We start from the raw sequence: 104,656 nt of genomic DNA, 5'->3' as shown, positions 1-104,656 counted from the left end.
TCAGACGCTTTCCGATCTTCCGATAACTGAAACCCTCGCGTAAGTAGGCCTCGATCTGGTATCGTTGTCCCTCGATCAACTGCTTGTAACTCATGGTAACTACTCTTGTTTTTTGGCGATTACAGAGTACCACCAACAGGCAGTTGATCTCTCCTCACCGTTTAACCATGAGTGGTGCACTTATTATCTGAATTCGGGCTTATCTTCGGCATTTAAGGTGTCTGAAGTGTTTGCGTAGTTATCAGTAACAGCGTCATAGAACATCCGACTCATCTCGTCAGTGCTGTAAGGGGCAAGCGCATGTTGCGCTAGCTTTGCATTTCGAGAGTGAGCTTCCTGAGAGGTAGGGGCATTTAGAACGTAATTACGCAGACATTTTTTCTGTATTTTATCTGCTTCTGAGATGATTAATTCGGACTCTCTGTTAAATTTTCTGAAGTGTAGTTGGTTGTAGAAGACATCATACGCTGCACTTTGACTGCATTTTCTTATATTTAGAGTTAAGTAATCGCGGTCAAAGTCTGCTAGACTCTCTGCATATTCAGCGATTTTTTCGAGTGAAAACTCTGCTAACAGTTTACTATTATCTTTCAATTAAAAATGCAGTTCTTAAAAGCAGAATACACATAAGCAAAAGTGAAATGATTAAAACTAGAAAAGTTTTTGGCATGCTATTTACCTGCTATTAGTCCATTACAGTTCATTATTCAATTTGATGCCGCTTTATGGCAATAATTACGATTTATCAAAGCAGTAGTAATAGCCATCTGAATACAGACCTACATCACTACCTAATCGTCAGCTTCTTACTTTTTGCGCCTTATGACGTAGATGATAGCCAGCGTCATAAGCAAAGCCGGTATTAGCCAGAGTAATTCCACATTCATATATCCTGCTCTCTTTCATCTAGGTTCGAAAACTGCTTTTGAATATAGTTTTTCGCCAGCAGATAAGACGCCCTTAGCGCGACAGCGAGTGTGCTCAGAACCGTCAGTGTGAACTTCTGCTCAGGGAAACCGACAGCAACAAAGATCACAATAAAGATGAGGCAAATTGTCAGAATAAATTTCTTCATGCGCAAAGCTGCTCAATCATCTTTTCGTCGTACTTTTCCCGATTTGCATAGAAGCACTTATACAGGTCGTACAGACATAAGCTGAAAAGATTATGACGGAGCGTAAATGCTCGTGCCGAAAGAGTAATTCTACTGACAGATACTAGAATACCGACAGTCGCTTCTGAGTCAGCAACTGTTCGTCCAAAATCTGCTACAAAGGTTTCGTCAGGGCCGTCCTCTTCGAGGAGCACGCTTTCAGCATCTTGAATAACACGAATATAAATTTTCTCGCCATCCCGAACGGCGTTAATGTCAGTGTGGTTGTCGGATGAGGCTTCCAGCTGATAGCCAAGCTCGCTCAGAAAAAGTACAACCTCGTCACGGAACCTCAATTGCCCCAGCCCTTCTACCCATGCAGCAAACTCCATTAGCTCGGCCCTACTGACTCGTTGGGAATGATACCTTTTGCAGAGATTCATCAGCGGGTAGCAGGCCCGAGTGAAAGATGAATATTCGGGTTTATCTTTTGTTTCTGTTTGTTGGATAACTTCTTTCATTTTTCAATGTCCTCTTTGTATGAGCCATTTACTTTAATGAGCGAAGGTCTAAAGTCCTAAACTGGAAAATTCCGATTGCAAGCTTCATCATTTCTTTGAGTTTTTACTCTAGTGGCAGACTCGCCCACGATGCCCATTTTTTATCAAGAATATTAATAAATGTATCGGCTTCACTTTCTAGCAAACTGAAAAGTGCTTCTTCGTCGAACTGAATAATGTCAGGAAATCGTTTTGCTATATACATGAGAGACTCGAAGTATACGTTGTGGAAAAACATATCTAGATAGTTGAAGAACTGGCGGTGGTAGTTATGCCATTCCTGACTTATATGTCTGCTTAGACCTCCGAATATCGGCTCATCTGAATATACAAGAAGACAAAGGGAACCAAATTCGCTATCTGTTAAGTATGGTTTTAGATCGTTGCGAGTTACGTCCATTAAAATTTTACCCTGATGCTCCGTTATGAGCTCCTTCAGAGAGTTTGTATGGTTTACATTGGCACTATCTTTATTTTCTACTTCTTTCGTACCGTCTTTTGACTCACTAAGAAGTAAGCGCTCCAAGACTTCTGCGTAAGTAGATGTATCATCACTGAGTTCTTTCAACCTAGCGTAAGCTTCATTACTCAAGTGTAGCGCTATTTGCTTCTTACTATCTTTTACAGCTGCCCGTTGTTTTCTTTTTGCTATACGTAACTGCTCTTTGCGAGAAGGTGTATCCATTGTTTGCTGTTCCTATGACTAGTCATCAGTCAATGTTAGCAGCTTTATACTAAGAATTATTAATGGTTTACCGTGACATAAAGAGTCGCCGGATTAATCAGAAAGTTCCGATTGGTAACGGGCGTTATATTGAGCTATACGCTATATAGACTTAGCCATATCTTAGAGAAAGAGAATGACACCTTTTACTTGGGCACTGCTGGTGCTGTTTGCTCTTTTTATACTGGGTCTTGCAATCTACCCCTGTACCAACCGGAAAATTGAACAATGTGCTAGAAATGCACTTAAATGAAAAGATTAACTGGAACAACATTAACCCGATGACTAGTCATCGGCCTATTTCCTGCGCTAATCAAATGAAAACGGATATGTATGACCTTGAGCAATCTCGCGCCACTCAAAAACCTAAAATTCATAAAGATAGCAGCGAGTCCTACTTGCATTCATTTTCATGCAGGGTTGATCAAGACGGGATTCGGTTAATCAGTCTGCCTTGTTCCAGATACATTGGCTATTATCTGGACAGCCCGCTGCCGCCAGGAACACCGGTAGAGTTTTCTATTGTACCGGTGAAATCTTATTGCGACCTAATTACGCCAGCTCCAGACCAAAACAAGAATATTGACGAATTTTTAAACTATATAGCTGAACTTTCGTGCGTAATGGCTTCACGGGAAGTTATCGCTGCAGCCGTCTACCACCGTACATCTGTAGTGGTAGAGCGAGATGGTAAAACTAAAGAGGTCGACCCACTTAGTATTATCGACAACATGCTGTTTAAGGTTCTTGATAAAAGCGAGAGGTAACAAACCAACGCCGAAAATATTTTTAAAAAAATAAAAAAAGTGTTTGCTTTTCGTTTTTAAAACCTTATAAACCTTGTGAGCCTTTCGAAAACAGGAGGAAATATGCAAGGCTCACAACAACTTACATCTTATGAAATGGATAGTCACAACGCACTGATGTTGGGTCCCCTTAATGCCTACCTGAACTGGTCTTGCGGTCCTGATAATAAAAGCAGTGACAATCAGAATGCAGTAACTCTTACTGAAATAACCATTCACCTGTCGACAAACCAAGCAAGTTCAACAACACGCAAAAAATTCAGAGTCGATTTTTCAACCGATGACGTCAGCAAAGTTTTGTCAGTGCCACTTAAAGTAAGAGAGGCGACTTACCTTTGGGCGTGGCTGAAGCTTAATGGTACAGCAGCCAGATTTCCCTCTGACGAACTTGGGCTGCTTAAGGCCACCTGTTACGCGTCTTTATTAGTCGGTCGAGTTTTACCGGTATTTGGTTCTGCTATTGAGGCATATCACTTCTTCAAAGCCGAATTACCGCCCGCAGCTATGCGAACACTTCTGGGAGAGAACGAAGAGGAGTTGGCCACGCGAATAGAAAATGGTCACTTGTCTGGTCTCGGCGGGTACCTTGGCGGGTTGACAGAAAGTAAAGATAAAACACAGTTTAAAGCTGCGATTAGTAATCTTTTGCCGTCCGAGATCTCAGAGCAACTTGTCCCGCAGCCGGTTCTAAACGAACGCGGTAAGCGTGTAAAAAACAAATTTTATTTCTCAGCTCCAAAGTACACAGTAAAGTAAGGACACTAAAATGTTAAAAGCAACTATAACGAAATTTTCTCTAGTACTTATATCTATTCTCAGTTTTAGTAATGGTAACGTTCCGCTGGGAATGCTTGCTCTTCTGGGAATACCGGTCGCCATTATTTACTTTGGAGTAAACAATGCCGACTCAAATGATGATTACAGAGGTGCGAAAAGAAATGAAAAAGGATTTTTTACTGATAATCGTGGGCACGTAAAGCCATCACTTCCAGTCTATAAGCCAAAATATACCCTTGATTCGGAAAAAGAGGGAATAGCAAATACAGCCGCAGGTATCGGTTTAGTTACCGCAGCCACAGCCTTGGCATCTGACGACCATGCTGACAGGAATGCATCCTTCTTCGACGATGATACAAGTATAAACCCAGCTACCGGGTTACCAATGTTCGGCGGCGTCGATAGCGCCGGTAATCCATTTGGAAGCGCTGGATCTACTGATAGCAGCGTGTCAGAGGATCTAACGTTTAATCCGGCAACCGGGCTACCGATGAGCGGGGGCTTTGATGCTGCTGGCAATACTTATGGGCATGACAATGCGAGCGAAAGTGTTTCCCATGATACGTTTGATGATGCCGGTTCGATTGATTCTTTTGATACCACTGACACTTTTGATTCGTTCGATAGTTCAGACAGCTTTAGCTCTTTTGATGATAACTGGTGATAACATGATATTTGATGACAAATTAGCTGAGTTAAATTCGGACACTTTGATTGCGTTGCTTAGCTGTCCATCCTGTAGCAAGGAAACAGTCGCTCTTCCTGACTATCAACATTGTGACTTTATTCCTTGTAAGCACTGTGGAGTAGGGCTGTCCGAGGATAATATTAAAGACTGGGTGTCAGCCAGTAACGCAGATATACAGCTTTATATAGATGCCGGTGTATTGGAAATTGAGTGAAAAAAGTGTGTATACCTATTTCTTTGATTTTTACTCATTGAAATAAATGGTTTTACGCATTATCAACAAACGTTGGGAGCAGTATACCGGTGTTGGTGTTAAACCATTTTAAATGGGGCGTTCGAAAAAAGCGGGGTCCAGTGCAAATAGTATGTCGCTGGGCGCCCAATGCTCTTCGAGTAGTTTAAGCATGGGCAGAAAAGCTTTCTTAGGAAAAAAGCCATGTTTGCGTCTGAATAAAGAAATTGCATCAGCGATATCCCGTTTTAGTTCAAGGTTCGGTATCTTTTCTGGCAACTCATGTTCGGCAAGTAGTTGGTCTGCTTCCTTGTAACGCGGAAACTGGACGACGGTGGTCATAGGGTTAGCCTTTTTCTAGGTTAAAATTCTCTTACAGGTTTGAAGCTGGTATCTATTCTTTGTGCTTCACTTTTCCTGAGTATAACTGGTGTAACGGGATGCATAGGTCGAGGTCATTCCAGTCCAGTTCTCCTTCGATTACTCTGAACTGCTGGAATTTCTTCAAATCGAGGTAGCTTCTTGTTACGGGGTGTTTTGCTGATTTAAGAAATCTTTCGAAGTCGACTCGTTTTACAGTACCGTCACTGAAGTAAATTTCAATTGTATAACCACTGATGTAGTTAGCTCTCTTTATGAAGAGAGAGTTCTTTGCTTTGCCCTTACGTGACACCTCAAATTCTCGATAGGATAGGTGTGCAGTAAACGTCACGCAGGCGACAACAAACAATGATATGGAGGTAATAATGTAAACAGTTTCCATATAGCCTCAACTCCAGTACTTATAACTACCTATTATTATTCGAAGGTTTGCTAAGGCCAGAGACCCATGAAAAACCTATGTATATAATTAAAAATGTAACGACCGTACTTATAAGCGCAAATAATTACATTACGTCCATACCTAGCCTCTTTCACTAACTCTCATATTTGTTATTCCGTCGGTTTGAAAAAGCAGTGTTGCAATAGTAATCGCACTAACTTTCTAAAATACGAAGCGTTGAAGCTGTTTTGTGTATTGAAAATAGTTAAAAACTACTAGAACGATTCTGTATGAAAAAAACTGACCTGACGTTAAACAGAACTTTCCGATATAACCTGTTGCTTCTTTCGTAGGGTTTAATACTGTAGGTCATCTGAAGGTTAAAGGTTGCAGAAGAAGAGTATGTTACCGGAAGAATTAATATTTTTACTCCCACTAGGACTAATGATTCTGGGGTGCTGGTATGTAAAGCGAAACAAATAAGTTCAGAGGTTACTTCCCTTGGTTATTGAAATCAAAGGAACTGAGCGGGATAAAACCGGAAAGCCTTGTTTCGCTGGCTGCAGATTGTCAGATGTTGTGTATTCGTGATACTTCAAAAAGGAGGTTATATGTATTTGGGAACTGTGATTGGTCTGATTGCTTATTACGTACTTTCTATATGGGCGCTGACTAATATTAATAAGAGAACGAGACGTTTGAGTAGATTTTCGCAGGGCTTTATTCGAGTTTTTTCGATCATATGCTTTGCAGCTGTTCCAACTGGCTTAGTTTTGAACTTGGAGAGTCGAAAAATATCACTAAGCAGCGCTGTCAGCTGGTCTTTTGCAGTGATAGTTGGCTGCGTACTGGTATCCCTAGTTCTTATTATAACGAAGGATATCAGGTGCAGGAAAATTAGTTTTATAGAGTGGTGTAAAGAAGAGTTCTAACTATTTAGTGTAGCTAACATAGAAAGCGAGAGTGTATCGATGGCTTATATGGATTGTATGATTCACGCTTTAATGCCTGCCTCTTTATCTTTTGCCATCTTACTATTCTTAACGATGGCTTGGTACGAGATCTTGCGGCATAACCAAGAGAAACTTCAAGTTAGCGACTCCTATAAGATCGGGAAAAACCAAAATATTAAACTTGTTCATTTAGAAGCATATTTTACCGGTAACCCGTTAAAAGCAAGGTGGGCTTTTGTTCCAATATTAGTATTTTTGCTATTAATAATAATCCTAGTTTTCATTGCCCTGATTAATCGAAGCTGTACAGAAACTTTTTCTTACTCGATGGCTGTACTCGTAATGATTGTCATGGTGTTCAATTTTTGGCTAGGCTTCAGGATTTGTGCTTATTCGGAACGTTGTTATGAAACCTGTTACGAGCAGGCTGCTGATAAATATTGGGAGTGGCTTTCGACCTGTGATGTGCAGCAATTAAAAAAATTATCATCAACTAGCGAATTAAGTGAAAGCTCCAAGACTGTAATATTATGCTATCTGGATGAAATGCATCCTGGTTGGACATTAATTTAAATTTATTACTAAAAAGGAGATAAAATGCCATCTGAAATTATGTTTTTGCTACCAATAGCCATTTTGATAATTGGCTCAATATATCTCATCAAACGTTATTACAAATAATACTTATAGGGGGGCGTTTTGACTTTATTTCTTTTCAAGTAGATCGAGGCACTATTTCCCTGAAAAGAAATCGATAACCGCTTTTAGAAAACAGGTGCCCCTTCTCTTTGCCGCAGTAATAAAAAGTTTTGTCGAGTATACGAATAAAACTACTGTAACACTCAAAAATACTAACCTTGCATAATCAGTTTTAAGTAAATTACCAACATGCTGGGCGTTATCTCCAGTAAAAAACCAGGTTGTAAAAGCCGCGCAGCTAATTGAAACCCAAACATTGCTAAAAAATTGATTAAGATTAGCATTAAACCCTCGCATAGTTTTCCCCCACACGAAACAATAACTAGTAGATAAAAAGTGCTAATTCACCGGCGTGTTAGCATCATGTACAGCTGTCATTAATGACAACTCCTTTCACTTTAAACGTTCCGCTTGAGAATTATTAATCTGGAAGTTTCCGCTTTGATAATTGTTGTGAATAAGCGAGAAAGTGTGATTTATCGCCAATCCTCCAACTGCTGCAACGCTTTAATACGGTCACGTTGCAGCGCGAACGCTTCAAATACGTCATCAAAGTTTGTGTTATTTGGCTTAAGGTTAGGTAGGGCTAAATTGGCTTGGCTAAAAAACTCAGTTTGATTGTTTTGCCAGCCCTGTTTCCACCAAGAAACGATGAGTTCACGAGAACTAGAAAGCTTCAAACCTGTAGGCAACCTATCAGATTTGCTAGCGTTTACACTCGATTTAGTAGGTAACAAATTCCAAAGGTCATTATTGGGTCATCTCGCAAAAGGAAATGCATGATCGATAGCATACCCAGAAAATTTTAGCCGCTTTCCAGACCAGCAGCATGCAACGCCTTCATTAGTAAGTAACTCATTAACTCGTTTTCGAATTTTAGAAGTGGAACGTTCTGGGTCTTCCCACCGAAGTGCATTAAGATAATCGACTTTAGTAAACGGCCTTTGTTTGTTTAAACCATAACCTGCCATTAAAGATGACCACTCGTTGATCAATGTCGGCTCTATCCATACGCTAAACTGCGTTAATGAATCCCAAATATGATTAGGAACATAGAACTTACCTAGTGAAGACAAAAAGTCGAAGTCTAAGAGAAGGTCGGTTTTAGGTTTTCGAGTTTGATCGAGTTCGACATGAAAAACACCTTTATCAGTGCCAGGTAACGTAATGTATCTAGCAGGCATATTCTTTACAGTCGAAGCGATGTCTTTTAGAGTTCGGTAAATCGCTTGCACCGTAGCACTATCTGAATAGTGCGCGCCAATATAAAAATCATTACTAGAAAAGGCAGTAATCTGCTGCCAGCCGTCAGTTTTAATAAACCCCAACCCTCTACTAGAGTTGCTGGTTTGCTGCATCTCGAACTTATCAATTAGCGGCTTATAGAGCTTCAACCAATAAAGCGCCACTAGGCCAACAGGCAGAACCACGTAATCATTAGTTTGTTCTATTACCGCGCCCGGATGGCCCTCGGCTATCCTGAGAAGAGTCCGTAACAGAGCTACCTTGTACGTGGAGGATTTACTGTCGTTTATTACGATGTTTCTAATTAACGGAAATGCGCCTGTACCGTTATCGGGTAGCGTGAGTAAAACGGTTTGCCATTGAACATCTGCGCGACCTAACTCATCGTTTGACTTCTCTGGCGTGAGCAGTCGGTAAGTAAGTCCTGATTGGCTAGCAAACTTAGCCAATTCATCTGTTGAAACAGGGTACATGGTGCGCTCGTCAGCGCAACTACCATGGCGCAAGGATATGACAAGCTTTCCGCTGGGTTTTAGTAGCGAAGATAGCTTTCTAAAAGCACGCTCTCGCGAAGACGGTGCAACGTGCATCCAAACTGCACTTAGCAGGATTAGGTCAAATTTCGTCTGTAAGCGAAAAACTTCAGTTAGTTCAGGTAATGTGTCTGATATCCAGTGAATAGGATTCGAAACAGTATAGGCTTGCGCGAGTTCTCGAATACCTTTGGCGGGTTCAACTGCAACCACTCCTAAACCCTTTGCGGCTAGATAACGGGCGTCACGTCCCGAGCCAGCGCCCACGTCCAGTACCATGCCTTCTTTGGGAACTTCATTTAGCCAATCTTTATGCACGGATTCAAAAGGGATGTTGTCATATTGATTAGCCAGTGCAGAGGCGTTAGTTGAGTAATACGTTATATTTTTAGTCAAGCCGTTAACTTAGTTGCAATTCCGTTGTAGACCTTATCTTCTAAATCATTTGCAAAACAAACTCAAGTAATCCTCATTTCTTGAGAAACCATTTTAAGTACGAATAGAGAAACAGCCCGTATTTTGATTTACCGCAAAGTTTAAATCGCCCAGTTTTGTATAGTAAAGCAGTAAATTCTTGGCTTTGGGGCCGTACCATTCACTGCTGTTCAATACCACAGGGAGCGTCACTGTGAAAAAAACGCCGTTTATTCTATCCATTATGTTCGTTGTGTTTTTAATTGTGGTTTTTAGTACTGTTTTCAGTGGCCCTGAAAATGTCGATGTGGTGTCAGGGAATGGCCGCATTGAAGCTACTGAAATTGGCATTTCTGCAAAAGTAGCAGGGCGTGTAGAAGAAATTTATGTCAGCGAAGGAGACAGAGTAACGGCGGGCGATGTGGTCGCCAAACTTGATACCACCACCATTAATAGCCAGCTTCAGCAGGCCAAGGCACAGCACCAGCAAGCCAAAAGTGCGGTAGAAGCTGCAAATATGGCTGTTGCACAGCGCCAAAGTGAAAAGTCAGCGCTTGAAGCCGCGCTGCTGCAAACTAAAGCCGAGCTAAAAGCAGCTGAAGCTCATGCTGCCCGTACTAATGAATTGGCAAAAACAGGCGCCGTGTCTAAACAATTGGCAGAAGATAACCTTACCAATGTTGAAAGCGCAAAGGCGGCGGTAAATGCAGCTAAGGCTCGTTTGACAGCGGCTGACGCCACCATTGAAGCTTCGCGCGCGCAATACTACTCGGCACAAGCAGCGGTCAGCGCTGCCAATGCCACTATTGCGCAAATCCAATCTGAAATTAACGATATGGTGTTAAAAGCACCACGTAATGGGCGTATTCAATACCGCGTAGTGGAGCCTGGCGAAGTTGTTAGTGCAGGTGGGCGTGTACTTAGTTTGGTCGACCTAACAAACGTATACATGACATTCTTTTTGCCTGCTTCGCAGGTGGGCAAGCTTACTATGGGCGGTGAAGCACTTATTGTGCTAGATGCCGCGCCCGACATCGCTATTCCGGCCACCATTTCTTACGTTGCCGACGTAGCGCAATTTACTCCTAAGTCGGTTGAAACCCAAAGTGAGCGAGAAAAACTTATGTTTAGGGTTAAAGCGCAAATTCCTGAAAACTTATTAAAGCAGCACATTGAAAAAGTGAAAACAGGGTTGCCGGGTGAAGTATGGGTAAAGCTAAACGATACCGCTGAATGGCCTAGCGACCTACCTGAGCTTGTCGACTAATGGGCAACATTATTGAATGCAATTCGCTAACGGTTCGCTACAAAAGCACCACAGCTATTCACAATCTTGCGCTTTCTATTCCCGCGGGCCTAACAGTAGGCGTAATTGGCCCTGATGGCGTGGGCAAATCTACGTTGCTGTCGCTTATTGCTGGTGAGCGAGTTATGCAAAAGGGGCAGTTGCAGGTTCTTGGTGGCGATATGCGTGATGAAAAACACCGCGCCGCGATATGTTCTGATATTGCATACATGCCACAAGGTTTAGGCAAAAACTTATATCCCACGCTGTCTGTAGAAGAAAACTTACAGTTTTTTGCCAAACTTTTTGGGCACAATCGTGCTCAGCGTCGTGCACGAATAGATATCCTTACCAAACGAACCGGACTTTATCCATTTTTATCGCGCCCAGCCGGCAAGTTGTCGGGTGGTATGAAGCAAAAACTGGGGTTATGCTGTGCCTTAATACACGATCCCCGCCTGCTTATTCTAGACGAACCCACCACAGGGGTAGACCCCCTTGCCCGAAGTCAATTTTGGTCGCTTATTAAAGACATTCGCAAAACCCAGCCAAATATTACCGTATTGGTAGCGACTGCCTATATGGATGAAGCCCAACAGTTCGATCATCTAATAGCGTTAAATGCAGGTGAGATACTGGCGAGCGGCTCACCGAAGTCACTGCTTAGTGAAACACAAACCAGCAATTTAGAAGCGGCATTTATTGCGCTTTTGCCGGCAGACGCAAAGCATGAACATCGCAGCGTAGTTGTGCAGCCTTATAAGGCTAGTGAGCATATGCAAACCGCGATTGAAGCTAAAAACTTACTATGAAGTTTGGCGATTTTACGGCAGTTAATAACGTTAGCTTCACGATTGGTAAAGGAGAGATTTTCGGGTTTTTAGGGTCGAATGGCTGTGGTAAGTCTACCACCATGAAAATGCTTACTGGCCTGCTGCCGCAAACCTCTGGCGAGGCGTGGTTGCTGGGCAGCCCTCTTGTTGCTAACGATATTAACACCCGCTACCGCGTAGGTTATATGTCGCAAAGCTTTTCTTTGTATACCGAATTAACCGTTCGGCAAAACCTTACGCTTCATGCCAAGCTCTTCAAAGTAGCAAGCAACGTATTAAATTCGCGCGTTGACGAAATGCTTAACCGCTTTGCATTAAGTCATCACCAGCACAGCTTGCCTAACGACCTTCCTTTAGGTATTCGCCAGCGTCTGTCTTTGGCCGTGGCCATGGTGCATAGACCTGAAGTGTTAATACTCGACGAACCCACTTCTGGCGTCGATCCAGTTGCCCGAGATAACTTTTGGCAGTTGCTTATTTCTCTGGCGCGAAAAGACGGCGTAACCATTTTTATTTCTACACACTTTATGAACGAGGCAGTACGCTGCGATAGAATTTCCCTAATGCATGCAGGCGAAGTGCTGGTAACCGATACACCGCAAGCCATAAAAGCGTCTAAATCTGCCGATACGTTAGAGCAAGCGTTTATCGATTATTTAGTTGAAGCGCAAACGCCTGAGAACCAAACACAAAACACTGAGCAAAGTGCACCAGAAGGTGTTAGCGCAGATAAAGCCACGCCACCGAATAAACGTGCAAAAGGCTTACGGCGATTGTTAAGCTATGCCTCGCGTGAAACCCTTGAGCTTATCCGCGACCCCATTCGCTTAACCATGTCGTTCTTAGGCAGCATGGTGTTAATGGTAGTTATTGGCTATGGCATTACTATGGACGTTGATGACTTAAGCTATGCGGTATTCGACCGCGATCAAACTTCCACTAGTCTTAACTATCGCAATGCGTTATCAGGCTCGCGCTATTTCAATGAACAGCCAGTTATTACCAGTTATGCCGATATGGACAGGCGAATGAAAAGCGGAGAACTTTCATTGGCTGTGGAAATTCCTCCCGAATTTAGCCAAAAACTGCATAAAGGCGAACAAGTGGAAATAGGGGCATGGATTGATGGGGCTATGCCTTCAAGAGCCGAAACTATACAGGGCTATGTAACAGGTATTCACCTGAAATGGCTTTTGCAGCAAGCCTCACAAGCTAGCCAAGTGCAGTCGACTAGCAGTATTAATGTGGAATCACGCTATTTGTATAACCCAGATGTTCGCAGCTTAGTGGCCATTGTACCTGCGGTAATGCCCATGCTGTTGTTGATGATACCTGCGCTTTTAACGTCGTTGGCGGTAGTGCGCGAAAAAGAGCTGGGTTCGATAATCAACTTATATGTTACACCAGTTACACGCATAGAGTTTTTGTTGGGTAAGCAACTTCCTTATATCGCTACCTCGTTTGTTAGCTTCTTGCTGTTGGTTGCTATGGCGGTGTGGCTTTTCGACATCCCACTGAAAGGGGATGTGATAGTGCTATGCCTTATAACGCTGTTATTCGTTACTTTTTCCACTAGCTTTGGTTTGTTGGCTTCGGTTTTTACTAACAGTCAAATTGCCGCTATTTTGCTTACCACTATTGGCACTATGGTACCTGCCGTTCAGTTTGCGGGCATGATAACGCCGGTTTCTGCCTTAGAAGGGGCAGGGCGCGTAATAGGAGAGCTTCACCCTATTAGTTATTTTTTAACTGCTAGCAGGGGAATATTTAGCAAAGGGTTAGGTTTTGGAACCCTTGATTTTGCTGTGTTTGCCATAGCTATTTCTATACCAATTACACTGTGGCTTGCCACTGTTTTGTTACGCAAGCAGGAGCGATGAACCGTGGATATTAAAAATGTAGGCCAGCTAGGTGTAAAAGAACTTTGGAGCTTGTGGCGCGACCCAGCCATGCTTATTCTTATTGTTTATGTGTTTACGGTAAACATCTACACGGCGGCCACAGCGGTACCTGAATCTTTGCACAACGCGCCCATTGCCTTTGTCGATCACGACAATTCGCAGATGTCTAAGCGGGTAATAGATGCCTTTTATCCTCCTTATTTTTTAGCGCCAGATATTATTGAAAGTAATGAGGCCGACACGTATTTAGACACGGGCAAGTATACCTTTGTTGTGACCATTCCCCCAGAATTTGAAAAAGATATTATGGCTGGGCTACAGCCCGATGTTCAGGTCAATGTTGATGCAACACGTATTAGCCAGGCGTTTACTGGTAATGGTTACATCACAGAAATAATCACCAGTGAAGTAAACACTTATTTACAGGGTTATAAATCCGACATTGATTACCCTGTAGAGTTGATCATGCGAGCCCGATTTAATCCAGCGCTAGAAGGTTTTTGGTTTGGCTCTGTGATGGAGCTCATTAATGCGGTAACAATGATCGCCATCATACTGTCTGGGGCTGCGCTTATTAGAGAAAAAGAGCGTGGCACTATAGAGCACCTGCTGGCTATGCCAGTTTCAGACAGTGAAATTATGCTGTCTAAAATATTAGCCTCGGGAGTAGTGGTTTGGGTTACTACTTTGTTTTCTGCTTATTTTATTATTCAGTGGGTACTCGCCGTCCCCATTAACGGCGAAATATGGCTTTTCATGGTGGCTGTTGCCCTACAATTATTCGCCGTCTCGAGTATGGGTATTTTCATGGCTACCATTGCGCGATCTATGCCACAGTTCGGATTGTTACTTATATTAGTTTTACTGCCCCTACAGTTGCTATCTGGTGGGGTAACACCAAGAGAAAGCATGCCTGGGTTTATCCAAAACACCATGCTACTTATGCCAAACACGCACTTTGTGATGGTATCGCAAGGGGTACTGTATCGCGGTGCCGAGCTAAGTGTGGTGTACCCTCAACTTATTGCGCTATTTGCTATTGGGTGCATATTTTACTTTATCGCTTTAAAGCGTTTTAAAAGCACCATTGGCAGCATGGCGTAGCGTTAGCAAGTTGAACACGGTAATGTAAATAGCAATAATTATCATTTAAATTTGGTTTTCTTTAATTTATACTGCGTGCGAAAAATAACCCAACACGCTTAACGAAAAAGTTAAAAACAGAGAAAACCATGAAACTATCTAGCCTATTTGCACTAACGCCACTTGCCCTTGCGCTGTCAGTACAAGCGCAAACACCCCAAACAAATACTGACGACGTTAAAGAAGCCGACGTAGAAAAAATTCGTATTGTTGGCGTTCGTCAAAACCGCGTAAGCCGCGGTGCTACGGGCTTAACCATGGAAGTCAGCGAAACGCCGCAGTCTATAAGTATTCTTTCTGAAGACTTAATGCAGTCGTTTGGTGCGTTTAATATTAACGATGCGCTAAAGCTAGCGCCGGGTATTAACGTAGAAGAGTGGGAAACCAACCGTACCAACTACACGGCCCGTGGTTTTGAAATTAAGAATACCCAGATAGACGGTGTGGGCCTGCCGAACGACTGGGGTATTGTTACCGGTTCGGTAGAAGCGTATGGCTACGAAGAAATTGAAGTGATTCGTGGTGCCAACGGCCTGCTAACCGGGGTAGGTAATGCGTCGGGTACCATTAACTATGTGCGCAAGCGCCCCACCAATGAAGAAGGCGGTGAAATTGGTGCAAGTATTGGCTCTTATAACTTTAAGCGCGTGCAGGGCGACTATTCTATGCTGCTTACCGAAGACGGCAGCTGGGCAGCTCGCGTAGTAGGTAGTGTTGAAGATAAAGAGTCGCACCTTGATGGCCTAGAGAACGACCGCAGCTTTGTTTATGGTGTTATTGACGGCCAGCTAACCGATAACGCCACGGTAACGTTTGGGCTGTCGTATCAAGATGCCAATACCGACGGCAACACCTGGGGCGGGCTAGTGTTTAACTACACCGACGGCACGCAAGCCGAGTGGGACATTAACGACACTACCACACAAGAGTGGACAAAGTGGGATACCGAAACGACTAATGCGTTTGTTGAACTAGACTATGTGTTCGACAACGACTGGCAGCTACTGCTTAGCTATAACTACCGCGATTTTGAAGATCAGAGCAAGCTGTTTTACGCCTATGGCGCTATTGATAAAGACACCGGCCTAGGCCTTGTTGGCTGGCCAGGTCGCTACGATTCAGAGCGCGATTCTCACCTAGTAGAAGGCCGTGTATTTGGCGATTTTGAACTATTTGGTCGCAACCACGAAGTGAACTTTGGTGTAAGCCACGCCACCAGCGATGATGTGTCTTTTGTTCACGCGTTTGATTATGCAACCACACCTGCATATGGCCCCACGCCAGCGTTCCCTTATGCGTTAGATGCCATAGCCGAACCTGACTGGTTAGACGTTTCCGAGTATTCAAACATTGAACAAACCCTAACCCGTTACTTTGGTTCTGCCCGTTTTAGCGTTACCGATGACATGCACGTTATTGCCGGTTTTAATGCCATCGACTTTGAGCGTAAGGGGCAAAACGCCGGAGCTGTTATCGATAACTCAGAAAGCGAAGCCAGCCCTTATGTGGGCGCGACTTATGCGGTAACTGAAGATGTTAACGCGTACGTAAGCTATTCAGACGTGTACCAGCCGCAAGAACAGTATGATATTAACGGTCAGTACCTAGACCCAACTAAAGGTCAAAACTTTGAGGCGGGCGTGAAAGCCCAGTGGTTCGACAATAGGTTACTCACCACGTTTGCTTACTTCACGGCAGAGCAAGACAACCTAGCCGCTTACGCAGGCACCAACCCAGATACGCTGCAGTATTACTATGAAGGTGTGTCGGTAGAGTCTGATGGTTTTGAAATTGAAGTGGCGGGGCAGGTAACTGACGCGCTGCGTGTTAATGCGTCTTACACCAATATTGATGTAGAAGACGAGCAAGGCAATGATGCTAACCTGTGGGCGCCACGCGATGTGGTTACCTTTCAGCTAGGGTACACAATACCGCAAGCGCCAGAGGTGGAAGTGGGCTTTGGCGGCCGCTGGCAGTCTGAGATAAGCAATGTTGATTACAACGTTGAACAAGGTGCGTACTTCTTGGGTAATGTGTATGCGTCGCAAGCCTTTTCTGAAAACCTAACCGTTCGCATGAACATTAATAACATCTTCGATAAGAAGTACATTAACAGCCTACATACTGTGGGTTACTACGGCGCTGGCATTAATGCACAGTTAAGTGCCTCTTATAGCTTTTAATTGACCTCCTTATACGCTGCGCAAGACTTTGTGCAGCGTTTACGCTATCCCTCCTGAAATTCAAAAGCACTCTTATCCTAAAGGCTAATATAAATTAAGCCTTATGAGTGATAATTATCTCCTTCAGATATATTTTTTAGATTAATCATTCTAATTATCTAGTTTTTATTGGTTTGGCTGTCTCGTTCATTTTAATTGCCGGCCGCCAATAAATATTAATCACGCCAATAATAAAAATAATTAAACACTTAAAAAAACAACACGTCTTGAAGGAGAAACACAGTGGATCAAGGTAACTTCCCTAAGGGGAAAAAACTTAATCGAATAACCTCGGCCATAATTGCAAGTTCATTACCTTTTTTTGACTGAAATTTGTTCAGGTGCTAGTTTGAATAGTATACAAAAGAAACAACGAGGATGTTGACTGTGATGAACAGACGTAAACACGGATTTCACGCCATAAAAACTGCTGGGCTTTCGCTAGTGCTAGCGGCAAGCTTTCAAGTAGCGGCGCAAAACGACAAAGAGCGCGTTGAAACCATTGAAGTATTCGGTCAAAAGACCACGCCACAATTAAAGAAAGCATTCGATAACCAGCGCTTCGAGTTCTTAGAACTGTACAACAGTATCAATGACGTCGCGAAGTTCGATGTTATCTGTAAATACCAGAAACCCATTGGTAGTAAAATTGCTCGTAAAAGCTGCGAACCCCGCTATGTGAAAGATTTTCGCGCCATGAAGATTCAAGCCTCTTCTACCGGCCCGGGTATCGACTTTAATCGCTTACCTAGCGACGACGATATTCGCTTTCTTACTAATGACACGCGAGAAGAAGCTTTTGAGCATGTTGCCGCGCTCATTGCCACGCACCCAGAACTGTTCGACAGCTTCAGTAAGCTAGACGCGCTGCATCAGCGTATTAAGCAGCGCGAAGAAGAGAACTAGTTCTTTTCGAAATGAAGTAAAACCAACAAAAAATGCGGCATTAAGCCGCATTTTTCGTATTAGTTTTACTACTGATATTTTTTGAGTTCTAGGCGAGACACCATGCCTTTGTGTACTTCGTCAGGGCCGTCTGCCAAGCGAAGGGCTCTTGCGCCAGCCGCAAAACGGGCGAGCGGGAAGTCGCTACACATGCCCGCGCCACCGTGAATTTGTAGTGCCATATCCACTACGCTTTGTAGCATATTTGGCACAACTACTTTAATGGCTGAGATCTCTGTCATGGCGTGTTTAACGCCAAGGTTATCTATTTTCCACGCCGCGTGAAGGGTAAGCAAACGCGCTTGCTCTATTGCCATACGAGCATCAGCAACACGCTCTAAGTTACCCCCTAAACGGATGATAGGCTTGCCAAAGGCAACCCGTTCGTGACCGCGTTTAAGCGCAAGCTCTAACGCTTTTTCGGCCATGCCGATAGCGCGCATGCAGTGGTGAATGCGGCCCGGGCCTAACCGGCCTTGTGCTATCGCAAACCCTTTACCTAAACCCATTATGATGTTGTCTTTACTTACCCGAACATTATCAAAGTGCATTTCGCCGTGGCCGTATGGCGCATCGTAATCACCGTAGGCATCTAGCATACGCTTGATGTTAATTCCTGGTGTATCTAGCGGCACTATCACCATACTGTGGCGGCTGTGCTTGTCGTTGTCGGGGTTCGATAAACCCATGAATATCGTGAATGCTGCGTTAGGGTGGCCTAAGCCTGTCGACCACCATTTCTTACCGTTAATAACTACGTCGTCGCCGTCTTCAATGATGGTTGCGGCCATGTTAGTAGCGTCGGACGATGCAACATCAGGTTCGGTCATGCCAAACACTGAACGAATCTCGCCAGCCAGCAATGGTTTTAGCCACTGTTCTTTTTGTGCATCGTTGCCGAAGTGATAAAGCACTTCCATGTTGCCGGTGTCAGGCGCATTACAGTTGAATATTTCAGGGGCAAAAAGGTATTTTCCCATGCGCTCAGCCATTGGCGCATATTCAAGCGTGGTAAGGCCCTGGCCTAGTTCAGCATCGGGTAAAAATAAGTTCGCTAAGCCCGCTTCACGTGCTTTGGCTTTAAGGGCTTCTGTACCAGGGTGCAGCTTCCAGCTTTTCCAATCGCCGTGGTTATTTTCTTTGTGGTGAAAGTCGTAAACTTCATTTTCGATTGGCGCTATATGCTCAGCAATAAAGTTATCCAGCTTTTCTAGCAAGGCTTTTGTTTTGTCGTTATGTGAAAAATCCATAGGGCACCTGTTATATAATTTATTAAGTTCATACTAGTGAAAGTTGTTTAGTGAATGAAATGAAATATAATCTCTAAATGGTGTGAATTTTATTCATGGTGTTGTGGGTGTTAGAGCACAGACAATTTGAAAAGCTAGACCTAAACCTGCTTAAGGTGTTTGAAGCACTCTGGCAGCACAGAAACATGACCCGTGTGGCCGAGGCGCTGCACATTACGCCGTCGGCAGTCAGTCATGCTATGCGCCGGTTTCGGGATATTTTAGGCGACCCGCTTTTTGTAAAAGAAAAACAAAGTATGTTGCCTACCGCTGCCTGCGAACGTTTAGCCCCCGCAATCCTGAAAGCGTTGAGCGATATTCGAAAAGCATTAGGGGAATTTGTTGATTTCGACCCGTTACACAGCCATCAGCGGTTCGTTATTGCCATGCAAGAGTCGTTAGAGTTAGGTGTTTTGCCTGCACTGCTTTCAACCCTTGAGAAGAAAGCGCCTAATATTGAAATAGTAAGCACTCGCTTACATCGTGACACTATGCTGGCAGACCTAACTAACCGAAAGCTGCATTTAGCTATTGATATTGGCCGTGCCGTTGCTGCGCCTATTTCGCATTCCCTATTACGTCGCGATACCTACAAAGTGCTCATGAATAAGCAAAACCCATTGGCACAGAGTTTAGATAAGAAAAGATATGTAGCGGCGCGGCATATTACGGTGTCTAACCGGGCTAAAGGGGCGTCGGTGGAAGAAATTGCGCTGCAACAGTTAGGCGTAAGCCGCCCTTCTTTGTGGCGCTGCCAAAACTATCGTGCTGCGGCAGATGTGGTGGCTAATACTGATGCGTTACTCACCTTGCCGGGTTCGGTGGCCGATGCCGTGAATGACGACAATTTGATTAGCACCAAACTGCCGTATCAGCTACCTGAATTGGAAACCCACCTTTACTGGCATAGCCAACAAGAAGGCGAACCAGGGCTAATGTGGTTGAGGGATTTAATGCTACACTTGTTTGCTGAATCTGGTCTTACCAGATAGTCTTTGGTAGAGTTTACTACCGTCGCGGTTGTGCTGACGTAGAGCGGCGTATACCACCGTGAAAGAATGGGTGAAAAGGAAGTTGTTATGAAGATTCACACGCTAAAAGGGTACATTCAACATATCTACCTAGCTGAAGATAGCAAAGGTCTGCTTTTGCTGGACGGGTGTAGTCGTGCTGACGTAGACACCGTGTGTAATTACATAACACAAACCTTGGGTCGCCCGCTGGCTGATTTAAAGCTGATTGTGGTTACACATATGCATCCTGATCACGCCGGTGGGGCCATCAAACTTCGCGTGCGCACAGGGGCGCAGGTGGCATGTCACCCCAAAGCGATTAACTGGTATAAAGGGCTTGCTGGTCGTACGGCCCACGGTATCGATTTGCTGCTCACGTGGTGGGTGGCAAGCCGTATAGGAAAGCCCCGTTTACCCATTTGGTATAACCCAATTCTTACGCCAGATATCACGGTTAAAGATAACCAAACATTACCCGGTTTCCCTGACTGGCAGGTTATCTATACCCCTGGGCATACCAATCACGATTTAACGCTAATGCATGCGCCTACGCAGCAGGCTTACATTGCCGATGTGTTAGTTAAAGTGAAAGGCAAGTTGGTACCGCCATACCCTTTATGCCACCCTAATCAATACCGAGAAAGTTTACATAAACTGGCGCAGTCACAAATTGATACATTCTTTTGTGCTCACGTACCGCCCACTAAACGCGCCGATATTGATTTTGAGCATGTAATGGATAATGCCCCTCGAAAGCCAAAGAACCACTGGCATTCCAGCAAAAATCGTATAAAGAAGAAGCTGTTTAACCAGACCAATGAACACTAAAAACGGTAGACGTTTTTTATCGTGTGAAGCCCACTTAGCTGGCATTGCCCTTGCTTTTATTACCTAGCAACCACATTACTCTTTTATATCTATACTTAACCCTATATTCACGATTATGCGAAGGTGTAGCCTTTTCGTTAGGTGAATGGCAAAGGAACTAAAGCTGCAAAGGCAGAATACAAACAAATAATGCAGAAAAATATCGCTACGTTTTTTGATAAGACTCGGGAAATAGCGTCGCTAACTGGCGACAAACTAAGTAGTGCGTTTAACAAAGAAACGCACCGGTTCACCATAACGGGGCTTAGTCGAAGCGGTAAATCTATGCTGTTTACCAGCCTTATTACCATGCTTAAAAGCCGTAGTGAAGAGGGCTATGCGTGTTTGCCCTTGTTGCGTTATTTACCGCCCTCCCAAGTGCTTGATATGCATATAGAGCCTATTGATGGCTATAAACCTTTTCCTCATATACAGAATATTGAAGACCTGGAGAACGGGCAGTGGCCGAAGGCTACTGAAGAAGCATTTGGCTTTAAACTAGTGGTGCGCCTAAAAGAAACAGCCTCACTAAAGCGCCATGTATTGCCGCACAGCGACGTAGTATTTGAATTTATCGATTACCCCGGCGAGTGGGTAACCGACATTCCTATGTTAAGTAAAACCTATGCGCACTGGTCAGATTCTGCATGGGCACAGCTTAGTAGCGGGCCGCAGCAGTATTTCGCCAGTCAATGGAAAGCGTTCGTTAATCAATTCGATTTCGAGCAGGAGCCAACGGAGCAGCGCATACAGCTACTGGTTAACGCTTACCGCGATTATTTGGTAGAAGCCAAAGCGAACGGCATATCTTTACTTCAGCCGGGCAGTTTTTTGTTGGAATCTAGCGACTTTGATTGGCAGGCATTTGGGTTTACACCACTGCCGTCCAGCATTACCAGCGACGTGTCGCACCCGTGGTTCAACATATTCGATAAGCACTTTGCTAAGTTTCAAAATGGATGGTTAAGGCCGTTAAAACAGTCCATTTTTAAAGAAACGGATAAACAAATTATTCTGGTAGATTTGTTTGAAGGGCTTAACCACAGCAGGCAGCATTTGTATCAGTTAAAGGAAACCCTAAGCCATTTGGCCGATACGTTCGTGTACGGTCAAAGCACGTGGTTTTCACGTAATGTGTTAAAGAAAGAACAAATAGGTAAGGTGGCGTTTGTGGCCACCAAATCCGATCTTATCCCGGTTAGCCAGCGGGGCAATTTACTGAGTTTGTTAATGCAAATTACCGAAGGGGCCAGAGCACGGTTCGATGGTAAACCTATCCAGTTTGAACATTTTTTAGTGTCGAGCATGCAAGTGACCGACGATGGCAGTAATGAAGATGCTATTCGCTATAAAGACACCGATGGTCGCTATGTTGAATCTACGTTCGAGCCCATTCCTAGCACATTGAAAGAGATGGAAGAGGGCAGCCATTTCCCTGTACCAGATGTAAGTGTGCCAAGCGATTACAAAGCACGTATTTTGGCCGGCAAAGGCGTAGACAGATTGCTTCAGTTTTTACTGGGCAAAGGAGAGCAAGAGTGAGCGATAAACCTTATAAATTTGACGAAAGCCCAGAGCCGACTCGACCGTCTAATATTAGCAACTCGCCCAATATCAGAAGCGAAGCGCTTTATGGCGCGAATAGCGACCAGCAAGATGAAGCAAATACGAAATCTCAAACAGCGTTTCAGGGGGAACAAAATAGTAGTACGGTAAACAAGCCGCAGTACAAAACCAAAGTCAAAACACAAACTTTAGATATCGCGCAGCCTGAAACCAAGCTACCGCAGCAAGTTACTGAGGATGTATGGGAAGTCGAGGCCAGAAAAGGCGGCATTTCGTTAGGTGCAGCGACCTTGGGTTTCGGTGTAATTTCATTATTGGGCTTCTTTGTTTTCGAAGCCTATACCACCCTTGTTGCAAATGTTTCTGAACACCCCATTGGAACCGGTGTATTAGGTGCGCTGCTGATAGGTTTTGTTAGCTGCTTTAGCTTTTTAAGTTTTAAAGAATGGCGTGGCTATAAGCAAGTTAACACGGCAATGGAAGACGCTAGCGTTATCCGAAATTTGTTGGCTAATAAGGACGCAGAGCCCTCAGCGGGTAGAGAGCCTTCAGCGGGTAATCAGCCTTCAGCGGGTAGAGAGCCCTCAGCGGGTAGAGAGCCCTCAGCGGAAAACCAGCCCTCGCCAGACAAAATAGATCGCGTGTTGAACCAGCACGGAAAGCGCTTTTCCCAAGGGTCTTACGCGGCACATTGTTTTGACCGTTACCTACAGCAACTTCAAGACGATATGACCGGGCCAGAGCGATTAGGTCTTTATGAAGATACCGTGCTAAAACCGGTGCAGGAAAAGGCCTACAAGGTGCTAAATAAAGAGTCGGTAACGGCGGGGAGTTTAGCGTTCATTAGCCCCAATAACCTTATTCAAACCTTTGCTGTGGTGTGGATTAGCTTTCGCACTATTCGCCGCATGGCTCGCGTGTATGGGCTAAGACCAAGTACCGCGGGGAACTGGAAGTTGCTAAAAGTGTTGGCGCAAAACATTGCGGCGCAGGGGGTATTCGACTTAGCAACCGACGAAGTAGCCAATCAAATCGGTGGCAGCTTGTCGGCGAAATTTATGGAAAATTCGGCTGAAGCCATTGCCGCTGGCGCACTTAACGCCCGTTTAGGACGGGCGCTGATCAAGCTGCTTAAATAATAATGTTTCTTATAGCGCCTTTTTCGTAGGCATAACAACGTTGGCAAATATCAGCCCTGCCACTAACGACATGAAGATAAGAAACACTTCTTGGCCTAAATGATCGGCTTTTACAAAGTCTTGGCCCGTCATAAACGAGTTTAAGCCAATGTAGGTTTTCGACCCCGGCACTAATACAATTAGCCCGTGCATCGCCACAATAGTAGCGGGCTGATTGGCAATGCGGGTAAACGCATTAGCAAAAATACCCAACGCAAATGCACCTACGAAAGCGCCTAGCCCCGGGCTCATGTAATCTGAACTCCACGCCGTTGCGCTGTATGCGATAAACGCCGCTGCTAATGCCCAAGGTATGTGCTTAAGGCGGGTTCTAAATATTGCAACTAGCGCAATACACAATAGGAATACAGCAAGCCAAGTCGCCCAGTAAGGTAGTGACTCTGCTGGGGTATACACGTTTTCACCAAACACGCTAAAACCTACCGATACACCTAAAAATGCACCAAAATACAGTTTGAATAACTGCATAATGGCGTCCATGGTACGAGCGGTGCCCGACACCATATTGCGCGAAGATAGTTCCGCTAATCCCATAGTCAGGGCAAGGCCTGGCACAAATACAATCACCGACGAAAGTACAACTAGGGGAATGTTCATCCCCGGGTCGATATATCGGCTGATTGCGCAAGTTAGAATGCCGCCTACGAACGCGGTGACCGGCTCTAACATCAGGTTTACCCGTTTAGATTGCTGTGCCCATAAGGTCCATAAGTACGCCACTATCCCCAGTGCTGCAGACCAACCTATTTCACTCCAGCTTGCACCCATTAGCATAGCGAATGCACCTGTTGCCATGGCAAACGCCGTTCCGGTAGATAACTTACCGTAAGGGCTACCCATGGCATCTATTTCATTTAGGCGCTTATCGGCTTCAGTTAGCGACAGGTTTCCCGATAGCAACTCGCTGGCTAATTCATCGGTTAGCGACAGTGCATTCATGTCTAGGTCGCCAGGCTGTAATCGCGCAGCATGGTTGTATTCGTCTTCGTGACGGTCGCTCCAGATAACAAAAGTTAGTGACGTGGGCGTCGAAATAAATGAAGCGTGTACGCCCAGATATTTGGCGACTTCACCGAGGTAAGCTTCAAGACGGAACGCAGGCGTACCGTACTTGTGCAGCATTTTTCCTAGCTTCACTATAAACTTACGAATTTGAATAAATTCAACGGTATCCAACGCACTGCCCTTAAGTTTTGATAACTTTAATATGAGATAAATAAGACAAAAAAGCCAGACGCATAGGAAAAGAGTCTGGCTAAAATTTGGGCGGATTCTACGGAGGGTTTTACGTGAAAGCAAAACAAATTTTTTATTTATTTTGCCTTAAAAAAACTAATGTTTTCGCTCAAACCAAACGCTTGGTATCAAGATCAAAAATAGCTATTTATACTATAACGAGGTAGAGTTATTCGTTATGGGAGGTGTATATGTCGCATACTGTTTCAAAAAATAGTAACCACAGGAAAGAGAGGTTTGCTCCTAATATTCAAAACTACGAGGTAAGTCTCAGTTACGAAGGTTTGGAGTTAAAGAAAACCAATGAGCGCAAGACTATTGTCGATTTAAAGCGAAAATATGCGAGATAAATATTATCCATCCTTTTAGAGAGGGTAACGGTAGAGTACAGCGATTCTATTTTGAAGAATTACTATTTGTTCTGGGCTATGACATTAACTGGCCTAAGATTTCTCAGAATGCTTGGATAGAAGCTAACATTGCTGGAGTCCACTTTGACTTGTCACCTTTAGAAAAAATTTTTGCCGAAGCTATGTCGGCGAGAGCCTAAAGGGCATCCAATCTTTCCAAACGGGCTCTAATCCTCTCGCCGAAATCGCGTTTACCACTTCTGGCACCGAACGATTGTCATCAATATCAAACTGATTTAATGCCTGTGAGGGTTCGCTGTAGCCGCCTGGCTGCGTTTGTGACGCGGCACTCATAGATGTTATACCCAGCGGCATTACGCCATCTCTAAACGCGGCCGATTCACGGGTAGACATTGATAGTTCGGCTTGTGGGTTAAACAGGCGGTGGGCACAAATTAGTTGTAGCAAGTCCCGCTCATTTGGCAGCTTGCTGTTGGTAAGTGCATTCCCGCCAGTGTTGTTACCTTCACAGCTGCGAAGTCTAGGAAAGGCGATAGATACGCGGCTTTGCCAATAATGCTGCTGAATCAACTTACCGTGAAGGGCGGTCATAGCACTATCAACTCGCCAGTCACCTAAACCAAGTAGCGCACCTATGCCTATTTTATCAACACCGGCTTGGCCTAACCGGTCGCTGGTTTCCAAACGCCATAAAAAATCCTGTTTTTTCCCTCGCGTATGATAGGTTGCGTACTGCTGGGGCGAATAGGTTTCTTGGTACACTAAAACGGCATCTAACCCCTTCTGCTTTAGCGTTTCATATTGCTCACGCTTTAGCGGCTGCACTTCCATCATGAGGTAGCTAACTTTGTCTCGTATAGCGCTAAGGGTTTGCTCAAAATAGTCCATACCTACTTTGGTTTCGTGTTCGCCAGTTACCAGCAACACCTGAGAAAAGCCCATATCTTTAATAGCTTCAATCTCGGTAAGCACTTCACTTATAGATAGGGTTTTGCGCTTTATTTTGTTGCTCATGGTAAAGCCGCAATAGGTACATTCGTTGGCACACAGGTTCGACAGATACAAAGGCACGAATAGCTGCATGGTATTGCCGAAACGATGGCGGGTGAGTGCCTGAGCACGAGTTGCCATCGCCTCCAAATAGGGTGCACCAGCAGGGGAGATAAGCGCCATAAAATCATCTATTGAAAGTGTGCTGGCATTTAAAGCTCGCTCTACATCACTCGCGGTTTTACTGTTAATCAACATAGCTAGATGAGCTAAGTCTTGCTGCATTAGCGCTTGTGCTACCTTCATACTGTTGGCTCCAAAAAGGCGGTAAGCGGGCTAGAGGCCAGCGCCACGTTACTGGTTGCGCCCAAACCCGCCTCAAAAGCGCAACGGCCTGTTTCAACGGCGCTGGCAAAGGCTTTAGCCATAGCCACAGGGTTTCTAGCGGTGGCGATAGCCGTATTGACCAGCACAGCGTCTACGCCCATTTCCATGGCAGCCATAGCCTCGCTGGGCTTGCCAATGCCTGCATCAACAATTACCGGTATCGACGCTTGCTCAACAATGATCTTCAAAAAAGGAGCAGTTTGCAGCCCTTGATTGCTTCCAATGGGCGCACCCAATGGCATAACGGCTGCACAGCCTACGTCTTCTAAGCGTTTACAAAGTACAGGGTCTGCGCCGCAGTATGGCAGTACGTTGAACCCCTTTTTTACTAAGGTCTCGGCGGCCCGAAGGGTTTCAATGGGGTCGGGCAGTAGGTAACGCTGGTCGGGGTGAATTTCTAGCTTTACCCATTGGCTACCCAGTGCTTCATAAGAGAGCTCGGCTGCAAATACGGCTTCTTGGGCATTTTTAGCCCCCGATGTGTTAGGAAGTAAGGTAACCCCTAGTTCGCGTAGTGCCTTTAACGTTTCGTCTTGTGTGTTATTACTCGCTACGCGCTTCATGGCCAGAGTCACAATGTTGCTTTGAGCAGCGCTCACAGCACTTTTCATAGTGGTAGCGTTACTGAATTTTCCTGTGCCGGTTAAAAGGCGTGATGAAAAAGTATGCTTTGCAAGCGTTAGCATATTAGCCTCCTGCAACTAGGGTAAAGATATCAACGGTGTCGTTATCGTTAAGATACGTTGTCGACCAGTCTCGTTTGCTCACAATGGCCGCATTCTTAGCGATGGCAGTCCCGTCTACGTTGATCTGCTTAAGCGCAACCAGTTCGTTTAACGAGATGGGCGATATCACGTTCATGGGTTGATTGTTCACATTCACTTTAATTTGGGTCATGACATACCTCGCAAGTAGAAGAAGAGGGCAGCGTAAAGCTTTTAAGGGAACCAAGGTCGGCGTTCCCAGTTAGGTAATGGCCCCATTTGATATTGGCGCTGAACCCTTTGGCTAAAAACAGCAATGCTTGCGTTGCCTGATGGCAAGCCGCCATGCCAACCACAGGGCCAAGTACGCCTTTGCTTAAGCAGTCTTCGCGGACATTGATGTATTCAACAAGACAGGCGTAACAGCCACAGCTTGTTGAGTTTTGCGGTAGGTTTATTGCCTGCCAGCTTAGTCCGCTCGCTGCCGCAATAAATAGCGGTGTAGAGGCGCGGTACGTATTCGCATTAATCAATTTTCGCGTGTCAATTTTGTCAGTGCAGTCAAGCACGCAATCGGCTGAGGAAATCAGCGTTGGTAAGTTATTACTATCAACATAAAGGCTTTTATATCTGATATTAAGCTTGGGGTTAACTTTGCGGAGCTCGTTATACAGCGATTTGGCTTTAAGCTCTCCAAGGTGCATCTCGTTGTAGGTTACCTGGCGCTGCAAATTGCTGATGTCTACCGTGTCACCATCAACTAAAGTGATGCTTCCCACACCGGCACCCACCAAATAACGGGCGACTAAACTGCCCAATCCACCAAGGCCAACTACTACGGCGTGTGAGTTTGCAAGCTTAGCTTGGCCGTCTTCTTCCACGCTCTCAAGCATAAGTTGTCTGCTGTATCGCTGGATATCTTGTTTGTCTAGGGGCTGGGTGAATGAATGGCTATGCAAAACCCGCCTCCTTCGATAGTTTGCAAAACGCATTTAACGGTTCATCAGCTTGGGTAATTGCACTGACGACGGCAATACTATTAACACCGGTTTTTGCCACATCGGCAATGCGCGCTAAATTGATACCGCCTATCGCGACCGTAGGAATTCCTTCGCATAGGGCTACGTATTTACGCAGCCTCTCAACACCTTGGGGCTTAGATGGCATGTCTTTGGTATTCGTAGGAAATATGTGCCCTAGGGCTATGTACGAAGGGTGCAAAGCACGTACGCGCTGTATTTCAGCAAAGCCGTGGGTAGAAATACCAAGCCGTAAACCTGCCTGTCGAATGGCCTCTAAATTTGCGGTGTCGATATCTTCTTGTCCTAAGTGAACGCCGTACGCACCTAGCGCAATAGCTAACTCCCAGTAGTCGTTAATGAACAGTTGGCAGTGTGTATTTTTCGTAAGTGCTATGGCTTCTTTTATCTGTTGGCGAATCTCTTCCTGCGTTCCGTGCTTTACGCGAAGCTGAATGATATTAACCCCGGTAGGTAATAAGCGTGCTATCCAGTCAACGCTATCAACAACAGGGTATAAGCCCAAGTCGGTTTGCGTAAGGGCGGGAAAGGGGCGTTCTATAGCTTGGCTTTGAACGTGTGACTCCTGTTTGGCGCTTAGTAATGACGGCTGCGAGGGCGCGTGTTCCCGTTGATAAAATTTTACCGAAGGAAAGCACAATGGGTTATTGGGGAAACCTATACAGCGTCCATAGGCAGGGCTGCTTTTTTGTGATGTAAGGGTATACGCTGTGTTCGCACAAGAAGCGTGCCTAACCTGGCTAACATAAGCGTTGGCAAGGGTAAGGGCATCTTCAATGCAGTAGTCGTTCACCACAAAAGCCGCTATGGCACTGGCTAACATACAGCCCGTACCGCGAAGCTTGCTGGTCTCTTTTCTTGGCTGACTAAACTGTATGGTTTGGGTGGGGCTGATGAAGGTATCGCATACGTGTGCTTGCCAGTTGGCGTGTCCCCCTTTTATGTAAATCGCGTGCGCGCCCTTGGTTATGAGTTGGTGGGCTGCAGTAGGCAAGCTATCTTCGCTTTTTATCGATAGACGAGTTAACCACGAAAGCTCTTGGGTATTAGGCGTGACTAAATCTACGGTATTTAAAAGTTCTTCTACTACAGGTTCAGACAGTTCGCTTAATTTTCCACCTGATGATGTGCGTATTACCGGGTCCCACAATACAAATGGCCGAGGTTTATCCATTGAGCGAATGCGCGCGCACAACAACAGCGCTTGTTCATCGTTAGCAATAGCGCCAATTTTTATCGCGCTGGCTGGTGTGCTCTCGCTAAGTACCTGCCACTGTTGATTCAGTGCTGAAGCCGTCATACTTTCTTTGCTTAGCATTATCGAATTCGACTGCACAGTGGCCTGCGTAGTAATGACGCAGGCGTGAACGTTTAAGTCGGCAAGGGTAATGGCATCGCGGGTAATACCCGCGCCGCCACTAGAATCTATACCGCCTATACACCATACAACCGGCTGTTTAACCGCAGGCTGCTGCAAGGCGTTCTCTGTCATGGCAATTCAACCTTACTGTCGGCGGTATGATAAAGCTCGGCGCCCGATTTATTAAATGCGTTCGCCATGTCCTTCATGCCTTTTTCCTTTTCTTTTTCTGCGGCTTGGGCGGGAGCTAGGTTTTCCGCCTGCTTAGCGACATCCCGTACTTCCTGAGATATTTTCATGCTGCAGAATTTAGGCCCGCACATAGAGCAAAAGTGTGCGACTTTGCCAGAGGCTTGCGGAAGGGTTTCATCGTGATACGCACGCGCGGTATGTGGGTCTAACGCTAAATTGAACTGATCTTCCCATCTAAACTCAAAGCGCGCTTTCGACATGGCGTTGTCGCGAATTTGCGCGCCCGGGTGGCCTTTAGCTAAATCAGCGGCGTGAGCAGCAATTTTGTAGGTAATTAAGCCTTGTTTAACGTCTTCCTTGTTAGGTAAACCAAGGTGCTCTTTAGGGGTTACATAGCAAAGCATAGCGCAGCCATACCAGCCAATCATGGCGGCACCAATGCCGGATGTGAAATGATCGTAGCCCGGTGCAATATCTGTGGTTAGTGGCCCCAGGGTATAAAACGGTGCTTCATGACAGTGCTTAAGCTGCTCTTCCATGTTCTCTTTAATCATGTGCATTGGCACATGCCCTGGGCCTTCAATCATTACCTGAACATCGTATTCCCAGGCAATTTTAGTTAGCTCACCAAGGGTACGTAGTTCAGAAAACTGCGCATCGTCGTTAGCGTCTGCTACGCTGCCCGGGCGCAAGCCATCACCTAGCGACAGCGCTACATCGTATTTCGCGCAAATTTCGCAAATATCGTTGAAGTGCTCGTACAAAAAGCTTTGCTGGTGACGACTTAAACACCACTTCGCCATAATCGACCCGCCACGAGATACAATGCCGGTTACCCGTTTTGCGGTAAGGTGTACATATTCAAGCAGTACGCCTGCGTGAATAGTGAAGTAATCTACCCCTTGCTCGGCTTGTTCGATAAGCGTGTCTTTAAACATCTCCCACGTTAAGTCTTCGGCTACGCCATTCACTTTTTCCAGCGCTTGGTAAATAGGTACGGTACCAAGGGGGACTGGGCTATTTCGCAGCAGCCACTCGCGGGTTTCGTGAATATTCCTGCCGGTGGATAAATCCATGATGGTGTCGGCGCCCCAGCGCGTAGACCACACCAGCTTTTCTACCTCTTCTTCAATTGATGACGTTACTGCAGAATTACCAATGTTGGCGTTAATTTTCACTAAGAAGTTACGGCCAATAATCATTGGCTCGAGTTCGGGGTGATTAATGTTACACGGAATAATAGCGCGCCCTGCGGCCACTTCTTGTCGCACAAATTCAGGGGTTATCGTCTCAGTTAAATGGGCGCCAAAGTGCTCGCCTTTGTGCTGCTGAGTTAGCTCGGCGTCTTTAATGGCTTGGCGGCCCATGTTTTCGCGTATGGCAATGTATTCCATTTCAGGGGTAATAACGCCCTGTCTGGCGTAATGCAGCTGTGTAACGTTTTTGCCTGCTTTTGCTTTTAGCGGTTTGCGACTGCGTATAAAGCGAAAGTCTTCGGTAAAAATGTCGTTTTCACGTTCTTTGGCAAAGCTTGATGAAACGCCATCAAGCTCAAGGGTATCGCTGCGCTCTTCAATCCAGGTTTTACGCAAAGGCGATAAACCTTTGTGTACGTCAATATTTTCCTTTGGGTCGCCGTAAGGGCCTGATGTGTCGTAAACCGGAATGGGTGGGTTGGGTTCTAAGATAGGGTTGTCTTCTGTGCCGCCTACCAAGCTGTCGTGCTGGTGAATAAGGCGCATGGCCACACGGATATCGTCTCTACTTCCACTTTCATAATGGCGTGTTGAGTTGGGGTAGGCTTCGCCCGCTAATTCATTTATGAATTGTTGCGCTTGTTGGCGCTGTTCGCGTCTGTTCGACATAGCATTTTGGCCTTTTACGTTTAGGTTTAAAAATGCTTGTCAGGAGTGAAGGAGAATACAGTGTGTGAGGTTGAGTGGTTTTAACCGCGATTATAGCTAGAAGGTAATTAACAATGAGTGGTGAAAACTTATCGCAGATAAGAAGTAAATGTTTGCGCCTTGTGCTGCGCTAATCACTTACCATTTACATCACTCGTTGTTACTTACACATTCAAACCACAGCGTTACGCTTATTAAAAGCACTGTGCACATTGTATTTTCTTGTTCCCTTCGCAGGTATTAGCCTGATCAGGTTCTACGGATCCCACTTTCGCGGTCTCAGCTTACTGGGTTACCAGTGAAGCACTCCGACAAGTAATTTGTTTCTATTCGCACTTTATAACCACCTATGCAGGTTGTAAATTAAAGTGCGAATTCAAAATTCCTTTTTACTATATCGCCAATTTTACGAACAATACAAGTACTACCAGCTAGGCTAAATGAAATTTCACTTAGCCCGCTAGCTGCTGGCCTTCTTTATAAAGCTGAAGGGCCGTGGCTGTATCTTGCTGGCGCTCACTTATCGCTGAAAGAAGCAGTAAGTCTTCTTTGCGCGACTTCATTTTAGTGGCTTTAAGCAAGGCTTTCTCAGCCAATACATCGTCACCCGAATTAAACGCAACTTGGCCTAGGGTTGAGTAAAGGGCCACGTTTTCTTCATCTTGCTTAATCCAACTTTCTAGTAAGCGAAGCGAGGGGGAAGCATCAGGTAAATTCAGCTGTGTAAACAGCGGGAATAACGCGCTATTAGGCCCGCGCTTTTGCCACTCTACAAGGTGTTGCTGTGCGTCGGCATGCATACCTTGGTCAAGCAGCTGCTGAACGTAGGCGGCGCGATAGGCATCGTCATGACGCAGTTTGCGTGGCAGTGTATCCCAATAGGATTTCAGCTCGACAGCGCCTTGTTTACTGGCAATTTCAGCAAATTTACCTTTTGCAATTCGCTGGCTCCAGGCGGTGTAGTCGGCTTTAGGCAGCGCTTTGCGCCACGTAGATAAGTTTTCCTGAAGCACTTGCCATTTGCCAAGCTTGGCAAGAATTTGCGCTTTTAACTGCACAACTTGCTTGTTCTCGCGCTCTTTTTCGTCTAGTTCGTCAAGCTTTTCCAGTGCCGCGTCGTATTTCTCTTCAGCCACGTCAATACGCGCATGCATCACCGTAGCGGCGACTTTAGCATTAGGAAAATCGGTGGCTTGAACCAGGAAGTACCGGGCTTTAGACAAGTCGTTATTGGCAAAAGCAATTTGCGCAGATGCTAAGTAGTTTACACCTTCAAAATCACCGTTGGTGGTTTTACCCAAAGACTTTTGAGCACTCTCAAAGTCGCCTGCGGCCATAGCGTGAAGACCGTCGTAAAATGCACGTTTGCGTTTGCGTTCGCCAAGGGTCCCAAACCACTTGTGAGAGCCGGTAATTAGGCTTAGCGCCCACAGTGCAAAGCGCGATAGTACGTACCACGCAATAACGGCACCAATAACCAGAATACAAAAACTGATCACCGTCATCTCAATGGCGGTACTACCTAATGAAATTAGTACGTAGCCTTTATCGCCAAGTAGCATGGGGCCGACAATTAACGCAACAACGAATGCGGCTAATACCGCAAGGGCAATAGCTAACCATTTCATAGTGCGCTAGCTCCTTGTCCAAATACCTGTTTAACACGGCTATCGAGTAAACGCTCCAATGGCTTTTGAGACGCAAGCTCGGTTGGAATAGGGCGTGCAATATCGGTAGCACTTAAGTTTTGTAGCGCATCCATAAAACCGGTAACTTGGCTTTTTTCGGTATCAAACTTTTCAGTAAGTAGGGTTTGCGCATATTGCAGTGACTGACTGTACAGGCCTTCATCACCCTGAAGGGCAGCTGTTTGCGCATGCATAAGCTGTAATCTAAGCTGCTCTTTTGCTAGGAACTGCGCTTCTAGCGAAAGCACTGGCTCTACCGGGCCTTCAATGCTTTTTACGGTAAGAAAATCGTCAACCAATGAACGCCACACCTTCGCAAGATTTTCTTGCCAATCGTCAGCCGATTCCGACAATGTCGTGTCTTGTGCATTGCTATCTTCTGGTTTTTCAAAGGTATCCAGAGGAAGCTTATCGATTTGCGCCATCATGCCGGTAAGTGCTAGCGCCACCGAACTTTGCGATACGGGGTTTAACTGCTGTAGTGTTTGAATATCTTCGGCAAGGGTAGCGCGAACCGGTAACACCGATGGGTCAGCCAGTGACTTTAGGCGCTTGTCAGCATTAACTAACAATAGAATTGCCGTGCGAACGTCGTTTTCTAGCCATAGCTTTCTTCCTGCCATACGCACAAGGTAGTCAGCTTCAGCAATTAGCCAATCAGCTGGGCGTCGGCCTTCCATGTTGTTAAGCTGCTGCAGGGTTGATTCTGCTTGAAGCGCTAGCTGTTCGTTTTGTGACTTAAGTTCCGCAACTGTACTTTCTAGCGTTTGGTTTGTTCGCGTGACGTTTTCAATTGATGCCAAAATGTCTGCGCGCTCGCGCTCAATCGCGTTTAACTGAGATGCGTTATTTTGCTGTGCAATAACCGTTTCTTGGCTTGCTGATTGCTGCTGCATGTAATACCAATAACCTGCGCCTGCCATACCGAGCACAAGTAAAAACAGGATAATTACAACAAACCAAAGTAGACCATTACCCGATGATTTTTTTTGTTTAGCGCCAGACTTTGAAGATTCACTCTGCGTGGCAGAAGACTCTATTACTTCTTTTTCAGCATCCACTTTCACGAGTTCCTCTTTGTGTGGGCTATTTTCATTATTGTTGGCCATTCAATACTCCCAGTTTTCCTTTACCCAGGCGATGAGTGCCTGATCGGTGGCTCGCTGACAAACGGCAACCTCTTCAATACCTTTATTGGTGAGGGTTTTAGCAATGCGGCTGCTTACTGTTAGCCATGGATAAGCTAAAAGCGCGTTGCCAAATTGTTCTATAAGCTGCAGTGCCATTGCTTCGCTTGTAGCGATAATGCCGCTAACTTCGCCCAGTTTCCACCGTTTTGTGTAAATTGGGCGCGTAAGTGGTTCCCTTTTATAAACGCAAAAGCTGTTCACTGACATCCCTTTTTCGTCTAATCCATTAGCGATAGCGTCCCTTCCACCTTCACCTTTAATAATAACGACTTGTTGACAGTTTGCCTCATTAAGTTGGTGCATTGCCAGTATACCTTCGGATGTATGAACCTTAGGAATGGCAATATTGACGGATGATAGCTCGCTCAGCCCTGCACGAAGTTTATGTGCGGTGGCGTCGCCCACTGCAACAACAAGGGGAGGGGCTGCCGCTGTTTTCTTCAACCCCGAAACGACGGTATCTACAGCATATACGCTGGTAACAATAATTACGTTTATCGCGTTGTGAGATAAAAATTCAGCTGCAGCATATTGCTCTGAAAGTACTGGGACAATATCAGACGTAGCTACACCTACCGCATCAATTCCAGCATTTTCAAAAGCTAACGCGCTCGCTTTTAATTTTGGTAAAGGGCGTGTGAACAGTAGCATTAATACGAAGCCTCATCCTTTTAGTTTTCGAAATACTGCTTAAAAAAGGGAAGGTAAACGGGATAAGAAAATATCCCTATCCCGTTTAGCGTGCATTTTAGCTATAAAGTGCTTTCAAAATTTCGCCAGCACCTTGCTCTAAAAGGGCTTCAGCTACCTCAATACCCATGTCTTTGGCTTTCTCTCTAGACGCGGTAGCTGAGGCAAAAAGAAGCTCAGAGCCATCGGGCTTTCCTACCATGCCAGTGAGCGTTAGCACATCGTTATCCAGTGTAGCAAAACTGCCAATAGGGACTTGGCATCCGCCTTCTAGCCTTTCATTCATGGCGCGTTCTGCAGTAACACGGGTGTGCGTATCTGCGTGGTTTAATGCTTGAAGTAGCGCTATTAGTTCTTCATCGTCGTTGCGACATTCAATGCCTACAGCGCCTTGGCCTACAGCCGGAAGAGAGATGTCAGCAGGCAGAGCCATGCGAATACGCGATTGCATTTTAAGGCGAATAAGCCCTGCAGAGGCTAAAATAATGGCGTCGTATTCGCCTGCATCAAGCTTAGCTAAACGGGTATTTACGTTACCGCGAAGGTCCTTGATGATTAGATCAGGGCGGTATTTGCGAATTTGACATTGTCTGCGTAGGCTAGATGTACCCACTATTGCGCCTTCTGGCAGTGCATCTAGGCTGTCGTGGTTGTTAGACACGAAGGCATCGAACGGATTCTCACGCTCACATATAGCGTGTAACCCAAAGCCTTCCGGGAATTCTACCGGTACGTCTTTCATTGAGTGCACAGCAATATCGGCACGGCCTTCAAGCATGGCAATTTCAAGCTCTTTGATAAAAAGGCCTTTGCCGCCAATTTTGGCCAGCGGCGTATCGAGAATTTTATCGCCTTGGGTGCTCATGGGCACAAGCTCAACGGTCATTGATGGGTAATGCTCCAACAATTTTGCCTTCACATACTCTGCTTGCCAAAGCGCTAAGGCACTTTTTCTAGTAGCAATTCGAACGGTGCGGGTGGTGTTGAGATGACTCATGCTTATTCCAAACTATTAAAAAGATAAACAAAACGACGTATCACTGAACGTCATACGAGATACGTTGTAGTATACGCATTTTCTTGGTTAATGTTTGGAAATAGCGGTGATTTTCTACTTGGTTAATCGTTAACTTTCAGACTATGCTGAGTTGGGCTAAGGGTGTCTGGTAATAAAAGTGGAGAAGGTTCTAGTATGGACTACTCGTCGTTAGGGAAACTGTTAAGAAGCGCTCAACAAGACGAAGCAGAGGCAAAACGCAGAAGACTGACACTGTATTTTATTTCTTATGTTGGCGGCACCATCATGGCCTTTATGGCGTGGCTTAATGTGGGAAATAATACACCGCTCCTTGTAGGAACCCTTACAGCCTCAGCAGCCGTTGTATACATAAACGTGTTGTTGTCTCACATATTCCCGCGAGTCGACGTGTTTTACTACGTTGGCGGCCTTGTTGCAATGTTTACTGTTAACGGCTTGGTGTATACCGGGGGATTAAATAATACCGGCCTTTACTTTGTGTTTCCGCTGTTGTTCTTGCAGATCATAGTGGTGCGTTTTAGGCCCGCGTTGATTTATGTTCCGGTAACATTGGCCATCACTACTTTTATGCTATACAACCAAGAGAATATAATTGCTCAGTATTCCGATGAACACGTATCTCGCTTCCTAATCTCTACGCTTTGTTTTGTTTGTGTGGCCTTTATTGGCGAAAATTTTTGGCATCAAAGCCGAAAGGAGATGTTGAAAGAAAACTTTGAGCGTATGCGCCAAGCCAATACCGACCCGTTAACCAAACTGCCCAACCGCCGTTTTCTAGAAGCCGGTTTTTTTTGAAAAGGCCATGCAAGACCCTGCTACATATTTTCCTTTAAGCGCGGTAGTGGTAGATATCGATCACTTTAAAAAGATTAACGATAGCTATGGTCACGATGTGGGCGATCAGGTGCTTATTCATGTTACCAGTTTGATGAAAGAAGCGGTCAGATCTTCTGATGTGGTAGCACGCACTGGCGGTGAAGAATTTTTGGTGCTTTTTCCTCATGCTACGTTGACGCAAGCGGTTAAGTTGGCTGAAAAAATGAGGAGGCTAATAGAAGAAAGACCTTTTGTAGCAGGAGACATTAATCACCCTATCACCGCAAGTTTTGGTGTTGCCACAGCGTTAACCGATACCAACCTACATGCCAGTTTAAAACAGGCTGATGATAACTTATACAAAGCGAAAAATGCGGGCAGAAACCGCGTGATGGAATGACAGACGCAAAAAGCGTTAATGCTTTAAATATGTCTTGGCGAGCACAACAGCAAGTAACAAACGCTGGTAGTAATGGTACGCCAGCGTTTCGAAAAAATTAGCGACAGCAAGTGTTAGTTAAGCAACTTTTGTAACCATGCACTGATGTCATTAAGTTCTTGCATACAAACGTTGTGTTGCATGGTGTAAGTTTGCCACGTTGCCTTAAAACCGCATTCGTTTAGTGTCTTAAAAGCAGCGTTGCCCATGAAAACCGGTACAACCTCGTCCTGCTCACCGTGGGCCATCATTATGGGTGTCTCGCGGTTTACGTCTAGTGCTTCACTACTTAGTAATGCGGGTTCACACATGTAGGTAGAAAGCGCCATAACGCCGGCCAGTTTTTGCGAAAATCTAGGGGCAAGGTGCAAGGCGATAACGCCCCCTTGGGAGAACCCTGCTAAAACGATACGTTCTGCTTTAATGCCGCTTTCAATCTGCGCTTTGATAAGTTGCTCAACCTGTTCTGCCGACTCTTTTACCCCTTCAAGATCTGCGCGGCTTTCAAAATCTAGCGATTTGATGTCGTACCAAGCACGCATGCGCATTCCGCCATTTATCGTGATGGGGCGCTCCGGTGCATGGGGAAACAGGAATTTTACGGCCATTGAATCTGGTAATTTAAGCTCGGGCACAATAGGAGCAAAGCCGTGGCCTGAATCGCCAAGACCGTGAAGCCAGATAACGCAGGCATCAGGCGCTGTTGACGGATTTATCTCTACGCACGGCAGAAGTTGCTGAGTCATTCTATATTTCCTAGTTTTGTTGTTGCTTCATTACCAATGGTTATCTTTTCTCACGGGCAATCTCTGTCTTTCGCAAGAATGGTGGGGGGGCAGAGTACTTTTTCTGCCCCACCATTCTTAGAAACTTATTATTGTTATGTATTTTGCTAACGCCGATCGGCAACTTAAATACAGGTCATCATCGATCATCAATGCATAAACCAGATAATCACAGTTACGGCGCAAGGGCTTAATATGCTATCATTGCTACTTGAAATCACCACATCTTGATAAACTTTTAATATCCTATGGCTTCACTACTTGGCAATTTATTTATACTTGCAGCTCCTTCAGGGGCGGGAAAATCTAGCCTTATAAAGGCGCTAATGGAAAAGTACGAAGGTAATGAAACTACGCCTATGCAGGTGTCGGTATCTCATACCACGCGTCAGCCTCGTCCGGGTGAAGTAGACGGCGTACACTACCACTTTGTAAGTCGAGAGCAGTTTGAAGCGCTTATCGAACAAGGCGTATTTTTTGAGTACGCAGAGGTGTTCGGCAATTATTACGGCACATCACGGGTTACCATTGAACAAACCCTTCACCGCGGAATTGATGTGTTTTTGGATATCGATTGGCAAGGTGCTCGCCAAGTCAAAAAGCTTATGCCAGATACCTGTGGTATTTTCATTCTTCCTCCGTCGCTAGATGTTCTTGAGCAGCGTTTAAATAACCGCGGTCAGGACAGTGAAGAAGTCATTGCTGGGCGCATGGCACAAGCGGTGGCGGAAATGTCACACTTTAGTGAGTTCGAAAGCGTAATTGTTAACGATGACTTTGCCACAGCACTAGGTGACTTAGAAGCGATAGTGACTGCGCAGCGTCTTCGTACGATGAAACAACAAATGCGTCATCAGGTGCTATTGGACGAATTGCTTGGTAGCGCGTAAGCTTATCAGCATAGACAAATGTTTTAGTTTAAAGGCAGACGATCAGCACATAGCTATAACGATCTGACTGCTTCAAATTCAAACAAAATACTAGGATCGCGCGGTGTATTTGTGTATACTACGCGGCCGTTTTTTGAATAACTTGCTCAACCTAATTTTCGGAGAAATACATGGCTCGCGTAACTGTAGAAGATGCCGTAGATAAAATTGGTAACCGCTTTGACCTAGTGCTTGTTGCTGCACGCCGTGCACGTCAAATTGCCACTGAAGGCAAAGATCCTATGGTTGACGTTCAAAACGACAAGCCAACTGTGACAGCACTTCGTGAAATTGAAGAAGGTTTAGTAACGGCTGCTACGCTTGAACAAGCAGACCTTCAAGCGCAAGAACAGCAAGAACACGCTGAATTTGCGTCTGTTGCAAATATTTTATCTGATCAGTAAAACCCGCTTTTAAGGGCTTTTATCAGTTATTTGGCGCCAGTGCTTTGAAAAAAGCACTGGCGCTTTAGTTTTGGTGTATTGGCTTCTAGCACAATTAAACGTATTCTTAGTGGTGTAACGTTATATAAGGGTCGCGCTTCACTGTGTATTTGTTTGAAGGTTTAAAGCAGAAAGTTTTAGAGTATTTATCAGCCGACCGTGTTCAGCTGGTGCAAGATGCTTTTGTTCTCGCTCAAGAGGCCCATGACGGCCAAATGCGCTCCAGCGGCGATCCGTATATCACTCACCCGGTAGCGGTGGCAGGCATTCTTGCCGATATGCACCTTGATCATGAAACGATCATGGCGGCACTGCTTCACGATGTCATAGAAGATACCCATTATAGCCAAGAAGACCTTGCCGAGGCCTTTGGCGATACGGTTGCTGAGCTGGTAGAAGGGGTCAGTAAACTCGACAAGCTTGCCTTTAGCACCAAACAAGAAGCCCAGGCGGAAAACTTCCGCAAAATGATGATGGCCATGGTGCAAGACATCCGAGTTATCCTCATTAAACTGGCCGATCGCACACATAACATGCGTACGCTAGGCTCTCTGCGCCCTGATAAGCGCCGCCGCATTGCCCTAGAAACGCTAGAGATTTACGCCCCTATAGCTCATCGCTTGGGTATTCACGATATTAAAAACGAGCTGGAAGATTTAGGTTTCCAAGCCATGTACCCCATGCGCCATCGCGCATTGAAATCGGCGGTACGCCAAGCCCGTGGTAATCGCAAAGAGATTATCGAGAATATTCGTGGAGAACTGGATACGCGTCTAGATGCCTACGAAATAACATCAAACGTGATAGGCAGAGAAAAACACCTGTACTCCATTTACCGCAAAATGAAAAACAAAGAACTGATGTTCAATGAGGTAATGGATATTTATGCGTTTCGCATTGTGGTGAGTTCGGTAGACAACTGCTACCGCGCACTAGGCGCTATGCACGGGCTATACAAGCCTATTGAAAACCGTTTTAAAGACTATATCGCTATTCCGCGTACTAACGGGTACCAGTCGTTACATACATCGCTGATTGGCCCGCATGGTATTCCTGTTGAAATTCAAATTCGAACACAGGAAATGGACCAAATGGCGGATAAAGGGGTAGCAGCACACTGGCTTTACAAGGAGCCGGGTGACAACGGCACTACTGCACAGCTTCGTGCACGTAAGTGGATGCAAAGCTTGTTAGAACTGCAGCAGTCGGCAAGCTCGTCGTTTGAATTCATCGAGTCGGTCAAAACCGACCTTTTCCCTGATGAAATTTACGTGTTTACGCCAGACGGACGTATTATAGAACTACCTACAGGCGCAACGGCCGTGGATTTTGCCTACGCCGTACACTCTGACGTGGGCAACACGTGCGTAGGTGTGCGCGTTGAACGGCGCAACTTCAGCTTAAGTAAGCCGCTGCAAAATGGGCAAACCGTCGAGATTATTACCTCTCCAAAAGCGAAGCCGAATGCGAATTGGCTCAATTTTGTGGTGAGTGCTCGCGCGCGTACCCGTATTCGCCAGTATCTGCGTAAACAGCATTCACAAGAAGCGGTGAACATGGGTAATCGTCTACTTCGTCATGCGTTAGGTAGCGTGAAACTCGATGATATTCCAAATGCAGATATAGAACGGGTTGTAGCAGAAACTAAGCATGCAAACTTCGACGACTTGCTAGTAGACATTGGCCTTGGCAACGAACTAAGCGCTATTGTTGCTCGCCGTTTGTTAGGCGAAAGCACCACTGATTTGTCAGACAAAAAGGGCAATGTGGCTATTCGCGGTACAGAAGGCCTGCTTGTGCACTACTCTCGTTGTTGCCACCCTATTCCTGATGATGAAATTGTGGCGGTATTAAGCCCGGGGCGCGGTATGACCATTCATCAGATTGGTTGTAATAACATTCGCAAACTCACCCGTGAAGAGCCGCAACGTGTGCTGCCCATGCAGTGGGACGACAACCCGCAGGGTGAATTCAAAGCGTCGTTACGCATTGAATTAATTAACCATCAGGGCACACTGGCAACTTTAACGAACACCATTTCAGGCTGCGATTCCAACATCATTGGTCTGCAAACTGAAGAGAAAGAGAGTAATATCTACTTTATTGACCTAGAACTTACCACACACAACCGTGTGCACTTGGCCCGCGTAATGAAGAAAATACGCACCATGCCGGAAGTTCAGAAAGTGTCTCGTCATAGTCAATCACGACACTAATTACTACAAAATTTAGGAACTACTATGTCTAAGTCTATTATTCAGACCGATAAGGCACCTGCTGCTATTGGTACTTACAGCCAAGCGGTGAAAGCTGGCACTACTGTTTATCTTTCAGGCCAAATTCCTCTTGTTGCTGAAACCATGGAAATGGTATCTGACGATTTTGAAGCCCAAGCGGTACAAGTTTTTGAAAACCTCAAAGCGGTATGTGATGCAGCCGGCGGTACCACTAACGATTTGGTGAAAGTGAACATCTTCCTGATCGACCTTGGGCACTTTGCCACCGTTAATGAAATTATGAGCCGCTATTTTAACAAGCCTTACCCAGCACGCGCTGCCGTTCAGGTATCTGCATTGCCTAAGGGCGCACAAATTGAAATTGATGGTGTAATGGAACTGCCGGAGTAAGTCATGTCACCTGAGCGTTACCAGCGCATTAGAGATGTGTTGGAAAAAAGGCAAACCGACCTTACGGTATGCCTTGAAAATGTGCATAAGCCCCATAATGTTTCTGCCATAGTGCGAACCTGTGATGCCGTGGGTATTCACAGGGTTCACACCGTATGGGAAAAGAAATATCAGTTTCGTCGCGGTACGGCAATGGGCAGTCAGCAGTGGGTGCGCCAGACTAACCATGACGGCATTAACGATGCGATGGCTGAGCTTAAAGGTCAAGGCATGCAGGTGTTGGTTACCCATTTATCTGATACGGCGGTAGATTTTCGTGATGTGGATTACACCAAGCCGACCGCTATATTATTCGGTCAAGAAAAATACGGTGCCACTGATGAAGCCAAGGCGCTGGCCGATCAGGATATCGTCATTCCTATGATGGGCATGGTGCAGTCGCTAAACGTGTCGGTGGCCGCAGCGTTAGTGCTTTATGAAGCGCAGCGCCAGCGCACTATTGCGGGTATGTACAACACCCAGCAGTTGCCGGAAGAAGAATGTCAGGCATTGGCCTTTCAAAATGGCTACCCGCGTTTGTATAAACTGTGCCAGCGCAAAGGCTTGCCACTGCCTGCGATTAACGCTATCGGTGAAGTGGATGCCGACGATAGCTGGTGGCGAGAAATGCAAATTACCAAAGCGGAAGCTGACGTATTAGAAGCAGGCTAAGTAACTGGTTTCGCTTTTAGTTTTGTTTAGGGCAGTTAAGAAAACTGGCCTAAAGCGTACTCGCCAACCCCGCAACAATCCTTTACACTTCCTTTCTAATAATACGTTGATTAACACCCGCTTGCGCCTTCCAGCGTGAAAGCAATGTAGGTTTTAAAAGAAGGATGTCGCTTGATGCAAGCACTGGCCACTACACCCATAACTGCGCTTAAAGGCGTAGGCGCAAAGGTGGCAGAAAAACTCAATAAAATAGGCTTGTTTACCCTTCAAGATATACTGTTTCACCTTCCTCATCGCTACGAAGACAGAACCCGTATTTACAGCGTGGCTGAGTGCCGCCCGTTTACCCATGTAAGCGTGCAAGGCGAGGTAATGAGCGCCGACATTCAATACGGTAAAAAGCGCATGCTGGTGGTAAAGCTTAGTGATGGCACAGGCACTATAACCCTAAGGTTTTTCCACTTTGGCGCCGTGCAGCGTTCTATCATGACGCCGGGCAACACGGTACGCTGTTTTGGTGAGGTGCGTACTGGCAAGTGGGGTATTGAAATGATGCACCCCGAATTCAAGCTAGTGGACGAGGACGCGCCACCGACAGAAGAATCACTGACACCGGTTTACCCCACCACAGACGGGGTTAAGCAGCTAACCCTTCGCAATTTAACCGACCAAGCGCTAAAGCTTTTGGACAAAGGGGCGCTGGCCGATTTACTGCCCGAAGGTATTTACGATAATCAAATTAGCCTTAACGAAGCCCTTCATTTGGTTCATCGCCCGCCGCCTGATGTCGACGTACACGAAATGGAAGAGGGACTTCATCCTGCTCAGTATCGGTTAATTCTTGAAGAGTTGTTGTCACACCATTTAAGTGTGTTGAAAGTACGCAAGTTATCTGATGCACAGCCCGGTATTCCAATTAGTGTTAATCAGCCGCTTATCGATAAAATGCTCGCTCAGCTGCCGTTTTCACCCACTGGTGCTCAGGCAAGGGTAGTAGAAGATATTCAAAAAGATATGCAGCACGCACGGCCTATGATGCGCCTGGTACAAGGCGACGTAGGTTCGGGCAAAACTTTAGTAGCGGCATTGGCTGCACTATCCGCCATAGGTGCCGGGCATCAGGTAGCGTTAATGGCGCCGACAGAACTGTTGGCTGAACAGCACGCGAATAACTTTCGCGGTTGGTTAGAGCCACTCGGTATAGAGGTAGGTTGGCTTGCTGGAAAGCTAAAAGGCAAGGCCCGCAATGAGGTTTTAGCGCGCTTAGAAGCCGGTGACATTCAAATGTTGGTGGGCACTCACGCTATTTTCCAGGAAAGCGTGAACTACCAGCAGCTAGCGCTGGTTATTGTGGATGAGCAGCACCGCTTTGGTGTACATCAGCGTTTGGCTTTGCGCGATAAAGGCGAGCAACAAGGCCGCTATCCGCACCAGTTGATCATGACGGCAACGCCTATTCCAAGAACGCTGGCCATGACAGCCTATGCCGATTTAGATACCTCGGTCATAGACGAACTGCCACCGGGCAGAACGCCGGTACAAACCGTGGTGCTCCCTGATACACGCAGAGCGGATGTGATAGAGCGCGTGCGCCAAGCTTGTAAAGATAACGGCCGCCAAGCCTATTGGGTGTGTACGCTTATTGACGAGTCCGAAGTGTTGGAGTGTCAGGCCGCTGAAGACGCAGCGGTTACCCTGCGTACCGCGCTGCCAGACTTACAAGTAGGCTTAGTACACGGGCGGTTAAAGCCCGCTGAAAAAGCGCAGGTTATGGCTGATTTTAAAGACGGTAAGCTTGATTTACTGGTGGCAACGACGGTTATTGAAGTAGGCGTAGATGTGCCTAACGCTAGCATTATGATTATTGAAAACCCTGAGCGTTTGGGCTTAGCCCAGCTCCACCAGTTACGTGGCCGAGTAGGGCGGGGAGCGGTAGAAAGTCAGTGCGTACTTATGTATCAAAGCCCCTTATCTAAAACGGCGACCCAGCGCTTAGGGGTACTGCGTGAGTCGAACGATGGGTTTTACATCGCACAGCGCGACTTAGAAATTCGCGGGCCGGGGGAATTCATGGGTACGAAACAAACCGGAATGGCTGAACTTAAAATAGCAGATCTTGTACGCGACGCCGCCCTTATTCCAAAAGTTCAAGAAATTGCCTATACCCTTTGGGATAAATACCCGTCTCACGCCCAAGCAATCATCAATAGATGGATAGGGCATAAGGAGCAATACGGCCATGCTTAACAGTGTGCCTTTAGTTATCGCACAACACAGTACTCAAGATGATACTTCACTACTAAATAGTATTGGGGATAAGTGGGGCTTCCCCGTTGTTTCTCACAGCGAAAAGCCTGCCGAAGGGTTTTATCTTCAGATACAAAATGGTGTGTTGGGCCTTGCTGATGCAAGCGAGAAAAAAGTGCTGCCGGTTGAGGTTGATTTTGCTTCACCGGCCAGTTTGTATCGCAAACAACACGGCGGCGGACGTAAAGAGCCTATTGTTAAGGCGATTGGCCTTAAAGGTAATGAAGGCTGGCATGTCGTGGATGCCACACCGGGGCTAGGTCGTGATGCGTTCGTTTTAGTGAGCGTTGGCTGTAAAGTAACTATGATAGAGCGTTCGCCGATTGTGGCCGCGCTGCTTGAAGACGGCATACGCCGTTTAGCGCTTAGTTTTCCAGAACTTGCAGCTAAAATGTCGCTTCAACATGGAAATAGCGCTGAGGTAATGCAATACTTCACTGGTGAGAATGTGAACGCTATTTATTTAGACCCCATGTTCCCACATAAAAAGAAGTCAGCCTTGGTGGAAAAAGGAAATGCGGCTGTTTCAGCAACTGCTTGGGCATGACCCCGATGCCGATGCGCTGTTACCGCCAGCACTTAAGCTAGCTACGCACCGGGTAGTCGTTAAACGCCCAAATAGTGCAGACGTGCTGGCAGGAGAAAAACCATCAATGGCAATAGAAAGTAAAAAACATAGATTTGATGTGTATTTTTGTCAAAAACCCTAGGAGAGCAACATGATACAAGTTGGTAGCACCTTGCCCGAGGTGGATTTCGGTCTTTTAGTCGATGGAGAAATGACAAACCCAGGCACTAATGAACTTTTCTCGGACAAGCGCGTTGTGTTGTTTGCAGTACCAGGGGCGTTCACGCCAACCTGTTCACAGGCTCACTTGCCGGGCTATGTGGCACTAGCAGACAAAATTAAAGCGAAAGGTATTGATAGCATTATCTGTCTTTCTGTAAACGATGCGTTTGTTATGGATGCATGGGGTAAGGCTAATAATGCAGAAGAAATTATTATGCTAGCCGATGGGAATGGTCATTTCACAAAGCAAATTGGCTTGGATATGAATACCAGTAACTTCGGTGGCTTGCGTTCATTGCGTTATTCAATGTTAATTGAAGACGGTGAAGTGAAGAAAATAAATGTAGAAGACCCGGGTCGCTTTGATGTAAGCGATGCGCAAAGCATGCTAGATAGCCTTTAATTTTTTAAAAAGGCGTTAAATACTCAAAGCCCGCAACCATTGTTGCGGGCTTTTTCTTTTAGCTTTTTGTGAATATTCATTAATTTATATATGCGTATACTTGCCCGTGATTTTCATTAAAATGTAACCCAACTATGATCTGACAGTTTGCTAATTGCGTTGAATATCAATGTGTTCAGCAAAGGTTAATGAACTAATATGCAATATTCTGTATCGAAAATGCAGAAAAATGAAGGGTTAACGTACTGCGTTACGTAGCATGTAGCCTCGTTTAGTTACCTTTACTTGCTTAATGATAATAAGTATCATTTGCGCATTAAGACAAATGTTTTAGGAATAATGATGACAATAACACTGAAAAAAATAAGCGCCTTAGTACTGGCTTCGGCTGTTACTTTCTCAATGTTTTCTTCACAAGCGCTTGCTAACGGTGCAATTGGTGACCACGTAAACAATTTACATGCACATATCGGTGAGTACACCGAAGAGGTGCACTGGCTAGAAAGCAAGTTTGGCAGTGTTGTTGATGCGTATGAAGCAAAAGACAAATCGTTAAAAACAGACGCGTTAATCGAGTACTGGGAAGAAGTGGACTTTCACTCTGCCATTGAAACCCAATATGTGCCTATTTACGCGTCTATTTGGCAGGGCATTTACGGCGTAAAAGTCGCCATTGATGAAGGCAAGCCAGTTGCAGATGTACGCGTTGAGCAAGAGAAGCTAAATCATGCCTTGTGGCAGGCGCTAGGCGCAGTTAAACTTGCGTCCCAGTACCAAAAGAAAGGTCTGGTTAACAAGGTTCAAACGACTGAAAAAGAGCCGACAACTGGCCCTGAAGTCATCGACGATATTAAAACCCGTCTTGATCGCGTGGTAGCTAAATATGCAGAACAGCTACACGAAGTGGCAACTACGCTTGTTCACGACACTTATCTACAGCGTTTTGAAGGCGTAGAAGGTGATTTGATTGCCAAAGACGCAGCCTTGGTTGAAGACCTAGAGAAAGACTTTAACGTTACGCTTCCTCAAGCCATTTCGAAAGATACTGGCGTAGACGCAGTGCGCAAGGTAGTGGAGTCAATGCAGGCTAAACTCGACCGCGCTCGCGCACTTTTAGTTGAAGTAGAGCAAAGTCGTAAAGACGTTTTTTAAAGGAAGGTGTATGCAACGTAGAACATTCTTACAAGGCTTAGCTGCAGCAGGTGTTTTATCTGGCTTGCCGCTAGGCTTTGCAAACGCTATGACACAAACCGGTAGTGTGTCAGTAGAATCCCTGCCTAAATTAGAAGGTGATCTCACCTTGTACTTGGGGCGCGGTGAAGGCGGCTTGTATGAGAATGTTCTTAAAGCCATTGAAAAGCGCAACCCGAAGTTAAATTTGAAGGTAAGACGTGGTGGCTCAGCAGCATTGGCGAACACGATTGTGGCTGAAACCAAAGCGGGCGTTAAACGCGCAGACCTTTTTTGGGCAGTAGATACTGGCTCAATTGGTGTGGTGACGGACATCGGTGCCGCCAAGCCATTACCTAACGATTTAACGGCACAGCTTCGTGAAGATTTTCAATATCCCAGCTGGTCGCCGGTAACGGGCCGAGTACGTACGCTGCCATATAACACCGAGCGCGTTAAGCCAGAGCAGATACCCGAAAGCGTAATGGCGCTTGCTGATAGCGACCTAAAAATAGGTTGGGCACCCGCTTATTCGTCGTTCCAATCTTTTGTTACTGCTATGCGTATTTTAGAGGGTGATAAAGCGACAAAGTCGTGGCTTAAAGGCATTAATAAGCATTCTAAAAAGTATGCGGGCGAACTTGGCGTGGTAATGGGCGTTGAGCGTGGTGAAGTGGATATTGGTTTTGCTAATCACTATTACACGCTGCGCCTTAAATCAGGTAAGCCCGATGCGAATGTAGCGCTAGCTTACACTAAAGGCGATGCCGGTTGCTTAGTGAATGCGTCAGGTATTGTGGCATTAAGCGAAGGCGACTTACCGGTTAACTTTATTCGTTACTTACTGTCGCAGGAAGTGCAGTCGTATCTTGCTCGTGAAGCCTACGAAATACCGCTTGTTCAGGGCGTCGAGCAACCGCAAGGCTTAGCAAGTTTGAGCACGCTTTCGCCCCCTGAAATGGACCTTCGCAAGTTGGCTGATTTACGTCCCACACTAAACCTTATGAGGGAAGTTGGCGTACTGTGACAAACTGGCCAAAGTCGTATCCACTGGCACTGCTTATTGCGCTGATGGCTTTATTGCCCGTCGGTGTTTTATTTTCTTTAGCCCAAGACAGTGCGCAACTTTTCGATACCCATAATCTTCGTGTTCTAGGTAACACGGTTTCACTGGTGGTACTTACCATTATTGGTTCGGTGCTAATTGGTGTGCCGCTTGCCTTTCTCACTGCCTATGTGCAAATGCCGTTTAAGCGCTTTTGGTTAATTTTACTTGCCGCGCCACTGGCACTACCCAGTTATATTGGCGCGTTTGCTATGTACTTCTCATTTGGCAGAGGCGGTGAAATAGAAAATATATTAGGTATTACCACGCCGTCCATCAGTGGGTTGTGGGGCTCTGCGTTAGTGATGAGTCTTTACACTTACCCCTTTGTGATGATGACCACCCGTTCTAGCCTGTTAAGCTTAGATGCAAGCTTGGTGAATGCGGCTCGCACGTTAGGGCTCTCATTAGGCGCTAGCCTATGGCGTGTTGTGCTACCGCGCGTGGTAAATAGCGTAGCGGCAGGCGCTTTACTTGCTGCGCTTTATGCACTATCTGACTTTGGCACGCCGGCCATTATGGGCTTTGACACTTTCACCCGCGTTATTTTTGTTGAATACAATGCCTTTGGCTTGAGTCAGGCGGCGATGCTGAGCTTACAGCTTATGGTTATTGTCGGGCTAATTCTATTTATTGAAAGTCGCATCAGCGGCGCCTCAGAGCGTCCCGGCAGGCATTTGTCACTCTTTCCTGGACGATGGCAGCGCAACCTTATGTTGCTCGCTACTATGCCGATAGTGCTGTTAGCTATAGTGCTTCCGTTAGCCATTTTTACCCTTTGGTTAATACGTGAAGGCACTGGGGGGTTCGAGTTAAGCTACGCATGGAACTCTGCTCACGCGTCTTTTATTGCCGCGGTGGTTGCCGTATTGCTGGCTATTCCAGTTGCCCATGCCGCTATTGCGGGTAAGGCAGGGCGCGTTATGGAGCGTATTACTTATTTTGGTTTTGGTGTACCTGGTATCGTTATGGGAACGGCGCTGGTATACGTAGGGCTTAAATATTTACCTGCGCTATATCAAACGTTAAGTTTATTGGTAATGGCCTATGTGCTGCGTTTTATTCCACTTGCGGTGGGTAGCGTAAGAAGTACAGCAGAGAATATCGACTCCGGTTTGGTGAAGGCGGCCCGCGTGCTAGGCGCAAGTCCTCGCGAGGCATTTATGCGTATTACGTTACCGTTAACCCTTCGTGGTATGATAGCGGGCGCAGCCTTGGTGTTCTTAGAGGCAATGCGAGAACTTCCCGCTACTTTAATGCTTGGCCCAACGGGGTTTGAAACCTTAGCCACTTACATGTGGCGTGTGTATGAAGCCGGTTATTTTGGTCGTGCCGCCGTACCGGGGTTATTATTAGTTTTATTATCAGGCGTGGGGTTAATTCTCATGCTGTCGGGCGAGAAAAAAGCCCAATTTACCGTTACCGAGGATGAGCGTTCGTAATGCTAAGTGTAAGTAATTTGTCAGTGAATTATGGGTCTACCCGCGTAGTCGACAAGTTAAACCTAGAACTGGGGCAAGACGAAATTCTCATGTTGGTTGGGCCGACAGGGTGCGGTAAAACCACAATCTTACAAGCGCTCGCGGGGCTTATTCCTATTTCTGAAGGCACCATGCGTTTAGGTAACTGGGAAAGTAGTGCAAATAAGCACGTTCCGCCTGAAAAACGCAACGTGGGTATGGTGTTTCAAGATTTTGCACTTTTTCCTCACTTAACTGTTCAGCAAAATGTGTGCTTTCGTTTAAAAGATACATCCCTTGCCGATCACTGGCTTACCTTACTCGGCCTAGATAATTTCCGCGATGTTAAGCCAGCGCGACTTTCCGGCGGTCAGAAGCAGCGCGTAGCCTTGGCGAGAACGTTAGCCCACGAACCGGCCTATGTATTACTCGATGAACCGCTTTCAAACCTAGATGCCGCGCTAAAAGACAGCCTGCGTTGGGAAATTCGTGATGCGCTTAAGAAAGCGGGTGTGCCCGCTATCTGGGTTACCCACGACCAAGAAGAAGCGCTTAGCGTCGGTGATAGGGTAGGTATTTTAAATAAAGGCGTGTTAGAGCAGTTAGACACCCCGGAAGCCTGTTATTCATCACCTGCCAGCCGTTTTGTTGCGCGCTTTATGGGCGAAGCAAGCTTCTTGAGCGCAACATTTGATGCTAGTGAAGCAAATACAGACAAAACGGTTGTTACTGAAATTGGCAAGGTGCCAGGCACGCCGCTTCAAGGTGCTAACGGTAATGTAGATTTACTCGTGCGCCCTGACGATTTAAGCCTAGATGCCACGCTTAGTGAGACCAACTGTACGGTTGAATGGGTGCGCTATGAAGGCGAAAGCCGATTGTATGCGGTTATGCTAGATAGCGGTGATGAACTTAAAGTACGTGTGAGCCACGAAAACGCGATTAAGCCCAGTACCCGTGCTTTTGTTCAGTTAATTACTACGCACCCGCTAGCGGTGTTTCCTAAAAACGTTTAGCAGCGCTTCTTTAAATAAGCGTAGCGCTTAATAACTGACTTAAAGACAGAATATAACAAGGGCAGCCGTTTGGCTGCCCTTCCACTGACTAATACATTCTTTATAACATACGCACTATGCGTTTTCGTTAACCACAATGACTTTGCGATGCGGGAATGGAATTTCGATGTTCGCTTCATCTAGGGCTTTCTTAATTTGCTCAGGTACTGAGAAAAGAATGTTGAAATAGTGCTCGCCGTGACAAAACGGCCGAACAATAAAGTCTACAGAACTGTCGTTAAGCGTAGATACTTCTACAAATGGCGCAGGGTCTTTAAGTATATGCGGGTGGTCTGCTAATACTTTGTCGATAACCGCGCGAGCAGCATCAATGTTTTCGTTGTAAGCAATACCAAACGTCATATCTACACCACGAATTTCATGGTGCGAGTGGTTAACGATTTGCTCGCCCCAAATTTGGCTATTTGGAATAATAATTTGCTTATTGTCGAAAGTTTGCAAGATAGTCGTGAATAAGTCTATCTCGGTAACTTTACCAAATTTACCTGCCGCATCGACAAAGTCATTCACTTTATAAGGGCGGAAGATAAGTAACATAACCCCAGCCGCTAAATTAGACAGCGTTCCCTGAAGGGCAAGGCCAATAGCTAAGCCAGCTGCTCCTAAAAGTGCGATGATAGAAGCGGTTTGCACACCGAAGCGGTTAAGAACAGCAATACCTACAAAGACCAAGATGGTATAACGCGCTACACTGCCAAAAAACTTAAATAACGTATCATCAAGCTGAGGGTGGCTGCTTGCAATAGCAACAATGGCGTTATAAACCTTACTTGCTATCCAAAGGCCAATAATAAGGATGGCTAGGGCAAGTAAAATATTGGTGGCCCATGCTAACGCAGCAGGCAGGTATTGATTAATATCGAGTGACGCTAAGAACTCTTCCATGGATACAATCCTCTGTAATTTGTGAAGTCGTCGCTATTTCGTTTGTTTGTTCAAATTGAGTTGCACCTCAATTGTGGCGCATAGTTATAAGCGAATTAATTTTTCTTTAGTATTGTTAAAAAGTATTAAAATTTATCAATGTCGACTAAAGAACAAGATTAAATTTCTCGGTAAAATAGGCTTTGCATTGTGCGGTGGAGCTTATTACGTATAATCCCGAATTCCTAACTAGCGCTGAGGCTGGCGTAAGTTATTTGGCTTGATTTAAGGTAAACCGATAGTGATAAAGCGCGATGTAATAGTGATTGGGGCCGGCGCAGCTGGGCTTTTTTGTGCAGCACAGGCAGGCGCGCGCGGACGCAGCGTAGAGGTGCTTGACCATGCCAAAAAAGTTGGGCGTAAAATTCTTATGTCGGGCGGCGGTCGTTGTAACTTTACCAATATGTATGCCGGACCTGAAAACTTTCTATCGCAAAACCCCCATTTTTGTAAGTCGGCGCTTAGCCGCTATACCCAATGGGACTTTATCGGTTTAGTGGCCGAACATGGGATTGCCTATCATGAGAAGACATTGGGCCAATTATTTTGTGATGATAGCGCCAAAGACATCGTTGACTTACTGCTCAATGAATGTAGTAAAGCGGGCGTTACCATTACTACCCGCTGTGAAATTTTAAGCGTAGAAAAAAACGAAAGTGGGTACTCACTTACAACGTCGAGCGGCGAATATAGCTGTAAATCTTTAGTTATCGCGACGGGCGGTTTAAGCATGCCAAAGCTGGGGGCCACACCGTTTGGTTACAAAGTTGCCGAGCAATTTGGTCTTAAGGTTTTACCTACTCGGGCAGCCCTTGTTCCCTTTACCCTGCACGATAAAGACAAAGATATCTTGGCAGAACTTAGCGGTATCGCGGTAGATGTATACGCAAGCTGTAACGACACCACGTTTAAAGAAGCCATGCTGTTTACCCACCGCGGTTTAAGCGGCCCAGCCATGCTACAAATATCTAGCTACTGGGAAGCGGGTGACAGCTTAAGTATTAACACGCTTCCCAATGACGATGCCACTGCGCTTATACAAACCGCGCGTAACGAAACGCCCGATGCCCTGCTTGCTACCTCTTTAAATAAAGTATTCCCTAAGCGCATGGTACAGAGCTTTATTGAGTATCATAACTGGCGCAACGTGCCGGTAAAACAGCTTACCCACAGCGAATGTGATGCCATTGCTGATACGTTAGAGAATTGGCAGGTGAAACCCAATGGCACCGAAGGTTACCGTACCGCAGAAGTCACCATTGGTGGGGTAGATACCAACGAGTTATCGTCTAAAACCATGATGGCCAAAAACGTGGAAGGCCTCTACTTCATTGGCGAAGTGGTAGACGTCACCGGCTGGCTAGGCGGCTTTAATTTCCAATGGGCGTGGAGCAGCGGCTGGGCAGCAGGGCAGGTGGTTTAAAACTTGATCTGAAATAATTAAAACGAAGACAGATGAAATTAGAGCGAAGACAATTTAGTTTCTTAGCTGTAGATAGTTGTGAGTTAAAATGATAAAGATTTATATATCTGGAGAAGTAAATAACAATTCGACAATAATTTGAAGCTACGCTTTAATTAAAGAAAGAAGCCAATGCCTATACACTGGCCTTATGTGACCTCTAATCTAACTTAATTCAGTTAATGATTATTTTTCTTTGAGCCGCCTAGCCACTTTTGATGCAGTCTTAATGTCCACTTCCCCATTAATGAGACAGTGCTGAATTAGAGTTTTCTAGTTTTTCTCGGTAAGCTGCCGGAGGCAGGTTACCGAGACTTTCATGTGTTCTTTCTTCGTTATAATCCAGTCGCCAGAACCAGGCCATTTCTCTTACTTGATTGAGATTTTCAAACAAGTAAGCATCCAGAAACTCTCTGCGGAATGAACCGTTAAAGCGTTCAACAAAGCCATTTTGCTGTGGCTTACCTGGCTGGATATATACCAGTTCAATATTATTGGTTTCACACCAATCTGTTAGCGTCGCCGAAATTAGCTCTGGGCCATTATCCATACGCAGCTGAGTTGGTAATCCTCGCTCAGCCTTAAGTTGTTCTAACACGCGTACGACACGGCCAGCGGGCAAAGACGTATCGACCTCTATAGCAAGGCATTCCCTCGTGCCTTCATCCACCACATTCAGTGTTCTGAACCGTTTACCGCAATATAACGTGTCATGCATAAAGTCCAACGCCCATTGATGATTAGCCTGATCCAGCACTTCCAGTGGCTGGGCTATTCGCTTGGGCAGTACCCGTTTAGTTCTGCGCCGCAGGTTCAATCCCATTTGGCAGTAAACACGATAGACGCGCTTGTGGTTGAAGGGAAAGCCTTTGAACCGCATTCGGCCAAAACACTTCCAGAAGCCCGCTCATGGCGACTTCTCCAAAACCGCATTGATGGCATCAATGACAGCAGCATCCGCTTTGCGCCAGTCTCTCTCTGGACGATAAAAGGTCGCACGGCCAATACCAACAAACAGACAGGCCTTTACGATACTTAGTCCCGCATCAACTAGGATGCTGACGCACTCTCGTTTCTCTGCTGTCACCAACCCTTTTTTGCGACAAGCTCCTTAATGGCATTATTTTCTAAGCTGACATCTGCAAACATCTTTTTAAGCTTGGCATTTTCTTCTTCAAGCTCTTTCAATCGTTTGACGTCAGACGCTTCCATGCCGCCGTACTTGGACTTCCAATTGTAATAGGTTGCGCTGCTGATACCGTGTTGACGGCAGACTTCCTCAACCTTCATACCTGCATCAACTTCTTTTAACACCCCAATAATCTGAGATTCTGTATATCGTGATTTTTTCATAGTCGTCTCCTGCATTAATCATTGCAGAAAACTCCAATTAAGTCTGTCTCAGTTTAGGGGAAGTGGACAAGACAACAAAGTTACAGCAATTCCGCAGGCGCCAATCAAGGAGCCGAGAAGCTGAAATGGAATTGAAGGAACAAATAGTAGGGGCGCACGTCCTAAGTAACCAAAAAGAACTAGACCAAATGCAAAGCAAAACGTAACCACGAATATAGCCCCTGGTACAATTTCTATAAATGGTGCGTTTATAGATGCTGCTCTTATACCAAAATCACCATTTCTCTTATATTGAACAAAGCTTCTACCGAGGACGGCTAGCGCCAAAAAACTACTAATTAAAATAAGCGAAACCATATCTATCCTTATCGTACATGACGTTAAGAATATGATTGTAAAGTCTATACTTAATAAAGAGTCAATAGGTACCTAAAAATCGTTCAGGTAAAACTTGGGCATTTACGAATAAATGCCCAAGAACACTACTGATCCCCTTTACTATGCACGAGTCGATAGAGTACAGGCAGCACTACCAGTGTTAGCAAGGTTGACGATATTATCCCGCCGATGACCACCGTGGCCAAAGGCCGTTGCACCTCTGCACCTATGCCCGTATTGAGCGCCATGGGCACAAATCCAAGGCTTGCCACTAGTGCTGTCATTAATACCGGACGCAAGCGAATAAGTGCCCCTTCAACAATGCTATTCACTAATTCTCCGGTTTCTAGCAAACGTTGCTTGATGAAGGACAGCATTACCAATCCGTTTAATACGGCAATCCCAGACAACGCGATAAATCCTACCGACGCGGATATGGATAAAGGCATATCCCTTAACCAAAGAGACATTACACCGCCTGTTAATGCCAAAGGGATACCTGTGAAGATAATCAACGCATCGCGTATAGAACCAAACGCAATTACCAGCATTGTCAAAATCACAAACAACGTAACCGGTACCACAATCGTCAATCGTTGACTCGCACTTTCGAGCTGCTCAAAGGTTCCACCATAGTCGAGCCAATAACCAGCAGGTAAATCTACTTCATCATTAATTCTCACCTGAGCTTCTTCAACAAAAGTGCCAATATCTCTGTCACGCACATTTGCTGTGACAACAATACTACGTTTGCCATTCTCCCGGCTTATTTGGCTAGGTACTTCTTTAAATGCCAGTGTGGCTAATTCGCTTATCGGTACATGCTCACCAGAGGGCGTAACTATGGGAATGGTCTCAAGCTGAGTGAGTTCATTTCGAATGTCGTCGGCATATCGCACGACAATTTCAAAGCGTCTGTCGCCTTCAAAAATCATTCCAGCGGTTTTTCCACCTGTCGCAGCATTGAGCCATAACTGCAAGTCGGCTATATCCAAACCAAAGCGTGCCAATTGATTAGGCTTTGGTGTGACGGTGAAGATTGGAATGCCTTCTACCTGCTCAAGCCTCGCGTCATCAGCCCCTTCAATCGTTGAAATAACGGACAAAATGTCAGAAGCAGATGCAAAGAGCGTATCTAAGTCATCCCCAAATAGCCTTATCCCCAAATCTGCCCTTACGCCACTAATCAATTCGTTAAAACGCATTTGAATAGGTTGGGTAAATTCATAATTATTGCCGGGCAAGGTAAACAAGTCCTCTTCAAACGTTTCGACTAGCTCGGCTTTAGTCATTGATGGATCGGGCCATTGTTCCCTAGGCTTCAAAATAACAAACGTATCAGTAATGTTGGGCGGCATAGGATCGGTAGCGACCTCACCCGTACCCGTGCGACCGAATACCGTCTGAACTTGCTCATACTGCATAAGTTTCGCTTCAAGTGCTTTTTGCATTTCAACCGCTTGTTCTAACCCAGTCCCAGGGATGCGTATCGCCTGTACTAAGATATCACCTTCATTGAGCTGAGGAATAAACTCCGAGCCTAATTTGCTGCCCATCCATAGACTGCCGATAACCAAAGCACTCGCACCTACTACTACTAGCCACCTAAAACGCAGCGCGCCCATTAAAATAGAACGATACACTGCCTTTGCACCAATAATAATTGAGTTTTCTTTTTCGCTAATTTTACCTCTCATGAAAATCGCTATCGCCGCAGGCACTACGGTAAAACAAAATACCATTGCGGCAAGCAAAGCCATTATCACGGTCGCTGCCATGGGGTGGAACATTTTACCTTCGACGCCAGTGAGCGTGAACAAGGGGATATAAACAATGGTAATGATCAATACACCAAACAAACTAGGACGTATGACTTCATTAGTGGCTTCATATACAACATTCAGTCTTTCTTTGAGCGGTAGAGTTGCGCCGTTTTGCTTCTGGGATTCGGATAATCGCCTGATACAGTTTTCAACAATGATAACTGCGCCATCGACAATCAAGCCAAAATCCAGTGCGCCTAAACTCATTAAGTTAGCAGACACATCGGTTTTGACCATACCCGATATCGTGGCAAGCATTGCCAGGGGTATTACAGCGGCTGTAATAAGTGCAGCTCGCACATTCCCAAGCAAAACGAATAGCACAACGATGACAAGTAAAGCGCCCTCGACGAGGTTTTTCTGTACTGTGTCGATGGTTTTGTCAACGAGGCTTGTTCTATCGTAAACCGCTTCAAGGATAACGCCCTCGGGTAAGCTTGTTTTAATGGTTTCGAGCTTACTGTCCACAGCTTTGGCGACCGTACGAGAGTTTTCTCCCACTAACATCATTGTCGTGCCAATCACTGTTTCTTGGCCATTTAACGTGCCGGCTCCAGAGCGCAGCTCTTTACCGAGGTTGATTTGGGCGATGTCTTGAATTTTTACCGGTACGCCATCAATGATCTTAACAACCACTTGGCCGATATCGTCGATGCCCCTCAGTTGGGCTTCCGATCTGATCAGTACTTGTTGCCCATTTTGTTCTACAAAACCAGCGCCTTGATTCGCATTGTTGCGTTCTAGCGCACTGAGAAGGTCACCTGTACTTATCCCAAAGTTTATCATTGCGACTGGATTAGGATTCACATGATATTGCTTTTCAAATCCGCCTATCGCATAAACCTCGGTCACCCCCTCAACAAGCGACAATTGGGGCTTAACTACCCAATCATGGATCTCCCTTAATGCCATAGCATCATAGGGTTGACCGTTGTCCTGTCGCGCCTGAGGCTCAGCACTTAACGAGTACATGTAAATTTCACCCAAGCCTGTGGCGATAGGGCCCATTTCAGGGGTTAACCCTGTTGGCAATTGCGCCGCGATGGCGGTGAGACGCTCGTTGACGAGATTTCGTGCGAAATATAAATCAGTGCCCTCTTTAAACACGACTGTGACTTGCGACAAGCCATAGCGTGATATCGAGCGGGTATACGATAAATTAGGCAAACCGGCCAGCGAGGTTTCAACTATAAACGTTATGCGTTGCTCAGTCTCCAAAGGCGAGTAACCTGGGGTTGCGGTATTTATCTGCACTTGCACGTTGGTGATATCAGGCACAGCATCAATCGGCAGTTGTTTGTAACTGTACATACCAAAAAAGGCGACAAACAAGGCGAACAACATCATGACACCACGGCGCTCAATCGACAGACGGAGTATTCGTGCAATCATGCTCTCACCTCACCGTTTTTATGGACTTGGCTTTGCTTTTGACAATAAATGCGCAGGTAATTAGTCATCATCGCCCGCCTCCATTTTTAATAAATCAGCTTTTAGTAGATAGCTATTTTCTACAACGACTTGCTGGCCTATTTGAACGCCCTTCACAATCTCTACTAAACGGTTGTCCGTGTTCCCAAGTTTTACTTGGCGGGGGTAAAATCGTTCCCCTTCTTTGACAAAAACAATGGTTTGCCCATCTAACTCTTGTATTGAACTTTTGGGGAGTGCCAGATTGACTTCTTGGAAACCAATCTGAATATAACCCTCTACCATAGCGCCTAAAGGCCAATAACCACTGCCATTATTAACGTTCACAAACGCGATAGAATAGGGTTTGTCATCCGGTGAGGACGTAATGTGGCTTATACTTGATTGTTGCTGCAATTCCTCAAGCCTTAAAGTGACTTCCATATCAGCGGCAATATGAGTACGTTGTTTGGGGAAAATAGCCAATTGAGCAATTGCGCGAGAGTAATTAGCAACAGAAAGCAGCACTTGACCGTTGGTGAGCTCACCATCATTGGCGTGTCTAGCTATGATTTTTCCAGACATCGGTGAGGTGATTGAGTATTGATTTAAACTCTCGTTTGATTCAATGATTGCCAGTGTGTCACCTTTTTCTACTTTATCTCCAATATTCACCATGATACGTTTTACAACACCGTCGAAGCGGGCACGAATATGACTCAGTGACGCAGGATCATGAACTATCCGCCCAAATGTTCTGGTTGTGAGCGATAATGATCCTGACGCGGCTGAAGCAGTCACGATATCGTGTTCAAGCATCCGTTCTTGAGATAACACTACGTACTCGGGTCTTTCTTCGGCTTCCTCATCGTCATCATCAGCCAGGGCGACAGTAGCAAACAGTAAAGTAAGTAGCATGGCTAACACGCCAAGCAAGTCACGTGCGCTAGTGAGTAATGTAAATTGTGATGTATTCATTATTTTTTCTCTAGTAATTCTGATGATTGAGCAGACGTCGAGGGAGAGTCAGAAAACACGGGAATTCCCGTAAGTGCCTCTAGATCTGCGCTTCGAAGGTGGACTAAGCCTGCGGCTTTTATCAGTGTTCGTTGCATATCTATGAGTTGCTGTTGCGTTGTCACCCACTCTATATAGTTGTAGCGACCACTTTCATAGCCATCCCGCGCCAATTTCAATGCAGATTCCAATGTGGGAACGACATTGTCTTGAAGGGTCGTAACAGTGAGCAAGGCTTGGTCTTTTGCGCTAATGACTTGATTTAATTGGCGAGTGAGTTCACGAATTTTCGCTTGTTTTTGATAGTCGATACTGTCAAGCAATGCGCGCTGTTGTTCGTATTCTCCTAGATTCCGCTGCTTGGTATTTAACGGCACCGAAATACTGGCGACTAACGCTGTGTCATTAATTCCCTGCATTCTTCGGATACCGGCTTCCCACGCAATGTCGAACTGCTGACTGGCCTGAACCACTCTCAATCTGGCCTCTTGTACCCGATAGTTATCAGCATAAAGCAGAACGTGTGGATTGTTTTGAAGCTGTGAAAGCATATGTTCAAGTGATAGTGAATTTGGAAACGATAACAGTGCCCCTTCAACTTCCGCAAACGCAGCGTTAGTGTCACCCCACATGATGGCCAGGTCGCGTTTATACTCATTGAGTTTTTGTTCACTTATCAATAACGACAAACGCGCCTGCGACAACGCTGACTCTGCACGTTTTTTCTCAAGTGGTGAAGAAGCCCCCGCTTCAACCCGTGTAGAGACTGTCTGAAGCATTGTGCGAGCCAGCATTTCAGCTCGTTGCTCAGTCTTGTGCAACGCTTGTTGGACAATGACATTGATATATCGTCGAGTTGTTTCACCCAAGATGTCCAGCGTACGAATGCGCCGTTGTGTAAGCAGTTGAGCTTTTTTTGAACTCACCACATTCATTCGGCCGCTGACTTTATCTCCAAGCTCGATGACCGACGATAAGGTCAGTGTCAATTCGGCATCTTTGATACCAGACACTTCGCCTGTTCCCAACACATTTTCAACTTCAACCCCAACAGATATTTCAGGTCGTAAGCTGGCCATTTTTGATTCACCATCCAAAGCCGAAGATTTAAATTCGAACACAACTAAATCTGGGTTGTTTGATAATGTGCGTTTGAGCGCATTTTCAAGCGTGATTGAAGACTTTTGCGCATTGGCAGATTGAACAGATATGCTCATGGTTACCAGTGCAGCAGATATCAATTTCAGATACGCTGAGCTAGCTTTTTTTATGCCCAATGGGCGTGAAGAACTCATAAAAGAACCTTTTGTTCATAAGATAACGACATACATGGAAAGCACCCATGCAAACATATAGGAGGGAATGGATTAATGTTGAGGTGGGCGCAAAAGGCCTTCGACTAGGCCGTCAGTGACGTTGCGGGAATAACTGTATTGATTGGTATATAACGGTTTAGATACGTCATTTATTGGGTGTTGTGCAAGAAACTTAATCTGTCCACATTGACACAGCACACATTGGAAACACTTAGACTCTTCACTCGACGTATTATCACCAGCATTTACATTTTTTTCGGGAACATCATAAGTGCCTATCGACTTTGATTGTTCAGGGACTGACGATACCTCCGCAGGGTAGTCATCGCATTGAGCGGCGAACGAAAAGCCCGATTGACACATGAGCAAAGTAATAAGTAGCCATGCCAACCTACGCAGTTTTGATGTGCAATTAAAAATTGGCATTTTCTTATCAACTTTGCGCATTAAGCGCTCGCTGTCTTTCATTTCCAGCATCTTCGAGGATCATTTTTGCCCCGCGCAACACAACGCACGAAACTATCACACCGATAACCAGATCAGGCCATCGAGAATCGAGCCAAAACACCAAAACGCCAGCAAAGATAACACCTAAGTTGGCAATCACATCGTTGGCTGAAAATATCCAGCTTGCCCGCATATGCACTTCTTCATTTCTTTGTTTGCGTATGATCACAAGACAAATGACATTAGCAACCAGTGCAACTGCCCCCATAGCCATCATTAGTCCCGATACAGGTTCGCTACCGTAAATTGACCGTCTTACAATATCAATGATAATCAACACACCCAGTGCCATCTGAAAAAAGCCGCTAATTCTAGCCGCATTGGCTTTGTGCAATAGCGATTTACCAATAGCATAAAGGGCAACACCATAGACAACTGCGTCGGCGAGCATATCAAGTGAATCGGCTATTAATGCGGTTGAATCAGCAAGCAACCCGATCCCCATTTCTATAACAAACATTGTCGCGTTTATTCCCAAAAGCCAATACAAAACCTGTCGTTGAGACTGGTCTTTTATTTCAACTTCGCACCCACATCCGCTCATTAGAAACACACTCTTTACTGATGAATAGTATGAGTATAAAGTCTATACTTGGTATAGAGTCAACGGTTAGGAGAAAAAAATGAAAATTGGTGATGTCGCAAAGACGACAGGTTGTAGTATTCAGACCATTCGTTTTTATGAAAAGAAGGGGCTCTTGCCTGAGCTTAAGCGCTCAAGTGGAAATTATCGTGTCTACGACAAGGGGACTATTGAACAACTCCTGTTTATCAAACAGTGTCGTTCATTAGATATGTCTATCATGGAAGTAAAAACGCTAATGGACAGTCGTTCGAGGCCAGATCAGAGCTGTTCAAATATCAATACGTTAATAGCTAAGCATTTATCAGACGTCATTATTCGCATTGAAGAGCTAAACGCATTAAAGTCATCACTCGAAAATATGGCGTCATCGTGTGACCAAGACAAAACCATTAGGGACTGTGGTATTTTAAATTATTTACACACTTAAAATTGTAAGAAGAACACAATTTCACTGTGCGCGCTCACCTTAACTTGTATCTATCGGCTAACATTCGTCATTTGTGTAGATTTATAAGGCAAAAATCAATAGCCTGAACTTTTGATACTGAGTCAGCCATGAATCGACCAGACTTCTCTAGACACTTAATCGCTTTATAATTATGTGTACTAAGGAGAAAAGATGTCTCAGCGATTTACAGAAGAATTTAAGATACAAGCCGTTAAACAAGTTATCGATCAAGGTTATTCGGTGGCAAGTGTGTCTGAGAGGCTGGGAGTGACTAGCAGTTCACTTTATAACTGGATAAAATCCTACGGCCCAGATAGTGAAGAACATAAGCAATCTCGAGAACAATCCGACCGAATTAAGCAGCTAGAAAAAGAGCTTAAACGCGTAACAATGGAACGCGACATCCTAAAGGAAGCCACCGTATTTTTCGCGGGCGAGTCAAAGAAAAATACGCGTTCATAAAAGCCAGGCTCAAGAATTACCCAATAAAACTCATGTGTGAAGCACTCTCAATACAACGAAGTGGCTTTTATGCATGGGTGGATAAGCCGAAATCAAAGCGACAGTTAGAAGATGAGCGCCTGATGGGGTTAATTAAGCATTCTTGGCTAGAAAGTGGCTGTGTCTATGGGTACAGAAAAGTCACGAGCGACCTTAAGGATTTAGGCGAAGCTTGCAGTAAGCACCGTGTAGCTAAATTGATGAAGCTAGAAGGTATAAAGGCACAAGTCGGTTATAAAAAACATAAAGGCCACTTCAGCGGCAAGCCTGCGGTTGTTGCCGATAATGTGCTTGATAGGCAGTTTACGGTTGCTACACCGAACAGATACTGGGTCACTGACATTACCTACATCCGAACTCATGAAGGGTGGCTCTACCTCGCCGTCGTTTTAGACTTATACTCTCGCGCTGTGGTTGGTTGGTCGATGAGTTCTCGTATGGAATCAGAACTCGTTACTCAGGCACTGCTAGCAGCAGTATGGCGAAGAAAACCCAAGAATCAAGTGCTCATACACTCAGATCAAGGGAGTCAATTTACAGGCTATGAGTGGAGTGACTTCTTAACAGAACATAATCTCAAGGCTAGCACCAGTTGGTTTTGTTCAAGGCCTGATGCATAGCGGTTTTCTGCGTTTAATTTACCAAATACTAATTCTACTTCTTGTTCTCAAAAAGCGCCTCTTACTATATCCCTGGACTAATCCCCTGTGAACGGCATTAGCTGACATTGACGGGCGAGCTGTACGGAATTGGGCTACGTACACTGCTTGATCATATCGCCAGGAACAAGGCTTTACGTATATAAAACCGGCTTTAAGTTCAGTATTCTTATTACTGAATAAGGATTACTGTTTTGCTCTGGTATAAAAGGGGTTATGTTGAAATTTTCGTAGTGTATTGGGTTAATACTCTAAGGAGAATAGATGAATGTGGTTGACGGGCGGTAAGCGTATCACTAATATTAAAAATAACACGCCCGCCAAGCCTCTTAACAATGCTCAAATTGTGCGGGCTTTTTTATGCCTGAATTTTACGTCATGGAAGATAAGGCATAATGAATCAATTCAACAAACCCGCGGTTAGTGTTACAGAACAAATCAGCATTCTTAAAAATCGCGGTCTAGCCATTCAATTTCCAGAGCGTGCGGAAAGATATTTAGAAGTAATAAGCTATTTTCGCCTTAGCGCATATATGCGCCCCTTCCAAAAGAATATAAACAAACGAGGTGTAGACCATCAATTCAAAGATGGAACTGAATTTAAACAAATAGTGAACTTGTACTCTTTTGATAGAGAATTGCGATTGCTCATTATGGACGCTATTGAGAGAGTAGAAGTTGCAATTCGAGCTACCTTGAACAACGTGATGGCTAACAAGTATCAAACTGATGATATATGTAGTGGTTCTCACTGGTACTTGAATAAATCATTATTTAAATCATCATATCAGCACAAACGACTGTTAAAAGAAATCGAAGACAAGCAATCAAAAGAATTCAACGATCTTCAGAGAGACGTAAAAAAGATTGAACGAACTTCAGCTGCCGCAGAAATTAAAGTACGGCGGATTGAAAGAAGAGTTAGAGAGAATTATGCCCGCTTTTACCAACATACATATGATTCGCCTCAGCTTATGCCTGGTTGGGCGATGGTAGAAGAACTAACTCTCGGGAGTATATCTCACCTATATCGAGGGCTAGCAAGAGATAGCGACCGTAAAGACATAGCTAGAAGATTTGACTTACCTCAAGAGGTTCTTGAAAGTTGGTTGCATACGCTAAACTTTGTGAGGAATTGTTGCGCACATCATAGTCGGCTTTGGAATAGAGAGTTGTCTGTTCAGCCCAAAATTCCCAATGGTGATAACTGGCAGATGCCAGATAGATTAGAGCCCAGCCAGGTTCAGCCTAAGCGTCGTATCTATATGGTGTTACTTATGTTAGGTCACCTGATGAGACAGGTTAGTCCAGATAGTCAATGGCATAAGAAAGTAAAAGCGCTGGTTACACTTCATCCCGAAATCCCAATATTTCCTATGGGCCTTCCTGATGATTGGCTTACCCACGAATTCTTCATTAGTTAAGTACCACTAGACATCAAAACATCTTCATGAAATACAAATTTGCAAAGCCAATGAGTGAGATTAAGTAAAAATCATTCATAATAAAATATATTCGTTTTACTGATCCTCATTTGCAGCCTCTAACATTAAAACGACATACCTATCGCCAAACCCGCTACCACCGCACTTTTATGGTTTCGATGGTAGTCGTAATGAAGTTGGGGCGACACGGTAAAGCCAGCCATTTCAAATTCGTACAAAAGGCCTAAGCGGGCGACTTCCATTTTATGACTGCCATGAAATTCTAGGCCTGGGCCAATTTGTGCAATGAAGTGGTTAGTAATATGAAGGTCGGCAACCAGTAAGTAGGTATAGGCATCTAAGTCTTCGTATGCGTACTCTGCAACAAAGCCAACGCCTAAAAAGTCATTAAGCCTGTATTCGTAATCGATACCCAGCGTAAACGCGTTGCCGCACTCTTTTGTGTACTTTTGTGTAGGTTGTGCCTACAAGCGCAGACAAATGGTGTGGTGTTGATTGCCAGTGATGAGCATTTCCTTTTGCACCAACGCCAGAGGCATAAGCTGAGGCACCCAGCAAAACGGTTGCTAAATAAACTCGCATGGTCTTACTCACTTACGTTCTAATCGTGACTTCCCAGAAAGTTGTACTTTCTAGCACTCATTAAAGCGTAGGTATGATTCACGTCTCTTGCCAATGGACTTTAGTTTAACGACTTTACCAGATAGGAGGTTGATGAGGTTATAGGTTAAGCTAATTGATTAAGGTAATAGAAGTTACCGCCCATTATCCATACCGCTAAAGTTTCGTTAGATTTTAGTACAAGTGGTGAGCGCAAAGAGTATGAAGAAACTTAATAGATATGACAGGGACAAATTTAATAATGCCTACACTAACATGCCCGCGATAGGAAGCCTTAGGCCTAATTAACGTTGTTTTTCCTTATAACTTTGTCGTGAAGCGGTAGTCTTGTCTATACTCGGATAGTGCGAACAAATATAGGCTTGCTCAGCAGGAAATATATCGTCAAAACCACAATAGAGGAGTGTCATTATTTTAATACGCGGAGTGTCACGTGCTTAAGCAGTTGGTTTATCGAAGCAAAGCTACGGAAAAATTTAGTGAGGAAGACTTATCGAAAATAATGTCAGACTCCCTACCGTACAATGAGCCAAATGGCATTACAGGTATTTTGTTATTCGATGGTGAATACTTTTTTCAAGTGCTTGAAGGAGAAAGCGAAAAAGTCGAAGCGCTCTATGAACATATCAAAAAGGACAGGCGTCACAGTGCTATCGTAAAGGTAACAGAAATTGTTATTCACGAACGTAACTTTGGTGCTTGGCTTTTAAGAACCCTGCTGGTTAATCAAGGTAGTCGCTGTTACTGGCTGCCCACAGACCTAAACCTTAATCGAGAAAGTCGAATATTTGCGTTACTAAACAGTTTTGCTTCAGGTAAATGGCGAAACTGCTTGAGTGATGACGATCGCAAGAAAATTAACGCGAAAGTGGCAGTTAAAGCTGCATCTGTTGATGCTTTCGAAAACTCCAACATTCAGTTCGCTTTCCAGCCCATTGTTGATACGTTTAAAGGCAGAGTCTCAACAATAGAAGCATTGATAAGAAGTGACGACGGCAGATACCCTGAAGCTATCCTCGACAGTTTACACGGTGATGAAAAATATAAGTTTGACCTTGAGACTAAGGCTATAGCAATAGCCCAAGGGGCTAAGTTACTCAACCCATCCCAATCACTTTCGGTAAATTTATGCCCGGGCGCTATCACACATATGCCGAATGTGGCTGACTATTTGTGCTCTTTATTAAATCAACATAAATTAAAACCAAAACAACTGGTGCTAGAGGTCACGGAAACGGAAATTATTAGTGAAAGCGCTGCATTCTACGACGTTATTGCGCGTATACGCTCGCGCGGAATTCAAATCGCTATCGATGACTTTGGTGCAGGGTACGCTGGTTTATCTCTGCTCGCAGATTTTTCGCCCGATATAATAAAACTCGATAGAAAGATTACTACAGGTATTCATGAAGACGGTCATCGTCAGGCAATTACTGAAGCTGTGTTAGAGTTTGGTAATGCAATGGGCATTCCACTGGTTGTGGAAGGCGTCGAAACAATGGAAGAGTGGCTGTGGCTTCAGCATGTAGGTGTTCAAAGGTTTCAGGGCTTTTTGTTTGCAAGGCCGCGGCTTAATGGTCTATCGGAAATAAATTTTCAAGTGTTAAAGAGCAACACACAAGCACTGGGTTCGCGCCTTTATAGCGAATAAAAATTCACGTGAGTTGTGCCTTGGCCACTTTTTTAACTGCTGTGGTTAAATCGGCAAGTGCTGCTGACTCAAGCGTAGTCCAATGCCAAAACAGCGGTACTCCCAGCTCTTTTTTGGGAAACAGTGGGATTAACTCACCCTCTTTGACCTCTTGCGCTACCTGAAGTGTTGGCAGCAGCGCCCAAACCACGCCATCTAACGCCATTTTTACAAAACCATGAGACGAGGGATACCAGTGACAGGTAGTAAACGTAGGCGCAATATTTAAACATTCCCTTTGATAGTCGGTAAGTAGCGTTACATCGTATTCATCGTACAAAAGCCCCGGCGTATTCATTACATGTTCAGGCGATATTCCGTTACTAAGATGCCGCTCTATGAAACGAGGCGAAGCATACAGCTGATAGCGCATGGTGCCTAACCTGACCGACTGGCCACCGGTGACAGGTGTTCCCGTTTGGCTAATGCATGCCATAACCCGCCCTTGTTGTAATATCTCTCTGGTTTGGGTTTGATCTGCGTTGACGATGTGCACTGGATTGGCGTGCTTTTCACTGAATGAAGCCATAACTTGTGAATACCACGTGGCAAGCACATCATTGTTCACTGCTATACTGATAGGTGCTGCCGAGGCTTCTAAACCACTTTTTATATTTAATGCTTCTTCAAGCACACTCACTTTCTGTATATGAGCAAGCAGCTCTTTCCCAAGCGGTGTTGCTTTCAATGGCTTAGTACGCACCATCACCGGGCCACCCACACTTTGCTCTAAGCGTTTTATCTTCTGAGAAACCGCCGATTGCGTAAGATTTAGCGCCTGCGCGCCCTTTTCAAACCCTCCGTACCGAAGAACTTCGTGAAAGCATCGTAGCGCGTCGTAGTCGAGCATGGTGATCCTGTGAAAAGAAGGTTATTAATATTAATTTTGCTTATTAAAGACAAAAATCATTAATTTAATTTAGCTGTTTAAGGTGTATAAAATCAAGCCAATTATTCAGGTTGCTACGGCGTATTGATAGTCAATGATGAGCAACCAGCTCGTTCTATTTTATTTATCTATTTACTTTAAGAGGCAGACAACATGTTGGCGGCAGCAACAAGTGGTTTCGTGATGGGCGGTACCCTTATCATCGCAGTAGGCGCACAAAACAGCTTTCTGATTGAGCAGTCGATGAAAAAGCAGTGGACCACCCTATTCGTTTTACTGTTTATTCTTAGCGATGCCATTTCAATTAGCCTGGGTGCGATGGGCTTTGGCTTGTTGTTGCAAGAGTATCCAATGCTAGTGACGGTGACCAAATGGGCTGGCGTAGCATTTTTGTTATGGATAGCGTTTAACAAGATTAAGTCGTCGTTAGCAAATGATGCCTTGGTGTTAGCGATGGCGAAAAAGCAACTGTCGTTTTAAAAAGGCGCTGTTAATTGCATTGGCAGTAACGTGGCTTAATCCACATTTCTACTTAGACACGCTATTGCTAATGGGGAATTTGGCAAGTCAGTGGCAAGAAAATAAATGGTGGTTTGTGGGCGGTGCGATTGGCGCATCCGTAGTGTGGTTTGTGGGGCTAAGTACCCTGACCGCGCGCTTTGCCCATCATATGCAACGTCCCAATTTTTGGCGCTGGTTTAACCGCCTAAATGCGGCCGTGTTGGGGATGGTAAGTATACAGTTGGCAAGCCTTTAGCTAAGACACGCTGAGTCGCAAAATTCTAAGACGCGTTGAAACCCAGGCTTTCGTTGAAACGGTATACTACTGCGGTAAGTCAAACCACTGATTTAAAGGATGTACAGGTGAGCTGGATTTATTTGATAACGGCGGGCTTGCTGGAAATTGGGTGGCCCGTAGGACTTAAAATGTCGCAAGAGGCGGAAACCCGTGTCATGGGCATTCTACTGGCCATAGGTTTTATGGCTGCCAGTGGTTTTTGCCTTTGGATGGCACAAAAACAAATTCCCATAGGTACGGCGTATGCTGTATGGACGGGCATAGGGGCAGCGGGCACGTTTTTGGTAGGCGTGGTGTTTTACGGCGACCCTGCGTCGTTAGCACGCTATTTTGGCGTGGCGCTTATTGTGGCGGGCGTTGTTGTACTTAAACTAGCGCACTAATGTGGAGGCGGCCAACCTGAGCGGCCAAAAGCAAATAAAAAGCCCGTTCGCTTTTCATTGTGAACGGGCTTTTTTACCTTTCTACGCCTCAATTATGCAAGCGTGGGGCTATATTTAGTAATACCCTAGCTGGCTTCTAAGTTCGGCCATAAAAGTTTCAATACGCTCAGCATTTTTGCCTAAATCGCTTTTCCCTACGCGTGATTTACTGCGTACATCAACCAAGGTGTCATCGCTTTTAGCGGTTAACCTGATAACCACGTCGTCTTTGAAGCCGAACCAAGTGGTGGTGTCGGTGGCTTCCAGTGTGTTAGGTAAAGCGCCATCGCTAACGCGTTCCCAACCCAGTGCCTCTATCGCTTTCTCTGCGGCCATATAAACTTCATTGACGGGCTGTGGCAACAGTTGAGTTTTAATTTCAGGGTAGGCTTCTATCTGCTGTTTGGTGACGTCGCCGCCTTCATAGGCTACCGAGTTAGGCGCGCCTTCGCGCAGTGGTGCGATAGCTACAAATTCGGGTGGGTTTGTCACGTCGGTGGTGATATCGTGAATGGGGGGAACCGCGCTTGCCTTGCTCATCATGCTAACCGGCATGCCTACCGCAATTAGCGCAAGAATAGCGCAAACAAGCGTACTGCCCCAGTTTACGTTTTTACGGTTTAGTAATACCTGCAAAATAATAAGTATGATGGCTGCGCCGCCGACATATACGCCGAAGCGTAACGATGTAAACGCGGTGCCTAGGCTGACGCCAGCGTATTGATACAGTGGGCCAGGCAATACCACCATGAGAAAACCAACTATGCTGGTTAGGGCAATGAGTGCTTTCAAGTGAACTCCAAGGTTGTTATTTTAGTTTGACCAACCTACTTTAACAGTCAAATGGGAATTTTGGATTAGTTTCTCGCAATAAAAATGGGGGCCGTTTATTTTGCTGAGCCCTTTTATTTAAGTAAAAACTCTCTACAGCCCGAATCTAAAAAAGGTAAGTCGCATTGCAAAGTGAGACAGTCGATGAAGCTATTTACGTACAACAAGCTGAGTTGTTGGTTGACCTTCTCTCTACCTTCAAGCCTTTTTTTATAAAGGGTATTAGCGAATACGCGCTTATCGAGCTGTTGAAAAAAGGCCCCCTATCAGTTTTTCGATGAAGACGCGCTGCGTGACCCACTTATTCTCTTTAAAACCCATTTCGTTTTGTTTCACGCGCTTTATCAATTGAAACGCGATTGGCGCGAGCGAAATGAAGGCGAGTTAGATATTCATGCGCTTAATATTTCGTTAAAGCCCATTGATAAATCAGACGCTGAGCAAAACGACGGGGCCAAATTAAGAGGCAAAGTAATAACGGAACCAGATAAGCTGGCTGAATACTACTTGGATTGGTCTAACTTCGAGAAGACCGACCGCGATAGCGTTGAAACATTATTAAACGGGTTTTGGCAGCGCATGGCAGGGTTGCGAACCGCCAACTATCAGCAAAGTGATATTGATAATGCCCACGACTTACTAGGGGTAAATGAGGCGGATGGCGTATCGCGCATGTCATTAAAGCGCGCCTACAAAAAAACGCTTCAGCGCGTGCATCCTGATAAAGGGGGTAATGGGCAACAGGCGCAAAAGGTTATTCAGGCATATCAGATGCTATGTGCGTACTATTCGCTAAATTCGGCAAAATAGAATGATACTGAGCGTATAATTTCGCATTATTCGTATAATGTATATGGCCTACGGCAGTTAAACGACAACAACGGTAACTTCAGCTTCATTCTCTTTTATTCTGATGTATAAATGCGCACAATATGAACGATAAGAGCGCAGATTCGTACTAACGAGCGTTTAACTGTGCCACACCTCTTCCGATTATCATCGTATCGGTCTAGTAGGGCTGTAGATAATTAGGCGCATTGGAAGCAAACATTCTTAGTTTTATATTGGAAATACGGAACAAAGGCCGTGTTCTGTAAACGTTATTGGGAAATAGAAAATTTATGAGTCGCATTTTTTATGTTACTGCAGCATTAATAACCCTGTTGGGCGTTATTGGGTGTTCGAACGAAGGTGAGCAAGCGCAGCAAGGTGCTCAGCAAGGTAAGCCTGCACCTTCCGTATCGGTAGTTACGCTGGAAAAACAACCTGTAGTACATGAAATGGTGTTGCCGGGCAGAGTTAGCCCGTCTCGTCAGTCTCAGGTGCGTCCCCAGGTAGATGGTGTTATTACCGAGCGCCTATTTGAAGAAGGCGCTTATGTAGAAAAAGGTCAGCAGCTTTATCAAATTGACGAGGCACGCTACCTGGCGCAGCTAAATAGTGCTAAGGCTGATTTAAAAAGCGTAGAGGCAAACCTTAAAACACTGGAAGCGAAAGCTCGCCGTTACGACGACCTTGTGGCGCAAAATGCGGTAAGTAAGCAGGAATACGACGACGTTATTGCCCAAAAAGACCAGGCGCAGGCCGCCATTAGTGTGGCTGAAGCCGCAGTTGATGTGGCTAAAGTAAATATGGGCTATACCAAGGTATACGCGCCGATAAGCGGGCGTATTAGCCGTTCGTTTGTAACCGAAGGTACCCTTGTCACTACCAATCAGGCACAGCAGCTTGCCACCATAACCCAGTTAGATCCTGTTTTTATTGATATGCAAGAATCAGGGTCGTCAATTATCACATTGCGCCAATCAATGCGTAAGCAAGGCTCTATGGACGTAGAGTTGACGGTCGATGAAGTGACCGGTAAGCGCTATGAACAAACCGGAAGCGTAAAATTTTCTGAAGTCACCGTTGATGAGAGCACGGGCTCAGTAACCCTTCGCGCAGAAATGCCAAACCCTGAAGGCGTGTTACTGCCAGGGTTATTTGTAAAAGGCCACGTTATCACTGGCCGTGAAAACGCGCTATTAATCCCTCAGCGTGCCACCACTCGCCAGCCTGACGGCTCGTTGTCTGTGTATGTTGTTAACAAGAACAATGAAGTTGAAGGTCGAACCTTAGAAATTGGCAAAATTTACCGCGATCAGTATGTGGTTTTAAACGGCGTGAGTGAGGGCGAGAAGGTCATTGTAACTGGGTATCAGAAGGTTAAACCTGGTGCAAAAGTTAACCCGTCTGAATGGCAACCGTCATCACGTGGCTCACGATAGCAAGCAAGGGATTTAAGTAATATGGCTCGTTTTTTTATAGACAGGCCCGTGTTTGCATGGGTGCTCGCAATTATCACTATGATGGCTGGTGTACTTGCCATTACTTCACTGCCAATTGAGCAATATCCCAAGGTGGCTCCCCCTTCGGTGACCATTTCGGCAAGCTATCCTGGAGCGTCGGCAGAAACCGTTGAAAACTCGGTAACGCAGGTTATCGAACAAAGCCTAACGGGTATCGACAATTTGCGTTATTTCTCGGCAAGTAGCTCGAACAGCAGCCTGTCGATAACGTTAACATTCGAACCCGGTACCGACCCTGATATTGCGCAAGTTCAAACGCAAAACAAGGTGCAAGGCGCTTTGCCGCTGTTGCCAACCCAAGTGCAGCAGCAAGGGGTAACAGTAACTAAGGCGAACAGTGCTTTTGCACTGGCGGTGGGTTTTTATTCTGAAGACGACAGCATGACGCAGTATGATCTGAGCGACATGTTAGTGTCGAGTTTCCAAGACCCAATATCCCGTGTAAACGGGGTAGGTAATGTGCGGGTTTTTGGTGCGCAGCGTTCTATGCGTATTTGGTTAGACCCAGATAAACTGTATAGCTACAACCTGACTCCCACGGATGTTCAGGCAGCGGTGCAGGTTCAAAACACCGATGTGTCAGCAGGGCAATTAGGTGGTTTACCGGCTATTGAAAATCAGCAAATAAATGCGACTATTCAAGCGCAAAGCCGCCTACAGACCGTAGAAGATTTTGAGAACATCGTACTTCGCGTAAATACCGATGGTTCGCAAGTGCGAGTACGAGATGTGGCGCGGGTAGAGCTTGGTGCACAAAGTTACGATGTTATTGTTCGCTACGATAGAAGGCCTGCTTCTGGCATGGCCATCAGCTTAGCGTCGGGGGCTAATGCCCTAGACACGATAAAAGCCGTAAAAGCCCGGGTTGAAGAGTTACGTTCAAACCTACCTGATAGCGTAAAAGTGGTTTATCCGGTCGATAGCTCACCTTTTATCGAGCTATCTATTGAGTCGGTGGTACATACCTTAATTGAAGCCGTAGTGTTGGTATTTTTGGTGATGCTACTTTTCCTTCAAAACTGGCGTGCCACTCTTATTCCTACTATTGCGGTACCGGTTGTTTTACTGGGTACATTTGCGGTGCTACTGGCCTTTGGTTTTAGTATTAATGTACTGACCATGTTTGCCATGGTGCTTGCCATCGGGCTGTTAGTGGACGACGCCATCGTAGTTGTAGAAAACGTTGAGCGTATTATGGAAGAGGAAGGCCTTTCGCCTGCCGAAGCCACTAAAAAGTCGATGTCGCAGATTACGGGGGCGTTGGTAGGTATTGCAGCCGTTCTTTCAACCGTATTCATTCCCATGGCGTTCTTTAGCGGTTCTGCCGGGGCGATTTACCGCCAGTTCTCTGTGACTATCGTGTCGGCGATGGCGTTTTCAGTATTAGTTGCCATTGTGCTTTCCCCTTCGTTGTGTGCCACGTTGTTAAAACAGCATTCCGAAGATCATGACAAGAACAAAGGCTTCTTTGGCTGGTTTAACCGCACCTTTAACAAGGGGCGTGACCGCTATCAAAGAACCACCACTCACATGGCGAAACGATTTAAGCGCTATTTCGTGGTGTACGGGTTATTAGTGGGCGGCATGGCGTTTATATTTAGCCAGCTTCCAGGTGCGTTCCTTCCCGATGAAGACCAAGGGCGAATGATGGTGCTCGTCAGTACACCGCCAGGGGCAACAGCAGGACGAACGCTAGAGTCAATTAAACAGGTTGAAGACTACATTCTTGAGCAGGAAAGCGACGCAGTTAACGGTATGTTTGCGGTAGTGGGCTTTAGCTTTGCAGGTCAAGCACAAAATGCCGGCATGGCGTTCTTAAACTTTAACGATTGGAGTGTGCGAGACGAGAGTGATTCTGCATTCGCGGTTACGCAGCGCGCGTTTGGTGCCTTTAGCCAAATTCAAGATGCCTCGGCGTTTCCCATTGTACCGCCACCCATTATGGAGTTAGGCAACGCGACAGGCTTCGATATGCAGCTGGTGGATCGCGGTGGAAACGGTCATGAAGCCTTAATGAATGCCCGTAATCAGCTATTGGGTATGGCTGCGCAGAATCCGAAACTTGCAGGTGTGCGCCCCAATGGCTTAAGTGATGTTCCTCAGTTTAAGATTAATATCGACAGTGAGAAAGCATCGGCACTCGGCTTGAATTTAAGTGAGATTAATAACGCGCTTCAAATTGCCTGGGGCTCAAGCTACGTCAACGACTTTATCGATAAGGGGCGTATTAAGCGCGTATATATGCAGGCTGATTTGCCGCATCGTATGACCCCTGAAGACTTAGATAAGTGGTTTGTGCGCAACAGCGACGGCGAAATGGTGGCATTTAGCACCTTCTCTACGACAGAGTGGGTGTATGGCTCACCTAAGCTGGAGCGCTTTAACGGTATTTCATCGGTGAACATTCAAGGTAGTGCAGCACCTGGCGTGTCCTCTGGTGAAGCGATGGCTGAAATGCAAAAGCTGGTTGGTCAGCTACCGCCAGGGTTTGCGGTTGAATGGTCGGGCTTATCTTACGAGGAACAGGAAGCAGGCTCTCAAGCCCCCATGCTGTATGCGCTTTCTATTTTGATCGTGTTCTTGTGCTTAGCCGCCCTGTACGAAAGCTGGTCGGTGCCTTTTGCCGTCATGCTGGTTGTTCCCTTGGGTATTCTAGGCTCGGTAACCGCCGCGTTCATCTTTAACTTGCCAAATGATGTTTACCTGCAGGTAGCCTTTTTAACAACGGTGGGTTTGGCTGCGAAGAACGCGATTCTTATTGTTGAATTTGCAAAAGAGCAGTACGAAAACGGTGAAGATTTAATGACGGCCGTATCTAACGCGGCCTCCCAACGTTTTCGCCCAATTCTTATGACGTCTATGGCATTTATCCTTGGGGTAACGCCGCTAGCGCTGGCAAGTGGAGCGGGAGCAGCAAGTCAGAACGCTATCGGCATTGCGGTGATGGGCGGCATGTTTGCGGCGACATTCTTGGCTATTTTCTTTGTGCCCATGTTCTACGTGATGGTAGAAAAACTGTTCCATAAAGAAGACAAGCAATAAGCAAGTGCGCTAGAGTGAGAAAAAAACGTTTCATTCTTCTACATAGGGATATTGGTAATGACCACAGTTGTTTTTTCTCACGGCAAAGAAAGCGGTCCATGGGGCAGTAAAATAACCACGCTTTCTAATGTAGCGAACGATATGGGCTTTGGTGTAGAGAGTATCGATTATCAAGATCTCGATTGCCCCGAAGCCCGCTTAGAGCGCCTAAAAGAGACCATTGCTGAAAAGTGTAATGACGTTGTTTTAGTGGGCTCGAGCATGGGCGGCTATGTTTCACTCGCCGCGGCGAGCCAAATATCGGCGAGAGGTGTCTTCCTTATGGCGCCTGCGCTGTACTTGCCCAATTACAAAGTTCAGCGTTTTCCCTACGACGGTTACGTGAGTTTGGTGCACGGCTGGAACGATGAGATTGTGCCAATTGAGAACAGCCTTAAGTACGCTCGTCATCAAAAAGCGCAGCTTTTGTTACTTAACGACGGTCACCGTTTAGCAAATAGTAAGTCGGTAATTTCGCCGTTTTTCAGAAACTGGTTGGAAAAGTTTCGCTACTAACCTTTTGTATTCATAAGGTGTGTTGGCTGAAGGCGTGCCTTAACCCCCATGTACTATGATATTCATAAAGCCCACTTCGGTGGGCTTTTTGCTACCTGCTTACGTCAAACACAACCTACGACCAATCGCTTATAGCGCTTTTGGCTTCAAAAGCAGGAATGGGCGTGTTTTTATGGCATGATGAGATATGGCTATGAACAGGGCAGATGGAAATGACATGTAGTTTACCTCAAGCGCCACAGTGGTCTTCTTTAATTAAATCTGGTTGCCGTGTCTTTGTTGGCGGGAACGCGTCAGTACCTCACGCACTCGTGCAGCACCTTATTGATAACAGCGAAGGTTTTAGTGATATAGAGCTTGTGCACATGCTGGCATTAGGCGACACCCGCTGGGTGAAAGAAGAGTACAAAAATTTATTTAAAGCGAACACCTTCTTTATTGGTGGTGATACGATGCGCAAGGCCGTAGATGAAGGGCGCGCAGATTATACGCCGGTTTTCCTGTCTGAAATTTCAAGTTTGTTCAGCGATGGTACCCTTGCCCTTGATGCAGCGCTAGTGAACGTAAGCCCCCCTGATGAATTTGGCTATTGCTCGTTGGGGCCTGCGGTAGATATCGCTATGTCGGCCATTAGGCAAAGTAAAAAAGTCATCGCCCAAATTAACCCGCAAGTGCCTAGAACATCTGGGCACTCCTATATTCACATTAGTGAAATTACCGCCTGTATCGAGGCAGAAGAGCCACTGGTTGAGGTGTCGCCGCCGCCAATAGATTCGGTCGCTGAACGGATAGGGCAGTATGTTGCTATGCTTGTTGACGACGGGGCGACGTTGCAATTTGGTATTGGCAAAATTCCCAGCGCCACCTTAAAGTATTTGTGTAATCACAAAGACCTGGGTATTCACAGCGAAATGCTGACCGACAGCATTATCGAACTGTTGGAGTCGGGCGCAATTACGAATAAAAAGAAGACCTTTCACCCGGGTAAGATCGTCACGAGCTTTGCTATTGGCACGCGTAAACTTTACGACCTAATTGATAGTAACCCTCATATTGAATTTTACCCAAGCAGCTATGTGAATAAGCCTACTAACATAGCCAAAAACGATAATATGGTGGCGATAAACAGCGCATTAGAAGTGGATTTAACCGGGCAAGTGGTGGCCGACTCTCTAGGGTATGACTTTTACAGCGGCATTGGCGGGCAGGTAGACTTTGTCACTGGCGCGTCTATCAGCAAGGGCGGAAAGGCGATCATCGCGCTGCCGTCTACGGCAAAAAATGAAACCATTTCTCGGATAACTCCGCGTATCAGTGAAGGTGCAGGCGTAGTAACGTCCAGGGGCAACGTGCAGTATGTGGTAACGGAGTACGGCATTGCGTCGCTTAAAGGCAAAAGCATTCGTGAGCGTGCATTAGAGCTTATTCGTGTTGCTCACCCTAAATTTCGCGCAGCCTTGCTAGAAGAAGTTCGTCAGCATTATTGGGTGCCTCATTACCAAGAAAAGTACCCTACCGATATACCCGAATTAGGTGCTATACAGCTTAAAAAGCTCAACATACAAGGCGAAACCTTCTATATGCGGCCCTTGAACCCCGCTGATGAGCGGCGTCTTCAAGAGTTTTTCTATTCCCATACCAAAGAAACGCTGAGGCTGCGTTATAACTACGACCCTAAACAAATGTCTCGTGAAAAGTCATGCAATTTGGTGTCGGTGGATCAAAGCGCTGATGCTGCCTTATGCATTGTAAGGCAAGAAGGCTCTCGCATTACCATTCATGCGGTGGGACGTTTTTACTATAACCCTGATGACAATACCTGTGAGGCGGCGTTTGTAACCAGGGAAACCCAGCAGGGCAAAGGGATGGCAAGTCGGCTTTTAAACGAGCTTATCAACGTTGCCAAGGTACGGGGCATTGCAAAAATGATGGCCTATGTACGCGGTGATAACAGTCCGATGATAGCCATATTTGAACAGGCCCAATTCAAAAGAAAATTTACTGGCGACCCCAGTGACATAGAATTAGTACTCGATGTGGCTTCACTGACATGACAATAAAAATATTTCGCGGCAAACATGGCACTAAACACGATTTGGGCAAAGACCACCCAGAGTCGCCCGACCGCTTGTTTGCCATTGACGATCAGCTCCTTTCCTCTGGTTTAGACATGGTGTGTGAACACGCAGATGCTACGCCTATTGCTGAAGCTTACTTAACGCTTGCCCACGACCCTTACTATGTAAAAAGTGTATTTGAACAGGCTGCTCAGGCAATGTTTAGCGACCATGAAAAAACGCAATACTCAGAAAGAAAGGACAGCGTAGCCTGGCTTGACGAGGACACAGGCTTAATGCGACATAGTTTAACCGCGGCGTTAGAGTCGGCGGGGGCAGGCTGTAATGCGGTAGACTGGGTGATGGATGGTGAAGACCGGCAAGCATTTTGTGCAACCAGGCCGCCGGGCCACCACGCCACTTATGATAGTGCGATGGGTTTTTGCGTTTTTAATAACATTGTTATAGCTGCCCGTTACGCACTTCAAAACTATGGGCTTAAACGCGTGGCGATTGTCGACTTTGATGTTCACCATGGCAATGGCACCGAGCAAATTGTTGCAGGCGACCAACGCATAATGCTGTGTAGCAGCTTTCAGCACCCATTTTACCCCCACAGTGGCTCACCAGTGTCGGCCAGTAATATCTTGTCTGTACCTTTAGACGCAGGAACCACTGGTGAGGTATTTCGAGAAAAAGTGCAGCACTGGTTTGATGCCCTTCGCAACTTTCAGCCAGAACTCATCCTAATATCGGCCGGTTTTGATGCTCATGCAGAAGACCCAATGGCTCACTTGCGGTTAGTTGAAGATGACTATTTCTGGGTAAGCGAGCAGCTGCGAATTATTGCCGATGAGTGCTGCAAGGGGCGCATAATCAGCATGTTAGAGGGGGGATATGATTTAAGCGCATTAGGGCGCAGTGTTGTAGCCCACCTTAAAGGGATGAGTCGCCCGTCATCGATAACCCCTTAGGGACGAGGGCGACGTTCTGCGGCTTAGCTCGAACTAACTATGTTAGAGGGCGAGCCAGTTAACCAACATATACAGGCCTGCACCAAACATGGCGAGATTCTCTGTTAACGAGATAAAGCCAAGGGGCAGGTCTGAATTACCGCCAACGCAGGCACACTTAAGCTCTCGCTTGTCTACATATACTGCTTTTATGACAGATACAGCGCCGATTGCACCAATGAATATAGAAACTGGCGATACCATAAGCGCAGGTAGCCCGGCGAGCATGCCTAAACCAGCGTAGGCTTCAGCAAAGGGGTAAACATAAGCGTAACGCACGTGCTTCATTGCCAGCAGATCATAGGTGATAAACTGGTTTGAAAACGCGACTAAATCCTGCAGTTTCTGTAAGGCGAGAATGACCATAGTGATACCGATAAAGTTCATCACAAACGGTTCTACATCAGCGGCTAGGCCGCCTTTTAGCATAAGTGCAGCTACCATCAATGCAGCTAACGAGAAAATAACGATAATGGGCGTATAGCGAGACCCAAATTCACTTTCTTGCTTTAGGTTAAAATAATCTCTTAGGTCGTCGTAACCGCCAATGCGTTTGTCATCAATAAAGGTTTGGGGCGTGGTTTTTACCTCATGCTTTTCTTTAAATGCATCGGTTTCACTGCGAGTCGTTAAATGGTGGTCGTTAACCTCAAAGCCTTTTCTTTCCAGCAAGTCTTTCGACTTGAGCCCAAAAGGACAAATATGGTTCGGCATGACCATACGATAAAGGGTGGCGCGTTTAGACATATTCGACTCCTTGTAAACCTTGCTGTTTTACATTACATGTGAGTAAGAAATACCCAAATTTGACTGTATTTCAGACAATAAATGACTTTACAAGAATAGCTTACATAATTTGTGCCAGTGACTAGCAGAAGCAGCCTTGGGCATCAGCATTAATGACGGCCCCGTTATAGGGGGATTGGGTGGCGTAGCTTACCACTTGCTCTACTAGGTTTTTACCTGTAAAGCAGCCGTAACCTGTGGCGTAGGGGCCCAAATATCGCAGTTGATTTTGATTATCCAGAACGATAAGGGCGGGGACAGCGTGAAGCATGGCTTGTAGTGCTGGCACTTCGTCTATGTTAAGCCTAACGCTTTGATACCCTTCGCCAAGCGAGGCTAACAGCTGGTTTTGATGAGGCGAAGTAAGCGATTCACAATAGCAGCGCGAGGTTGTGCCTACATGAACAACTGAGCCCGCCTTGATGTTTTGATGGTGAAGCAGTTGAACTAGCTTTGTATCGAAGCTAGGCGCAGTGCTAAGGTGAAGAAGCTTTCCGTCTGGATCAAACGAAGACAACTGGCGCTGGCCATACACTAACAGGGCGGTGAGCAGGCTTACCGCCCATAATGCTAACAGTGCCCAGCCTAGGTGTTTTCGCATGTTTCCTAGCGCCTATAATTCGCCGATAACCATTAAAGCTTAAAGCGCTCGATGGCGCTGCGCATGCGCTTAGAAACTTGTGACAGCACTTCAACTTCTTCGGCAAGAGACTCGGCTGTTGCTAACTCTTCAGAAGTGAATTCGCTTAAACGGGCAGTGCTTTGTGCAATAGAGGCTGACGCAGTTTCTTGTTCAACGGCCGACGTTGCAATTTCAGTCATGCTCTCGCTCGCCTCGCGAATTTGCTGCATAATCTCAGTCATCGCCGACGTTGCGCTGTCACTAGATACCACGGCTTCATCGACAAGCTGAATACAGGTTTGCATTTGATCTACCGAGCTTGCGGTTTGCGCAACAAGTTGCTCGGTAATACTGGTAATCTGGTCAGCACTTTCTTTAGAGCGAATGGCGAGGGTACGCACTTCGTCGGCAACCACCGCGAAGCCTCTACCGTGTTCACCTGCGCGCGCAGACTCAATGGCCGCATTTAAGGCTAGAAGGTTAGTTTGTTCAGCGACTGCAGTGATTGAGCGCATTGCCTCAGAGATATGCGAGCACTGCTCGTTAAGGGCAGAGTTTGTATCGGCCGCTGCATTAAGCGTATGACGAAGCGATTCAATGGTACGACTGGAGTTGGAGATGCTATCGCGCGTGCTTTGAGAAGACGTTTGTGCAGCAGACGCCTTATCGCTGGCAAGGGTGGTTTGCTCAGTAGAAAGCTGCATGGTTTGCGCAATCTCTTCAGATGATGCCGAAACCATCGCGAGCTCTTGGTCGGTATTGCGACTGATCTCGAACATATTATTCGCCGCCGACTCCATCTTATTGCAGCCATTGACTACATCATCGGTAAGGTTTGAGGCCAGTTCAATTAGCGACTTCACTTGGTCAATGAGTTCGGCGAAAGGCTTCACAATGTTACTTTGACGATTTAATGCTACTGTTAAGTCGAGCTTGCCGTCACTTCGCTGCATGTTATCAATGGCTAAACGCAATTCAGCGGCGCCTGCACCTTCTTGGTGGCTTTGTTTTGCCATGTACATCAATACACCACCTTCAGCTAACGCAAACGCTGCATGCATGAGGAGAATTGAAAAGCTAATGTGCCCTTCTTCGAAAATGAAAAGTGGCGCGCCACCCGCCTGTAAAAAGAAAAATGAGATATGGTGAACGGCTACCACAGCCGTACCCGTTGCTATTACTTTCCAATCTCTAAAATAGGATAGAAACGCGAGTAATACGAAAATTTCAAAGTGCACTTCAATCAATCCAAACGACTGGTGAATATGCAATGCCGTAAGTAGCTGCACCCCAATGGCCATGGCGTGGCGGCTAAGTGCAGAATACGGCGACTGAAAGCTTAACATTAGAGGAACCGCTGCGATTGGCACGCCAAAGATAAATGCAGGTAACAATTCTCCGGTAAATACGCCAATTGCAGCAGCAATGACGAGCTGAACAACGATTACTACGCGAAAAATTTTATGACCTTCAAGGAGCCAAGGGTACTGCATGCCATTCTCCAACAAGTGTTTGGATTAAAGTGTAGGTTATAAGCGTGGGCTGTGCTAATTTCCTTCAATTTTACGTAAGGTCTAGATTTTGCGCCATTTAACTTTAGGCTAGTCGTGAATCGTTACTTACCTCAAGTCGTCTCTACTATTATCAAGGAGCCTTTTATGCCTTCAGTTGCCTTTCTTTCCACAGATAACCTTGAAGACTTTTTTGTCTATGACGAATTACTCATCCCTTACTTCAATCAAAAGGGCTGGATAGTAGACACCATATCTTGGCATGCGGCGTCGGTGAACTGGGACGCTTTTGACTATGTTATTGTAAGAAGCACTTGGGATTACCAGCAAGATGCCGATGCGTTTCTGTGTTGTCTTAAACAAATAGAAGCCTCCCGCGCCACACTGTTCAACCCTCTTTCTCTTATGCAGTGGAATATAGAAAAGTATTATCTTAGAGACTTAGAAAATAAAGGCGTTCCCATTGTAGAAACGGTGTGGGGAGATACCTTTAATATCACTGTTATAGACGATGCCTTTTTGAAGTTCGATAGCGATACCCTCGTCATAAAACCGGTTTTAAGCGCTAATGCCGACGATACCTTTAAGCTATCGCAAGACGCGTGGGAGAGAGATGCACACCTATTAAGTGAAACCTTTGGGCAGCGAAATTTTATGGTTCAGCCCTTTTTAAATAGTGTGGTAGAAGAAGGGGAATACTCGCTGTTCTACTTTGGTGGCGCGTTTAGTCACGCCATTAAAAAAGTGCCCAAGCAAGGGGATTTTCGGGTGCAAGAAGAGCATGGAGGAAGCTTACACTTAGTTACTGTAGACAGTGAACAATTGGATATTGCCCAAAAAGCGCTATTGGCGATGCCTTGTGAAGCGCTCTATGCGCGAGTGGACTTGGTTCGTCAAAAAGGGGAATGGGCCATCATGGAGTTGGAGCTTATCGAGCCATCGCTGTATTTTAATTTAGATGAGCAGTCGCCACTTCGCTTCGTCGAGGCATTAGTCAATTGTCATGAGGCGCAGAGCTAGAGGAATACAAAAAGGGCTTGCAAAACCTTCTCTGCAAGCCCTTAAAAATATCATCGCAGGTGGCGGATAACGCTATTAGCGTTGCGCGGTTGTTTAACATTCCTTTTTAAAGTGTCGTGAAAAAAGACCGTCAATAGACATTCAGTGCTTATCACTATTGCCTCTCGAAACGCTTCGTTCTACTCGAGATACCTGCCGATTGGATTTCTCCCGTTTTACTGGTCTATTGTTGTTTGCTCGCTCAATACGCATTGGCTTAGTACTTTCCCGTGCAATCGAGCGATTCTGTGGGCTTGTTTTCTCAATGTGCTGGCGATTAACGTGTCGTTTAGGTAAGCGCTGTATCTCGTCTTCTCGATTAGCAAACCGTTTCGGCGCTTTTACTGGCGCTACGCTTTTTGCATTATCTCGTCTTAACTGCTTTAACGTGTTGTTTCTTTGTGGCTTTTCACTTCTAACATGGGATTGGTTTCGTTTTAACGCGTGCTCAATCGACGGCTTGCGATTTATTGTACCTTGCTTGTTAGACAGATGCTTTGCCCGGACCACGCCCGCTTTTTCAAAGCGTGAAGGGGCGCTATGCACAACGGGGTTTGAGTAGCGAGCACGGCGATGCACCGTATTGTGTTCCCAACGGCGATAGTCCTTACTTACTACACGCTTTCTGGGACTGCCACGATAATACCGGCGCACGGGCTCGCGGTGAATCACCACATGGCGGTTATGCCAGTGAACACTGCCAAAAAAGAAAGCGGTGGAAAGATGTATACTGGGTGACCAAAATACATTGCTATGGTGGTGATAACTTACCTGATGGCGCCAGCGTACGGGCGATGTTGTATGCCACCAATGACCGTATACAATGTGGGGGTCGTAGTAGGGCACATATACCACTTCTCGCTGGCGGGGCTCGATATAAATGACTTCACGGGTGTGCCGGCGCTCGGTTTCAACTTCAATATAGTCGTTAGTCACCAAGTTGCCTGTATTATGGGCGTGTTGGCGAAGCACCTGCACACGGTCAAGGACCCGGCTTTGGTCAATTAGCACATTGTCGCCAAGTTGCTGTAACCACTGAAGATCATTCGCCATGGTGTTAAGCAAGTCAGTAAATGACGCGAGGGCTTTTACACTGGGGTCCCAACTTACATTGGCAAGTACATTATCTACCTGTTGAGGCGTAAGGTGCTTATTGCTTTGACGCCAGCGATCGGCGGCCACCACATCTAATGGATAGGTGGCAGCTATCAAGATATGGGTAAGTAATGTATCTGGGTACAGCGCTATGGGGGCAAGCACGCTGTCTAATTGCGCATCAGAATACTGCTGCGTAGATGCAGAAGTTTGGGTTAAGCCCGTACTGGATTGTGCTAAGGCAGGCAGTGCGGCTGTGCTTGAAAGCGCAAAGAGTACAGATAAGGTTATGCTTTTCATACATTCTCCTTACATTGCCATTAGGCGGTTACGACCGCTTTTTACGCGCAATGTGGTAAGTCTGTATACGTTATAACCCACCTAGAATTAACCCAACCTGAATAGAAAACGCCCACGTAGTTTGTGGGCGCTTTACGAGATTATTTGGGCTCGTTTACTTAAGCATATTTATTTGAAAACGTGGGGGTCAAAGGCGTGACCTAGCTTCTCCGTCTTTGTTTTTAAATAATTTTTATTGTCTTTGGTAATGCCGTGATCAATAGGCTTTCTCGCCACCACGTCAATACCTAATGCTTTAAGCGCCGCCAACTTTTTAGGGTTGTTCGTCATCAGCTCAACGTGTTTTACGTTTAGCGTATCCAACATAAGCTTACAAATATCATAGCTTCTTAAATCGGCGTCAAAGCCGAGATGTTCGTTAGCTTCAACCGTATCCATGCCGCTATCTTGAAGGTTATAAGCACGAATTTTATTTAAAAGGCCTATTCCGCGCCCTTCTTGTCGCAAGTAAAGCAGTACACCATGACCGTTATCAACGATATTTTGCATGGCTTTTTCTAGCTGGAAGCCACAGTCGCAACGGGTACTAAACAAAGAGTCACCGGTTAAGCACTCTGAATGAATACGAATTGGTACCACGTCATCTTCTTTCCACTCTCCATAGGAAAGGGCAACGTGCTCTTGGCCGCTGGCTTCTACAAAACCGTGTATTTTAAAATCACCCATACGTGTGGGTAATTTTGCGGTACTGACATATTCGTATTTAGGCTGTTTGCTGCTCATGTTACTTCTACACTTTGGACAGTAGGCAATAAGTGGGGACGACTTCTTTTTTTGCAAGTCTACCACTTTATTATACGCGAGTTGATGCTTGTGCTATCACTTTTTTCGCGCAGTGTGCATTACGAAAGGTTATTACAGGGGTTTAAAATCACGTAGTGGGGCAGGTTTTGCAACGCCGTACCCTTGGGCAAAGTCGACACCCATTTTGCCTAACTGCGCCAGAGTTCCTTCATTTTCAACAAATTCGCCAACGGTCTGCATGCCCATCGCTTTCGCAACATCATTAATTGACGCGACCATGGCGGTGTCTACACTGTCGTTGAGCATATCTTTGATAAACATTCCGTCAATCTTAACCTGGTTCACCGGCAAGCTTTTTAAGTAGCTGTAAGAAGAGAACCCGCTGCCAAAGTCATCAAGAGCAAATGAGCATCCCAGTCGGTTGAAGGTGCGCATAAAAGAAAGGGTGTCTTCCATTTTGATAATGGCGACCGATTCGATGACTTCAAAACACACCTTGTTGTAAGGAATATTAAAGGTTTCAAAGGCATTTAATATGAATAAGGTGAAGTCTCTATCTGCCAAAGAGTGACAGTTAAGGTTGATGCTGCAACGCTTAAGCTCAGCAAGGTGTTCAGGGTTTTCCGATAGCCATTTAAACGTATTGGTCACCACCCATTTATCGACGTTCACATTCATCTCAAAACGTTCTGCGGTAGGCAAAAAGTTAGCGGGCTCTACTAAGTTACCGTTCTTTTCTCTAAGTCTTAATAACACCTCGTAATAGTGACCGTCGGTGGTTTGATTTAATGGCCTTAGTGACTGGTAATAAAGCTCGAAGCGACCCTCTTCTAATGCGTTGTTAATCGACGATACCCAGTCGAGCTCTCGCTGATAACGCTGCATACTTTCGTCGTCTTTATTGTATCTGTGAACTTGATTTCTGCCTTGTTCTTTCGCGAAATAGCAGGCGGCGTCAGCCATACTCAAATACTGTCCTGCGTTTACCTCTGTGTCTTCACACACCACCATGCCTATACTCACGCCCAAATTGAAAATGCGGTTATCCCACATAAATCGATAGGCCTGTACCGCATTTAGTATTTTTACCGCGTTTAGGTATACTTCGTTAGCATCAACGTCTGTATAAATGACGCCGAACTCATCGCCACCGAGTCGCGCTAGCAGCGCTTCATCATGCAAGGTGTTCTCAATTAAGCGGGCGATGTCTTTTATCAACACGTCGCCGGCTTTATGGCCGCAGGTGTCATTGACAACTTTGAAGCGGTCTAAATCCATAAAAAGTATGCAAACCGGAATATCGCTTTTTTGTGAGAGCTTTTCTCTAAAGTCAGTTTCAAACTGGCGTCTGTTGTATACCCCGGTAAGCGAATCGTGAGTAGCTAAGTATTGAAGGCTTAAGTCAGACTGTTTTTTCTCAGTAATATCAATGATAGAACCGTAAAGGAAATTACCGTCGTCGCTTTCTCTCATCTGGCATGACAGTGAGAACCAAAACTCACTACCATCTTTGCGTTTTCCACGAATTTCTTTACCCGTTACATGACCTTGTTGAGAGACCTCGCCAAGTAGCACTTGTCTGTCTTCTGGCGAGGCGTAGAAAACTTTGGTGCTGGCAGCATCGGCAAGCATTTCCTCTTCGTTCTCGTACCCAAATACCTTACACATGGCAGGGTTTACCGACTTTAGCTTTCCATCCCAGGTAGAGGTGTAATGTCCCTCGGCTGAATTTCTGAATAGATCATAGAAGTGGTTTAAGTTTGAAATAGTCTCTGCTTGCGTAGATAGCTGATCCTGATTTTTGGCTTGCTCCTTGGTAATGACAGAGAACCCTAGACACAAGAACCCCAAGGTGATGAACAGCAGCATGCCCATGGCAACATCAACCGTATAAATAAGGTCGCTAAATAAATTCAGAGTGACTAAGGCATAGAACGCGAAAAACGACAGCCATGCTAATGCGTAGGTAGTGCTAACCACACGGCTGACCTTGTCCTTAAATAAAAGGGCTAGTGCCACGTGGTAGAGGCCCATAACCGCTATAAGCAGTAGCAGAGATATTGTTGTGGTATAGGCATCAACGGTTAAGCAGTAAATGGTAGCGGCGATGGGCGCAGCATAATTAATTGCACGCAATAAAAAAGGCACGCGAGGAAACAGATGATGGGTTACTTTGCCAACGCACAGTAAAAGCATGCCGAAGCATACGGCGAAAAAGTTCTCGCTGGCATTCGTTAGGTTGGGCCATACGGCTAAGCCACCTTCGGTTATAAAAAGCAGTGCGATAATGACTAAGGTTGTCATAGTGAGCCAGAACCGAGAAGGAATACGCTGATATAAATAGGAAAATAAAAAATAAAAGGCGATAAGCGACATCACGCCTGCTACTGCACCTAATAGCGTAAGCATATTGGTATCGTGCTGATGAAGCCGATCTCTTTCCCATAGCGCGATTGGAAAATACTTAAGGCCGTCATCTTTAACAGCAATTAACAGTCTCGCATCTTGATAGGGCTGAAGTGTAAAGGCGAGGCGTATATTTGGCAGGGGTTGGCGCAGCGAGTAGTCCCCTTTACCGGCCTGATAGCGATAAGATTTGATAATTCGCTGACTGTCGTCGAGCAAGTAAATTTGTAGGTCGTCTATGTTTAGTCTATCGATATTAAGCACTAAGGGAATAGGGCTGTAGCCAGTGTGTTGAAGCGATGTTGAATACCACACCCGCTTATTAGTGTTAGGTCCTGGCGAGGGGGCAACGGCGCTGCCGCTTAGAATATCAAAGTAAGTCGTGCTGCTCGGCGCTTCTAAACGCTGGGCGAAATGATTAATAATGTCTCGCTCGAACGATTCATTGATAACCAGGGGACTACTCGCGAAAACATGAAAGCTAAACATTACCCAACTAATGAGCAAAGCTGATACATACTTTGTTAGCCGGGCTAATACCACTTGTTAATTCCTTCAAGCGCTTAATCAGAGGATGCTTAATTATCAAAGATAAAACGTAGAGTCGCTAAGTCTACTGATTCCTCGCGTGTTTTCTTTAGAATAATACGAGTTTGGCTGAAAAGCCAAACTCGCAACTCTGTGCAGTATGTCGTGCTATACGCTTTGAAGATAGTCATTAATGACGCCGGGAGACTGCTGCGTGCCTATAGGTTCAAGCCAGATGGCTTCACATAGCCATTCTATACACAGCATGCATTGTAAGTCAGTATTGCTCGATTGTGCCGTAAGTATGGCTTGAAAGCGATCTGCCCCCCAGTCTGCCTCAGATAGTGTGAAATTAAATAGCTGGCAAAACTGCTCTGCCCACTGCTGCGTTTTAAGTGGAGTGGTGGGCAGTGAAAGGCGAATTTCTACGCTGTGTTCGCTAACTACTGTGTGTTGTCGAATGTCATTTATGGTTAAAACCGGCATAGAACTTATCAATTTAGTGGTTTTATAAACCCGCTTGGGCAAAAAGAGGTATATAGTACATCACAATAACAAAAGCGTTAAACCAAGCGTATTAAGGACGGGGTATGCTAACACTTCATCATTTGAATAACTCTCGCTCACAGCGAATTCTTTGGCTACTTGAAGAGCTGGGGGTAGAGTACAAAATAGAATTTTACCAAAGGGACAGCCAAACTAACTTGGCGCCTGACTCATTGCGCGCGGTGCACCCGTTAGGACGCTCTCCCGTACTCACCACGCCACATGGTGCAATTGCAGAATCTGGCGCTATTGTAGAGTATCTCGTGCGCAACCATGCGACCGCGTCGTTCACTGTTCCACAAGACCCCGAAGCACTTCAGCAATATTGGTTCTGGCTGCACTTTGCAGAGGGCTCGCTAATGCCGCCACTGGTGGCTAATTTAGTTCTGGAGAAAGCACGTCAAAAAGGGTCTAAACCATTTTTCATTAAGCCAATTACTAATAAGCTGATAGATGGCATCATAAACGCTTATTACGGACCGAATTTGGCGCAAAGCTTGCGTTATGTAGAATCTTACTTGGCAAAGAATACCTGGTTTGCTGGTGATGAACCCACCGGTGCAGACGTACAAATGATATTTCCGTTGGAGTCATTGGTAGCAAGTGGTCGTGCAAAAGACTTTAGTGCTATTCAAGGGTATGTGAAACGGGTTCATGCCAGAGAGACATATAAAGCCGCCTTAGAAAAAGGTGGTGAATACGCCTATGCCTAGCGCTTATAAGTGCGCTAGTGCTCGCGGTTGATATAATCGTCGATAAGTTGGATAAAGGCCTCGCCGTAGCGCTCTAGCTTGGTTTGGCCTACACCGCTCACATCTAGCATAGTGTTGCGCGTGGTAGGCAGTTTGCACGCCATATCAACTAAGGTTGCGTCACTAAATACCACGTAGGGCGGCACCTCATTCTCTTCTGCCAACACTTTCCGTAAGTGCTTAAGACGAGTGAATAAGGTTCTGTCGTAGTTGGCAGGCGCTTGCTTCGCTTTTTTCTTATCCGGTTTAAACTCAAGTCGCGGTACAGCAAGCTGAACGTCCACTTCGCCTTTAAGAACTGGGCGGGCCGCTTCTGTTAACCGCAAGGCCGCATGAGCGGTAATATCTACACGAATAAGGCCTTTGTGCACAAGTTGATTGATAATGTTGTGCCAATAACTATCTGATTTATCTTTACCTATACCGTAGGTAGAAAGCTGGTGGTGCCCGGCTTCTTGAAGTCGCCTAAGCTGCTTTCCGCGCAGCACATCGATGACGTATTGGCTTGACGCCTGCTGCGAAAGCCGCAGTACACAAGACAGTACTTTTTGAGCGATAACCAAACCGTCAATCATCTTTGGCGGGTCTAGGCAAATATCACAATTGCCACAGGCGCTGTCACTAAACTGAGAAAAGTAGTTTAGCAAGACTTGCCTACGGCAGGTTTGGGCTTCAGAGAAAGCTTCCATTGCTGCGAATTTCTGCAATTCTATTTGGTTGCGCTCGGCAATCTCACCTTGCTCTATCCACTGCTTTACACGGGCAGCGTCTTTTTCATCAAACAATAATAAGGCTTCAGATTCCAGACCGTCTCGCCCAGCGCGGCCTGTTTCTTGGTAGTAGCTTTCTACACTTCGCGGCACATCGTGATGCACCACATAGCGCACGTTAGATTTATTAATGCCCATGCCAAAGGCCACCGTGGCTACAACGATATCGATTTTGTCATTGAGAAACTGGCGCTGAACAAGCTCTCTCTCGTCGCTATCCATCCCTGCGTGATAGGCCGCACATCGAAAGCCTTGTTTGAATAGCTTCGCGTGAAGGTCGTCTACTTTTGCCCGGCTGTTGCAGTAAATAATACCGCTGCCTTCCTGCTGCTTAACATAAGCAACCACTTGGTCGAATGCCTTGTACTTGCTCATTACCCGATAGCGTATGTTGGGTCTATCGAAACTACCTTTGTAAACCAAAGGGGCGTGCAAGTTAAGCTGGGTGAGTATGTCAGCTTGCGTTGCCGTATCTGCGGTGGCGGTTAGCCCGATTACGGGAATAGAGGGAAAGCGAGATTTAATTTGGCCAAGGGCGCGATAGTCTTGCCTAAAGTCGTGCCCCCAATGAGACACACAGTGCGCCTCATCGATAGCAAAAAGCGCAATGTCGGCATTGGCAAGCGACTGCTGAAAATAGTACTGCATCAAACGCTCAGGTGACACATAAAGCAGGTCTAGCTTTCCTGCCTGCAATGCGTCGTTAATACCCGCTTGCTCATCGGCTTCTAACGTGGAGTTTAGGTAAGCTGCTTTTACACCTAAGGCCTTCAGCTGCTCTACCTGGTCTTGCATCAATGATATAAGCGGCGACACAACAATGGCTGTTCCATTTCGCACCAGCGCAGGAATTTGATAACACAGCGATTTACCGCCACCAGTAGGCAGCAGCACGAGTGCGTCTTTACCTTCACATACGCGGTGAATGACTTCGCCCTGACCGTCGCGAAAAGCGTCGTAACCGAAGACATCTTTTAAAATGCGTTCTGGTGTTTTTGCACTTTGCGTGTTGGAGCTTGATTCAGATGGAGCAATTGCAGTTGTCATGGCGCTGGATTTTACGCGTTTTTAGCGATGTCTTCACGGGGCAATTTAAAAAACTAGACTAAAATTCAGCGATAGCCTTTCTCATCAGGCACTTGTGTTACCTGGTGGTATATTTAATGAACAAAACTAATAAGCAGAGTAAATGAAATACGGTGCTATAATTCGCAGCGCAGTATGCCGGTGACTTGCAGGATGAAATTGCATCATGAAAAAAGCGAACATATTGCCTTAAGCACAGGTACCTATATGCTGGAGTAGGATGCTGCTTAGCGCGTGTAACGCCGCCTTGTAGCGCCAAAGCTCGACAAGTGCAAGTGATGTGAGTGGTATCAACGGGAGATGTAATATGGCAGAGCCATTACCAGATTTAATTGAAGAAATTGTTACCGACAGCATGGGTGATGACCCCGCCACCTTATTGGCCGCGTTAGCCGGGCAAGACGAAGTGTATATCGCATCGCTACTTGAATCTTTGCCTGTAGAAAAGCGTTTGGCGGTGTGGGAAGGTATACCTCGCGACCGCAAACTCGATGTGCTTGTTGAGATGCGTAGCGACCCTCGTGAAATTCTCATCGACAATACACCACATAATGAATGGGCCTCCATTTTTGCTGATATTGATGCCGAAGACTTGCTTGAGCTTCTCGACTCATTGCCAAAGCGACTCGTTGATATGGCTTATGAGTCTCTCGACTCAAAAGAACGTAAGTATTTTAGAGAGGCCACTCAGTTTTCCGATAATCAAATAGGCCACTGGGTAAATCACGAACAGTTGGTGCTGCCTTCAAACGCTAAAGTGCGTGAGGGGTTGCGCTTGCTTAGGCGAGATGTTCCCCAACATTGTGACAGCATCTTTTTGGTTAACCGTTCAGGGCAGTTTTCGGCGTTAGTTAAAATAAACCATTTGTTTACGGCCCAAGATCACGTGTCGCTTTTCGATTTGTCAGAAGAGAATGTAACCACGATCCAAGGCGAAGACGACACCATGAACGCTTCGTTGCTGGTACAGCGCTCTGGGCTTGCCTCGCTGCCGGTCGTTGATGAAAATAATAAGTTGCTGGGCCGCCTTGACGTGTCTTCAGCGAGTGAACTGGTGAATGAATTTTACGAACGCCAGGTAATGTCATCGGCGGGTATGGATGAGGACGAAGATTTATTCTCGCCGGTTGCTAAAAGTGCGAAAAACCGTGCGCTATGGCTAGGCATTAACTTGCTTACTGCTTTTATGGCCTCGTGGTTTATTGGTTTATTTGAAGGCACGCTGCAGCAGGTTGTCGCGCTTGCCGTGCTTATGCCGGTGGTGGCGAGCATGGGCGGTATTGCCGGTAGCCAAACGTTAACCCTTATTGTTCGGGGCTTAGCGCTCGGTCAGGTCACACCGGCTAACTTACGGGCTCTAATGGTAAAAGAGCTGAAGGTGGGCGGCGTGAACGGCGTGATTTGGGCCTTGGTGATTGGCGTTGTCGCGTACTTTTGGTTTACTGACGCCATGTTAGGGGTGGTTATTTGCCTGGCGATATTGTTCAACATAGTCGCGGCGGCACTCGCGGGTGTGTTTGTGCCTGTCATCTTAGATAAATTAAAAATAGACCCTGCGCTATCAGGCTCGGTCATTCTTACTACAGTAACCGATATCGTTGGCTTCGTAGCGTTCCTTGGTTTGGGGACCCTCTTCTTACTTTGATGTTGCGTCATTTATCGCGGCGTCGTTAACCGCTTCAGAGACGGTACAAGGATGTACTGAAGGGATAACCTTGTTATGCCGCTTGCTATACTCCCTTTGCCGCATAGGAAAGCGGTAAAGGTTGTGTATTGAACAAACCTGATAAACAATACGCGCCTTCTAACCCTTTATGTCTTTGGAGCCAGCCTTGTCAAAGCAAGCCAGTGCCGCTCAAGTCGGTGTTATTTGCGCTATTGCCGCATACAGTATGTGGGGCGTTGCGCCTGTTTATTTCAAGCAATTAATGGTGTTGCCGGCAGCTGAAATCCTTATGCATAGAGTGATATGGTCGGTGGTGCTGCTTGTTGGTTTTATCGCTGCGTTAAAGCAATGGCCTAAGGTTGGTGCAGCCTTTCGCAATAAACGGGTTATGCAAATCTTGTTCGTTGCCGGGCTGTTACTCGGGGCTAACTGGCTTTTATTTATCTGGGCGATTAATAACGACCACATCTTGGATGCCAGTTTAGGGTATTACATTAACCCGTTAATTAACGTGTTTTTAGGGCGGCTTTTCTTAGGTGAGCGGTTACGCAACTTACAGCGTGTTGCGGTTGGGCTTGCTGTTGTTGGCGTTGCCATTCTTATCTTCTCTTACGGTCATGTACCTTGGATTGCCTTGGTGCTTGCTGGCAGCTTCAGTGTATACGGCCTGCTCCGTAAGCAAGTGGCGGTAGACTCACTGCCTGGCCTTTTCATTGAAACCTTGATGTTATCGCCGTTAGCGATTATCTACTGGCTATTCTTTGGTTCTGAATATAGCAACCTATTTAATAATGACGCCACGCTAAACACCCTTATCCTAGCAGCTGGTATTGTTACTACAGCGCCATTACTCTGTTTCACAGCGGCAGCAAGGCGCATTATGTATTCAACGCTAGGCTTTTTTCAGTATATCGGGCCAACGCTTATGTTCATTCTGGCGGTATATCTATACGGCGAGCCGCTAGAAGAGTCTAGGCTGGTTACCTTTGGTTTTGTATGGATAGCGCTTATCTTATTTAGTGCCGACTCATTGGTGAATTATCGCAGTCAGCGCAAGGCGCAAAAGCGCTTTGCAGAATAGGTGCTAAAAAAGCAGAGGTCTTGGCTAAAGCAGTGAAGCTTGTTCTTGATAAGACGCCCCTGGCGCTTCGCACTTTACTTGGTTTCTGCCATCGTGTTTTGCCGCGTAAAGCTGTTTATCGGCTAAGCTTAAAAGCTTATCTACCCGTTGGGTATGGGTGCCACTCACGCCAATGCTGCAGGTAACTTTGATATCGGTCTTAGGAAGTTGAATAACTTCGGCTTCTACCACTTTTCTGAAATCTTCTAAGCGTTTGCAGGCGTTCTCTAGTGTTATTGACGGCATGTAAATACAGAATTCTTCGCCGCCAAATCGAGAAATAATTTCGTCAGGGAAATAAAATTCAATTAGCGCTGCTATGGCCTTTAGTACGATATCGCCCGCATCGTGACCATGGGTATCATTGATTGATTTAAAAAAGTCTAGGTCGATAAGGGCTAGCGCATGATTTTCTAGCAGCTTTTGGTGCTGAACCGTTACCATGTAAAAGAAATGACGCCTATTGGGCAGCCCCGTTAAATAGTCTGTATTGGCAACGCGACGAATCTCTTCCACACTTTCAATATACTCAACGTTTTGCATAACCCGGCATAAAAACTCTTCGTGGCAGTAAGGCACACGCAAAAAGTCATTTGCGCCGCTTTTGATGAAGTGGGCCGACATCAACATACCTTTGCCTCCGGCTACTCCCATAATAGCTAGCTGCTCTTTCGAAAAGGCTTTGCGAAGACTAGAAACAAAATGTGTCCCTGTCATGTCGGGAAGTGTGTTGTCGGTAATAACCAGGCGCACATTATTGTGCTCCGACAAACACTGCATTGCATCGGTGGCGGTTAAACATTCAAAAGCGATAAAGTTATGGCGCTGAAGCAGTGAGACCGTTTTCGTTCTTAGTACTCGATTAGTACTTACTACTATTACGCCGGTAGACTTATTTTTTTCGAGTCGGCCAATAAGACGATTTAAGTAATCGTAGTTTTGGGAATTTTCTTTAGGGATATAATCGACAACATCACGTTCGAGGACTTTGTCGCGAATGGCGCTGTCCAAACTCTCGGTAGTGGCTATGGTGGGGATGAAGGATTTCACCGTAAAGTCGATAGCCTCGCCTTTACGGGCATCAGGTAGAGAATACGCTACAATGGCGCACAGAAACGTTTCTGGCGCATCTTTTTGCGAAAAACGCGCCTTACCTTCTGTTAATGAGGTCGCGCCCACGGGCGTAAGGCCCGCGCGACGGACTAATTTCGCAATCAGTTCAAGGTTGCCTTCACCATTTTCAAGGATCAGCACGTGTTGCTGCATACATTTCAACTTAAGGTTAGGCTACCTTGCCAATGAATAATTTTACGCTTTCTCCAGCTTTGCGTAAGCAAGTACTAGCCATTTGCTGCCAAACTCGTCAAAGTTTACTTGAACGCGGCCGTGCTCACCACTTCCTTCATAGTTTAGAACAATCCCTTCACCGAATTTACGGTGAACCACACGCTCACCTAAACTAAACCCGGTTTCTTCAAAGCTTGCATGCGACGTCGCCTGACTAAAGCGATTATGCACTGGGCGGGAAATCGTCGATTTTAGCCTTACTTCTTCCACGCAATCAGAGGGCATTTCGCGAATAAACCGAGACGCCGTATGGTATTTGTCTTGACCGTATAATCGGCGGCTTTCGGCGTAAGTGATATACAATTTTTGCATAGCCCTTGTCATACCAACATAGCAAAGTCGGCGCTCTTCTTCCATTCGGCCAGGCTCATCGTTGGTCATCTGGCTAGGGAACATGCCTTCTTCAACCCCTGCTAAGAATACCAGTGGAAATTCTAGGCCCTTAGCCGTGTGAATGGTCATCATTTGAACGGCATCTTGGTCTTTATCTGCCTGTGTCTCCCCCGCTTCTAAAGACGCATGCGCCAAAAAGGCAGCAAGAGGCGTCATTTCTTCGGCCTCTTCAGGCACGATAAAGGTTTTACAGGCGGTAACCAGCTCTTCCAAGTTTTCTAATCGCGCTTGTGCTTTCTCGCCACGCTCTGCTTGGTACATGGCGTATAAGCCAGATTGTTTAATGGCTTTATCTGCTTGCTGGTCTAGTGGCTCATCTAACGTGGTCTGTTCCAGTTCAGTGATAAGCAATACAAAGCTTTGCATTGCGTTTAGCGCGCGACCTTTAAAACCGCCTTCATTAATAAGTAGCTGACAGGCTTGCCACATAGAACAGTTATGCATGCGCGCGGCGTCACGCACCTGCGATAGGGTTTTCTCGCCAATACCTCGACTTGGTGTGTTTACCACGCGCTCAAAGGCTGCGTCGTCGTGGGGATGGCTAACCATGCGTAAGTAGCCTAGGGCGTCTTTGATTTCTTGGCGTTCAAAGAAGCGCAAGCCGCCGTAAATGCGATAAGCGAGGCCTTCATGAAGTAAGGCTTCTTCTAGAACACGAGACTGGGCATTGTTTCTATATAAAATTGCCGTGTCGCTAAGGGCATTGCCTTGGTTAAGCCAATCTTTAATTTTCGACACGATAAAGCGGGCTTCGTCTAACTCGTTGAACCCCGCGTAAACAGAAATGAGTTCACCTTGTGCGTCTTCAGTCCAAAGTTCCTTACCTAAACGGCCTGTGTTGTTGTCGATAACCGTGTTGGCGGCCTTAAGAATATTGCCCGTAGAGCGATAATTCTGTTCAAGGCGAATGGTGTTTGGCTTATTAAAATCTTTAAGGAAATGCTGAATATTATCTACGTTTGCACCACGCCAGCCGTAAATTGACTGGTCGTCGTCGCCAACAATCATAATATTGTTGTCACCGCCACTACATAGCATACGAAGCCATGCGTATTGAATGTTATTGGTATCTTGGAATTCGTCAACCAGTACCGCGCGGAAGCGGCGCTGATAATGGGCCAATACTTCGGGGTTTTTCGCCCACAGTTCGTGAGCACGCAAAAGCAACTCCGCAAAGTCAACTAAGCCTGAACGGTCACACGCGTCTTGGTATGCGGCATATACCTCTCGCATGGTTTTTTGAATATGATCGCCATGAGTTTCAATGTGCTGAGGACGTAAACCTTCATCTTTATTACCGTTTATGTACCACTGAATTTGTCTAGGCGCCCAATGTTTTTCGTCTAAATTCATGGCCTTTAGAATTCGGCGAATTAAGCGATACTGATCGTCTGAGTCGATAATTTGGAAGTTCTCAGGCAGGTTGGCTTCAGCGTGGTGCGCGCGCAGCAAACGGTGTGCAAGGCCGTGGAAGGTACCAATCCACATATTGTGCAGGCTGCGGCCCATCAAAGACTCAATACGGCCACGCATTTCTTTTGCTGCCTTATTGGTGAAGGTAACGGCCAATATTGAGAAAGGCGCGATGTTTTCGACTTCCATCAACCACGCTATACGGTGCACTAATACACGGGTTTTTCCGCTCCCTGCGCCCGCAAGTACTAAAGCGTTAGACAATGGGGCTGCTACTGCTTCACGCTGTTTGTCGTTAAGCTCGTCTAGCAGTCGAGATACATCCATAGTGTGGCACCTGTTAGTTGATAGTGTTATACATTCAGCAGCGGGCTATTATGCCATCTGCCTGTTAATTTATACAGTCCAGTTTTGCTGCCGGCTTCCAGCGCGCACGTGTCTGCTGTGAATCGAATGCTTATTGAAACAGTGCCGGGGTAAGAATGCATGCTTATAAATAAGCTACATTGTTTCAACGTTGGTTATAACGGTTATTAGCTATAACGAATTAATTCGATAAATTGATCGAATTGTGAGCTCGGGCGGTATCTCATTGGTATTGAATCGTCTAAAACTCAGGTAAACTTTCACCCTGAATTCAGCTTTTTTGCATTTTACTGCTAAGGCCTAACACGTTTTTGTAGCAGGCGTTTAGCTATGCTTACAGTCACAATTTCCAGTACACGAGACTTTCATACATTAACGGGACATGCTCATGACCGCACTATCTACGCCCATCGATTTTTGGTCGACGTTAAAACAAGAAGCGCAAGTTGTTGCAGACAAAGAGCCGTTGCTGTCGAGTTATGTTCATGCCAGTGTACTGGCGCACCACAACTTTGAGTCGTCTTTAAGCTTTATTTTGTCAAATAAAATGGCTGATGACGTTATGCCTGCGCTGGCAATTCGCGAAGTGTTCGACGAAGCTTACCTGCTTGAGCCCGGTATCAGCGAAGCGGCCAGTGCGGATATACTGGCGATCAAAGCGCGCGACGCCGCAGTGAATGATTTTTTAACGCCGCTACTGCACTTTAAAGGCTTTCACGCTGTTCAAGTTCACCGCATGGCCCATTACCTTTGGCTTCACGGTCGACATCAACTGGCCTTGTTTCTACAAAGCCGTAATTCAGCAAGCTTTGGGGTGGATATTCACCCGGCGGCCCGCATAGGTAAAGGGGTGATGTTTGACCATGCTACCGGCATTGTTGTGGGTGAAACGGCGGTAGTTGAAGATAACGTGTCTATTTTGCAAAGCGTTACCTTAGGCGGTACGGGTAATGAGTCTGGTGATCGTCATCCTAAAATTCGCCAAGGTGTGCTGATTGGCGCAGGGGCTAAAATCTTGGGCAATATCGAAATAGGCGAAGGTTCAAAAGTCGGCGCAGGAAGTGTTGTCCTTAACAATGTACCTGCCCATGTAACTGTGGTGGGCGTACCTGCGAAAGTTGTTGGGAGACCTGTTTGTGAAAGCCCTTGTGAATCTATGCGCCAAAACGTATTAGAGGACAACTCCCACGTTTGATACCCCTCTAATATTGGGGGGTCAGTGTACTTTAACGCTGCACCCCTTTTGATGCGGGTAAATGTACTCTGACCCTCACTGTTTTTATTTGCTATAGAAAATGCGTTAACTCGCTAAGATTATTCAATGCCACATGAGGCAGCACGCTAACAGGCTCATTGTGTAAGGTCATTGGTCTGTTACACGCAAACCACGCGGCCTGATACCCGGCGTTAATCGCACCGTAGACATCTTTAATTATGTTATCGCCCACATGCAGTATGTGCTTAGGCGCTACATTCAACCGTGCTGCGGCTTCATCAAACATATGCTGTGCGGGCTTCATGGGGCGCGACGTGCTGGCATGCAATATGGTATCGAAATAGCTATCAATACCTATTTTTTCAGCGTTAACATTTCCGTTTGTAATGCCAACTATCGGTAAACTTTTACTGACTGCTTTAAGGGCGTTGTGAACGTCCTTGGCTAGGGTAAAGTCGCTTCTCGCGTCATAGAAACAATTAAAGCAAGCTTCTACCGCTTCCGTTAGCTCGCCTTCTTTTTCCAACTGCGTTGTTATCTTGTCTGGCGCGGTGTTAGAGAGTGCAGCTGTGAGTACTACGCGGCGTAACTGACCCATATCTGACGCTAAGCGTTTGTCTTTAGCAATGGCCGCACGCTTCAGTGACAGCCAGTCGCTAGCGGAGAGTGCTGCGGCATGTTGATGGTGCTTTGCAATGTGTGCTTCTAACGCTTTTTCGGCGCGGCGGATAATAGGGTCGTTATTGTAAAGGGTGTCATCAAGGTCGAATGTCATGGCCTCGACCTTATTGATAGACCTAAAAAACTGCATGGTTACAACCTTAATCTAGCTTTATTTTTTATGCGCCCGGGGGTGAGCTTCATCGTAAACATTGGCGAGATGCTGAAAATCTAAATGGGTATAGACTTGTGTTGTCGACAGGTTAGCGTGCCCTAAAAGTTCTTGTACCGCGCGCAAATCACCACTGGACTCTAATACGTGTGTCGCGAAGGAATGGCGCAATTTGTGAGGGCTAACTTTTTGCGACAGCGAATGCTCTTTAGCCATTTTGTCGAGTCTATTTGCCACTTGTCTGTTAGAAATACGGGTTTTGCGTTTGCTAACAAATACCGCGCTTTCATAAGGCGAAGCGTAAGCAGGTCGCACTTTAAGCCATGCGTTTAACGCTTTTTGTGCGTGACGACCTAACGGTAAAATGCGTTGCTTACTCCCTTTACCCATAACTTTCACCGTGCCGTCTTTAAGGCAGTCGGCCAAATTTAAGCCGGTTAGTTCGCTTAAACGCAATCCGCAGCCATAGAGAAGCTCAAACATAGCCACATCGCGAAGCTGCATTCCTTCGTCTTCATCGCTGCTTTGAGGCGAGGCGTTGAGCAACTGCTGCATTTCATCAACACTTAATTGCTTAGGGAGCGGCTTGCCTTGTTTAGGGGCTTGAATACCTTCTACTGGATTGCTGAAAAGCTGTTGATGTTCAATAAGGTATTGGCAGAATGTGCGAAGGGCAGAGAGCCGAAGGGCAATACTTCGAGGGCTATGTCCCGACATTTTAGCGTCGGCCATGACCCGTTTAATATCGCTTGGCGTTAAGCCTGACCATTCGTACAAACCCAATAGTTTTGCAACTTCAGTTAACTGGCGTTTATAGTTTTTAATGGTGTGAAGAGATAAGCCGCGCTCAACCTGAAGGTGAAGCAGAAATTTATCTAGCCATTGTTGGCAGGGTTCGCTAATAAGCGCGTCCGTAGACACGGCACTTAATATCCCATCATTTCAGGTAGTATGATATTAAGCACCTGCTGTAGTTGCTGTAGCAGCAGTGTATCCATATCAGGCGTAAAGTGGCTGGCGTCGCTACTGCTAATGCCTAAAATACCTAAATCGCGGTTATCGCCAAGTAGCATTAGCGCTACAGATTCCGCAGGACTTTCTCCGAAAAGAAGTTGACGTTCATGCTGAGATAGTCGGCCAAAGAAAAAGTTGGTGTTCTTGAAGCGCTTTTCGGTGAACAGGCGCTGCTGTAACTCAGGAATAGCATGGGGGCCTTTGAAACTTTTGATTACAGCAGATGAAAGCTGTAAACGCTCTTGCAATACATCTTCTAACGTAAACTGGACTTCTGCAACGCTTTCACAGCGTAGAAGCTGTACGTTTAGGTCGGTGTAAACGCGATAGATTTTTTCGTTTTGCTTGGCGATGGTTACCAGTTGATTGAGCTTGAAATTAAGCTGCCTTACTTTTTGTCTCAACTGGTCACTTTGAATTTCAACAAGCGAAACACTGCCTTTGTGTTCATGGGGAAGCTTAATTTTTTCGAGAAGGTCTGGGTACTGAGCAAAGAACTCGGGGTTTTCTAACAAAAACGCGTGCACATCTGTACTCGACAATGTAGAGGTGTCGTTAAATGGCTCAATAATTTGCGTGGCGTTAGATTGCCCCGATAAGTCGTTCATAGATTTATGTGTCCGTCATATACGTGTTCGGCAGGCCCTGTCATTTTTAATACATTATCTGGGCCGGGCCAGCGTATACGTAAACTGCCCCCGGGTAAGTCTACCCGCACGTCTTTACTTAATTTACCCTGTATTTGACCAATTGCAACTGCTGCGCACGCACCGCTTCCACAAGCAAGGGTTTCACCCGAACCACGCTCAAATACTCTTAGCTTAATATGCGAGTCGTTGATGATTTGCATAAAGCCTACGTTCACGCCTTCTGAAAAGCGTTCATGCTTTTCAACTAGCGGGCCAATTTCAGCGACGTTGGCGGTATCGACATCGTCAACTTCCATTACGCAATGAGGGTTGCCCATTGACGCTGCGCCAATGAATAAGGTGCTTTCGCCCACGCGTAAGATATAAGTATTTTCTTGCTTGTTGGCTTTAAGGGGAATGTTAGCCGGTTCGAACTCTGGCTTACCCATATTGACGGTAACTTGCCCGTCTTTCTCTAGGTAAAGCACCATTTTGCCTGCTTTGGTACTCACTACAATTTTGTTGCGGTTTATCAAGCCCTTTTGCTTAACAAAGCGCGCAAAGCAACGTGCCCCATTACCGCACTGCTCTACTTCAGAGCCATCGGCATTGAAAATACGATAATGAAAGTCTTGTTCAGGATCGTAAGGCGGTTCAACCATCAACAGCTGGTCGAAGCCGATACCGAAATTTCGGTCAGCCAGTTGTTGGATTTTTTCTTTAGAGAAAAATACGTTTTGAGTAACGTTATCAATTACCATGAAATCGTTACCCAAACCGTGCATTTTGGAAAATTGAACCTGCATTAAACGCGCATCTATCTTTTTAGTTTGTCTCTAGTTTACGGAAGTTTATGCTCACCTTGCCAGAGATCTTTTTGTTTTTCTCTTTCGCGAACCACAATGGCTTTGTCACCATCTACCATAATCTCCGCTGGGCGGCAGCGGCTGTTGTAGTTCGACGCCATAACAAAACCATAGGCACCGGCACTGCGAACTGCAAGTAAATCGGTGGGCTCAATGGCTAATTCACGGTCTTTGCCTATAAAGTCACCGGTTTCGCACACTGGGCCTACCACATCGTAGGTGTGTAGTTTTGCGGTGCTTTCTTCTTTTACCGGGATAATCTTTTGCCACGCTGAGTAAAGCGCTGGACGCAGCAGATCGTTCATTGCCGCATCGACAATAGCAAAGCTTTTCTCTTCGCCTTCTTTGATGAACTCGACCTCGGTGACTAAAATACCAGCGTTGGCGGCAATAGCGCGGCCCGGCTCAAGGATAAGTTTGAGGTTCTCTCTGCCGACCATTTTTTCAGCCATGGCTTGTGCATAGGCTTTAGGGTGGGGTGGCTCTTCATCGTTATAAGTCACGCCCAGGCCGCCGCCCACATCTAAATGTTCGATGATGATGTTGCGCTCGGCAAGCTCATCAATAAGCACAAGCAAACGCTCTAACGCATCTACGAAGGGACCTATTTCAGTTAACTGAGAGCCAATGTGGCAATCCATTCCCACTACATTCAAATTTGGAAGCGATGCCGCTAGTTCATAAGTCGCCAGTGCGCGCTCGCGCGCTATTCCAAATTTATTGGCCTTTAAGCCAGTTGAGATGTAAGGGTGTGTCTTAGCATCTACATCTGGGTTAATACGCAAAGAAATAGGGGCTTTTACGCCTACTTCACCGGCCACTTCATTAATGCGGTGTAATTCAGGCTCTGACTCTACGTTAAAGCACATAATGCCTTGCTCTAACGCATAGCGAATTTCGTCGTGCTTTTTGCCTACGCCAGAAAAAACCACTTTGCTAGCGTCGCCACCGGCTTCTATAACGCGGGCGAGTTCACCGGCTGAAACAATATCAAAACCTGAACCCAGCTTCGCTAATACACTTAATACGCCAATATTAGAATTAGCTTTAACGGCATAACAAACCAGGTGAGGGTGCTCACCAATGGCATCGTTAAAAGCGTGCCAATGACGTTCTAACGTGGCTCTTGAATAAATATAAACCGGCGTTCCGTGCTGAGCTGCAATATCAGAAACAGCGACCTCTTCAGCGTGAAGCTGACCTTGGCTGTAGGCGAAATAATCCACTAATTCTGCTCTCCAGAGGTAGGTGCGGGGAATGTGTTGTTTATGTCAGAAGACGAATCAGCGTCTGCGTTTTCAGAGGGCGCTGGTTCAGCAGGGGTGTTTTGCGCAGGCGCTTCAGGAATATAGAGCGCCCCTTTGTAACCACAACCACCTAATGCCGTGAGCGTTAGCAAAAAAACAACTGACTTTTTAAGCACGAAAAATCCCGCGAAGAATACGATAAATGCCGCTATCATCGCATTGCGGTGTTAAATTGCAAGAGCCAATAATCGTTCTTGTGTTTTATCACCGTATTGAACGTTTTTCCAAAGGGCATCGCATAAGCGTTGGGTGTCAGAAAAGTCTCTGCGTTTAAGCCAGTCAATGAGGATGTTCGGGTTATCTGGAAACGTAATTGCTTCGTTTGCTGGTGCTTCCAGCCACTCTTCAACAATGTCAGTATCTAACTGAAAAAGCGTTTGGCACAAGTCCAATTGGTTAAGCGTTAAAACGTTAGATAGCTGCTCAAACTGACCGTGTAATGGCTTAATTAGAAGCTTTTTGCCCAGTTGCAGCGCTTCACTTGATAGCTCAAAGCCACCGTTTGCAATGACACCACTACAATG

At 45.9% G+C, this 104,656-nt stretch carries 92 protein-coding genes, 5 pseudogenes and 1 riboswitch (1 of these 98 only partly in view); of the genes and pseudogenes, 48 read left to right on the top strand and 49 right to left on the bottom strand.

Going from position 1 to position 104,656, the window contains the following annotated elements; genetic code table 11:
• Positions 1-183: 183 nt before the first annotated feature.
• The 4 genes from ACX5J7_RS01100 to ACX5J7_RS01085 all read right to left on the bottom strand — a co-directional run bounded on the left by ACX5J7_RS01100 (position 184) and on the right by ACX5J7_RS01085 (position 2,338).
• Complete coding sequence (locus ACX5J7_RS01100; protein WP_498705783.1) at positions 184-594, bottom strand: hypothetical protein; 411 nt, start codon at positions 592-594, stop codon at positions 184-186.
• 289 nt (positions 595-883) lie between these two features.
• Positions 884-1,075: a hypothetical protein gene (locus ACX5J7_RS01095; RefSeq protein WP_498705782.1), complete on the bottom strand. Its 192-nt coding sequence runs from the start codon at positions 1,073-1,075 to the stop codon at positions 884-886.
• Complete coding sequence (locus tag ACX5J7_RS01090; protein WP_474372297.1) at positions 1,072-1,614, bottom strand: restriction endonuclease; 543 nt, start codon at positions 1,612-1,614, stop codon at positions 1,072-1,074. The genes ACX5J7_RS01095 and ACX5J7_RS01090 overlap by 4 nt, the downstream gene beginning before the upstream one ends.
• Positions 1,615-1,717: 103 nt before the next feature.
• Positions 1,718-2,338 (bottom strand): hypothetical protein, encoded by a 621-nt coding sequence (locus ACX5J7_RS01085; protein ID WP_498705780.1) that lies wholly within the window; start codon positions 2,336-2,338, stop codon positions 1,718-1,720.
• A gap of 278 nt (positions 2,339-2,616) precedes the next feature.
• Between ACX5J7_RS01085 and ACX5J7_RS01080 the strand changes: the two genes are divergently transcribed.
• The 4 genes from ACX5J7_RS01080 (at position 2,617) to ACX5J7_RS01065 (ending at position 4,862) form a co-directional block, all read left to right on the top strand.
• A complete protein-coding gene (locus tag ACX5J7_RS01080; RefSeq protein ID WP_498705779.1) occupies positions 2,617-3,144 on the top strand; it encodes a hypothetical protein in 528 nt (175 codons plus the stop codon).
• Between the two features lie 102 nt (positions 3,145-3,246).
• A complete protein-coding gene (locus ACX5J7_RS01075; RefSeq protein ID WP_474372294.1) occupies positions 3,247-3,939 on the top strand; it encodes a hypothetical protein in 693 nt (230 codons plus the stop codon).
• Between the two features lie 10 nt (positions 3,940-3,949).
• Positions 3,950-4,624, top strand: coding sequence for a hypothetical protein (locus ACX5J7_RS01070; RefSeq protein ID WP_498705777.1), 675 nt, complete (start codon positions 3,950-3,952; stop codon positions 4,622-4,624).
• A 4-nt stretch (positions 4,625-4,628) separates the two neighbouring features.
• Complete coding sequence (locus ACX5J7_RS01065; RefSeq protein WP_333971141.1) at positions 4,629-4,862, top strand: hypothetical protein; 234 nt, start codon at positions 4,629-4,631, stop codon at positions 4,860-4,862.
• A gap of 108 nt (positions 4,863-4,970) precedes the next feature.
• Here the strand turns inward: ACX5J7_RS01065 and ACX5J7_RS01060 are convergent, their stop codons facing one another.
• Both ACX5J7_RS01060 and ACX5J7_RS01055 read right to left on the bottom strand, forming a co-directional pair.
• Positions 4,971-5,222: a hypothetical protein gene (locus ACX5J7_RS01060; RefSeq protein WP_474372292.1), complete on the bottom strand. Its 252-nt coding sequence runs from the start codon at positions 5,220-5,222 to the stop codon at positions 4,971-4,973.
• Positions 5,223-5,274: 52 nt separating this feature from the next.
• Positions 5,275-5,643 carry a DUF2442 domain-containing protein gene (locus ACX5J7_RS01055; protein WP_498705776.1) on the bottom strand — a complete coding sequence of 123 codons (369 nt, stop codon included), beginning with the start codon at positions 5,641-5,643 and terminating at the stop codon, positions 5,275-5,277.
• A 971-nt stretch (positions 5,644-6,614) separates the two neighbouring features.
• Here ACX5J7_RS01055 and ACX5J7_RS01050 point away from each other — a divergent pair.
• Complete coding sequence (locus ACX5J7_RS01050) at positions 6,615-7,169, top strand: hypothetical protein (RefSeq protein WP_498705775.1); 555 nt, start codon at positions 6,615-6,617, stop codon at positions 7,167-7,169.
• 602 nt (positions 7,170-7,771) lie between these two features.
• On the opposite strand, the gene ACX5J7_RS01045 is transcribed toward ACX5J7_RS01050, so the two are convergent.
• Both ACX5J7_RS01045 and ACX5J7_RS01040 read right to left on the bottom strand, forming a co-directional pair.
• On the bottom strand, positions 7,772-7,975 hold the full coding sequence (locus tag ACX5J7_RS01045; RefSeq protein ID WP_498705774.1) for a hypothetical protein: 204 nt from the start codon (positions 7,973-7,975) through the stop codon (positions 7,772-7,774).
• 78 nt (positions 7,976-8,053) lie between these two features.
• The gene (locus ACX5J7_RS01040; RefSeq protein ID WP_498705772.1) at positions 8,054-9,469 is read right to left on the bottom strand and encodes a class I SAM-dependent methyltransferase; all 1,416 of its coding nucleotides are present in this window, start codon (positions 9,467-9,469) and stop codon (positions 8,054-8,056) included.
• Between the two features lie 232 nt (positions 9,470-9,701).
• On the opposite strand from ACX5J7_RS01040, the gene ACX5J7_RS01035 reads away from it, so the two are divergent.
• The 5 genes and pseudogenes from ACX5J7_RS01035 (at position 9,702) to ACX5J7_RS01015 (ending at position 17,777) form a co-directional block, all read left to right on the top strand.
• The gene (locus ACX5J7_RS01035; protein ID WP_012516649.1) at positions 9,702-10,754 is read left to right on the top strand and encodes an HlyD family secretion protein; all 1,053 of its coding nucleotides are present in this window, start codon (positions 9,702-9,704) and stop codon (positions 10,752-10,754) included.
• Positions 10,754-13,485 (top strand): annotated as a pseudogene (gene rbbA, locus ACX5J7_RS01030) (ribosome-associated ATPase/putative transporter RbbA). The gene ACX5J7_RS01035 and the pseudogene rbbA overlap by 1 nt, the downstream one beginning before the upstream one ends.
• 3 nt (positions 13,486-13,488) lie before the next feature.
• The gene (locus ACX5J7_RS01025; protein WP_024015456.1) at positions 13,489-14,610 is read left to right on the top strand and encodes an ABC transporter permease; all 1,122 of its coding nucleotides are present in this window, start codon (positions 13,489-13,491) and stop codon (positions 14,608-14,610) included.
• Positions 14,611-14,738: 128 nt separating this feature from the next.
• Positions 14,739-16,832 (top strand): TonB-dependent siderophore receptor, encoded by a 2,094-nt coding sequence (locus ACX5J7_RS01020; protein ID WP_024015457.1) that lies wholly within the window; start codon positions 14,739-14,741, stop codon positions 16,830-16,832.
• 429 nt (positions 16,833-17,261) lie between these two features.
• Positions 17,262-17,777, top strand: a complete 516-nt coding sequence (locus ACX5J7_RS01015) for a hypothetical protein (RefSeq protein ID WP_015065897.1) — start codon at positions 17,262-17,264, stop codon at positions 17,775-17,777.
• 68 nt (positions 17,778-17,845) lie between these two features.
• On the opposite strand, the gene ACX5J7_RS01010 is transcribed toward ACX5J7_RS01015, so the two are convergent.
• Positions 17,846-19,066, bottom strand: coding sequence for an acyl-CoA dehydrogenase family protein (locus ACX5J7_RS01010; RefSeq protein ID WP_283622391.1), 1,221 nt, complete (start codon positions 19,064-19,066; stop codon positions 17,846-17,848).
• A 95-nt stretch (positions 19,067-19,161) separates the two neighbouring features.
• Here ACX5J7_RS01010 and ACX5J7_RS01005 point away from each other — a divergent pair, with 95 nt between their 5' ends.
• The 4 genes from ACX5J7_RS01005 to ACX5J7_RS00990 all read left to right on the top strand — a co-directional run bounded on the left by ACX5J7_RS01005 (position 19,162) and on the right by ACX5J7_RS00990 (position 23,690).
• Positions 19,162-20,097, top strand: coding sequence for a LysR family transcriptional regulator (locus tag ACX5J7_RS01005; RefSeq protein WP_278383279.1), 936 nt, complete (start codon positions 19,162-19,164; stop codon positions 20,095-20,097).
• 87 nt (positions 20,098-20,184) lie between these two features.
• Complete coding sequence (locus tag ACX5J7_RS01000; protein ID WP_020742619.1) at positions 20,185-20,946, top strand: MBL fold metallo-hydrolase; 762 nt, start codon at positions 20,185-20,187, stop codon at positions 20,944-20,946.
• Between the two features lie 189 nt (positions 20,947-21,135).
• Positions 21,136-22,527 carry a YcjX family protein gene (locus ACX5J7_RS00995; protein WP_043959944.1) on the top strand — a complete coding sequence of 464 codons (1,392 nt, stop codon included), beginning with the start codon at positions 21,136-21,138 and terminating at the stop codon, positions 22,525-22,527.
• A complete protein-coding gene (locus ACX5J7_RS00990) occupies positions 22,524-23,690 on the top strand; it encodes a DUF697 domain-containing protein (RefSeq protein ID WP_498705768.1) in 1,167 nt (388 codons plus the stop codon). The genes ACX5J7_RS00995 and ACX5J7_RS00990 overlap by 4 nt, the downstream gene beginning before the upstream one ends.
• A gap of 9 nt (positions 23,691-23,699) precedes the next feature.
• Here ACX5J7_RS00990 and ACX5J7_RS00985 read toward each other — a convergent pair whose 3' ends face one another.
• A complete protein-coding gene (locus ACX5J7_RS00985) occupies positions 23,700-24,926 on the bottom strand; it encodes a threonine/serine exporter family protein (RefSeq protein ID WP_012516660.1) in 1,227 nt (408 codons plus the stop codon).
• A gap of 397 nt (positions 24,927-25,323) precedes the next feature.
• On the opposite strand from ACX5J7_RS00985, the gene ACX5J7_RS00980 reads away from it, so the two are divergent.
• Entirely contained in the window at positions 25,324-25,536 is a 213-nt protein-coding gene (locus ACX5J7_RS00980; RefSeq protein WP_080654102.1) for a Fic family protein, read from the top strand.
• On the opposite strand, the gene thiH is transcribed toward ACX5J7_RS00980, so the two are convergent.
• The 10 genes from thiH to hemC all read right to left on the bottom strand — a co-directional run bounded on the left by thiH (position 25,517) and on the right by hemC (position 36,499).
• Entirely contained in the window at positions 25,517-26,653 is a 1,137-nt protein-coding gene (gene thiH, locus ACX5J7_RS00975) for a 2-iminoacetate synthase ThiH (RefSeq protein WP_012516662.1), read from the bottom strand. The two genes, ACX5J7_RS00980 and thiH, sit on opposite strands and share 20 nt — an antisense overlap.
• Positions 26,650-27,420 carry a thiazole synthase gene (locus ACX5J7_RS00970; RefSeq protein WP_498705766.1) on the bottom strand — a complete coding sequence of 257 codons (771 nt, stop codon included), beginning with the start codon at positions 27,418-27,420 and terminating at the stop codon, positions 26,650-26,652. The genes thiH and ACX5J7_RS00970 overlap by 4 nt, the downstream gene beginning before the upstream one ends.
• 1 nt (position 27,421) lies before the next feature.
• The gene (gene thiS, locus ACX5J7_RS00965; protein ID WP_012516664.1) at positions 27,422-27,631 is read right to left on the bottom strand and encodes a sulfur carrier protein ThiS; all 210 of its coding nucleotides are present in this window, start codon (positions 27,629-27,631) and stop codon (positions 27,422-27,424) included.
• The gene (locus tag ACX5J7_RS00960; protein ID WP_498705764.1) at positions 27,618-28,397 is read right to left on the bottom strand and encodes a HesA/MoeB/ThiF family protein; all 780 of its coding nucleotides are present in this window, start codon (positions 28,395-28,397) and stop codon (positions 27,618-27,620) included. The genes thiS and ACX5J7_RS00960 overlap by 14 nt, the downstream gene beginning before the upstream one ends.
• Positions 28,390-29,970, bottom strand: coding sequence for a thiamine phosphate synthase (gene thiE, locus ACX5J7_RS00955; RefSeq protein ID WP_498705762.1), 1,581 nt, complete (start codon positions 29,968-29,970; stop codon positions 28,390-28,392). Before thiE ends, ACX5J7_RS00960 begins: the two co-directional genes overlap by 8 nt.
• Entirely contained in the window at positions 29,967-31,895 is a 1,929-nt protein-coding gene (gene thiC / locus ACX5J7_RS00950; RefSeq protein ID WP_498705760.1) for a phosphomethylpyrimidine synthase ThiC, read from the bottom strand. Before thiC ends, thiE begins: the two co-directional genes overlap by 4 nt.
• A gap of 248 nt (positions 31,896-32,143) precedes the next feature.
• Positions 32,144-32,255: riboswitch (TPP riboswitch) on the bottom strand.
• Positions 32,256-32,386: 131 nt separating this feature from the next.
• Entirely contained in the window at positions 32,387-33,562 is a 1,176-nt protein-coding gene (locus tag ACX5J7_RS00945; RefSeq protein ID WP_020745164.1) for a heme biosynthesis HemY N-terminal domain-containing protein, read from the bottom strand.
• The gene (locus tag ACX5J7_RS00940; RefSeq protein WP_498705757.1) at positions 33,559-34,731 is read right to left on the bottom strand and encodes a uroporphyrinogen-III C-methyltransferase; all 1,173 of its coding nucleotides are present in this window, start codon (positions 34,729-34,731) and stop codon (positions 33,559-33,561) included. Before ACX5J7_RS00940 ends, ACX5J7_RS00945 begins: the two co-directional genes overlap by 4 nt.
• Positions 34,732-35,463 (bottom strand): uroporphyrinogen-III synthase, encoded by a 732-nt coding sequence (locus ACX5J7_RS00935; RefSeq protein ID WP_012516670.1) that lies wholly within the window; start codon positions 35,461-35,463, stop codon positions 34,732-34,734. It lies immediately after the preceding gene.
• A 97-nt stretch (positions 35,464-35,560) separates the two neighbouring features.
• On the bottom strand, positions 35,561-36,499 hold the full coding sequence (hemC, locus tag ACX5J7_RS00930; protein WP_012516671.1) for a hydroxymethylbilane synthase: 939 nt from the start codon (positions 36,497-36,499) through the stop codon (positions 35,561-35,563).
• Between the two features lie 195 nt (positions 36,500-36,694).
• On the opposite strand from hemC, the gene ACX5J7_RS00925 reads away from it, so the two are divergent.
• Together ACX5J7_RS00925 and ACX5J7_RS00920 are read left to right on the top strand one after the other, a co-directional pair.
• Entirely contained in the window at positions 36,695-37,336 is a 642-nt protein-coding gene (locus tag ACX5J7_RS00925; protein ID WP_498705753.1) for a hypothetical protein, read from the top strand.
• Between the two features lie 7 nt (positions 37,337-37,343).
• Positions 37,344-37,757, top strand: coding sequence for a GGDEF domain-containing protein (locus tag ACX5J7_RS00920; protein ID WP_498705751.1), 414 nt, complete (start codon positions 37,344-37,346; stop codon positions 37,755-37,757).
• A 113-nt stretch (positions 37,758-37,870) separates the two neighbouring features.
• On the opposite strand, the gene ACX5J7_RS00915 is transcribed toward ACX5J7_RS00920, so the two are convergent.
• Positions 37,871-38,542 (bottom strand): alpha/beta hydrolase, encoded by a 672-nt coding sequence (locus tag ACX5J7_RS00915; RefSeq protein ID WP_020745167.1) that lies wholly within the window; start codon positions 38,540-38,542, stop codon positions 37,871-37,873.
• A gap of 287 nt (positions 38,543-38,829) precedes the next feature.
• On the opposite strand from ACX5J7_RS00915, the gene gmk reads away from it, so the two are divergent.
• From gmk to ACX5J7_RS00855, 12 genes and pseudogenes are all read left to right on the top strand, one after another.
• Entirely contained in the window at positions 38,830-39,471 is a 642-nt protein-coding gene (gene gmk, locus ACX5J7_RS00910; protein WP_043960446.1) for a guanylate kinase, read from the top strand.
• A 170-nt stretch (positions 39,472-39,641) separates the two neighbouring features.
• On the top strand, positions 39,642-39,914 hold the full coding sequence (gene rpoZ / locus ACX5J7_RS00905; protein WP_012516676.1) for a DNA-directed RNA polymerase subunit omega: 273 nt from the start codon (positions 39,642-39,644) through the stop codon (positions 39,912-39,914).
• A gap of 143 nt (positions 39,915-40,057) precedes the next feature.
• On the top strand, positions 40,058-42,169 hold the full coding sequence (gene spoT, locus ACX5J7_RS00900) for a bifunctional GTP diphosphokinase/guanosine-3',5'-bis pyrophosphate 3'-pyrophosphohydrolase (protein WP_498705747.1): 2,112 nt from the start codon (positions 40,058-40,060) through the stop codon (positions 42,167-42,169).
• A gap of 24 nt (positions 42,170-42,193) precedes the next feature.
• Positions 42,194-42,580, top strand: a complete 387-nt coding sequence (locus tag ACX5J7_RS00895; RefSeq protein WP_015065915.1) for a RidA family protein — start codon at positions 42,194-42,196, stop codon at positions 42,578-42,580.
• Positions 42,581-42,583: 3 nt separating this feature from the next.
• Positions 42,584-43,291 carry a tRNA (guanosine(18)-2'-O)-methyltransferase TrmH gene (gene trmH, locus ACX5J7_RS00890; protein ID WP_333971187.1) on the top strand — a complete coding sequence of 236 codons (708 nt, stop codon included), beginning with the start codon at positions 42,584-42,586 and terminating at the stop codon, positions 43,289-43,291.
• Between the two features lie 174 nt (positions 43,292-43,465).
• Entirely contained in the window at positions 43,466-45,538 is a 2,073-nt protein-coding gene (gene recG / locus ACX5J7_RS00885) for an ATP-dependent DNA helicase RecG (RefSeq protein WP_071950477.1), read from the top strand.
• A pseudogene (locus ACX5J7_RS00880) lies at positions 45,531-46,308 on the top strand (class I SAM-dependent methyltransferase). Before recG ends, ACX5J7_RS00880 begins: the two are co-directional and overlap by 8 nt.
• Positions 46,309-46,317: 9 nt before the next feature.
• Positions 46,318-46,791, top strand: a complete 474-nt coding sequence (locus ACX5J7_RS00875) for a peroxiredoxin (RefSeq protein WP_012516682.1) — start codon at positions 46,318-46,320, stop codon at positions 46,789-46,791.
• Positions 46,792-47,133: 342 nt separating this feature from the next.
• Positions 47,134-47,943: a hypothetical protein gene (locus ACX5J7_RS00870; protein WP_498705746.1), complete on the top strand. Its 810-nt coding sequence runs from the start codon at positions 47,134-47,136 to the stop codon at positions 47,941-47,943.
• 10 nt (positions 47,944-47,953) lie between these two features.
• Complete coding sequence (locus tag ACX5J7_RS00865; protein ID WP_071958310.1) at positions 47,954-48,988, top strand: extracellular solute-binding protein; 1,035 nt, start codon at positions 47,954-47,956, stop codon at positions 48,986-48,988.
• On the top strand, positions 48,985-50,508 hold the full coding sequence (locus ACX5J7_RS00860) for an ABC transporter permease (RefSeq protein WP_020742636.1): 1,524 nt from the start codon (positions 48,985-48,987) through the stop codon (positions 50,506-50,508). Before ACX5J7_RS00865 ends, ACX5J7_RS00860 begins: the two co-directional genes overlap by 4 nt.
• Positions 50,508-51,542 carry an ABC transporter ATP-binding protein gene (locus ACX5J7_RS00855; protein ID WP_498705743.1) on the top strand — a complete coding sequence of 345 codons (1,035 nt, stop codon included), beginning with the start codon at positions 50,508-50,510 and terminating at the stop codon, positions 51,540-51,542. The genes ACX5J7_RS00860 and ACX5J7_RS00855 overlap by 1 nt, the downstream gene beginning before the upstream one ends.
• Positions 51,543-51,656: 114 nt before the next feature.
• Here ACX5J7_RS00855 and ACX5J7_RS00850 read toward each other — a convergent pair whose 3' ends face one another.
• On the bottom strand, positions 51,657-52,487 hold the full coding sequence (locus ACX5J7_RS00850) for a mechanosensitive ion channel family protein (RefSeq protein WP_498705742.1): 831 nt from the start codon (positions 52,485-52,487) through the stop codon (positions 51,657-51,659).
• 280 nt (positions 52,488-52,767) lie between these two features.
• Here ACX5J7_RS00850 and ACX5J7_RS00845 point away from each other — a divergent pair, with 280 nt between their 5' ends.
• Entirely contained in the window at positions 52,768-53,949 is a 1,182-nt protein-coding gene (locus ACX5J7_RS00845) for a BaiN/RdsA family NAD(P)/FAD-dependent oxidoreductase (protein WP_474375770.1), read from the top strand.
• A gap of 283 nt (positions 53,950-54,232) precedes the next feature.
• On the opposite strand, the pseudogene ACX5J7_RS00840 reads toward ACX5J7_RS00845, so the two are convergent.
• The 7 genes and pseudogenes from ACX5J7_RS00840 to ACX5J7_RS00810 all read right to left on the bottom strand — a co-directional run bounded on the left by ACX5J7_RS00840 (position 54,233) and on the right by ACX5J7_RS00810 (position 62,336).
• Positions 54,233-55,341: pseudogene (locus ACX5J7_RS00840) on the bottom strand (IS3 family transposase).
• A 48-nt stretch (positions 55,342-55,389) separates the two neighbouring features.
• The gene (locus ACX5J7_RS00835; RefSeq protein ID WP_024015480.1) at positions 55,390-55,698 is read right to left on the bottom strand and encodes a hypothetical protein; all 309 of its coding nucleotides are present in this window, start codon (positions 55,696-55,698) and stop codon (positions 55,390-55,392) included.
• Between the two features lie 125 nt (positions 55,699-55,823).
• Positions 55,824-58,934 (bottom strand): efflux RND transporter permease subunit, encoded by a 3,111-nt coding sequence (locus ACX5J7_RS00830; protein WP_498705739.1) that lies wholly within the window; start codon positions 58,932-58,934, stop codon positions 55,824-55,826.
• Between the two features lie 60 nt (positions 58,935-58,994).
• Positions 58,995-59,930 carry an efflux RND transporter periplasmic adaptor subunit gene (locus ACX5J7_RS00825; protein WP_029937683.1) on the bottom strand — a complete coding sequence of 312 codons (936 nt, stop codon included), beginning with the start codon at positions 59,928-59,930 and terminating at the stop codon, positions 58,995-58,997.
• Positions 59,930-61,264 (bottom strand): TolC family protein, encoded by a 1,335-nt coding sequence (locus ACX5J7_RS00820; protein ID WP_498705736.1) that lies wholly within the window; start codon positions 61,262-61,264, stop codon positions 59,930-59,932. The genes ACX5J7_RS00825 and ACX5J7_RS00820 overlap by 1 nt, the downstream gene beginning before the upstream one ends.
• A 72-nt stretch (positions 61,265-61,336) precedes the next feature.
• On the bottom strand, positions 61,337-61,732 hold the full coding sequence (locus ACX5J7_RS00815; RefSeq protein ID WP_498705734.1) for a hypothetical protein: 396 nt from the start codon (positions 61,730-61,732) through the stop codon (positions 61,337-61,339).
• Complete coding sequence (locus tag ACX5J7_RS00810; protein ID WP_015065928.1) at positions 61,719-62,336, bottom strand: cation efflux transmembrane domain-containing protein; 618 nt, start codon at positions 62,334-62,336, stop codon at positions 61,719-61,721. Before ACX5J7_RS00810 ends, ACX5J7_RS00815 begins: the two co-directional genes overlap by 14 nt.
• Positions 62,337-62,415: 79 nt before the next feature.
• On the opposite strand from ACX5J7_RS00810, the gene cadR reads away from it, so the two are divergent.
• The 4 genes from cadR to ACX5J7_RS00790 all read left to right on the top strand — a co-directional run bounded on the left by cadR (position 62,416) and on the right by ACX5J7_RS00790 (position 65,410).
• Positions 62,416-62,805 carry a Cd(II)/Pb(II)-responsive transcriptional regulator gene (gene cadR / locus ACX5J7_RS00805; RefSeq protein ID WP_015065929.1) on the top strand — a complete coding sequence of 130 codons (390 nt, stop codon included), beginning with the start codon at positions 62,416-62,418 and terminating at the stop codon, positions 62,803-62,805.
• Positions 62,806-62,997: 192 nt separating this feature from the next.
• Complete coding sequence (locus ACX5J7_RS00800; RefSeq protein ID WP_015065930.1) at positions 62,998-63,288, top strand: IS3 family transposase; 291 nt, start codon at positions 62,998-63,000, stop codon at positions 63,286-63,288.
• A complete protein-coding gene (locus ACX5J7_RS00795; RefSeq protein ID WP_148289227.1) occupies positions 63,249-63,947 on the top strand; it encodes an IS3 family transposase in 699 nt (232 codons plus the stop codon). Before ACX5J7_RS00800 ends, ACX5J7_RS00795 begins: the two co-directional genes overlap by 40 nt.
• 434 nt (positions 63,948-64,381) lie before the next feature.
• Entirely contained in the window at positions 64,382-65,410 is a 1,029-nt protein-coding gene (locus ACX5J7_RS00790; protein WP_015065932.1) for an Abi family protein, read from the top strand.
• Positions 65,411-65,535: 125 nt separating this feature from the next.
• Here ACX5J7_RS00790 and ACX5J7_RS00785 read toward each other — a convergent pair whose 3' ends face one another.
• A complete protein-coding gene (locus ACX5J7_RS00785) occupies positions 65,536-65,673 on the bottom strand; it encodes a hypothetical protein (protein WP_498705732.1) in 138 nt (45 codons plus the stop codon).
• An 812-nt stretch (positions 65,674-66,485) separates the two neighbouring features.
• Here ACX5J7_RS00785 and ACX5J7_RS00780 point away from each other — a divergent pair.
• Entirely contained in the window at positions 66,486-67,703 is a 1,218-nt protein-coding gene (locus tag ACX5J7_RS00780; RefSeq protein ID WP_498705730.1) for a diguanylate phosphodiesterase, read from the top strand.
• Positions 67,704-67,707: 4 nt separating this feature from the next.
• On the opposite strand, the gene ACX5J7_RS00775 is transcribed toward ACX5J7_RS00780, so the two are convergent.
• Positions 67,708-68,592: an ArgP/LysG family DNA-binding transcriptional regulator gene (locus ACX5J7_RS00775; RefSeq protein ID WP_020745176.1), complete on the bottom strand. Its 885-nt coding sequence runs from the start codon at positions 68,590-68,592 to the stop codon at positions 67,708-67,710.
• Positions 68,593-68,784: 192 nt separating this feature from the next.
• Here ACX5J7_RS00775 and ACX5J7_RS00770 point away from each other — a divergent pair.
• A pseudogene (locus ACX5J7_RS00770) lies at positions 68,785-69,388 on the top strand (LysE/ArgO family amino acid transporter).
• A gap of 107 nt (positions 69,389-69,495) precedes the next feature.
• The gene (locus tag ACX5J7_RS00765) at positions 69,496-69,813 is read left to right on the top strand and encodes a DMT family transporter (RefSeq protein ID WP_012516699.1); all 318 of its coding nucleotides are present in this window, start codon (positions 69,496-69,498) and stop codon (positions 69,811-69,813) included.
• A gap of 114 nt (positions 69,814-69,927) precedes the next feature.
• Here ACX5J7_RS00765 and ACX5J7_RS00760 read toward each other — a convergent pair whose 3' ends face one another.
• Complete coding sequence (locus tag ACX5J7_RS00760) at positions 69,928-70,644, bottom strand: DUF1499 domain-containing protein (RefSeq protein WP_020742648.1); 717 nt, start codon at positions 70,642-70,644, stop codon at positions 69,928-69,930.
• 164 nt (positions 70,645-70,808) lie between these two features.
• Here ACX5J7_RS00760 and ACX5J7_RS00755 point away from each other — a divergent pair.
• From ACX5J7_RS00755 to ACX5J7_RS00730, 6 genes and pseudogenes are all read left to right on the top strand, one after another.
• Positions 70,809-71,493: pseudogene (locus ACX5J7_RS00755) on the top strand (DNA-J related domain-containing protein).
• Between the two features lie 311 nt (positions 71,494-71,804).
• The gene (locus ACX5J7_RS00750; RefSeq protein WP_012516702.1) at positions 71,805-72,950 is read left to right on the top strand and encodes an efflux RND transporter periplasmic adaptor subunit; all 1,146 of its coding nucleotides are present in this window, start codon (positions 71,805-71,807) and stop codon (positions 72,948-72,950) included.
• Positions 72,951-72,971: 21 nt separating this feature from the next.
• On the top strand, positions 72,972-76,073 hold the full coding sequence (locus ACX5J7_RS00745) for an efflux RND transporter permease subunit (RefSeq protein ID WP_012516703.1): 3,102 nt from the start codon (positions 72,972-72,974) through the stop codon (positions 76,071-76,073).
• 57 nt (positions 76,074-76,130) lie between these two features.
• Positions 76,131-76,628 carry an alpha/beta hydrolase gene (locus ACX5J7_RS00740; RefSeq protein ID WP_012516704.1) on the top strand — a complete coding sequence of 166 codons (498 nt, stop codon included), beginning with the start codon at positions 76,131-76,133 and terminating at the stop codon, positions 76,626-76,628.
• 212 nt (positions 76,629-76,840) lie between these two features.
• Entirely contained in the window at positions 76,841-78,682 is a 1,842-nt protein-coding gene (locus ACX5J7_RS00735; protein ID WP_012516705.1) for a bifunctional acetyl-CoA hydrolase/transferase family protein/GNAT family N-acetyltransferase, read from the top strand.
• Positions 78,679-79,659, top strand: a complete 981-nt coding sequence (locus tag ACX5J7_RS00730) for a histone deacetylase family protein (RefSeq protein ID WP_012516706.1) — start codon at positions 78,679-78,681, stop codon at positions 79,657-79,659. The genes ACX5J7_RS00735 and ACX5J7_RS00730 overlap by 4 nt, the downstream gene beginning before the upstream one ends.
• A 42-nt stretch (positions 79,660-79,701) precedes the next feature.
• On the opposite strand, the gene ACX5J7_RS00725 is transcribed toward ACX5J7_RS00730, so the two are convergent.
• From ACX5J7_RS00725 to ACX5J7_RS00715, 3 genes are all read right to left on the bottom strand, one after another.
• Entirely contained in the window at positions 79,702-80,445 is a 744-nt protein-coding gene (locus tag ACX5J7_RS00725) for a MauE/DoxX family redox-associated membrane protein (RefSeq protein ID WP_012516707.1), read from the bottom strand.
• Positions 80,446-80,566: 121 nt separating this feature from the next.
• Entirely contained in the window at positions 80,567-81,085 is a 519-nt protein-coding gene (locus ACX5J7_RS00720) for a DUF6436 domain-containing protein (RefSeq protein ID WP_012516708.1), read from the bottom strand.
• A 32-nt stretch (positions 81,086-81,117) separates the two neighbouring features.
• Positions 81,118-82,599, bottom strand: coding sequence for a methyl-accepting chemotaxis protein (locus ACX5J7_RS00715; protein WP_462835279.1), 1,482 nt, complete (start codon positions 82,597-82,599; stop codon positions 81,118-81,120).
• Between the two features lie 165 nt (positions 82,600-82,764).
• Here ACX5J7_RS00715 and ACX5J7_RS00710 point away from each other — a divergent pair, with 165 nt between their 5' ends.
• Positions 82,765-83,637 carry an ATP-grasp domain-containing protein gene (locus tag ACX5J7_RS00710; RefSeq protein WP_474116000.1) on the top strand — a complete coding sequence of 291 codons (873 nt, stop codon included), beginning with the start codon at positions 82,765-82,767 and terminating at the stop codon, positions 83,635-83,637.
• A 141-nt stretch (positions 83,638-83,778) separates the two neighbouring features.
• On the opposite strand, the gene ACX5J7_RS00705 is transcribed toward ACX5J7_RS00710, so the two are convergent.
• The 4 genes from ACX5J7_RS00705 to ACX5J7_RS00690 form a co-directional block, all read right to left on the bottom strand.
• Entirely contained in the window at positions 83,779-85,071 is a 1,293-nt protein-coding gene (locus ACX5J7_RS00705; protein WP_474115999.1) for a DUF3300 domain-containing protein, read from the bottom strand.
• A gap of 168 nt (positions 85,072-85,239) precedes the next feature.
• Positions 85,240-85,854 (bottom strand): GTP cyclohydrolase II, encoded by a 615-nt coding sequence (ribA, locus tag ACX5J7_RS00700; protein WP_012516712.1) that lies wholly within the window; start codon positions 85,852-85,854, stop codon positions 85,240-85,242.
• Positions 85,855-85,986: 132 nt separating this feature from the next.
• Positions 85,987-88,824 carry an EAL domain-containing protein gene (locus tag ACX5J7_RS00695; protein ID WP_020742654.1) on the bottom strand — a complete coding sequence of 946 codons (2,838 nt, stop codon included), beginning with the start codon at positions 88,822-88,824 and terminating at the stop codon, positions 85,987-85,989.
• Between the two features lie 153 nt (positions 88,825-88,977).
• Complete coding sequence (locus tag ACX5J7_RS00690) at positions 88,978-89,295, bottom strand: DUF3630 family protein (RefSeq protein ID WP_012516714.1); 318 nt, start codon at positions 89,293-89,295, stop codon at positions 88,978-88,980.
• A gap of 104 nt (positions 89,296-89,399) precedes the next feature.
• Here ACX5J7_RS00690 and ACX5J7_RS00685 point away from each other — a divergent pair, with 104 nt between their 5' ends.
• Positions 89,400-90,068 carry a glutathione S-transferase gene (locus tag ACX5J7_RS00685; RefSeq protein WP_012516715.1) on the top strand — a complete coding sequence of 223 codons (669 nt, stop codon included), beginning with the start codon at positions 89,400-89,402 and terminating at the stop codon, positions 90,066-90,068.
• 14 nt (positions 90,069-90,082) lie between these two features.
• Here ACX5J7_RS00685 and recQ read toward each other — a convergent pair whose 3' ends face one another.
• The gene (gene recQ / locus ACX5J7_RS00680; RefSeq protein ID WP_012516716.1) at positions 90,083-91,924 is read right to left on the bottom strand and encodes a DNA helicase RecQ; all 1,842 of its coding nucleotides are present in this window, start codon (positions 91,922-91,924) and stop codon (positions 90,083-90,085) included.
• 346 nt (positions 91,925-92,270) lie between these two features.
• Between recQ and ACX5J7_RS00675 the strand changes: the two genes are divergently transcribed.
• Complete coding sequence (locus ACX5J7_RS00675) at positions 92,271-93,608, top strand: magnesium transporter (protein ID WP_012516717.1); 1,338 nt, start codon at positions 92,271-92,273, stop codon at positions 93,606-93,608.
• A 187-nt stretch (positions 93,609-93,795) separates the two neighbouring features.
• The gene (gene rarD, locus ACX5J7_RS00670; RefSeq protein ID WP_080652882.1) at positions 93,796-94,710 is read left to right on the top strand and encodes an EamA family transporter RarD; all 915 of its coding nucleotides are present in this window, start codon (positions 93,796-93,798) and stop codon (positions 94,708-94,710) included.
• Positions 94,711-94,734: 24 nt separating this feature from the next.
• Here the strand turns inward: rarD and ACX5J7_RS00665 are convergent, their stop codons facing one another.
• Positions 94,735-96,015: a GGDEF domain-containing response regulator gene (locus ACX5J7_RS00665; protein WP_012516719.1), complete on the bottom strand. Its 1,281-nt coding sequence runs from the start codon at positions 96,013-96,015 to the stop codon at positions 94,735-94,737.
• Between the two features lie 42 nt (positions 96,016-96,057).
• Complete coding sequence (gene uvrD / locus ACX5J7_RS00660) at positions 96,058-98,229, bottom strand: DNA helicase II (RefSeq protein WP_012516720.1); 2,172 nt, start codon at positions 98,227-98,229, stop codon at positions 96,058-96,060.
• Between the two features lie 427 nt (positions 98,230-98,656).
• Here uvrD and cysE point away from each other — a divergent pair, with 427 nt between their 5' ends.
• Positions 98,657-99,463 carry a serine O-acetyltransferase gene (cysE, locus tag ACX5J7_RS00655; protein WP_012516721.1) on the top strand — a complete coding sequence of 269 codons (807 nt, stop codon included), beginning with the start codon at positions 98,657-98,659 and terminating at the stop codon, positions 99,461-99,463.
• A 91-nt stretch (positions 99,464-99,554) separates the two neighbouring features.
• Here the strand turns inward: cysE and ACX5J7_RS00650 are convergent, their stop codons facing one another.
• The 7 genes in view from ACX5J7_RS00650 to ACX5J7_RS00620 are tightly spaced (at most 51 nt apart) and all read right to left on the bottom strand, a layout consistent with a single transcriptional unit that may run on beyond the window.
• Complete coding sequence (locus ACX5J7_RS00650; protein WP_015065945.1) at positions 99,555-100,295, bottom strand: HAD-IA family hydrolase; 741 nt, start codon at positions 100,293-100,295, stop codon at positions 99,555-99,557.
• A gap of 21 nt (positions 100,296-100,316) precedes the next feature.
• Entirely contained in the window at positions 100,317-101,237 is a 921-nt protein-coding gene (xerC, locus tag ACX5J7_RS00645; protein WP_012516723.1) for a tyrosine recombinase XerC, read from the bottom strand.
• Between the two features lie 5 nt (positions 101,238-101,242).
• On the bottom strand, positions 101,243-101,938 hold the full coding sequence (locus ACX5J7_RS00640; RefSeq protein WP_012516724.1) for a DUF484 family protein: 696 nt from the start codon (positions 101,936-101,938) through the stop codon (positions 101,243-101,245).
• Entirely contained in the window at positions 101,935-102,765 is an 831-nt protein-coding gene (gene dapF / locus ACX5J7_RS00635) for a diaminopimelate epimerase (RefSeq protein WP_012516725.1), read from the bottom strand. The genes ACX5J7_RS00640 and dapF overlap by 4 nt, the downstream gene beginning before the upstream one ends.
• A 35-nt stretch (positions 102,766-102,800) precedes the next feature.
• Positions 102,801-104,051, bottom strand: a complete 1,251-nt coding sequence (gene lysA, locus ACX5J7_RS00630) for a diaminopimelate decarboxylase (RefSeq protein WP_012516726.1) — start codon at positions 104,049-104,051, stop codon at positions 102,801-102,803.
• A complete protein-coding gene (gene lptM / locus ACX5J7_RS00625) occupies positions 104,051-104,248 on the bottom strand; it encodes an LPS translocon maturation chaperone LptM (protein ID WP_231125109.1) in 198 nt (65 codons plus the stop codon). Before lptM ends, lysA begins: the two co-directional genes overlap by 1 nt.
• Positions 104,249-104,299: 51 nt before the next feature.
• Positions 104,300-104,656 carry the end of an MJ1255/VC2487 family glycosyltransferase gene (locus tag ACX5J7_RS00620; RefSeq protein ID WP_333971994.1) on the bottom strand. Its footprint extends 711 nt past the window's final position, so only the last 357 of its 1,068 coding nucleotides appear in the window; its start codon lies beyond the right edge, outside the window — the gene reads right to left on this strand; the stop codon is at positions 104,300-104,302.

The organism is Alteromonas infernus (genome assembly GCF_902705815.1).
Note: the sequence above shows the minus strand (reverse complement) of the source record. Positions and strands in the feature narration are given on the sequence as shown.

Excerpts from the sequence above, each read along its gene's own strand:
- ACX5J7_RS00830 (WP_498705739.1), bottom strand. The coding sequence starts at position 58,934 with ATGATTGCACGAATACTCCGTCTGTCGATTGAGCGCCGTGGTGTCATG.
- ACX5J7_RS00685 (WP_012516715.1), top strand. The coding sequence starts at position 89,400 with ATGCTAACACTTCATCATTTGAATAACTCTCGCTCACAGCGAATTCTT.
- gmk (WP_043960446.1), top strand. The coding sequence starts at position 38,830 with ATGGCTTCACTACTTGGCAATTTATTTATACTTGCAGCTCCTTCAGGG.
- ACX5J7_RS01010 (WP_283622391.1), bottom strand. The coding sequence starts at position 19,066 with ATGGATTTTTCACATAACGACAAAACAAAAGCCTTGCTAGAAAAGCTG.
- ACX5J7_RS01020 (WP_024015457.1), top strand. The coding sequence starts at position 14,739 with ATGAAACTATCTAGCCTATTTGCACTAACGCCACTTGCCCTTGCGCTG.
- ACX5J7_RS01050 (WP_498705775.1), top strand. The coding sequence starts at position 6,615 with ATGGCTTATATGGATTGTATGATTCACGCTTTAATGCCTGCCTCTTTA.
- ACX5J7_RS00945 (WP_020745164.1), bottom strand. The coding sequence starts at position 33,562 with ATGAAATGGTTAGCTATTGCCCTTGCGGTATTAGCCGCATTCGTTGTT.
- ACX5J7_RS00940 (WP_498705757.1), bottom strand. The coding sequence starts at position 34,731 with ATGGCCAACAATAATGAAAATAGCCCACACAAAGAGGAACTCGTGAAA.
- ACX5J7_RS00745 (WP_012516703.1), top strand. The coding sequence starts at position 72,972 with ATGGCTCGTTTTTTTATAGACAGGCCCGTGTTTGCATGGGTGCTCGCA.
- ACX5J7_RS00935 (WP_012516670.1), bottom strand. The coding sequence starts at position 35,463 with ATGCTACTGTTCACACGCCCTTTACCAAAATTAAAAGCGAGCGCGTTA.
- ACX5J7_RS01065 (WP_333971141.1), top strand. The coding sequence starts at position 4,629 with ATGATATTTGATGACAAATTAGCTGAGTTAAATTCGGACACTTTGATT.
- ACX5J7_RS00650 (WP_015065945.1), bottom strand. The coding sequence starts at position 100,295 with ATGCAGTTTTTTAGGTCTATCAATAAGGTCGAGGCCATGACATTCGAC.
- ACX5J7_RS00790 (WP_015065932.1), top strand. The coding sequence starts at position 64,382 with ATGAATCAATTCAACAAACCCGCGGTTAGTGTTACAGAACAAATCAGC.
- cadR (WP_015065929.1), top strand. The coding sequence starts at position 62,416 with ATGAAAATTGGTGATGTCGCAAAGACGACAGGTTGTAGTATTCAGACC.
- ACX5J7_RS00750 (WP_012516702.1), top strand. The coding sequence starts at position 71,805 with ATGAGTCGCATTTTTTATGTTACTGCAGCATTAATAACCCTGTTGGGC.
- ACX5J7_RS00640 (WP_012516724.1), bottom strand. The coding sequence starts at position 101,938 with ATGAACGACTTATCGGGGCAATCTAACGCCACGCAAATTATTGAGCCA.
- ACX5J7_RS00725 (WP_012516707.1), bottom strand. The coding sequence starts at position 80,445 with ATGTCTAAACGCGCCACCCTTTATCGTATGGTCATGCCGAACCATATT.
- ACX5J7_RS01080 (WP_498705779.1), top strand. The coding sequence starts at position 2,617 with ATGCACTTAAATGAAAAGATTAACTGGAACAACATTAACCCGATGACT.
- ACX5J7_RS00850 (WP_498705742.1), bottom strand. The coding sequence starts at position 52,487 with ATGGAAGAGTTCTTAGCGTCACTCGATATTAATCAATACCTGCCTGCT.
- ACX5J7_RS00705 (WP_474115999.1), bottom strand. The coding sequence starts at position 85,071 with ATGAAAAGCATAACCTTATCTGTACTCTTTGCGCTTTCAAGCACAGCC.
- ACX5J7_RS00870 (WP_498705746.1), top strand. The coding sequence starts at position 47,134 with ATGACAATAACACTGAAAAAAATAAGCGCCTTAGTACTGGCTTCGGCT.
- ACX5J7_RS00825 (WP_029937683.1), bottom strand. The coding sequence starts at position 59,930 with ATGAATACATCACAATTTACATTACTCACTAGCGCACGTGACTTGCTT.
- ACX5J7_RS01000 (WP_020742619.1), top strand. The coding sequence starts at position 20,185 with ATGAAGATTCACACGCTAAAAGGGTACATTCAACATATCTACCTAGCT.
- ACX5J7_RS00785 (WP_498705732.1), bottom strand. The coding sequence starts at position 65,673 with ATGGAAGTCGCCCGCTTAGGCCTTTTGTACGAATTTGAAATGGCTGGC.
- ACX5J7_RS01075 (WP_474372294.1), top strand. The coding sequence starts at position 3,247 with ATGCAAGGCTCACAACAACTTACATCTTATGAAATGGATAGTCACAAC.
- ACX5J7_RS00715 (WP_462835279.1), bottom strand. The coding sequence starts at position 82,599 with ATGCAGTACCCTTGGCTCCTTGAAGGTCATAAAATTTTTCGCGTAGTA.
- ribA (WP_012516712.1), bottom strand. The coding sequence starts at position 85,854 with ATGAGCAGCAAACAGCCTAAATACGAATATGTCAGTACCGCAAAATTA.
- ACX5J7_RS00675 (WP_012516717.1), top strand. The coding sequence starts at position 92,271 with ATGGCAGAGCCATTACCAGATTTAATTGAAGAAATTGTTACCGACAGC.
- ACX5J7_RS00855 (WP_498705743.1), top strand. The coding sequence starts at position 50,508 with ATGCTAAGTGTAAGTAATTTGTCAGTGAATTATGGGTCTACCCGCGTA.
- ACX5J7_RS00810 (WP_015065928.1), bottom strand. The coding sequence starts at position 62,336 with ATGAGCGGATGTGGGTGCGAAGTTGAAATAAAAGACCAGTCTCAACGA.
- thiE (WP_498705762.1), bottom strand. The coding sequence starts at position 29,970 with ATGACAGAGAACGCCTTGCAGCAGCCTGCGGTTAAACAGCCGGTTGTA.
- ACX5J7_RS01095 (WP_498705782.1), bottom strand. The coding sequence starts at position 1,075 with ATGAAGAAATTTATTCTGACAATTTGCCTCATCTTTATTGTGATCTTT.
- ACX5J7_RS00865 (WP_071958310.1), top strand. The coding sequence starts at position 47,954 with ATGCAACGTAGAACATTCTTACAAGGCTTAGCTGCAGCAGGTGTTTTA.
- thiS (WP_012516664.1), bottom strand. The coding sequence starts at position 27,631 with ATGACCCAAATTAAAGTGAATGTGAACAATCAACCCATGAACGTGATA.
- ACX5J7_RS00775 (WP_020745176.1), bottom strand. The coding sequence starts at position 68,592 with ATGCTCGACTACGACGCGCTACGATGCTTTCACGAAGTTCTTCGGTAC.
- ACX5J7_RS01055 (WP_498705776.1), bottom strand. The coding sequence starts at position 5,643 with ATGGAAACTGTTTACATTATTACCTCCATATCATTGTTTGTTGTCGCC.
- ACX5J7_RS00895 (WP_015065915.1), top strand. The coding sequence starts at position 42,194 with ATGTCTAAGTCTATTATTCAGACCGATAAGGCACCTGCTGCTATTGGT.
- ACX5J7_RS00720 (WP_012516708.1), bottom strand. The coding sequence starts at position 81,085 with ATGCGAAAACACCTAGGCTGGGCACTGTTAGCATTATGGGCGGTAAGC.
- ACX5J7_RS00815 (WP_498705734.1), bottom strand. The coding sequence starts at position 61,732 with ATGCGCAAAGTTGATAAGAAAATGCCAATTTTTAATTGCACATCAAAA.
- ACX5J7_RS00735 (WP_012516705.1), top strand. The coding sequence starts at position 76,841 with ATGACATGTAGTTTACCTCAAGCGCCACAGTGGTCTTCTTTAATTAAA.
- ACX5J7_RS00820 (WP_498705736.1), bottom strand. The coding sequence starts at position 61,264 with ATGAGTTCTTCACGCCCATTGGGCATAAAAAAAGCTAGCTCAGCGTAT.
- recQ (WP_012516716.1), bottom strand. The coding sequence starts at position 91,924 with ATGACAACTGCAATTGCTCCATCTGAATCAAGCTCCAACACGCAAAGT.
- ACX5J7_RS00925 (WP_498705753.1), top strand. The coding sequence starts at position 36,695 with ATGGACTACTCGTCGTTAGGGAAACTGTTAAGAAGCGCTCAACAAGAC.
- ACX5J7_RS00690 (WP_012516714.1), bottom strand. The coding sequence starts at position 89,295 with ATGCCGGTTTTAACCATAAATGACATTCGACAACACACAGTAGTTAGC.
- ACX5J7_RS00920 (WP_498705751.1), top strand. The coding sequence starts at position 37,344 with ATGCAAGACCCTGCTACATATTTTCCTTTAAGCGCGGTAGTGGTAGAT.
- ACX5J7_RS01005 (WP_278383279.1), top strand. The coding sequence starts at position 19,162 with ATGGTGTTGTGGGTGTTAGAGCACAGACAATTTGAAAAGCTAGACCTA.
- ACX5J7_RS01090 (WP_474372297.1), bottom strand. The coding sequence starts at position 1,614 with ATGAAAGAAGTTATCCAACAAACAGAAACAAAAGATAAACCCGAATAT.
- ACX5J7_RS00970 (WP_498705766.1), bottom strand. The coding sequence starts at position 27,420 with ATGCTAACGCTTGCAAAGCATACTTTTTCATCACGCCTTTTAACCGGC.
- ACX5J7_RS00800 (WP_015065930.1), top strand. The coding sequence starts at position 62,998 with ATGTCTCAGCGATTTACAGAAGAATTTAAGATACAAGCCGTTAAACAA.
- thiC (WP_498705760.1), bottom strand. The coding sequence starts at position 31,895 with ATGTCGAACAGACGCGAACAGCGCCAACAAGCGCAACAATTCATAAAT.
- ACX5J7_RS01085 (WP_498705780.1), bottom strand. The coding sequence starts at position 2,338 with ATGGATACACCTTCTCGCAAAGAGCAGTTACGTATAGCAAAAAGAAAA.
- trmH (WP_333971187.1), top strand. The coding sequence starts at position 42,584 with ATGTCACCTGAGCGTTACCAGCGCATTAGAGATGTGTTGGAAAAAAGG.
- ACX5J7_RS00995 (WP_043959944.1), top strand. The coding sequence starts at position 21,136 with ATGCAGAAAAATATCGCTACGTTTTTTGATAAGACTCGGGAAATAGCG.
- thiH (WP_012516662.1), bottom strand. The coding sequence starts at position 26,653 with ATGAAGGTAGCACAAGCGCTAATGCAGCAAGACTTAGCTCATCTAGCT.
- ACX5J7_RS00665 (WP_012516719.1), bottom strand. The coding sequence starts at position 96,015 with ATGCAGCAACACGTGCTGATCCTTGAAAATGGTGAAGGCAACCTTGAA.
- ACX5J7_RS00730 (WP_012516706.1), top strand. The coding sequence starts at position 78,679 with ATGACAATAAAAATATTTCGCGGCAAACATGGCACTAAACACGATTTG.
- ACX5J7_RS00915 (WP_020745167.1), bottom strand. The coding sequence starts at position 38,542 with ATGACTCAGCAACTTCTGCCGTGCGTAGAGATAAATCCGTCAACAGCG.
- rpoZ (WP_012516676.1), top strand. The coding sequence starts at position 39,642 with ATGGCTCGCGTAACTGTAGAAGATGCCGTAGATAAAATTGGTAACCGC.
- ACX5J7_RS01070 (WP_498705777.1), top strand. The coding sequence starts at position 3,950 with ATGTTAAAAGCAACTATAACGAAATTTTCTCTAGTACTTATATCTATT.
- ACX5J7_RS00875 (WP_012516682.1), top strand. The coding sequence starts at position 46,318 with ATGATACAAGTTGGTAGCACCTTGCCCGAGGTGGATTTCGGTCTTTTA.
- ACX5J7_RS00710 (WP_474116000.1), top strand. The coding sequence starts at position 82,765 with ATGCCTTCAGTTGCCTTTCTTTCCACAGATAACCTTGAAGACTTTTTT.
- ACX5J7_RS00835 (WP_024015480.1), bottom strand. The coding sequence starts at position 55,698 with ATGGTTTCGCTTATTTTAATTAGTAGTTTTTTGGCGCTAGCCGTCCTC.
- hemC (WP_012516671.1), bottom strand. The coding sequence starts at position 36,499 with ATGAGTCATCTCAACACCACCCGCACCGTTCGAATTGCTACTAGAAAA.
- dapF (WP_012516725.1), bottom strand. The coding sequence starts at position 102,765 with ATGCAGGTTCAATTTTCCAAAATGCACGGTTTGGGTAACGATTTCATG.
- ACX5J7_RS01060 (WP_474372292.1), bottom strand. The coding sequence starts at position 5,222 with ATGACCACCGTCGTCCAGTTTCCGCGTTACAAGGAAGCAGACCAACTA.
- ACX5J7_RS00740 (WP_012516704.1), top strand. The coding sequence starts at position 76,131 with ATGACCACAGTTGTTTTTTCTCACGGCAAAGAAAGCGGTCCATGGGGC.
- uvrD (WP_012516720.1), bottom strand. The coding sequence starts at position 98,229 with ATGGATGTATCTCGACTGCTAGACGAGCTTAACGACAAACAGCGTGAA.
- recG (WP_071950477.1), top strand. The coding sequence starts at position 43,466 with ATGCAAGCACTGGCCACTACACCCATAACTGCGCTTAAAGGCGTAGGC.
- ACX5J7_RS01015 (WP_015065897.1), top strand. The coding sequence starts at position 17,262 with ATGAACAGACGTAAACACGGATTTCACGCCATAAAAACTGCTGGGCTT.
- cysE (WP_012516721.1), top strand. The coding sequence starts at position 98,657 with ATGACCGCACTATCTACGCCCATCGATTTTTGGTCGACGTTAAAACAA.